Source organism: Vibrio limimangrovi, from assembly GCF_054064025.1.
The window spans coordinates 172,287-287,629 of the sequence record NZ_JBSUGF010000002.1 but is presented as its reverse complement, the minus strand read 5'-3'; the positions used below and the strand labels follow the sequence as shown (position 1 = coordinate 287,629).

General features: G+C 45.4%; 104 protein-coding genes (1 of these 104 only partly in view). 65 read left to right on the top strand and 39 right to left on the bottom strand.

Annotated elements, in window-relative coordinates; all coding sequences use genetic code 11:
• The 4 genes in view from ACWYU8_RS03390 to ACWYU8_RS03375 are tightly spaced (at most 60 nt apart) and all read left to right on the top strand, a layout consistent with a single transcriptional unit that may run on beyond the window.
• Positions 1 to 567, top strand: partial view of a CpaF family protein gene (locus ACWYU8_RS03390; RefSeq protein WP_457517152.1) — the end only. The gene continues 873 nt to the left of window position 1, outside the view; the window shows 567 of its 1,440 coding nt (coding positions 874-1,440); its start codon lies beyond the left edge, outside the window; it ends in the stop codon at positions 565 to 567.
• An 8-nt stretch (positions 568 to 575) separates the two neighbouring features.
• Positions 576 to 1,544 carry a type II secretion system F family protein gene (locus ACWYU8_RS03385; RefSeq protein WP_457517150.1) on the top strand — a complete coding sequence of 323 codons (969 nt, stop codon included), beginning with the start codon at positions 576 to 578 and terminating at the stop codon, positions 1,542 to 1,544.
• A 2-nt stretch (positions 1,545 to 1,546) separates the two neighbouring features.
• On the top strand, positions 1,547 to 2,494 hold the full coding sequence (locus ACWYU8_RS03380; protein WP_457517148.1) for a type II secretion system F family protein: 948 nt from the start codon (positions 1,547 to 1,549) through the stop codon (positions 2,492 to 2,494).
• 60 nt (positions 2,495 to 2,554) lie between these two features.
• Complete coding sequence (locus ACWYU8_RS03375; protein WP_457517146.1) at positions 2,555 to 3,571, top strand: tetratricopeptide repeat protein; 1,017 nt, start codon at positions 2,555 to 2,557, stop codon at positions 3,569 to 3,571.
• A gap of 162 nt (positions 3,572 to 3,733) precedes the next feature.
• Here ACWYU8_RS03375 and ACWYU8_RS03370 read toward each other — a convergent pair whose 3' ends face one another.
• Complete coding sequence (locus tag ACWYU8_RS03370; protein ID WP_457517144.1) at positions 3,734 to 5,152, bottom strand: O-antigen ligase family protein; 1,419 nt, start codon at positions 5,150 to 5,152, stop codon at positions 3,734 to 3,736.
• A 205-nt stretch (positions 5,153 to 5,357) separates the two neighbouring features.
• Positions 5,358 to 6,497, bottom strand: a complete 1,140-nt coding sequence (gene chrA / locus ACWYU8_RS03365; protein WP_457517142.1) for a chromate efflux transporter — start codon at positions 6,495 to 6,497, stop codon at positions 5,358 to 5,360.
• Positions 6,498 to 6,607: 110 nt separating this feature from the next.
• Between chrA and ACWYU8_RS03360 the strand changes: the two genes are divergently transcribed.
• The 5 genes from ACWYU8_RS03360 (at position 6,608) to galM (ending at position 12,490) form a co-directional block, all read left to right on the top strand.
• Positions 6,608 to 7,528 (top strand): LysR family transcriptional regulator, encoded by a 921-nt coding sequence (locus tag ACWYU8_RS03360; RefSeq protein ID WP_457517140.1) that lies wholly within the window; start codon positions 6,608 to 6,610, stop codon positions 7,526 to 7,528.
• Positions 7,529 to 7,849: 321 nt separating this feature from the next.
• Positions 7,850 to 8,866, top strand: a complete 1,017-nt coding sequence (gene galE / locus ACWYU8_RS03355; RefSeq protein ID WP_457517138.1) for a UDP-glucose 4-epimerase GalE — start codon at positions 7,850 to 7,852, stop codon at positions 8,864 to 8,866.
• Positions 8,867 to 8,961: 95 nt separating this feature from the next.
• A complete protein-coding gene (locus tag ACWYU8_RS03350) occupies positions 8,962 to 10,020 on the top strand; it encodes a UDP-glucose--hexose-1-phosphate uridylyltransferase (RefSeq protein WP_457517136.1) in 1,059 nt (352 codons plus the stop codon).
• Positions 10,021 to 10,255: 235 nt separating this feature from the next.
• The gene (gene galK, locus ACWYU8_RS03345; protein ID WP_457517134.1) at positions 10,256 to 11,416 is read left to right on the top strand and encodes a galactokinase; all 1,161 of its coding nucleotides are present in this window, start codon (positions 10,256 to 10,258) and stop codon (positions 11,414 to 11,416) included.
• 9 nt (positions 11,417 to 11,425) lie between these two features.
• On the top strand, positions 11,426 to 12,490 hold the full coding sequence (galM, locus tag ACWYU8_RS03340; protein ID WP_457517132.1) for a galactose-1-epimerase: 1,065 nt from the start codon (positions 11,426 to 11,428) through the stop codon (positions 12,488 to 12,490).
• A 143-nt stretch (positions 12,491 to 12,633) separates the two neighbouring features.
• On the opposite strand, the gene ACWYU8_RS03335 is transcribed toward galM, so the two are convergent.
• Entirely contained in the window at positions 12,634 to 13,647 is a 1,014-nt protein-coding gene (locus ACWYU8_RS03335; protein WP_457517130.1) for a substrate-binding domain-containing protein, read from the bottom strand.
• 213 nt (positions 13,648 to 13,860) lie between these two features.
• Positions 13,861 to 14,412, bottom strand: a complete 552-nt coding sequence (locus tag ACWYU8_RS03330; protein ID WP_457517128.1) for a gamma-glutamylcyclotransferase family protein — start codon at positions 14,410 to 14,412, stop codon at positions 13,861 to 13,863.
• Positions 14,413 to 14,598: 186 nt separating this feature from the next.
• Between ACWYU8_RS03330 and ACWYU8_RS03325 the strand changes: the two genes are divergently transcribed.
• On the top strand, positions 14,599 to 15,783 hold the full coding sequence (locus tag ACWYU8_RS03325; protein ID WP_457517126.1) for an NnrS family protein: 1,185 nt from the start codon (positions 14,599 to 14,601) through the stop codon (positions 15,781 to 15,783).
• Positions 15,784 to 15,840: 57 nt separating this feature from the next.
• Here ACWYU8_RS03325 and ACWYU8_RS03320 read toward each other — a convergent pair whose 3' ends face one another.
• From ACWYU8_RS03320 to ACWYU8_RS03300, 5 genes are all read right to left on the bottom strand, one after another.
• Complete coding sequence (locus ACWYU8_RS03320; protein WP_457517124.1) at positions 15,841 to 16,788, bottom strand: CorA family divalent cation transporter; 948 nt, start codon at positions 16,786 to 16,788, stop codon at positions 15,841 to 15,843.
• 334 nt (positions 16,789 to 17,122) lie between these two features.
• The gene (gene glpD, locus ACWYU8_RS03315) at positions 17,123 to 18,682 is read right to left on the bottom strand and encodes a glycerol-3-phosphate dehydrogenase (protein ID WP_457517122.1); all 1,560 of its coding nucleotides are present in this window, start codon (positions 18,680 to 18,682) and stop codon (positions 17,123 to 17,125) included.
• A gap of 177 nt (positions 18,683 to 18,859) precedes the next feature.
• Positions 18,860 to 19,651, bottom strand: a complete 792-nt coding sequence (locus ACWYU8_RS03310) for a DeoR/GlpR family transcriptional regulator (protein ID WP_457517120.1) — start codon at positions 19,649 to 19,651, stop codon at positions 18,860 to 18,862.
• 170 nt (positions 19,652 to 19,821) lie between these two features.
• On the bottom strand, positions 19,822 to 21,339 hold the full coding sequence (gene glpK / locus ACWYU8_RS03305; protein ID WP_457517118.1) for a glycerol kinase GlpK: 1,518 nt from the start codon (positions 21,337 to 21,339) through the stop codon (positions 19,822 to 19,824).
• Between the two features lie 50 nt (positions 21,340 to 21,389).
• Positions 21,390 to 22,241: an MIP/aquaporin family protein gene (locus ACWYU8_RS03300; protein ID WP_457517116.1), complete on the bottom strand. Its 852-nt coding sequence runs from the start codon at positions 22,239 to 22,241 to the stop codon at positions 21,390 to 21,392.
• A 697-nt stretch (positions 22,242 to 22,938) separates the two neighbouring features.
• Here ACWYU8_RS03300 and glpQ point away from each other — a divergent pair.
• Positions 22,939 to 23,994, top strand: coding sequence for a glycerophosphodiester phosphodiesterase (gene glpQ, locus ACWYU8_RS03295; RefSeq protein WP_457517114.1), 1,056 nt, complete (start codon positions 22,939 to 22,941; stop codon positions 23,992 to 23,994).
• 118 nt (positions 23,995 to 24,112) lie between these two features.
• Here glpQ and dapD read toward each other — a convergent pair whose 3' ends face one another.
• From dapD to ACWYU8_RS03275, 4 genes are all read right to left on the bottom strand, one after another.
• Positions 24,113 to 25,144, bottom strand: a complete 1,032-nt coding sequence (gene dapD / locus ACWYU8_RS03290; RefSeq protein WP_457517112.1) for a 2,3,4,5-tetrahydropyridine-2,6-dicarboxylate N-succinyltransferase — start codon at positions 25,142 to 25,144, stop codon at positions 24,113 to 24,115.
• 302 nt (positions 25,145 to 25,446) lie between these two features.
• Complete coding sequence (locus tag ACWYU8_RS03285) at positions 25,447 to 27,198, bottom strand: PKD domain-containing protein (RefSeq protein ID WP_457517110.1); 1,752 nt, start codon at positions 27,196 to 27,198, stop codon at positions 25,447 to 25,449.
• A 330-nt stretch (positions 27,199 to 27,528) separates the two neighbouring features.
• Positions 27,529 to 27,825 (bottom strand): YebG family protein, encoded by a 297-nt coding sequence (locus tag ACWYU8_RS03280; RefSeq protein WP_457517108.1) that lies wholly within the window; start codon positions 27,823 to 27,825, stop codon positions 27,529 to 27,531.
• Positions 27,826 to 27,942: 117 nt separating this feature from the next.
• Positions 27,943 to 28,851 (bottom strand): LysR family transcriptional regulator, encoded by a 909-nt coding sequence (locus ACWYU8_RS03275; protein WP_457517106.1) that lies wholly within the window; start codon positions 28,849 to 28,851, stop codon positions 27,943 to 27,945.
• Positions 28,852 to 28,960: 109 nt separating this feature from the next.
• Here ACWYU8_RS03275 and ACWYU8_RS03270 point away from each other — a divergent pair, with 109 nt between their 5' ends.
• The 4 genes from ACWYU8_RS03270 (at position 28,961) to recD (ending at position 39,764) form a co-directional block, all read left to right on the top strand.
• Positions 28,961 to 29,935, top strand: a complete 975-nt coding sequence (locus ACWYU8_RS03270; protein ID WP_457517104.1) for a TDT family transporter — start codon at positions 28,961 to 28,963, stop codon at positions 29,933 to 29,935.
• Between the two features lie 188 nt (positions 29,936 to 30,123).
• The gene (gene recC / locus ACWYU8_RS03265; RefSeq protein ID WP_457517102.1) at positions 30,124 to 33,615 is read left to right on the top strand and encodes an exodeoxyribonuclease V subunit gamma; all 3,492 of its coding nucleotides are present in this window, start codon (positions 30,124 to 30,126) and stop codon (positions 33,613 to 33,615) included.
• Between the two features lie 315 nt (positions 33,616 to 33,930).
• Positions 33,931 to 37,605, top strand: coding sequence for an exodeoxyribonuclease V subunit beta (gene recB / locus ACWYU8_RS03260; protein ID WP_457517338.1), 3,675 nt, complete (start codon positions 33,931 to 33,933; stop codon positions 37,603 to 37,605).
• On the top strand, positions 37,605 to 39,764 hold the full coding sequence (recD, locus tag ACWYU8_RS03255) for an exodeoxyribonuclease V subunit alpha (RefSeq protein ID WP_457517100.1): 2,160 nt from the start codon (positions 37,605 to 37,607) through the stop codon (positions 39,762 to 39,764). Before recB ends, recD begins: the two co-directional genes overlap by 1 nt.
• 39 nt (positions 39,765 to 39,803) lie before the next feature.
• On the opposite strand, the gene argA is transcribed toward recD, so the two are convergent.
• Positions 39,804 to 41,141 carry an amino-acid N-acetyltransferase gene (argA, locus tag ACWYU8_RS03250; RefSeq protein WP_457517098.1) on the bottom strand — a complete coding sequence of 446 codons (1,338 nt, stop codon included), beginning with the start codon at positions 41,139 to 41,141 and terminating at the stop codon, positions 39,804 to 39,806.
• A 409-nt stretch (positions 41,142 to 41,550) separates the two neighbouring features.
• Between argA and mltA the strand changes: the two genes are divergently transcribed.
• From mltA to csdE, 3 genes are all read left to right on the top strand, one after another.
• Positions 41,551 to 42,663, top strand: coding sequence for a murein transglycosylase A (gene mltA, locus ACWYU8_RS03245; protein ID WP_457517096.1), 1,113 nt, complete (start codon positions 41,551 to 41,553; stop codon positions 42,661 to 42,663).
• 102 nt (positions 42,664 to 42,765) lie between these two features.
• Positions 42,766 to 43,575, top strand: coding sequence for a tRNA cyclic N6-threonylcarbamoyladenosine(37) synthase TcdA (gene tcdA / locus ACWYU8_RS03240; RefSeq protein WP_444494971.1), 810 nt, complete (start codon positions 42,766 to 42,768; stop codon positions 43,573 to 43,575).
• Positions 43,576 to 43,596: 21 nt separating this feature from the next.
• Entirely contained in the window at positions 43,597 to 44,025 is a 429-nt protein-coding gene (gene csdE, locus ACWYU8_RS03235; RefSeq protein ID WP_457517094.1) for a cysteine desulfurase sulfur acceptor subunit CsdE, read from the top strand.
• A 219-nt stretch (positions 44,026 to 44,244) separates the two neighbouring features.
• Here csdE and csdA read toward each other — a convergent pair whose 3' ends face one another.
• The 4 genes from csdA to ACWYU8_RS03215 form a co-directional block, all read right to left on the bottom strand.
• Positions 44,245 to 45,456 carry a cysteine desulfurase CsdA gene (gene csdA, locus ACWYU8_RS03230; protein ID WP_457517092.1) on the bottom strand — a complete coding sequence of 404 codons (1,212 nt, stop codon included), beginning with the start codon at positions 45,454 to 45,456 and terminating at the stop codon, positions 44,245 to 44,247.
• Positions 45,456 to 46,055 (bottom strand): DJ-1 family glyoxalase III, encoded by a 600-nt coding sequence (locus ACWYU8_RS03225; protein ID WP_457517090.1) that lies wholly within the window; start codon positions 46,053 to 46,055, stop codon positions 45,456 to 45,458. The genes csdA and ACWYU8_RS03225 overlap by 1 nt, the downstream gene beginning before the upstream one ends.
• Complete coding sequence (panE, locus tag ACWYU8_RS03220) at positions 46,052 to 46,942, bottom strand: 2-dehydropantoate 2-reductase (RefSeq protein ID WP_457517088.1); 891 nt, start codon at positions 46,940 to 46,942, stop codon at positions 46,052 to 46,054. The genes ACWYU8_RS03225 and panE overlap by 4 nt, the downstream gene beginning before the upstream one ends.
• A 108-nt stretch (positions 46,943 to 47,050) precedes the next feature.
• Positions 47,051 to 47,863, bottom strand: coding sequence for a nucleoside-specific channel-forming Tsx family protein (locus tag ACWYU8_RS03215; protein ID WP_457517086.1), 813 nt, complete (start codon positions 47,861 to 47,863; stop codon positions 47,051 to 47,053).
• Between the two features lie 322 nt (positions 47,864 to 48,185).
• Here ACWYU8_RS03215 and ACWYU8_RS03210 point away from each other — a divergent pair, with 322 nt between their 5' ends.
• The 3 genes from ACWYU8_RS03210 (at position 48,186) to ACWYU8_RS03200 (ending at position 50,328) form a co-directional block, all read left to right on the top strand.
• On the top strand, positions 48,186 to 48,782 hold the full coding sequence (locus ACWYU8_RS03210; RefSeq protein WP_457517084.1) for an LON peptidase substrate-binding domain-containing protein: 597 nt from the start codon (positions 48,186 to 48,188) through the stop codon (positions 48,780 to 48,782).
• Between the two features lie 305 nt (positions 48,783 to 49,087).
• Positions 49,088 to 49,672 carry an RNA polymerase sigma factor gene (locus tag ACWYU8_RS03205; protein ID WP_457517337.1) on the top strand — a complete coding sequence of 195 codons (585 nt, stop codon included), beginning with the start codon at positions 49,088 to 49,090 and terminating at the stop codon, positions 49,670 to 49,672.
• Positions 49,669 to 50,328, top strand: coding sequence for a ChrR family anti-sigma-E factor (locus tag ACWYU8_RS03200; protein ID WP_457517082.1), 660 nt, complete (start codon positions 49,669 to 49,671; stop codon positions 50,326 to 50,328). Before ACWYU8_RS03205 ends, ACWYU8_RS03200 begins: the two co-directional genes overlap by 4 nt.
• 72 nt (positions 50,329 to 50,400) lie before the next feature.
• Here ACWYU8_RS03200 and ACWYU8_RS03195 read toward each other — a convergent pair whose 3' ends face one another.
• From ACWYU8_RS03195 to ACWYU8_RS03180, 4 genes are all read right to left on the bottom strand, one after another.
• Positions 50,401 to 51,753 carry an AmpG family muropeptide MFS transporter gene (locus ACWYU8_RS03195; RefSeq protein WP_457517081.1) on the bottom strand — a complete coding sequence of 451 codons (1,353 nt, stop codon included), beginning with the start codon at positions 51,751 to 51,753 and terminating at the stop codon, positions 50,401 to 50,403.
• A gap of 77 nt (positions 51,754 to 51,830) precedes the next feature.
• Complete coding sequence (locus ACWYU8_RS03190) at positions 51,831 to 52,376, bottom strand: peptidylprolyl isomerase (RefSeq protein WP_457517079.1); 546 nt, start codon at positions 52,374 to 52,376, stop codon at positions 51,831 to 51,833.
• Positions 52,376 to 52,945, bottom strand: coding sequence for a YajG family lipoprotein (locus ACWYU8_RS03185; protein WP_457517077.1), 570 nt, complete (start codon positions 52,943 to 52,945; stop codon positions 52,376 to 52,378). Before ACWYU8_RS03185 ends, ACWYU8_RS03190 begins: the two co-directional genes overlap by 1 nt.
• Before the next feature lie 42 nt (positions 52,946 to 52,987).
• Positions 52,988 to 54,142, bottom strand: coding sequence for a methyltransferase (locus ACWYU8_RS03180; protein ID WP_457517076.1), 1,155 nt, complete (start codon positions 54,140 to 54,142; stop codon positions 52,988 to 52,990).
• A gap of 265 nt (positions 54,143 to 54,407) precedes the next feature.
• Between ACWYU8_RS03180 and ACWYU8_RS03175 the strand changes: the two genes are divergently transcribed.
• The 11 genes from ACWYU8_RS03175 to dinB all read left to right on the top strand — a co-directional run bounded on the left by ACWYU8_RS03175 (position 54,408) and on the right by dinB (position 64,106).
• A complete protein-coding gene (locus ACWYU8_RS03175) occupies positions 54,408 to 54,716 on the top strand; it encodes a BolA/IbaG family iron-sulfur metabolism protein (protein ID WP_457517075.1) in 309 nt (102 codons plus the stop codon).
• 471 nt (positions 54,717 to 55,187) lie between these two features.
• On the top strand, positions 55,188 to 56,528 hold the full coding sequence (locus tag ACWYU8_RS03170; protein WP_457517073.1) for a Na(+)-translocating NADH-quinone reductase subunit A: 1,341 nt from the start codon (positions 55,188 to 55,190) through the stop codon (positions 56,526 to 56,528).
• Positions 56,529 to 56,533: 5 nt separating this feature from the next.
• Complete coding sequence (locus ACWYU8_RS03165) at positions 56,534 to 57,778, top strand: NADH:ubiquinone reductase (Na(+)-transporting) subunit B (protein ID WP_457517071.1); 1,245 nt, start codon at positions 56,534 to 56,536, stop codon at positions 57,776 to 57,778.
• Positions 57,768 to 58,538, top strand: coding sequence for a Na(+)-translocating NADH-quinone reductase subunit C (locus tag ACWYU8_RS03160; protein WP_457517068.1), 771 nt, complete (start codon positions 57,768 to 57,770; stop codon positions 58,536 to 58,538). Before ACWYU8_RS03165 ends, ACWYU8_RS03160 begins: the two co-directional genes overlap by 11 nt.
• The gene (locus tag ACWYU8_RS03155) at positions 58,538 to 59,170 is read left to right on the top strand and encodes an NADH:ubiquinone reductase (Na(+)-transporting) subunit D (protein WP_457517067.1); all 633 of its coding nucleotides are present in this window, start codon (positions 58,538 to 58,540) and stop codon (positions 59,168 to 59,170) included. The genes ACWYU8_RS03160 and ACWYU8_RS03155 overlap by 1 nt, the downstream gene beginning before the upstream one ends.
• Before the next feature lie 7 nt (positions 59,171 to 59,177).
• Positions 59,178 to 59,774: an NADH:ubiquinone reductase (Na(+)-transporting) subunit E gene (gene nqrE / locus ACWYU8_RS03150; protein ID WP_457517065.1), complete on the top strand. Its 597-nt coding sequence runs from the start codon at positions 59,178 to 59,180 to the stop codon at positions 59,772 to 59,774.
• A 33-nt stretch (positions 59,775 to 59,807) separates the two neighbouring features.
• Positions 59,808 to 61,031, top strand: a complete 1,224-nt coding sequence (gene nqrF / locus ACWYU8_RS03145; RefSeq protein ID WP_457517063.1) for an NADH:ubiquinone reductase (Na(+)-transporting) subunit F — start codon at positions 59,808 to 59,810, stop codon at positions 61,029 to 61,031.
• Positions 61,032 to 61,314: 283 nt separating this feature from the next.
• Entirely contained in the window at positions 61,315 to 62,319 is a 1,005-nt protein-coding gene (locus ACWYU8_RS03140; protein WP_457517061.1) for an FAD:protein FMN transferase, read from the top strand.
• Positions 62,320 to 62,340: 21 nt separating this feature from the next.
• Positions 62,341 to 62,574 (top strand): (Na+)-NQR maturation NqrM, encoded by a 234-nt coding sequence (gene nqrM, locus ACWYU8_RS03135; RefSeq protein WP_005436655.1) that lies wholly within the window; start codon positions 62,341 to 62,343, stop codon positions 62,572 to 62,574.
• A gap of 114 nt (positions 62,575 to 62,688) precedes the next feature.
• Positions 62,689 to 62,922, top strand: a complete 234-nt coding sequence (locus ACWYU8_RS03130; RefSeq protein ID WP_457517052.1) for a DUF2789 domain-containing protein — start codon at positions 62,689 to 62,691, stop codon at positions 62,920 to 62,922.
• 119 nt (positions 62,923 to 63,041) lie between these two features.
• Positions 63,042 to 64,106, top strand: coding sequence for a DNA polymerase IV (gene dinB / locus ACWYU8_RS03125; protein ID WP_457517050.1), 1,065 nt, complete (start codon positions 63,042 to 63,044; stop codon positions 64,104 to 64,106).
• A 44-nt stretch (positions 64,107 to 64,150) separates the two neighbouring features.
• Here the strand turns inward: dinB and ACWYU8_RS03120 are convergent, their stop codons facing one another.
• Positions 64,151 to 66,076: a RecQ family ATP-dependent DNA helicase gene (locus ACWYU8_RS03120; RefSeq protein WP_457517048.1), complete on the bottom strand. Its 1,926-nt coding sequence runs from the start codon at positions 66,074 to 66,076 to the stop codon at positions 64,151 to 64,153.
• 76 nt (positions 66,077 to 66,152) lie between these two features.
• On the opposite strand from ACWYU8_RS03120, the gene ACWYU8_RS03115 reads away from it, so the two are divergent.
• From ACWYU8_RS03115 to ACWYU8_RS03105, 3 genes are all read left to right on the top strand, one after another.
• Complete coding sequence (locus ACWYU8_RS03115) at positions 66,153 to 66,632, top strand: transcription elongation factor (RefSeq protein WP_457517047.1); 480 nt, start codon at positions 66,153 to 66,155, stop codon at positions 66,630 to 66,632.
• Positions 66,633 to 66,693: 61 nt separating this feature from the next.
• Entirely contained in the window at positions 66,694 to 67,437 is a 744-nt protein-coding gene (locus ACWYU8_RS03110; protein ID WP_457517045.1) for a YggN family protein, read from the top strand.
• A 241-nt stretch (positions 67,438 to 67,678) separates the two neighbouring features.
• On the top strand, positions 67,679 to 69,043 hold the full coding sequence (locus ACWYU8_RS03105) for a sodium-dependent transporter (protein WP_457517044.1): 1,365 nt from the start codon (positions 67,679 to 67,681) through the stop codon (positions 69,041 to 69,043).
• Between the two features lie 81 nt (positions 69,044 to 69,124).
• Here the strand turns inward: ACWYU8_RS03105 and ACWYU8_RS03100 are convergent, their stop codons facing one another.
• The 4 genes from ACWYU8_RS03100 to tsaA form a co-directional block, all read right to left on the bottom strand.
• On the bottom strand, positions 69,125 to 69,316 hold the full coding sequence (locus ACWYU8_RS03100) for a DUF4250 domain-containing protein (protein WP_176291752.1): 192 nt from the start codon (positions 69,314 to 69,316) through the stop codon (positions 69,125 to 69,127).
• Complete coding sequence (locus ACWYU8_RS03095) at positions 69,316 to 69,522, bottom strand: YaeP family protein (protein ID WP_457517042.1); 207 nt, start codon at positions 69,520 to 69,522, stop codon at positions 69,316 to 69,318. The genes ACWYU8_RS03100 and ACWYU8_RS03095 overlap by 1 nt, the downstream gene beginning before the upstream one ends.
• A gap of 397 nt (positions 69,523 to 69,919) precedes the next feature.
• Positions 69,920 to 71,635: a proline--tRNA ligase gene (locus ACWYU8_RS03090; RefSeq protein ID WP_457517041.1), complete on the bottom strand. Its 1,716-nt coding sequence runs from the start codon at positions 71,633 to 71,635 to the stop codon at positions 69,920 to 69,922.
• Positions 71,636 to 71,746: 111 nt separating this feature from the next.
• Positions 71,747 to 72,466 (bottom strand): tRNA (N6-threonylcarbamoyladenosine(37)-N6)-methyltransferase TrmO, encoded by a 720-nt coding sequence (gene tsaA / locus ACWYU8_RS03085; protein WP_457517040.1) that lies wholly within the window; start codon positions 72,464 to 72,466, stop codon positions 71,747 to 71,749.
• Positions 72,467 to 72,595: 129 nt separating this feature from the next.
• On the opposite strand from tsaA, the gene ACWYU8_RS03080 reads away from it, so the two are divergent.
• The 3 genes from ACWYU8_RS03080 (at position 72,596) to ACWYU8_RS03070 (ending at position 74,809) form a co-directional block, all read left to right on the top strand.
• Positions 72,596 to 72,850 (top strand): type B 50S ribosomal protein L31, encoded by a 255-nt coding sequence (locus tag ACWYU8_RS03080; RefSeq protein WP_457517038.1) that lies wholly within the window; start codon positions 72,596 to 72,598, stop codon positions 72,848 to 72,850.
• Positions 72,851 to 72,867: 17 nt separating this feature from the next.
• The gene (gene ykgO / locus ACWYU8_RS03075; protein ID WP_005380299.1) at positions 72,868 to 72,993 is read left to right on the top strand and encodes a type B 50S ribosomal protein L36; all 126 of its coding nucleotides are present in this window, start codon (positions 72,868 to 72,870) and stop codon (positions 72,991 to 72,993) included.
• A 229-nt stretch (positions 72,994 to 73,222) separates the two neighbouring features.
• The gene (locus tag ACWYU8_RS03070) at positions 73,223 to 74,809 is read left to right on the top strand and encodes an AbgT family transporter (protein ID WP_457517037.1); all 1,587 of its coding nucleotides are present in this window, start codon (positions 73,223 to 73,225) and stop codon (positions 74,807 to 74,809) included.
• Between the two features lie 74 nt (positions 74,810 to 74,883).
• Here the strand turns inward: ACWYU8_RS03070 and ACWYU8_RS03065 are convergent, their stop codons facing one another.
• Entirely contained in the window at positions 74,884 to 75,327 is a 444-nt protein-coding gene (locus ACWYU8_RS03065) for a YaiI/YqxD family protein (RefSeq protein WP_457517035.1), read from the bottom strand.
• Entirely contained in the window at positions 75,324 to 75,617 is a 294-nt protein-coding gene (locus tag ACWYU8_RS03060; RefSeq protein WP_457517033.1) for a hypothetical protein, read from the bottom strand. The genes ACWYU8_RS03065 and ACWYU8_RS03060 overlap by 4 nt, the downstream gene beginning before the upstream one ends.
• A 955-nt stretch (positions 75,618 to 76,572) precedes the next feature.
• Here ACWYU8_RS03060 and ACWYU8_RS03055 point away from each other — a divergent pair.
• Positions 76,573 to 77,058 carry a GNAT family N-acetyltransferase gene (locus ACWYU8_RS03055; protein WP_457517335.1) on the top strand — a complete coding sequence of 162 codons (486 nt, stop codon included), beginning with the start codon at positions 76,573 to 76,575 and terminating at the stop codon, positions 77,056 to 77,058.
• Here the strand turns inward: ACWYU8_RS03055 and ACWYU8_RS03050 are convergent.
• Together ACWYU8_RS03050 and ACWYU8_RS03045 are read right to left on the bottom strand one after the other, a co-directional pair.
• Entirely contained in the window at positions 77,018 to 77,317 is a 300-nt protein-coding gene (locus ACWYU8_RS03050; protein ID WP_457517031.1) for a DUF3301 domain-containing protein, read from the bottom strand. The genes ACWYU8_RS03055 and ACWYU8_RS03050 overlap by 41 nt on opposite strands.
• A gap of 6 nt (positions 77,318 to 77,323) precedes the next feature.
• Complete coding sequence (locus ACWYU8_RS03045) at positions 77,324 to 78,361, bottom strand: DUF3549 family protein (protein WP_457517029.1); 1,038 nt, start codon at positions 78,359 to 78,361, stop codon at positions 77,324 to 77,326.
• Positions 78,362 to 78,440: 79 nt separating this feature from the next.
• On the opposite strand from ACWYU8_RS03045, the gene ACWYU8_RS03040 reads away from it, so the two are divergent.
• Together ACWYU8_RS03040 and truC are read left to right on the top strand one after the other, a co-directional pair.
• Positions 78,441 to 78,755 carry a YqcC family protein gene (locus ACWYU8_RS03040; protein WP_457517027.1) on the top strand — a complete coding sequence of 105 codons (315 nt, stop codon included), beginning with the start codon at positions 78,441 to 78,443 and terminating at the stop codon, positions 78,753 to 78,755.
• A gap of 5 nt (positions 78,756 to 78,760) precedes the next feature.
• Positions 78,761 to 79,528: a tRNA pseudouridine(65) synthase TruC gene (gene truC / locus ACWYU8_RS03035; RefSeq protein WP_457517025.1), complete on the top strand. Its 768-nt coding sequence runs from the start codon at positions 78,761 to 78,763 to the stop codon at positions 79,526 to 79,528.
• Positions 79,529 to 79,588: 60 nt separating this feature from the next.
• Here the strand turns inward: truC and ACWYU8_RS03030 are convergent, their stop codons facing one another.
• From ACWYU8_RS03030 to map, 3 genes are all read right to left on the bottom strand, one after another.
• Positions 79,589 to 79,972 carry a DUF3461 family protein gene (locus tag ACWYU8_RS03030; RefSeq protein ID WP_457517023.1) on the bottom strand — a complete coding sequence of 128 codons (384 nt, stop codon included), beginning with the start codon at positions 79,970 to 79,972 and terminating at the stop codon, positions 79,589 to 79,591.
• A gap of 142 nt (positions 79,973 to 80,114) precedes the next feature.
• Positions 80,115 to 82,739, bottom strand: a complete 2,625-nt coding sequence (gene glnD, locus ACWYU8_RS03025) for a bifunctional uridylyltransferase/uridylyl-removing protein GlnD (protein ID WP_457517022.1) — start codon at positions 82,737 to 82,739, stop codon at positions 80,115 to 80,117.
• A 98-nt stretch (positions 82,740 to 82,837) separates the two neighbouring features.
• Entirely contained in the window at positions 82,838 to 83,716 is an 879-nt protein-coding gene (map, locus tag ACWYU8_RS03020) for a type I methionyl aminopeptidase (RefSeq protein WP_457517020.1), read from the bottom strand.
• Positions 83,717 to 84,090: 374 nt separating this feature from the next.
• Between map and rpsB the strand changes: the two genes are divergently transcribed.
• The 21 genes from rpsB (at position 84,091) to ACWYU8_RS02915 (ending at position 106,736) form a co-directional block, all read left to right on the top strand.
• On the top strand, positions 84,091 to 84,819 hold the full coding sequence (rpsB, locus tag ACWYU8_RS03015) for a 30S ribosomal protein S2 (RefSeq protein WP_457517019.1): 729 nt from the start codon (positions 84,091 to 84,093) through the stop codon (positions 84,817 to 84,819).
• Between the two features lie 131 nt (positions 84,820 to 84,950).
• Complete coding sequence (tsf, locus tag ACWYU8_RS03010; RefSeq protein ID WP_457517018.1) at positions 84,951 to 85,796, top strand: translation elongation factor Ts; 846 nt, start codon at positions 84,951 to 84,953, stop codon at positions 85,794 to 85,796.
• 146 nt (positions 85,797 to 85,942) lie between these two features.
• The gene (pyrH, locus tag ACWYU8_RS03005) at positions 85,943 to 86,674 is read left to right on the top strand and encodes a UMP kinase (protein ID WP_457517016.1); all 732 of its coding nucleotides are present in this window, start codon (positions 85,943 to 85,945) and stop codon (positions 86,672 to 86,674) included.
• 95 nt (positions 86,675 to 86,769) lie between these two features.
• A complete protein-coding gene (frr, locus tag ACWYU8_RS03000) occupies positions 86,770 to 87,327 on the top strand; it encodes a ribosome recycling factor (protein WP_444494926.1) in 558 nt (185 codons plus the stop codon).
• Positions 87,328 to 87,423: 96 nt separating this feature from the next.
• Positions 87,424 to 88,179: an isoprenyl transferase gene (locus tag ACWYU8_RS02995; RefSeq protein WP_457517014.1), complete on the top strand. Its 756-nt coding sequence runs from the start codon at positions 87,424 to 87,426 to the stop codon at positions 88,177 to 88,179.
• A gap of 12 nt (positions 88,180 to 88,191) precedes the next feature.
• Positions 88,192 to 89,034: a phosphatidate cytidylyltransferase gene (locus tag ACWYU8_RS02990; protein WP_457517013.1), complete on the top strand. Its 843-nt coding sequence runs from the start codon at positions 88,192 to 88,194 to the stop codon at positions 89,032 to 89,034.
• 51 nt (positions 89,035 to 89,085) lie between these two features.
• Positions 89,086 to 90,291 carry a 1-deoxy-D-xylulose-5-phosphate reductoisomerase gene (gene ispC / locus ACWYU8_RS02985; RefSeq protein ID WP_457517011.1) on the top strand — a complete coding sequence of 402 codons (1,206 nt, stop codon included), beginning with the start codon at positions 89,086 to 89,088 and terminating at the stop codon, positions 90,289 to 90,291.
• The gene (rseP, locus tag ACWYU8_RS02980) at positions 90,291 to 91,649 is read left to right on the top strand and encodes a sigma E protease regulator RseP (RefSeq protein WP_457517009.1); all 1,359 of its coding nucleotides are present in this window, start codon (positions 90,291 to 90,293) and stop codon (positions 91,647 to 91,649) included. The genes ispC and rseP overlap by 1 nt, the downstream gene beginning before the upstream one ends.
• A 43-nt stretch (positions 91,650 to 91,692) precedes the next feature.
• Complete coding sequence (bamA, locus tag ACWYU8_RS02975; RefSeq protein WP_457517007.1) at positions 91,693 to 94,107, top strand: outer membrane protein assembly factor BamA; 2,415 nt, start codon at positions 91,693 to 91,695, stop codon at positions 94,105 to 94,107.
• A 13-nt stretch (positions 94,108 to 94,120) separates the two neighbouring features.
• Positions 94,121 to 94,630, top strand: a complete 510-nt coding sequence (locus ACWYU8_RS02970; RefSeq protein ID WP_457517005.1) for an OmpH family outer membrane protein — start codon at positions 94,121 to 94,123, stop codon at positions 94,628 to 94,630.
• A gap of 6 nt (positions 94,631 to 94,636) precedes the next feature.
• Positions 94,637 to 95,668 (top strand): UDP-3-O-(3-hydroxymyristoyl)glucosamine N-acyltransferase, encoded by a 1,032-nt coding sequence (lpxD, locus tag ACWYU8_RS02965; protein WP_457517003.1) that lies wholly within the window; start codon positions 94,637 to 94,639, stop codon positions 95,666 to 95,668.
• A 173-nt stretch (positions 95,669 to 95,841) separates the two neighbouring features.
• On the top strand, positions 95,842 to 96,294 hold the full coding sequence (gene fabZ, locus ACWYU8_RS02960; protein ID WP_457517001.1) for a 3-hydroxyacyl-ACP dehydratase FabZ: 453 nt from the start codon (positions 95,842 to 95,844) through the stop codon (positions 96,292 to 96,294).
• A gap of 1 nt (position 96,295) precedes the next feature.
• Positions 96,296 to 97,084, top strand: a complete 789-nt coding sequence (gene lpxA / locus ACWYU8_RS02955; RefSeq protein ID WP_457516999.1) for an acyl-ACP--UDP-N-acetylglucosamine O-acyltransferase — start codon at positions 96,296 to 96,298, stop codon at positions 97,082 to 97,084.
• Between the two features lie 115 nt (positions 97,085 to 97,199).
• Entirely contained in the window at positions 97,200 to 98,339 is a 1,140-nt protein-coding gene (gene lpxB, locus ACWYU8_RS02950) for a lipid-A-disaccharide synthase (RefSeq protein ID WP_457516997.1), read from the top strand.
• A 9-nt stretch (positions 98,340 to 98,348) separates the two neighbouring features.
• Positions 98,349 to 99,002 (top strand): ribonuclease HII, encoded by a 654-nt coding sequence (gene rnhB, locus ACWYU8_RS02945; protein ID WP_457516996.1) that lies wholly within the window; start codon positions 98,349 to 98,351, stop codon positions 99,000 to 99,002.
• An 85-nt stretch (positions 99,003 to 99,087) separates the two neighbouring features.
• Positions 99,088 to 102,567 (top strand): DNA polymerase III subunit alpha, encoded by a 3,480-nt coding sequence (gene dnaE, locus ACWYU8_RS02940; RefSeq protein WP_457516994.1) that lies wholly within the window; start codon positions 99,088 to 99,090, stop codon positions 102,565 to 102,567.
• A 46-nt stretch (positions 102,568 to 102,613) separates the two neighbouring features.
• Positions 102,614 to 103,573 carry an acetyl-CoA carboxylase carboxyl transferase subunit alpha gene (gene accA / locus ACWYU8_RS02935; protein WP_457516992.1) on the top strand — a complete coding sequence of 320 codons (960 nt, stop codon included), beginning with the start codon at positions 102,614 to 102,616 and terminating at the stop codon, positions 103,571 to 103,573.
• Between the two features lie 76 nt (positions 103,574 to 103,649).
• Positions 103,650 to 104,966: a tRNA lysidine(34) synthetase TilS gene (gene tilS, locus ACWYU8_RS02930; RefSeq protein ID WP_457516990.1), complete on the top strand. Its 1,317-nt coding sequence runs from the start codon at positions 103,650 to 103,652 to the stop codon at positions 104,964 to 104,966.
• A 59-nt stretch (positions 104,967 to 105,025) separates the two neighbouring features.
• Entirely contained in the window at positions 105,026 to 105,337 is a 312-nt protein-coding gene (locus ACWYU8_RS02925) for a c-type cytochrome (RefSeq protein WP_457516988.1), read from the top strand.
• 131 nt (positions 105,338 to 105,468) lie between these two features.
• Entirely contained in the window at positions 105,469 to 105,807 is a 339-nt protein-coding gene (gene glnB, locus ACWYU8_RS02920; RefSeq protein WP_457516986.1) for a nitrogen regulatory protein P-II, read from the top strand.
• 83 nt (positions 105,808 to 105,890) lie between these two features.
• Positions 105,891 to 106,736: an endonuclease/exonuclease/phosphatase family protein gene (locus ACWYU8_RS02915; protein ID WP_457516984.1), complete on the top strand. Its 846-nt coding sequence runs from the start codon at positions 105,891 to 105,893 to the stop codon at positions 106,734 to 106,736.
• Here ACWYU8_RS02915 and ACWYU8_RS02910 read toward each other — a convergent pair.
• The 3 genes from ACWYU8_RS02910 to gloB form a co-directional block, all read right to left on the bottom strand.
• Positions 106,733 to 107,419, bottom strand: coding sequence for a YIP1 family protein (locus tag ACWYU8_RS02910; RefSeq protein WP_457516982.1), 687 nt, complete (start codon positions 107,417 to 107,419; stop codon positions 106,733 to 106,735). The genes ACWYU8_RS02915 and ACWYU8_RS02910 overlap by 4 nt on opposite strands.
• Positions 107,416 to 108,999: a LysM peptidoglycan-binding domain-containing protein gene (locus tag ACWYU8_RS02905; protein ID WP_457516981.1), complete on the bottom strand. Its 1,584-nt coding sequence runs from the start codon at positions 108,997 to 108,999 to the stop codon at positions 107,416 to 107,418. The genes ACWYU8_RS02910 and ACWYU8_RS02905 overlap by 4 nt, the downstream gene beginning before the upstream one ends.
• A gap of 251 nt (positions 109,000 to 109,250) precedes the next feature.
• A complete protein-coding gene (gene gloB, locus ACWYU8_RS02900; protein WP_457516979.1) occupies positions 109,251 to 110,009 on the bottom strand; it encodes a hydroxyacylglutathione hydrolase in 759 nt (252 codons plus the stop codon).
• A 41-nt stretch (positions 110,010 to 110,050) separates the two neighbouring features.
• On the opposite strand from gloB, the gene ACWYU8_RS02895 reads away from it, so the two are divergent.
• Positions 110,051 to 110,806 (top strand): class I SAM-dependent methyltransferase, encoded by a 756-nt coding sequence (locus tag ACWYU8_RS02895; protein ID WP_457516977.1) that lies wholly within the window; start codon positions 110,051 to 110,053, stop codon positions 110,804 to 110,806.
• Here ACWYU8_RS02895 and rnhA read toward each other — a convergent pair.
• A complete protein-coding gene (gene rnhA, locus ACWYU8_RS02890) occupies positions 110,803 to 111,267 on the bottom strand; it encodes a ribonuclease HI (protein ID WP_457516975.1) in 465 nt (154 codons plus the stop codon). The two genes, ACWYU8_RS02895 and rnhA, sit on opposite strands and share 4 nt — an antisense overlap.
• Before the next feature lie 59 nt (positions 111,268 to 111,326).
• Between rnhA and dnaQ the strand changes: the two genes are divergently transcribed.
• Both dnaQ and ACWYU8_RS02880 read left to right on the top strand, forming a co-directional pair.
• Entirely contained in the window at positions 111,327 to 112,049 is a 723-nt protein-coding gene (dnaQ, locus tag ACWYU8_RS02885; RefSeq protein ID WP_457516973.1) for a DNA polymerase III subunit epsilon, read from the top strand.
• Between the two features lie 8 nt (positions 112,050 to 112,057).
• The gene (locus ACWYU8_RS02880; protein ID WP_457516971.1) at positions 112,058 to 113,308 is read left to right on the top strand and encodes a TIGR03503 family protein; all 1,251 of its coding nucleotides are present in this window, start codon (positions 112,058 to 112,060) and stop codon (positions 113,306 to 113,308) included.
• A 215-nt stretch (positions 113,309 to 113,523) separates the two neighbouring features.
• Here the strand turns inward: ACWYU8_RS02880 and ACWYU8_RS02875 are convergent, their stop codons facing one another.
• Entirely contained in the window at positions 113,524 to 115,287 is a 1,764-nt protein-coding gene (locus ACWYU8_RS02875) for a SulP family inorganic anion transporter (protein ID WP_457516969.1), read from the bottom strand.
• Between the last annotated feature and the right edge of the window lie 56 nt (positions 115,288 to 115,343).

Sequence of the window (115,343 nt, the reverse complement as noted above, 5' to 3'; positions counted from 1 at the left end):
TTGCAACTGCAGCAGCCTCATGTAGTGAGGCTGGAAACTCGTCCGGCCAATATCGAAGGCAAGGGCGAAATATCTCAGCGCGAGTTAGTCAAAAACTCCTTACGTATGAGGCCGGATCGCATCGTTGTTGGTGAGGTCAGGGGCAGTGAAGCGGTAGATATGTTATCGGCCATGAACACTGGTCATGATGGCTCACTGGCGACCATACATGCGAACACGCCACGAGATGCATTAAGCCGTGTCGAAAACATGTTTTCTATGGCTGGCTGGAACGTATCGACGAAAAACCTTCGCTCTCAAATTGCTTCGGCTATAAACCTTGTCGTGCAGATGGACCGTCAGGAAGACGGTAAACGTCGTATGGTCAGCATTCAGGAGATTAATGGCATGGAAGGGGAAGTGATCACTATGTCCGAAATCTTTAAGTTCCAAAGGCAAGGCGTGGATGAAAACGGCAATGTGCTTGGTGATTACGTAGCGACAGGGATTGTTCCAGATTGTCATGACCAATTGATTAAACGAGGTTTGGACCTTCCATTTGAAATTTTTAATGAGAAAGTTCGATAGGAGGTATTATGAGCGGTCAATTGCCACTATTTTTGCTTTTGCTATTCTTGTCCGTGTTTTTTATCAGTCAGGCACTGATCATGCCTTCTGCCGGGAAAAAGGTAAAACATCGACATTTAATTCAACGAATTAAAGAGAGCCATAGGAATGTAGATCAGGAGAGTATTTCTTTATTAAAGGAAAACTCGCTAAAGAATTTATCTAGTGTGGAAAGGTTCTTAGTTCAGTTTTCTTTATTCGAGGTTTTTAAAAAGAAGCTTGAACTTGCTGGTATAGACACAACTTTTGGTAGGTTCTTGTTTCTTTCTTTTTTTTCTGGAGTTATCGCTTGTTTAGCATTGATTTTAGTTGGTCAGCGTTGGTATATAGGAATAGGAGTCGCTTTTGCGATATGGCTCGTTGAGTACTTCCTTATACAAAAACGTATAGCTGATAGATTGATAAAAATTGAAGAGCAACTGCCTGAAGCTCTAGATATCATCAAACGTGTTTTACAAGCAGGTCAGCCTATTAACCAGGCTTTTGGTGAGGTAGGTACTCAAATGCCCTCTCCAATTGGTCCGGAATTTAAGAATACCTTTAGTTTACTCAATTATGGTTACGATATGCGTTTGGCTATTATGCAGTTAATAGAGAGGGTCCCTACTGTTTCTATGATGGCCTTTTCAAGCGCAGTATTGCTGCAAAAAGAAACCGGCGGCAACTTAATTGAAAATATTGAAAAGTTATCAGTAGTATTAAGAGGAAGGTTTAAGCTTGCGAGAAAGATAAAAACAGTTTCCGCCGAGTCAAGAATGTCTGCTTGGGTTCTCGTTCTTGCACCATTTGTTATGTATATCATCATCGCTATATTCAACCCTAGTTATATCGCTATCTTACATAACCATCCAATAGGCGTAAAAATGATTATAGGTGGTATGGTTTCTCTTTTTATCGGCTCTATGTGGATTCGTAAGATTGTTAGTTTTGAGGTGTAGTTATGGATGTGTTAAATAACTTTGTTTCGAGCTTTAATATCAGCACAGAAGTATTGTTTATGTTATTTGTATTGGTAACAACGATACTTTTTGTAATGACAATTGGGTATGTAGTTATAGGTGTTAACTCTCCGGTAAAGAGGAAATTATCTGAGATCTCGACGGGTGAAAAAACAAAGCACACATCGCGTAATGAAAAAGTGATGAACACGTTAGAAACGTTAGCTCCTCTGTCTTCAGCTGGTAGTGAGAAAGAGCAGCAGACGACAAGAATGGTATTAATGCATGCTGGTTTTCACCAAAAAAATGCGCTCTCTTTATTTTATTCAATTAAATCGCTTACTACGATAATAGGCGTGATAGTCGCTGTTGGGCTATATATGTCTTTACCACAATCCAATAAGCTCTATACGTCTATGATTATATGTGTATTTGTAGGTTTATTTTTGCCTGATTTTTTTTTAAAAAAGCTAGCTAAAAAGCGTCAGGAACGAATTCGTTTAGGTGTGGCTGATATGCTTGACTTACTCGTTGTGTGTACCGAATCAGGATTAGGCTTCAATGCTTCTTTACGTCGTGTTGCTGATGAAATGGTAATCTCTCACCCAGATTTGGCGGACGAACTTGATACTGTTTGTTTGAAAATCCAAGCAGGTAAATCGATGCCTGATAGCTTAAAAGAGATGATTATCAGAACTGGCTTAGACGAATTTATGGGGCTAGCCAGTATGTTAAGTCACGCTTCGCGAATGGGGGGAAGCCTGGTTGATTCATTGCGTGAATATACAGAAGACTATCGAGATAAGAGACAACAAGCTGCAGAGGAAATAGCTGCAAAGATTCCGGTAAAAATGATGTTTCCTATGGTGTTGTTTATTTGGCCATGTTTTTTTATCGTAGCTATTGGACCATCAATTATTACTCTTATTGAAGCATTTTCGAAGCAATGACATATAAAAGCTAATTAATAACTAATATAGTTATAAGAACATATATATTAAGGGAAGATTATGTGGAAAGTTTACTCGCTTACTTTGTGCGCGTTATTGATTTCTGGGTGTGCAAGCAACGAGACAAAGCAAGCAGCCTTTGATAAAAGTTTGTATTCGGGCAAGCCTGTAGAGGCGTTAACGAATGATCAACCACCTGCTAATGAGGCTGAGGCAATTACTCGAGGAGATGCTGCGTTAACCAGTAACAATACGGATCTTGCTTTGTATGAATATATACGTTCTCTGACATTTGAAGATGGGGTTCATAAAGATAAGACGTTATATACCATCGGCCGAATTCACGAGACTCGTGGAGATTTTGAGTTAGCCGACAGGGCTTACCGTGCTTCTCTTGCCGAAAACCCAAACCACATAGGTTCGTTAGAAGAGCTAGGAAAACTCTACACCAAGCAAGGACGTAAAGATGTCGGGCTAAGTTACTATTTACGTGCTCTTAACGCTGACCAATTACGCCTCGGTGGGCAGGGGGATATAACAGCGAATAACATTTCTAGCGAAAATATTCTCTCACTTAGATACGATGAGAAATCACCCGTTAATGCTTATATCGGTCTAGGCGTTTTGTATGATATCAACAACAAGCACGATATCGCCCAAGCATTTTTACGTAAAGCGTTAGATATCAAACCTTATAACGAGAGTGCTCTTGTTAGTCTTGGATATTCGTACTACATGGTCGAAGACTATGCTAAAGCAACTCATTTTACTAATGCGGCCTTGGGTATCAATAGCAACAGTGAAAAAGCGATTAATAATTTAGGTTTAATTGCAATAGCTAAAGGAGAACCGAGAAAAGCCTTGAGCATTTTTGGGCACCATATGTCTTCATCGGAAGCTCTGAACAGTGTAGGATATTTCCTGATTTTGAGAGGGGAACCTGGAGAAGCGATTCCATACCTTCAGGAAGCGATTGATCAAAGTCCATCTTACTATGCCAAAGCGAATGATAATTTAGAACGTGCGCTCGCAATGGTAAGGGCTGAAAGAGATACATCTAAAGCGTTTATTCATTGATTTGCAATTATCTGGTTGTTAGTGAACAGTCTCGTGTTGTCTCTATCTACACTTAACTTCATTGGATTGCTGTACTTTCCAAAAATGAATAGGAAAAATGATACGAGTAGGTGTAAGAGGGCATGTAACGCAGCCCTCTTCAATAGAAAGTTATTTGATTGTCTATTTAGAAAGCATCAATTTGGGTTTCTCATCCATGCAATTTTGCTCAATCCAAAACTGAGGCAAATAATAATCAACTTTTATGTGGCGGTATTGTTGGTTGTCAATTCTCAAGTAGGTTTTGTAACCAATAAAAATCAATGCCCAAATTGCAATAAAGACCAGCATAGCATGCGAAATTTTTGAAACAACTGGTGCTATTGTTTTACTTGTTGACGGAGTATCTGCTTCGCTTGATATTGCCCAAAATAATGCTACAGAAATTGCAGTCAAGCCTTGACTCAATGGTTGATTCAATACTTCCGATATTAGGCTATAGGCGAAGCCAGATAACATAGTAATACCCAAAACTTTTAGATTCTCACTTGATGTTTTGTAGACACGATAAAAAGCCATAAGTAATAAGCTGATATAACATAAACTCGTTATAACACCCCATTCCACAGTCATTAATAATACGGAATTGTGCGGGCAACGAGCTATTACGTCATTATTGCATACAAATGTATCTCCTCCATGTCCCCAAAACGTTATCATTGCAATCGCGTTTGACCATAAGTCGAGTCGGTTTGAATCACTTAATCTTATATCCCCTTGCCCTGCTGGCCAGATACCATGAAGCCAGTATTGAGGTAATGGTGTAAATAGCGTCCATTTAATTATTATACCGAGCATCATAAGAATCATAATGAATTTAATACGTGATAGTTTGTCTGGTGACAAAACTATCCACAAAACGATACCTGAAAACGCAGCAATGAAAGCCCCTCGAGAGTCTAAGGTAATTAATAGACTAAAGTGCATAACCACGGGAGTTGCATATACCCAGCTTCTAGAGTGAGTTTTATTTTTCCAAGCAAAGTAGAGCAAAGGTAAGATAAGCCAGATTTGTATATAGTTAATAAACCTTGGGTTTACAAAACTGAATATGGATCTATAGTTTGGGGTGACTCCAATCGATGTTGAAATCCAATGGTAAATAACAACTGATAAAAACATCGCACAAGTTAACCAAATATAAAGGCGTAAAATGAGTAATTTACTTTCTAAGACAATGGGATGTAAGATTGCGATTACAATTATAAAAAGCAACGTATAGGTAAATACTGCTTGTGATTTAACCCAATACAAACTAAAAAAGTTTACAAAAAATGCATAACATAATGCTAAAAATATAAAAATTTGGCTAGAACGAGACAAGCTCAAGAAAGATTGAATTATATTCTTTCGAATTGGATAAGAAAAAATGACAACAGTTGCAGTCATTAATAGATAAAAGATAGTAAAAAATCTTTTGTTATCGTAAAGAGTTATAGGATCTAACCAGTAAGGAGTAAAGCTTAATATCACGGTTCCAACTAAGATAAAAAGCAATAAAAATTTGGGGTAGTACTGTGCGAGCGATATATCTATTTTCATTAAATCTTCCCATTGATTTATTGCATTTAACTTTTAGGTATAAAAACTATAAAATTTGTACTATTTTATATTCATCATCCATGTAATTGAACATATTATTCATAGTTTATGTAATTTAATGCAAGTAAATTTATTTTTTCATGGTAAAAACTTAAATAACCTTAATCACTGCTATGTTTGTGGCCAGCTGGGGTTCATTTTTTCTTTACATAGCCGATTTGACAACTCCCACCCCAACAAAAAACACTATCATCCACAGTATCGAAACGTTCAGCTTCTTGAGCAAATAGAAACCTGTAATAACCAAAGCAATATCCATTGGAGCAACTACGGCGCTGGTAAATACGGGTTGGTAAAGTGCTGCGAGCAGCAGACCAACTACTGAAGCGTTGACGCCACTTATTGCTCCTGATACCGCTGGTTTACCTGCCAGTGATTGCCAGTTCTTTAGTACGCCGAGTAGCAGAAGGAATCCTGGTAAGAAAATACCTAGGGTTGCGACTAGTGCGCCTAGGATTGGTGTGTCAGACAGCTCATAACCAATATACGTTGCAAATGTAAACATCGGGCCCGGTACGGCTTGTGCGGCGGCGTAGCCGGTTAAAAATGCGTCTTGGCTGAGCTGATCGCCAAGGATATTTTCTAATAGGGGAAGCACGACATGGCCGCCACCGAATACTAAACTTCCTGCCTGGAAGAAGTCGTTAAATAAACCAAGCATTGGCATGGTGTGAGCAATAAGCGGTAAGCCGAATAACAAAACAGTAAAGATCACCAGTGGCGTTAAGGTTGGTTTGAATGCTTCTGTTGCTATAGCTGACTCTTTCTTTAGATAACGTGTACCGACCACTCCTGCGATGATTAACGCCAGCATCTGAGTCAGGATGCCCGGTGCAAGTAACAGGGCTATCGCGGTTGCGACACATAATCCTGCAGTGAGTTTTGTCTGGCAAAAGTTCTTGTACATTCCCCACGTGGCGTCAGCAACGACAACGACTGCTAACAGTTTTAATCCGTGCACGATGTTTTGAAACAGAGCCGTATCGGTTATCTGGCTACTCACCATCGCTAATGCCAGCATGATGAGCACGGATGGCAGCGTAAAGCCAACATACGCAGCGCAAGCGCCACTCAAACCGCCGCGCTTGTAACCTAATGCAAAACCTACCTGACTGGAACCCGGCCCGGGTAAAAATTGGCTCAATGCGACGATTTGAGCGTATTCACTGTCATCTAACCATTTTAGTTTTTCCACGAAAGTCTGGCGGAAATAGCCAATGTGGGCGGCAGGTCCACCAAAGCTGAACCAGCCTAGCCAGAAGAAAGTTTTGAAGATGGCAAACATGTTGAGCCTGTTTATCTGATTTGAATTGTTGATAATTTATCTGCTGTTATAGAATGACTCAAATTGATAGTGTTGATTTAATTTATGAATGAAATGGGATTGGTAATCAAATGAAAGACGAAATCCAGTGGCGCAACATAGACTTAAATTTATTGGTGACCTTTTCTTATCTTTACCGCTATCGAAGTGTGAGTGTAGCCGCGGAGAATAGCTTCGTTAGCCAATCAGCCATGAGTCATAGCTTGTCGCGTTTAAGGCTGCTTTTTGACGATCCTTTGTTTGAGCGCAAAGGGCACAAAATGGATCCTACCGAGCATGCTCATAAAATTGCGCCGACGGTCCATCGCTTGCTGGATTCCATTGCCAAAGATTTGCTGACTAAATCGACGTTTGATCCTGAAAACTATTCGGGCGTGTGTCGAATTGGTTTAACCGATTACGCTGAATTCATTTTTGCTCCACAGCTCTATGATGAAATTCATCGCCGTGCTCCAGAAGCGCAAATCAGTTTTATCAATGTCGATCGTAGTAACTACATCGCGCGTACTGAACAGGATAAGCTGGATCTTGTTATAGGCAGTATGCCGGTATTGGACGACAACTTTGACAGTTTGTATTTGTATACCGAGAAGCACGTTTGTTTGTGTGACAAGCAAGTGTTGAAAGGGGAACAACAATTATCTCTGCAAGCGTTCGCTAGCATTGAACAAGCCTTGGTAAGTCCTGATGGAAGCTTAAAGACACAAGTAGACCAAAAGCTTGCCGAGTATGGTTTGAGCCGCAAGGTAACGGTGGCGTCACGAAACTTTCTCACTATCCGTCATCTTCTTAAGCATCGAGATTTAATTGCGATTGTGCCGGAGAAAATGGCGCTGGCAGAAGACTTTGCTGATGGTCTTGTTACGATGACACCTCCAGTCCCTGTCGCGGACTTTGATATTTCGATGCTGTGGCATACCAGCCGCACAAATGATGAAAAAGGCATCTGGCTGAGAAAAGCAGTCGCAGAATCGATCACTTGCCTAAAATAAGTTCTTAGCAAAAATAAGGGTGATAACGTTTACCCCTTCATGCCTTTCACGCTGAATTATCCCGCAAAGTTATATTGACTCATGCCAGAGGCTGCGTTCTGGTTTTTCATTCTCTCTGTTATTTGGAAAGAAGTGCTCATTTGTGTAATTTGGTGGAAACGTTTACACTATTTGAGTTCGATCACGGATCTGATACCGCATTGGTTGATAGACTTTTAACCAGTTAAGAGGTCGGCGTACCTACTCAGTGTCGGTTAAACAAGCTCAATCGACACTGAAGCAGGAGACAAACATGAAGCTGCAACAGTGGAGAAGCAAAAAATGAAAGTTCTTGTCACAGGCGGTATGGGCTACATCGGCAGTCACACGTGCGTGCAGATGATTGAAGCGGGAATGGAGCCAATCATCATTGATAACTTGTGCAATGCTAAGGTCGAAGTTCTCAGCAGAATTGAAGCGTTAACAGGCAAGCAACCTACGTTTTATCAGGGCGACGTTCGTGATGAAGCCTTTCTGGATTCGGTATTTGCGAAGCACGAAATTCAAGCTGTGATTCACTTTGCAGGCTTAAAAGCGGTGGGTGAGTCGGTTGTTAAGCCATTGGAATACTATGACAACAACGTCAATGGCTCACTGGTATTGGCGCGCAGCATGCGTAAAGCGGGCGTGAAAAGTATTGTGTTTAGTTCATCCGCAACGGTATACGGCGATCCGGACATCGTACCTATTACTGAAGATTCGCCAACTGGTGCAACCACCAATCCATATGGCCGCAGTAAATACATGGTGGAAGAGTGTCTGAGCGATCTGTTCAATGCTGAAAATGACTGGAGCATCACTTTGCTGCGTTACTTCAATCCGGTTGGTGCTCACCCGTCAGGCACCATGGGTGAAGATCCACAAGGTATTCCAAATAACTTGATGCCGTTTATAGCCCAAGTCGCGGTAGGTCGACGTGAAAAACTGTCTGTTTTTGGTAACGATTACCCTACGCCTGATGGCACCGGAGTTCGTGACTACATCCACGTGATGGACTTAGCGGATGGCCACATTGCAGCACTCAAAGCTGTAGGCGAAAAATCAGGACTACACATTTATAACCTCGGAACAGGTAAAGGCTCAAGCGTACTCGAAATGGTTGAGGCGTTTAGCGTGGCTTGTGGTAAGCCAGTTCCTTATGAGCTGTGTCCTCGCAGACCCGGTGATATTGCTGAGTGCTGGGCGAGCACTGAAAAGGCAGAGCGAGATCTTGGCTGGAAGGCAACACGCAGTGTCGCGGAAATGACGGCGGATACCTGGCTATGGCAATCAAATAATCCTCAAGGTTATTCCGCCTAAAGGTGATTCCGCTGAGGAATTTAAGCCGGGCTGCAGATCCAATCTCATCGAGATATGCAGTGAAAAGAACCTATTTTGAAAGTTGAGTAAGTAAGATGTCGAATGTTGAATTTAATCCAGTGGATCATCCACACCGTCGTTACAACCCACTGACGGGTCAGTGGATTTTGGTATCACCACACCGGGCAAAGCGCCCATGGAGTGGTGCTGATGAAAAACCTGCGGTGGATGAATTACCGAGTTACGACGGCAAGTGTTTCCTGTGTCCGACCAACGAACGTATTTCAGGTGACGTGAACCCTGATTACCAAGGCACCTATGTGTTCAATAACGATTTTGCGGCTCTGATGGTGGATTCACCTGATGCGCCTGAGTCGGACAACCCATTATTCAAAACTCAGGGTGTACGTGGTTTGAGCCGAGTGATCTGTTTCTCTCCGGATCACAGCAAAACGCTGCCAGAGTTACCAGTGAATAAAATTCGCGGTGTGATTGATACCTGGGATGAGCAGATAGAAGAGTTGGGTAGAGATTTTATCTGGGTTCAAGCTTTTGAAAACAAGGGTGAGACCATGGGTTGTTCTCAGCCTCACCCACACGGTCAGATTTGGGCGAACAGCTTTTTACCTAATGAGATAGAACGTAAAGAGCATAACCTAAAAGCGTATTACCAAGAGAACGGCAGCAACCTGTTGGTTGATTACGTTCAGGCTGAGCTAAAAGACGGCTCACGAATTGTTGTTGAAACTGAACACTGGGTTGCGGTTGTACCTTACTGGGCGGCCTGGCCATTCGAAACCATGCTGCTACCAAAAACACACATTCGCCGCATGAGTGAGCTAAACGATGATCAGCGAGATGATCTCGCAGTGGCAATCAAAAAACTGACCAGCCGTTACGACAACTTGTTCCAGTGCTCTTTCCCTTACTCGATGGGCTGGCATTACGCGCCGTTCTTTGAAGAAGGCACAGACATTGACCATTGGCAGCTGCATGCGCTGTTTTACCCGCCACTATTGCGTAGCGCGACAATTCGTAAATTCATGGTGGGTTACGAAATGCTGGCAGAAAGCCAACGCGATTTAACCGCTGAGCAAGCGGCACAGCGTCTGCGTGATTTGAGTGATGTGCATTATAAGGAAGGTTCTAGGTAAAACAAAGGTCCTAGGTTCTAGGGAAGGAAAACTGAATACGGAGCGCTTCGCTTGCGGAATACAGAAGGAAGGCTCGATCTCTGTGATCCGTATTCTGTAGTCTTTAATCTTTTCCTGGGAACTAGAACCTAGGAGCCTAGGACACTAGAAGTGTCGCCTGTATTCCGTAATCTGTATTCGTTTTCCTAGGACCTAGCTATCTAGGATCTAGGACCTTTAATAAAGAGATTTAACTATGTCTGATCTAATCCAAAATGTGAAAGCTTCTTTTGAGCAAGTATTGGGCTATGCACCAAGTCATATCATCCAAGCGCCGGGTCGCGTCAATCTGATTGGTGAGCACACTGACTACAATGACGGTTTTGTCCTGCCGTGTGCGATTAACTACCAAACGGTCGTTGCGGCAGCAAAGCGCGACGACAATCTGGTCCGTGTGGTGTCCGTTGATTACGGCAATGCTGTGGATGAGTTCGATCTCAGTAAGGGCATCACTTTCCAGGCAGATAAAATGTGGGCGAACTATGTTCGTGGTGTGGTTAAGTGTCTGCTTGCACGCGGTTATCAGTTCACTGGTGCAGATATCTCTGTGACTGGTAATGTTCCACAAGGTGCGGGTTTAAGCTCTTCAGCAGCGCTGGAAGTGGTAATAGGTCAAACGTTTAAAGTGTTGTTTAATCTGGAAATCAGCCAGGCAGAAATTGCATTAAACGGTCAGCAGGCAGAAAACGAATTTGTCGGTTGTAACTGCGGCATCATGGATCAAATGATTTCAGCGGAAGGCCGCGAAAATCACGCGATGCTTCTGGACTGCCGTAGCCTTGAAACTGAAGCAGTATCAATGCCTGAAGATATGGCGGTGGTGATCATCAACTCGAATAAAAAGCGTGGTCTGGTTGATAGCGAATACAACACGCGTCGTCAGCAATGTGAAGAGGCTGCACGTATTTTTGGCGTTAAGGCACTGCGAGATGTGACTATTGGGCAGTTTAACGAAAAAGCCTCTGAGCTTGATGAAATGGTCGCCAAACGCGCGCGTCACGTTATTACAGAAAACGATCGTACGGTGGAAGCTGCACAAGCTCTGCGTGCTCATGATATGAAACGCATGGGAGAGTTGATGGCGGAGTCACATGCTTCAATGCGTGATGATTTCGATATTACGGTCAAAGAGATCGACACACTGGTTGAAATGGTCAAAGAAGTGATTGGCGAACAGGGTGGCGTACGTATGACCGGTGGTGGTTTTGGCGGTTGTGTTGTGGCGTTAGTTCCGCCAACTCTGGTTGACGAAGTAAAAGCAACCGTTGAAGCGAAGTATGAAGCTGCGACAGGGTTAAAAGAGTCGATTTACGTTTGTCAGGCAAAAGAGGGCGCGGGTCTGGTCGACGTGCTGTAAGGGTAAGTGATGGAAGCAGTATTTAAACCGTTGGAGCAGACGATGGCAAAAACACCGTCGTTTGATGGTCAAAACGCCAATCTAATCCACTTAACCAATGCAAATGGCATGACGGCATCGTTTATGGATATTGGAGCGACATGGCTGAGTTGTACGCTTCCGATTAACGGAGAGCACCGCGAAGTGCTGCTGCGTTCCGCAAATATGGCAGAACACATGCAGCAAGGCGCGTACTTTGGTGCCATTGTTGGTCGCTTTGCCAACCGTATCGCAAAAGGTCAGTTTGAAGTTGAAGGACAGCGTTATCAACTTGACATCAATAATGGTGAAAACGCGCTTCATGGTGGCTTAAACGGATTTGATAAAAGGCGCTGGACGATCGTGGATCACAGTTCTCAGCAAGTGGTATTCGTGCTGAATTCTCCAGATGGTGATCAAGGTTACCCTGGCAACCTCGATGTCAAAGTGACCTATATCTTATCGAATGATAATGAGTTAATCATCGAATATGGAGCGAGCGTCGACAAGACTTGCCCGGTGAATTTAACCAATCACGCGTACTTCAATTTAGCGGGAGAAGGCAGCGAAGAGAATGCGTTAGCGCATACATTGCAACTGAACGCGACATACTATCTGCCAACCGATGCGGGATTAATTCCAACTGGTGAGCAAAAGCCAGTTGCAGGAACAAGCTTTGATTTCACTGAGCCTAAGTGGATTGGGAAAGATTTCCTTGCCGAACAAGATCAGAAAACCGCTGCTGGCTATGATCACGCTTTTGTGTTCACGCCTGAAGAGACCGATGGTGTGTCTGCCGCCGCGGTTCTGATCGCTCCGAAAGAAGATGTCTTGATGAGAGTAAAAACCACCAAACCTGCGATTCAGGTTTATAGCGGTAACTTTCTGGCGGGCACGCCTGGCGCGAGCAAAGTATACGAGTCTTACGATGGTCTGGCCTTGGAAACCCAATATTTTCCTGACGGACCAAACAAACCAGAATGGGGACTCAACCGAGGGGTGTTGAGCTCTGGGGGTTGCTATCAGCACCAGACTGTTTATCAGTTTGAATTTTAGATAGCCTTTTTGGTGGGCGGTTATCAATGTAACGAAAGCATTGATCATTATCGTCCAGTAGCGAGATGAGCAGTTACGCCCACCTTTTTTCATCGTAAGCCAGTCAAGACACCATTCAAGAGTGGTTCACATTTATTGCTTGTCTATATTTTTGCCACAGAAATTTTTGCCACAGAATCTCGGCGCACTAAAGTCGGACTAAAAATGATCGTCTCATCTTCAACTTTTTCATCGCGTGACAGCGCTAGTGCCAGACGAGTCGCTCTTTCTGCCATCATCTCAATAGGGTAGCGGATAGTAGTCAAACCTGGATGGACGAATCGAGCAATTAATCCATCATCAAATCCTACCATCGAAACCTGTTGCGGTACTTCAATACCATTTTGATCTAAAGCGGCTAATGCGCCCGCTGCCATGTAGTCGTTATAAGCGACGACACCAGTTATCTCGAGAGATTTGGTCAATAGGTTTGTCATTGCCACTTCGCCACCATCACTGTTTGGTTCACCATATTCGATATAGCTTTTTGATAGCTCAATACCATATTCTTTTAGTGCAGCCTGATAACCTTGCAAGCGTTCATCGGTATCTTCGATATCGTGAGACGAGGAGATACAGGCAATCTTACTGTGGCCGTGGCGAATCAGATATTCCGTTGCTAAGAATGCCCCTTTGCGGTTATCGAGAGAAATACAGCGCTCGGCCAGTTCTGGAATATGACGGTTGATTAATACCATTCCTTTGACTTCGTTTGCGTAGCTGATCAGTTCCTCGTCAGATAATCCCTTGGCGTGTATGACAAGTGCATCACAACGACTGTTAACCAATAATTCTAACGCCCGGCGCTCGTCCGCTGCTTTATGGTAACCGTTACCAATTAATATGTGCTTACCGTTTTCACGAGCCACGGTGTCGACAGACTTGATCAACGTACCGAAGAAAGGATCGGACACATCACTCACCAACACGCCAATCGTATTGGTGCTCTGGCTTACCAGTGCCCGAGCGGCGGCATTTGGCCGATAACCGAGTTTGCTCATGGCTTGAGTAACTGCATCAATGGATGATTGGCTTGCTTTAGGTGATTTATTGATCACGCGCGATACCGTAGCGACCGATACGCCGGCTTCTTTTGCAACATCTTTGATGGTTGCCATATCTGACCTTTGTGTATGAGAACGTTTGACTGCAAGTATTAAACACCCAATGTGTAATAAGTGCAATTTGGCTTTTTTGTTTATGAGGTGTTGAGCGCTTACTCTATGTAAATAATGAATTTATATCAGTGTAAACGTTATCTTTTGGGGGCGTGAGATTCCCGACTAAGATCCTTCGTCTCAATCAGGAATGACGCTTTTTAGGGGTAGGAACTAAGCATGTTGCGCAATCAGCGCGTCAATCAATTCGTAGTGATGATCTTGTACGCCCGCCAGATTACCGTATTTAGGCTGGTGGCGATCATTCTCTTTCGCATGCTGCCAACCAACAGTATGACGAACAAAATGCTCAGCAAAAGCATGAGAAACTTCCAGACACCCCGCCATAACGGTATCGACGTAAGTTTGCATTATCGGGCTGTTAGAGCAGGGCGGTAACGGCGCATCTTTTACATAGACCCAAATGGCATGCTCGCGGTTAAATGACAGCTCTGTCTCGATTTGTTCAGGGCGAATTTGAATGCGGTGATAGCCACGTTCGCGGCGATCGAACTCTGCTAAAGCGGCTTCATCGACTTCAAGTAATACGCCATTGACTTGTCCTTCACCTTCGTTAACGATTAGCGGAGACAGGGTGTAACTCTCATCGATTTTTCCCCAGTAGCGCACTAGTCCGTGAGCGATGACAGGAATAGCCGTTCCCGTTTGTCCGGTTAACTTGCGCGAAGCAGAATTGATTAAGCTGCCATAGCCGAATATGTACATCTTATTTGTGTCCCTTTCTTTATTTCTTTCAGCAACTATTTCTTTATACCTAACCGTTCGGAGAAGCACAACTTTACCCCTAAAGTATAATCTTGCTCATAAACATGTATATTTTATGTATGTTTATGTTAGCATCGATTTTGTAGCTGAATTAACCTGCATAGACTGAAGCTTGAGGGCAAGATAATGCTGAACATCACCGATAAAAAAGTGGAAGAGAAAATCCCTGCATGGCTGCGTTTAGGGTTTAGGCCGTTTTTCCTATTTGGCGCTATTTATGCCGTTGTTGCGATAGCTCTGTGGGTGTGGATGTTCCAGACCGGCCAGCCAAGTGCACTTGGTGTCCCTGCATTATGGTGGCATGTACACGAAATGTTATTTGGTTTTTCAATGGCTATTGTCACTGGGTTTGTTTTGACGGCTGTTCAAAACTGGACTGGAATCAACGGCACCAAGCACTACACACTTTTAGCGATTTTTGGCTTGTGGCTTGCTCCCAGAATACTGCTTTGGACGCCCGTCCCGTTATGGCTAATCAGCATTATTGAAGCGCTGTTTTTGCTGTCTGTGGCTTATGAAGTTGGCATTCGTGTTTACCAGTCAAAAGGGTGGCGTAATCTGTTTTTTGTTCCACTTTTCTTATTGGCGATTTTTGCTAACTTTGCCAGTTATGCGACGGTAAAAGGCATGCCACCGTTTACTTCCTCTGCGGTGTGGCAGGCCATGCTGTGGTGGTTTACCTTGCTGCTCTCTGTGATGGGGGCAAGGGTGATCCCTTTCTTTACCGCACGTCGATTTAACTTCGAGAAAGCCCAGCCTTTAGCGTGGCTCGACTGGCTGGCAAACTTGCCATTAGTGATGTTGTTTATCCTGAGCTTTTTCCCCGTGACATTTGCGGAAATAGGCAATCCTCTGATGCTATTCGCAGGCATCGCACAGCTAATTCGTTTCTTGCGCTGGAAGCCTTGGCTAACGTTGAGCGAGCCGTTGGTGTGGTCACTGCATGCCGCGTACCTGTGTTTGCCGATAAGCTTACTGTTGCGTGGGACCTGGGGGGACGCATTTGCAAGCCATAACTTGATTCACTTGTTCGCAATAGGAGCTCTGGGCGGCTTGATTTTAGCGATGATTGCTCGAGTCACCATGGGGCATACAGGGCGTATGATTTACAAAGGCCCAAATATGAGCATTGCCTTTGCATCGATTATTGCTGCCGCGGTGGTACGGAGCTTTGCTGTAATATTTGATCCGTCAAACATGATGCTCTGGATTGATATCAGTGGCGGGTTATGGATTTTAGCGTATGGACTGTTTGTCTGGCGATTCGGCGTTATGCTGATTACGCCGCGTATTGATGGCCACCCGGGCTAAAAATGTAGGCTAATGGAAGAGGAGAGCACATCTCCTCTTTTGAGCATTTTAGCGAGATTACTCGTCGTCGCTTTTATTGGTCAACCCAAAGCGTTTTAACAGCAACCACTCCAGACCAAAAATCACGATTAGCGCTACACAGAACCAGGTGAAAGCGGTCGTTGATTCCACGCCAGGCATCCCACCAATATTGATACCAAGCAGGCCGGTTAAGAAGCTGGTTGGTAAGAAAATGGTCGCAACAAGAGTAAATAAATAACTGTTTTTATTTGTTTTTTCATCTCGGCTATGTTTGATCTCGTCTTGGAACAGCGCGACTTCTCCAAGATAAAATTCAATCGTTTCGTTGATGCGCGTAATGTTGTTGTGCGCGAATCGATACTGATGAGGTCTGGAGAGCACTAAATCAGAGTTGGATTCAAGCAGGTCCCGAATCGCGTATTGTTGTGGGCGAATAAAACGCTTGATGGATATTAGTGCCTTTTGAGCTGAGATATGTTTGTAGGTTGACTCGTCATTAACATCAAAGTGATTCAGGGTTTCTTCAATGGTGTCTAAGTAATCGTCAATTTTGCCATTCAACCCTTCAATGATTTGATTGAGCAAGCTTGCGAGACTTTTTGGTCCTTTCTGCTCAGCCAACGCCTGGCGAATTTCCATGATTGCGCGTGATGGTATTTTTCGTGTTGAAATGAGCGCGCCTTGAAAATACAGAATGCGGATACTCAGCATATCTTCAGGAGCGGCATTTTCATTCATGTTGATGCCACGCAGGATCAGCATGAAATTTTCATCGTCCAGAGGGTGGAATGACGGGCGGCTCTCATCTGCGAGTAAATGGTCGACGGTGGCTCGAGGAACCTGATTGCTCTCTAGCCATTCGCGAATACCTGGATGTAACCTTTCACAGTGGTACCAGTGCTTGGCTTTTATCTCCTGTGATGTCGTTGATTCTTGAGTTGCTACCGGGGTCGAAAAATCCCAATGCTCAATCATAAACCCCATATTCTTTTCCTTATCATGAGATTACGTGCAGTAAACGTCTGTTAAATGAGTATGATTGCATTTCAATTGAAAAGTCTACGAAAAGTTTGTTTGTCACTGCTGAAACAAAAAAGCCTGCTGGTAGCAGGACAATATTGTTCGCTTAACTTCTGTTCAATTGAACAAGTCATCCTGAACAGCGATGAAGGAGCGTGATTCAGGATCTTCTTACTGAGTTTGCTGATGCTGAAGGGGTAACCTCGGCTACGAGCCACAAGTAAGAAGATTCCTGATGTCGCTAAGGCTCCTCGGAATGACGGGAGTGATAGCAGGCTTTAACTTGGGTAAGTGATGTTTAACCAACTTCACAAAGATTGACAACGTTTTGCTGCAACTTGTCTTTTAAGTACTTTGCCAACGAGAGTTTTTCTTCGTCGCTCATGTACAGGCCAAGTTTTGTTCGGCGCCATAAAATGTCTTCGTCAGTGAGTGCCATTTCATGGTTCATTAAGTAATCAATTTCTCGTTGATATACGCCGCTTGCTTGTGGCGAGAAAGTTTGTCCTAAATCGGCCATGCTCACAGCATCCGCCATTAGATCCCACGTCTGAGTACCAAACTGAGTCACATAACGCAGAATCAGTGCTTCTGGTGCCCACGAGTACTTGGCATGAATTTGTTTCGCCAGTTGCTCGCGGCTACAGCTGAAATTTCCGCCTGGCAAGGCTTGGTTTGCTGTCCAGTTAGCGCCCATTTGTGGCAGGAACGGAGCCAGCTTTTTCATCGCGGCTTCGCCCAGTTTGCGGTAGGTCGTTAACTTACCGCCGAACACTGACAACAGTGGTGCCTGGTCGTATTCTGCATCTAGCTCTAAGGTGTAGTCTCGGGTGATCGCTTGTGGTGAGTCTGACTCATCATCACAAAGCGGACGCATGCCACTGTATGTCCAAACCACATCGTCTCGAGTTAGCTGGTGGACAAAGTGCTGGTTAACAATATCGATCAGATAATCGACTTCGTCATCAGTGATCGCCACTTCTCGTGGATCGCCTTTGTACTCTACATCTGTTGTACCGACAATAGAGAACTTGTCCAGGTACGGGATCATAAATACGATACGGTTATCTTTGTTTTGCAGGATGTAAGCCTGCGGCTCGTTGTGGATTCGGGGAACCACTATGTGTGATCCTTTGATTAAACGAATATTACGCGGCGACGCTTGATCTAACCCTTCATCAAAGAACTGTTTAACCCAAGGGCCTGCGGCGTTAACCAGCGCTTTCGCTTTACGTTCAAAACGTTGATCTGTCATGACATTATGGATCGTGACATGCCAAATATTGCCTTCTCTATGGGCTTTTTCTACTCGGCAGTAGTTACGAACTTCTGCATGGTTTTCACGCGCAGCAAGAATATTAAGTAAAACTAAACGCGCATCATCGACCCAACAATCTGAATATTCGAAACCCGTTTTGATTTCTGGTTTTAACAAGCCTGATTTTGCAAGATTAACCGTTTTACTTCCCGGTAGAGTCGTACGTTTACCCAAGTTATCGTAAAGGAATAAGCCACAGCGGATCATCCAGGCCGGGCGTAAAAATGGACGATGGGGTAAACGAAAACGCATTGGCAAAGCGACATGAGGTGCTTTACGAAGAATGACTTCACGCTCAGTGAGCGCTTCCGAAACCAAACGAAACTCATAATGTTCAAGATAGCGTAAGCCACCATGAATCAGCTTAGAACTTGCTGAAGAGGTTGCAGATGCAAAGTCGTTTGCTTCATATAAGCCAACACTCAACCCACGGCCTGCAGCATCGGCTGCAATACCAGCCCCGTTGATGCCGCCACCAATAACGATCAAGTCTAAAGTAGTGGATGAGTCTGTCGTGGAAGAATTTTTTTGTATACTCATAAATTTGACCTCTTGGTGAGCGAACGAGCATTTTAGAACATGATTTAATCGTATCTCAGGTTTCGTTTTTGGTCACTACTTATTTTCGTTTTTGAGCGTTTGTGTGATTTGGGCACAAAAAAACCTCTGTCTAATTAAGGCAGAGGTCATTTGAAGGTTCAAGTTTGAGCGATTTATTTATTCCGGCTCACCTATCAGGCTGTTGGTTTTAACCACTTCAAGAGGAATAGATGCTTCTCTTAAGATGGCCAGAATCTCTTCGGGAGGCTGCTTGTTGGTAAATACCATGTTTAACTGCGCAATATTGCCCAGTTTCACCATTGCATTACGGCCAAACTTAGTGTGGTCAACTGCGAGAAATACGCTACGGCTATTGTCAATAATCACTTGCTTCACGCGCACTTCATGGTAATCGAAATCCAGCAATGAACCGTCGAAATCAATGCCACTGATACCGAGAATGCCAAAATCGAGACGGAATTGTTTGACGAAGTCTAATGTTGCTTCGCCGACAATACCGCCGTCGCGGCTTCGCACCTCACCGCCAGCTAAGATGACCTTGATCTCTGGGTTAGGGAACAGAATGGTCGCGACGTTGATGTTGTTGGTTACAACACGAAGCTGTTTGTGGTTTTTGTTGAGCGCACGAGCAACCGCTTCGGGTGTCGTTCCAATATCTATAAATAAGGTCGCGCCATCAGGAATGTGCTTTACCACTTCTTCTGCAATGATGTCTTTTTCATTGAAATTAAGTGCTTTACGTGTGTTGTAGGATGTATTTTCAGAACTTAGGGGAATGGTAGCGCCACCGTGATAACGACGAATTTTGTTGTCGTCTGCGAGTTCATTAAGATCGCGTCGAATCGTTTGCGGACTGACATTGAATCGCTCTACTAACTCATCAGTGCTGACATAGCCTTGTTTTTTCACCAGTTCAACAATCTGTTGGTGTCTTGGTATTTGTTTCACTTACCACTCCCTTGTGCACTGGTTTTCGCCAATGCTTCAAATTCGAAAATAGAAATTCGCGCTATTGTGCTCGAACTCGTTCGTTATGAGAAGTAAAGCGACCAAGGAATCGGGGGTAAGACGCAAAAAAGAGCGCTCGGATGGCGCTCTTCGTTCTTATTGATGAAGAATTAATCTTCGTCGTCGTGAAGCTCAGACCAGGTTTGAGCACATTTTACTGCACGCTTCCAGCCTTTGTAGCGACGGTTACGTTTTTCTTCGTCTTCATGAGGTTCGAACGTACGATCGATGACGGCTTTACCTTGCAGTTCGTCTAGGCTGTCCCAGTATCCCACGGCCAGTCCCGCCAGATATGCGGCACCCAAGGCTGTCACTTCGGTGACTTGCGGGCGAAGTACCTGTGTATTTAACACATCAGCCTGGAATTGCATTAAGAAGTTATTTGCAACGGCTCCACCGTCTACACGGAGGCTTTTAAGCTTGATTCCTGAATCGGCTTGCATCGCATCCAGTACGTCGCGCGTTTGGTAAGCGATACCTTCCAAGGTTGCACGAATAATGTGGTTGGAGTTTACGCCTCGAGTCAGGCCAACAATAGTACCACGTGCGTATGCATCCCAGTATGGAGCACCAAGACCTGTAAATGCAGGAACGACGTACACACCGTTTGACGTGTCCACTTTTGTTGCGAAGTATTCAGAGTCTTCAGCGCCGTTCAGAATCTTAAGTTCATCACGCAGCCACTGAATGGACGCGCCGCCCATAAATACAGCGCCTTCCAACGCGTATGTAGGTTCGCCTTTTGGACCACATGCCAGAGTAGTGAGCAAGCCGTGGGTAGAAGTAACTTTTTCCTGACCGGTATTCATCAGCAAGAAACAACCCGTACCGTAGGTGTTTTTTGCCTGACCCGCTTTTACACACATCTGACCATAAAGTGCGGCTTGTTGATCACCCGCAATACCAGCGATAGGAATACGTGTTCCGCCTTTACCACCAAGGTTAGTTTGACCATATATTTCAGAAGAACGTTTTACTTCTGGCATCATTGACGCAGGAATACCGAGTTCATCCAGTAGTTTCTGGTCCCAACATAGGTCGTTGATATTAAATAGCATCGTACGAGACGCGTTGGTGTAATCTGTTACGTGTACACGGCCTTGAGTCATTTTCCATACCAGCCAAGTATCAATCGTACCAAATAACAGTTTGCCCGCTTCTGCGTCTTCACGCGCGCCTTCTACATTATCAAGAATCCACTTCACTTTTGTGCCGGAGAAGTACGGGTCAAGCACTAGGCCTGTGTTATCACGCACGTAGTCTTCTAACCCGCGGCGTTTTAAATCTTCACAGATTTCTGCGGTGCGGCGACATTGCCAGACGATGGCGTTGTAAACCGGTTTGCCCGTTTCTTTGTTCCAGACAACTGTAGTTTCACGTTGGTTGGTAATACCAATGGCAGCTAATTGGTCGCTTCGGATGCCTGACTTAGCCAAAGCCTCAACCAATGTCGAACTCTGAGTCGCCCAAATCTCCATCGGATCGTGCTCAACCCAACCTGCTTGAGGATAAATCTGAGTAAACTCACGTTGAGCAACGCTAACGATGTTTGCGTCATGATCAAGAATTACTGCACGAGAACTTGTTGTGCCTTGGTCTAGGGCAACAATGTATTTTTGCTCAGTCATGGTAAGAATCCTTTTGTTCTGTTATTTACATTTTAGTAATTAGTCAGTGGTTAAGCTCGAGCTTCTTCGGTCTCTTCTGTGTCACATTGGTTAGGAATAGTACAACCGTGACCCTGCTGCGGAAGATAAGCTGCAATCGCTTTCGGGTATAGCCAACCACCAAAGCAGGCACCTGCAATTGGGGCGAGGAGCGGAACGATAAAGTACGGGATATCTTTAGCGCCGGTCAGAGCATAATCCCAGCCAGCAAAGTAGGCGAACAGTTTTGGTCCAAAGTCACGCGCTGGGTTCATCGCAAATCCCGTTAGTGGGCCAAGTGAGCCACCAATCACCGCGATAAGAATACCAATCAACAGAGGATTCATAGCCCCACGTGGCGCGCCATTACTTTCATCACCCAGCGCCAAAATCGCAAACATCAAAACGGCGGTAATCACGAACTCCACCGCGAAAGCACCAGAGAATGAGAGAGAAGCGTGTGGGTAGGTCGAGAAAATTCCCGCCGTTGCTAAGGCCTCTTGGCTACTACGTACGAAATTGTGTGCGATTTCATAATCAGTAAAGAGGTTGGCGTACAAGCTGTAGACCAAAGCAGCAGAGCAAAACGCACCGAGTAGTTGAGCGATGATGTACGGCACTACTTTCGCTTTATCGAAGCCGTGGAACATGGCAAGTGCAATGGTGACTGCCGGGTTAATGTGTGCGCCTGAAACGCCGGCAGTACAGTAAATTGCGATGGTTACACCTAATCCCCATACTATGCTGATTTCCCATTGTCCAAAAGAAGCGCCGGTTAGCACCAAAGCCGCAACGCAGCCAACGCCGAAGAATATGAGTAGTCCCGCACCGATAAACTCGGCCAAACATTCTCCGAGCAGAGAGGGGTGTTTGTTGGTAGTCATGTTAAGAGTCCTTTAGTTGTTTTTGTTTATCTAGCACGACATATTGTGCACACAGTATGCGCTTTCGAAAATAAACGAACATTAAAAATGAGCGTTTGAGCATAAAAATGTTAACCAAACACTTCGGTTTTGTTAAATGACGCATCTTTTTATCAAAAAGGAAAACTCGTTAGAAAGGTTATATGATGCTTATGGAGTGTTTCATCGCTCAAGTTACCCGTGTGAAAACTATTGCTCAACTGGTAAGAGAAGTTTTGTGACGCTGCTGTGTAAAAGGTGATTTGTTGGTCAGATTGTGCATGCTATATAACCCAAAATAGTTAGATAACGTAAAGAATTACAAAGGATTAAAAACGAACCGTGCAAGGTGAAAGGAAATAAGGAACTAATCTACTGGAATGGAGGGGGAGGTGATTACGGCTCTCAATAGACCACTTTTTACTTACCTTCATTGAGCGTTTTCGAACCTTACTTTCGTTTGAAAATTAGTATCTGAATTTCTGTAACAATAGTTATTAGTTACTATCCAACGAACTTGAGTTGCTTAGTCTGATCGGAAATTGTGTATCTGACTTACGCTCTGTTGGGCGAACGCGCGCATCACGAGCAAAAAGAGCGCGAAAAAGGAAGCGCTAGCGTAATATTTATTTAAAGAGGCAGTGGAATACTGCCTCTTCGCTTTATCAAGGAAATAACAATGAAAACAACGTCAGTTTGCCTTACATTTTTGGCGCTTAGCTTATCTGCTGGAGCGATTGCAAAACCTCTTGTGATTGCTCACCGAGGCGCATCTGGCTATTTACCAGAGCACACCTTAGAAGCCAAAGCGCTTGCTTATGCTATGAAACCCGACTACATCGAACAGGATGTGGTGATGACCAAAGATGATCAGTTAGTGGTTTTACATGACCATTATCTGGATCGAGTTACCGATGTCGCTGAACGTTTTCCGGATCGTGCGCGTAAAGATGGCCGCTACTATGCGATTGACTTTACGTTGGCAGAAATTAAGTCTTTGCGAGTAACAGAAGGGTTTAATATCGACGATAACGGCAACAAAGTCGCTGGATACCCAACTCGATTCCCAATGTGGAAATCCGATTTTACTGTCCCGACGTTCGCCGAAGAAATTGAGTTGATTCAAGGGCTCAATAAAACTTTGGGTTACGACATCGGTATCTATCCCGAAATCAAAGCACCTTGGTTCCATCGTCACGAAGGGAAAGACATTTCTAAAGCAGTGCTGAACGTATTGAAACAGTATGGTTACGACTCGCAAGACGACAAGGTGTATCTACAATGTTTTGATGCGAATGAATTACAGCGCATTAACAGTGAACTGATGCCTGAGATGGGGATGGATCTGAAGCTCGTTCAGCTTATGGCTTACACCGATTGGAACGAAACCATGGTCTTCAATGGCGATACTGCAACGCCGTACAATTATGACTGGATGTTTGAAGCGGGTGGTATGAAGAAAGTCGCCGATTATGCAGAAGGTATTGGCCCTTGGAAACCGATGCTGGTAGATGATAAATCTACCCAAGGCAACATCATGATCAAACCTTTGATGAAAGCCGCAAAAGACGCCGGTTTACAGGTTCACCCTTATACTTTCCGCGCTGATCCAGGACGTATTCCAGTTTACACTGATAGCTTCGAAGGCATGATGAATATCTTCTATAATCAGGTAAAGGTTGATGGTTTGTTCACGGATTTCCCTGACAAAGCGGTAAGCTTCCTGAATAAGTAACAGATATCGCAAAGTTGCAGAAATAAAAATCCCCCGACAGTTTCCTGCCGGGGGATTTTTTTAAAGACTAATTCAAAAACAGACTATTTGTTTTTACGGATTAGTTGTTTTTAACAGATTAATTATTTTTGTGTAGTTCACTGTTCAGTTCAACCGCGCTCTTGTTTGCAAGACACTCGATTTGACCAGTCACAGAGTTACGACGGAATAGTAGGTCAGATACGCCAGCAAGGTCGCGAGCTTTAACGATTTCTACTTCGTTACCTTCTTTGTCCAGCATACGTACTTTAGTACCTGCTGTTACGTATAGGCCAGATTCAAGAGTACAACGGTCACCTAGTGGGAAACCAAGACCAGCGTTTGCGCCTAGTAGTGAGTTTTCACCGATAGAAACCACAACTTTACCGCCGCCAGATAGGGTACCCATGATAGATGCACCACCACCGATGTCTGAACCGTTACCTACCACAACACCTGCAGAGATACGACCTTCAACCATGCTCACGCCTGTTGTACCTGCGTTGAAGTTGATGAAACCTTCGTGCATAACGGTTGTGCCTTCACCAACGTGTGCGCCAAGACGTACACGAGATGTGTCAGCGATACGAACGCCAGTTGGTACAACGTAGTCCACCATTTTAGGAAACTTGTCGACACAATCTACGCTTAGTGTGCGACCAGCAAGACGAGCTTCGATTTGACGCTCTGCCAGTTCTGGTAGGTCGATTGGACCTTCGTTTGTCCATGCGATGTTGTGCAGCAGGCCGAAGATGCCATCCAGTACTGTGCCGTGTGGCTTAACCAGACGGTTAGAGATAAGTTGTAGTTTCAGGAAGCCTTCTGCAACAGATTGTGCCTGTTCATCAGATGCAAGGATAACCAGTACAAGAGGTTGTGCTGATTCCGCTGCTTTGGTCGCGAATGATGCGTTTGCCGCGTCACCGTTAGCTTCAAATGCAGCCGCTAGCTCTGTGCTCTGTGCAACAGAGATCTCGATAGCTTGGTTGCCTTGCTCGTAACCAGCTACTGCTGCTAGTGCGTTTACTAGTTCGTCGCTTGGGTTAAGAACTGGGTTTGGAAAAAACGCTTCGATGATTTTACCGTCGCGGTTTTTAGTTGCCGTACCGAAGGCTAGAGAAAAGAAAGCCATAGTTGATCTCCGTCTGTTGAGTCTGGTCTCGTCTGTTCGCTGACAAGAATCTAATTAAGTTGATAGTCATCATAAAGACACTATTGGGGAGTTTAAAGAGGGTAATGGGATAAAGTCCGTAGATGGATACCTTTTGTCTTTTGAGAGATATCTCTGTCTGATGAGAAATGTGTCGTAAACTAAACATTCAGCTTGAACGATAAGATATCCAAAGCCCTGAAATTAAAGAAGCCAAGTCAACAAAAGACATGGCTTCGTGAACTAACAAGTTACTCGGATATTATCCATGTAGAAGATCGGAGTTACTTAACTCTTACCAGTTCAGGTTGTGCATATTCCCAACTAGTCGTGTAGTCATTCAGTGATTTAATCATGTAGATTTCTCCGCCATCAGCGACAAAGGCAAACTGAATATGCTCTTCGTCTTCTCCCCAAAAACCTTGACGATTGGTTGCAGAAAAAGTCTCAGCTACCGTGTTGCTCGCTTTGTCAATCACACGGAGCTGGCGACTTTGCTCACCCTCAGCAATTACATACTGACTGCCTGTGTCAATAAACGCAGTGATTGATGGTTTGTAAGTGCCACTTAATTCAGATAACGGAAGTTGACCTGCCCACTTCAGATCTAAGTGGTTGCCATCTTTTAGCGTATAGTAGTTGCCGTTGCCGTCGATATAGTGTTCACCTGCTTTATCAAACCAGAATACTCCTCCATGCGAATAGTCACCATGGTACTCATCTTCGGTATTCGGCAAATTCCATTGCCCAGACTCAACGAATACGCCGGTAAAACTTTGTGGCGAAAGGTTGGCCTCCAAGCCTAATAATACGTCCCCGTTACTGCCCAGTTTAATATCAGGGGAATACCAGTCGACTCCTTCAGAGATCTCACTACTTTTTGTGGAAATATCGATCACTTCTAGGTTTGAACCCGCAGCAAATAGATCATTACGACGTACTGCAATGCTTGGAGAGTTATAACTCGTCGAGATCTGTTGGCGGGTCGGCGTTGCTAGATCTACTGAATTAAAATCAAATATCTCAGCTTGATATTCAGTGGCGACAACAACGCGACCTTGTTTGGCAAGAGTATCAACAGTCAGAGAAACAGGTTGGTTAGAAAGGCTAAAGCTTTGTGTCTCACCCGTTGCTAAATCATATACATACAACTGATTAGTTGGTGAATCTGAAGTCATCACTAACAGGTTTAAGCCTGGAACGTAAGCCGCTTGTAACACTTCATACTCGAACTTCAAACGCTCGCTCACTGCCAGCGCGTTACTTGTAGCTGGCGTTGGTGCTTCAATCACAAAGTCCATTGGCACCTGAAGTGGGCTACCTGCTACAGGGTAGTCACACTGCTCGTCATAACATATATTGAGTTCTAAATCGCCACTATAATCGCCAACAGTAAGGTTATGTGGCAACTTTAAATCAATTAAAGCTGCGTATTCATCATAGGCTTTTGGTGCCAGAGAGAGCTGATTGACCCGCACTTCACCGTTTGAGCGTGATAGCTTGAGCTGATCGCCATGGTTACCGCGAAGACGGATGGTGCGCTGCTTGAGATTATTATCCACGAGAGCGTTTGTTGCCGCGTGGTAGTGGATCGTTTCATCCTCTAACAAGATCGCCTGTTCGTTGAGCTCAACACTATAGTTGATCGTTGCTTTAATTGGTGAGCCAGGAACATGCTCATTACAATACTCATCAAAGCAAGCCAGCATAGAAATCTGATGTTGGGTAGTGCCATTCCCTGCTTTGTAGCCGGGCTCTAGATCAATCTTCACTATCCCACCAGTGCTAGACGTAAACATAATCTCGGCGTATTTCACCAGCGGACTTTCTGAAGCAACACCCACATAGATCTCCTGTTTAGTCACCCCTTTTGAATCAAATTCGATATGTGTGGTTAATGGCGACATAGTATCACCGACGATATCTACCGTTGGTTGTGGGCTGAATACGCGAATATTATCGCTGCTATCTCCACCGCCGCCACCACCACAACCAGCCAAAAGTAACGCAAAAGCCAAAGAACTAACTTTGTACATAATTTCACCTCTCTGAAAAATGCCGACATTTTGTATTGCTAATTATTTAGCAACAACAAATGATTACCTTAAAAAGAGGTGACCTATACGATTTTCGAGGCATATCAATTAATGGATAGAATGTCACAATTTTTGAGGGCAGCTATCTAGCAAAATGCAGTGACTGCAGCCTGAAAAAAGGAGTTTTTATAAGGGCTTGGTTATTATGCTGTACGTATATTGGCGTGTGGGCTTAGAGCAAGTGAGGGCGACTTTAAATGTTTCATCTGTGAACAATCGGCATAAAAAAACGCCACAATATGCGGCGTAATTTTGAAAAGCCAGGCAAGCTTATGCAGCGTCTTCCTGTGTCTCTTCTTCGACAGCTTCAAGCTTTTTAGCTTTCTTAGGTGCAGGTCTACGTTTTGCACCCAGAGCGTAAAGGAGTTCTTCTTTATTGTGCGCAAGGAACATAGCAAGATCTTCTTGCTTACCTTCGTCTTCCAGAAGTTCACTTTTACCTAGCAGAGAGAATAGCTCGTCTGCCATATCCAGCATTTTGTCATATGCGTCAGCTTCCGCTTTAGAGGTAAAAGTCATTTTCTCTTCTCCATTGCGTTCTACCACGTACTTGACTATTACAGCCATGGTTAGTCCCCTAATTTGGTGAATTGATACTGGCTTTTTATACAGTTTTTAACCAGCTAAGTCTAGCCACAGGTGCAAGAATGCGAAGCAGGTAGGACTAAGTGACCAGCTATTGAACTATTTATTATTATTTGCGTGGGACTGCCAACTCTGACAAAACTCAATAAAGGTTTTCAGCAGTGGACTCTGATATTTTTCCTTGTGCACCAGTAGCCAGAATCGGCGTTTCATATCTAATGGCATCTCCAGCACCTTGACTCGGCCATCTCTAATCGCAGGTTCAGCAGACAGACGCGATAAGCAACCCAACCCTAAACCCGCAGACACAGAGTTAATCAGCGCTTCAGTGGTATTGAGCTGAAAAGCTTCATGCCATTGCTCGATTCGCGGAGCGATCACACGCAGAAAGAATTCGCGAGAACCTGAACCTGCTTCCCGCAGTATCCACTCGCTGTTTTCCAGCTCTGACAGATTCATCATACCTTTGTGTGCTACCGGATAATCTGGCGCACAGATAACGCACATCTCATCCTCACTGAATTGAGAGGACTGCAGTTCGGGGTGAAGCGTTTTACCCTCGATCAGTGCGATATCCAGCTCATAGTCGGTTAGTTTGTCGCATATCTGCGCCGAGTTGGAAATAAACAGGCTTTGCGAGCGGTGATTAGTATGTTGACGAAAGGCGCTTAGGAGATAAGGCGCGACTTGATTGCCGATGGTATCACTTGCACCAATTCTCAGTTGTCCTGACAGGGCTTGGTCGCCTTCAAATATACTCTCAATGTCTTTGGCTCGGTTTAATAACTCGTCCGCTAAAGGCAGCAACTTTTGTCCTTCCTGATTGAGAATCAGTCGGTTGTTGACCCGATCGAACAGGTGATGCCCAATCTGCTTTTCTAGCTCAGACAGCGCCATACTTACCGCTGCTTTAGAAAGGTAGAGACTCTCCGAGGCGGCAGTCAACGTGTTGTGCTGAGTGATGGTGGTAAACACCTTGAGTTGTTTGAGAGATATATGACTTGCCATAGATCAATGTTTAGTAAATCTGAACGTGTGTTCTAGATAATTAGATATATCGGAACGAAGTGCAAGCGTATTATTAGCGGCATCGAGACTGGCTCTGATTGAGGTTGTTATGATTCAGAAAACAAAAGCAAAACTAATGGCAGCTCCAACGCCGATGGCAGGGTTAGCACTTGGTATTGCAAGTTTGGGTTGGGTTTGGGAAAACTTCGCTGAATTACATGGCTACGGACAGTGGATGAGTGCGGGCATTGCCAGTGTGTTACTCACCATTCTGGCGATTAAATTCCTACTACATCGTCAGCTGTTAAGACAGGATCTTGCTCACCCAGTCGTCGGGAGCGTGGTACCGACTTTTGCAATGGGAACGATGGTGGTTTCTAACTCGTTGGGGCAGTTATTTCCACTTGCGGGCGACACACTATGGTTAGTCGCAATTGTTATGCACATTGTGTTTTTGGTTAGCTTTGTTTACCACCGAGCAAAAGAGTTTGAGTTACACCACATGGTACCGAGCTGGTTTGTACCACCAGTAGGCATCATCGTTGCGGATGTCTCTTTTTCGGGCAATCCGTTTTTGGTTCCCATCGCACATGGTGCATTGATGTTCGGTATGATGGCGTACGCAGTGATGCTTCCGATCATGATTTACCGATTCATGTTTACACAGGAAATTCCCGATGCAGCGAAGCCAACTATGGCGATCTTGGCTGCACCTGCGAGTTTATCTTTGGCTGGGTACTTAACCGTAATTACTACGCCATCGCCTGTCGTTATTGCTATGTTGTTTGGTATTGCGGTGTTGATGACGGCCATCATCTACCTGGCATTCTTTAAACTGCTAAGACTGCCGTTCAGCCCAGGCTATGCGGCGTTTACCTTCCCAATGGTAATTGGTGCAACGGCGTTGTTCAAAATGGCAAACTGGATGGAGACGCAAGGTTTAGCGCCACACTATGTTCAACAAGTGCGAAGTTTGGCGGGTTTAGAACTTATCGTTGCAACTTGTGTTGTTGTGTATGTGGCATTTCAATACGTGAATCACCTGATGATAAAACCGCGAGTTTGGCCGATGGCTCATGTGTAACCTGCCTATTCTGGGGGTGCCACAATTGCCGTTATCTGAGATAGAAAGTGACGCTGAATCACACGCGATTGCTGCGTAATTCAGCGTTTAATAAGCTTTTGTTATTTAACAGATCGAGATATCTGCCAGATTAAATAGGGCTGTGCTAAGCTAGCTAACAGTTTCAATCGGCACTCGGTGTTCCCATTTTGTTTACTGTTTATCACTCCAACCAAGTCGACGTTCTCAAATCACTTCTTGTTGAACTGATTCGAATCAGTCCGCTGGAAAACCCATTCGAAAAAGAACAAATTCTGGTTCAAAGTCCGGGTATGTCACAGTGGTTAAAAATGGAGCTGGCCAAAGAGTTTGGTGTGGCGGCGAACATCGATTTTCCGCTACCTGCAACGTTCATTTGGGAAATGTTCACGCAGGTTCTGCCTGATGTGCCAAAGCGCAGTGCATTTAATAAAGAAGCGATGACATGGAAGTTGATGCACCTGCTGCCGGGGCTTCTAAACCAAGAGACGTTTTCACCGTTGGCGCAATATCTCAAAGACGACAGTGATAACTCCAAGCTGTACCAGCTAGCAGAGAAAATCGCCGATATCTTCGATGGTTACTTGGTGTACCGTCCAGAATGGATTGCAAGTTGGGAAGCGGGTCAGAGTGTGCCAGAGCTGGAAGACGAACATCCGTGGCAGCCAATTTTGTGGCAAGCGCTGTACGATCACACGCTATCACTGGGGCAGTCTCCTTATCACCGCGCCAATCTTTATGAACACTTTATCGACACGTTAGAGAATTTTAATGGCAATTTTGACCATTTACCGAAGCGTTTATTTGTTTTTGGTATTTCCTCTTTGCCGCCACGCTATATGGATGCATTAAAAGCGATTGGTGAGCACATCGATGTGCACTTGATGTTCACTAACCCGTGCCGTTACTACTGGGGTGAGGTTCGGGACCGCAAGTATCTGGCTCGTTTGGCAGCGAAACATCGTCAGCATGTCGTATGGCAGGATGATCACTCTGAAGTACAAGGTGAAACCGAGCAGTTGAAAGGGGCTCTGGAAGACAATGTGATTGATGAACTGCACACCGATGTGGTCGGAAACAGCCTCCTAGCTTCAATGGGGAAATTGGGGCGCGATAACATGTATCTGCTTTCTCAGCTTGAATCCCATGAGATCGAAGCGTTTGTTGATGTCGAGCGCGACAGTCTGATCCATCAATTGCAAGCTGATATCCTGAACCTCGAAGAACATCAAGACGACCAGCAGATTGAAAACAGTCATCACAAGCGGGTAGTTAGCTTGGGCGACAAATCGCTAAGCCTGCACGCTTGTCACAGTCCAATGCGTGAAGTAGAAGTGCTTCATGATCAACTGCTAGCGATGTTTGATGCAGATTCGACCTTAAAGCCACGCGATATTATCGTCATGGTTGCGGACATCAACGCGTACAGTCCCGCGATTCAGACGGTATTTGGTAATGCGCCGGGGGAGCGTTTTATTCCGTATTCGATTTCAGACCGAACGGCGGACCAGGAGAGCCCAATTCTTGCGGCATTCATGCAGTTGGTAAACTTACCGAATACGCGCTGTTTGGCTTCAGAACTACTGGAACTGCTGGAAACTCCGGCGATCTTAAAGCGTTTTGAGCTCAGTGAAGATGATTTCTTACAAGCGAAACTGTGGGTTGAAGAGTCGGGCATTCGTTGGGGGTTAGATGCCAATACCGGACGTGAATTTGAACTGCCGGAAACCCGTCAAAACACGTGGCAGTTTGGTATTCAGAGAATGCTGCTGGGCTATGCGATGCCAGAGTCGGCTGGCTTGTTTGAAACCGAGCAAGGCAGTTTATCTCCGTACAACGAAGTGCAAGGGATGGGAGCCGAACTTGCTGGCAAATTAGCGCACTTTATCCAACAAATCAGCACGTATCGCAGCAAGCTTTCTCATGCTCACACTATCGATGGCTGGCGTGAGACATTAGTATCGCTGCTGGATGACTTCTTCTCGGTCGAGTTAGAAGGTGAAATGGCGCTGAAATCCATTCGCGACACGCTCAGTAATCTTAAAGAACAATTAGCCGATGCGGCATTTGAAGAGGCATTATCTCCTGCGATCATCAGCCAATATCTGCAAGATAAACTGTCTGGCACGCGAGTCAGTCAGCGTTTCCTTGCCGGACAAGTTAACTTTTGCACCCTGATGCCGATGCGTTCGATCCCATTTAGAACGGTCTGCCTGCTCGGAATGAATGACGGTGTTTACCCGCGTTCCATGCCGCCGGAAGGCTTTGACCTGATGACGGGAAGAACTAAGCCGGGTGACCGTTCACGACGGGATGATGACCGTTACCTGTTCCTGGAAGCGATGTTGTCTGCACAGCGAACGCTCTACATCAGTTACGTTGGCCGTTCGATTCAAGACAACACTGAACGCGTCCCTTCGGTGCTGGTTTCTGAGTTGATGGAATACTGTCACCAAAACTACTGCTTAAGCGGAGATGAAGGCTTACCGGTTGATGAGTCTGGCGACAATTTATTGAAAGCTTTAGTGAATGCTCACGCCATGGTGCCATTCAGCCCAAGTGCCTTTCAGGGGATGCACTCCAGCTACGCCAAAGAGTGGATTCCCGCGGCGTTAACCCAGAGTAGCCAATCTCAAGGCTACGTTCGCCGAGATTTCAACCGCGCATTGGACGATTATCTGCTGGGAGCCACGTTCCCACTAGAGCTCGATTTAGTCGAGCTGCAACGTTTCTGGCGTTTACCGGTACAGTACTTTTTCAATCGCCGCTTAAAAGTGGTATTTGAGCCGCCACTGCCAGTCATGGAAGATGATGAACCATTTGTTTTAGGTGGACTGGAAAGCTATCAGATGCGTGATGAGCTTTTAGAAACCTTGCTCGAAACCACGTTGACACAACCAGAGAAGAAAACAGATGTGCTCAAGCACTTTATGAGTCAACAACGTGCGCAAGGTAAGTTACCAGTTGGTGCGTTTGGTGATATCGAGTTTGAAACCAACCGAGTTCAGGCTGAAGAGCTGGTGGACAAACTGACGTTTTTATCTGGTGCACCGCAAGACGATTTAGAAATCGACCTGACCTTTGACTCCCTATTCGAAGGAAATGAGGGTGATGAGAAAAAAGTTCGCCTGACAGGCTGGCTTACTCAGTGTTACCAATCCGGATTGATTCGCTACCGAAGTGGCAGGGTTCGATCGCAGGATTATCTGGCCGCCTGGATTGATCACCTTGCTATGTCAGCATCGGGACATGTTAAGAAAACTCATATCATTGGCTATGACCGCAAAGAAGGTGCGGTGCATTTAATCTACCCAGAAATTGCAGATGCCGCGTATGCCAAGCAGTTACTCACTGAGTTAGTGCGCTTGTTCTTTGAAGGTATGACCAAGCCTTTGCCTTACTTCCCGCAAACTGCGCTGGCATGTGTTGAAGCGGGCTTTAGTCGTGGACATTGGGCTGACGACGAAGAAAAGTCTTTGAAGAAAATGGCAGATACATTCAACGATGGCTACATGAGTTCAGGTGAAGGAAACAACGCCTATATTGCACGTATTTGGCCTGCCTGGAATGATGACTTAGCTACAGAAGTACGTTTAATGACCGCATTGGTACTGCAAGGCGCGCGTTTAGCCGTGCAAGATGCGGACGATATAAAAGCGTAGTAAGGACAGTTGGATAGAGTAAAGGGAGAGTAGGGTGGCCGCCAGAAAATCATTATTTTTTGTAGGGCGTTCGCTGTACGGCCACAAGGTCAGAGGGACCATGATACTTTTGCTTAATTCATTTGAGTGTTGCCGCCTGAAAGGCTTGGCTTATCTCGTGAGGCGCATACTAACGGTGCAACAGATGGATAACCGTGAGAAAGATCCCACAAAGCCCTAAATTATCCAACTTGGTAAACATATAAATAGAATTTTTAACGATAGATCACACTTCTATCAGTTGATAATCCGGAGAGATTCAGCGTTATGGATCAAATGTCAGGTGCAGAGCTACCTAACCATGATTTAGAAGCCACTGGGCAACCGCAGCCAACACCACTAGAAGCGATGATGTTTCCTTTACATGGTGCGAGGTTAATTGAGGCATCCGCGGGTACGGGCAAAACCTTCACTATTGCGGGTTTATACCTGCGCCTTTTGCTTGGTCACGGCAGTGCAGAGACCAAACATCGCGTCCCGCTTACCGTTGATCAAATTCTGGTTGTGACCTTTACCGAAGCGGCGACAGCGGAGTTACGCGATCGTATCAGGGCGAGAATCCATGATGCGCGTATCGCTTTTGCTCGCGGACACAGCTCCGATCCAGTCATTCAGCCTTTGCTTAACGAGTTCGACGATCACAAGCAAGCGGCGGAAATTCTTCTCCAGGCAGAGCGTCAAATGGATGAGGCTGCGGTCTACACCATTCACGGTTTTTGCCAGCGCATGCTGACACAAAATGCTTTTGAATCCGGCAGCCGATTTAATAACGAGTTCGTGACGGACGAAAGCCACCTTAAAGCTCAGGTGGTGGCTGACTATTGGCGACGTAACTTCTACCCATTGCCATTCACTTTAGCGGGGGAAATTCGTCAGTTGTGGGGTTCTCCATCTGCACTGTTGTCTGACATCAGCAATTACTTAACAGGCGCACCGTTAAGCCTTTCTGTACCTGCGATGAAAGGCAGTTTGGCCGATGTTCATACTGAGAATCTGAAAAAAATCGATCAGCTGAAAGCACAATGGCGAGATAGCCAGGATGACTTTTTAGCGCTGATTTCTGATTCAGACATCAACAAACGCAGCTACACCAAAAAGTCTCTGCCGACCTGGTTAGAGGCAGTGAATGCTTGGGCAGCAACAGAAACCACGGGTTACGACTATCCAGACAAGCTGGAAAAGTTTGCGCAAAATATCCTGTCGGAAAAAACACCCAAAGGTAGTGTGCCGCAGCACGCCGTTTTTGAAGCGATTGAGGCTTTTCTTGCCAATCCTATTAGCTTAAAAGCGCCACTGTTGGCTCATGCGATTGAACATTGTCGCGTGATGTTAGCCAGCGCGAAAAATCAGAAGCAATGGCTATCTTTCGATGATTTACTGACTCAACTTTCTGCTTCTATCGATACCGATGAAAGCGAGCTACTGGCTGAGCGAATTCGCACTTTGTATCCGGTCGCGATGATTGATGAATTCCAAGATACCGACCCGTTGCAATACAGTATTTTTAGTCGTATCTATCTGAACAATCCAGAATGCGGTTTGTTTATGATCGGTGACCCGAAACAGGCGATTTATGGTTTCCGTGGCGCAGACATTTTCACTTATATTAAAGCTCGTAACCAAGTAAGTGCCCACTACACGCTAGGAACGAACTGGCGTTCAAGTGCGGATATGGTGCAGGCAGTGAACCAAGTGTTTGCCTTGCCAGACAGCCCATTTATCTATGATTCGGACATTCCTTTCTTACCCGTAAACTACAGTCCAAATGCCGAAAAACGCATTTGGACTATGGGTGGTCAAAAGCAACCAGCACTGACTTATTGGTTGCAAAACGCTGAAGAAAAACCGCTGCCAAAAGGCGAATATTTAACTCGAATGGCAGAGGCAACGGCAAGCCAAATCCAAACCATTTTGACTCAGGCTCAGCAGGGACAAGCGTGTCTGGTGAACGGTGAAAAACAGAAAGCCATTCAAGCCGGCGACATCGCGGTACTGGTTCGCACGGGAAGCGAAGGCCGGATGATTAAGCAAGCGCTGGCAGATCAAGGCATTGCTAGTGTGTACCTGTCCAACCGAGACAGCGTGTTTATTAGCTCGGTGGCTCAAGACTTACAGCGTCTTCTGCAAGCAGTGCTGACCCCGGAAAATGACCGGGCGCTACGTGCCAGTCTCGCCTCTGAACTGTTTGCGCTGGATGCCGCCAGTCTGGATGCACTCAACAATGATGAAATCGTATGGGAAAACGCGGTTAATGAATTCAAAGAGTACCGTAAACTTTGGATTCAGCGTGGTGTGTTACCCATGCTGCGTGCGGTGATCAGTAAACGTCATATTGCTGAACGGTTGTTAGAAGAAGGCGCAAGCTCACAAGGAGAAAATGGTGAGCGAGTACTTACCGATTTAATGCACATTGGTGAGTTGCTTCAGCAAGCCAGTAATGAACTGGACAGCGACCACGGTCTGCTGCGCTGGCTGGCTCAGTCCATTAGCGATGCGGAAAATGGCTTGGGTGGCAGTGACGACCAAATTCAACGTTTGGAATCCGAACGTAATTTGGTACAGATCGTCACCATCCACAAATCAAAAGGTCTGGAGTATGACCTAGTCTTTCTGCCGTTTGTTTTCAGTTACCGAGAAGCCAGCGAAGCCAAATATTACGATGTGGCCAATGACCGTACTGTACTGGATATTACGGGCAATGATGCATCAATGCAGCAAGCGGACAAAGAGCGTCTCGCTGAAGACCTGCGTCTGATATATGTGGCATTAACGCGCGCCGTATATGCCTGCTTTATTGGTGCTTCGCCTTTGCGTAACGGACGCTCAACCAAAGAACCAACGGGTGTTCACCGCAGCGCAATCGGCTATTTGGTGCAAAATGGTCAAGAGGGCGGAATCAACGATTTGTACCAAGGTTTAAAACAGCAGCAAGATAAGCTTGAGTGCGTCGCTTTAGGGGAGCCACCAAAGCAGCTCGAAGAGATGTATGTAGCGCCACAAGAAGAAGTGTGTGATCTCACGGCTAAAGAACTACAAAATCCTATCGACAGAAACTGGCGTATCACCAGTTATTCTGGTTTGGTCAAGCAGGGCTCTCATCAGACTGAACACGACGCCACCATTGAGATTACTGGCTTTGATATTGACTCTTCTGACGAGCAAGATGAAGCCGATTTGGTTGAGCCAGAGCGTTCTATTTTTACCTTCCCAAGAGGAGCGCGCCCGGGCACGTTCCTTCACAGCTTATTCGAGGAAATTGAATTTACTCAGTCAGCAACGGCGGAAGAAAACACGCAAATCATCCTTGGATTGATGGAAAGTGAACAGTTGGATGAAGAGTGGCTGCCAATTTTACAACAGCTAATTGATACCGTACTTGCCACGCCGTTAGACGGTAAGTCATTGCTGCTTAATCAAAAAGCACCATCGCAGCGTCTGGTGGAAATGGAGTTTCTGCTGCCGATTGAAGTGTTGTCCGCACCGTCTCTGAACCGTGTGATTCAACGACATGATCCATTATCTGCAAAAGCCGGGGATTTAGGTTTCCAGACGGTTCAAGGCATGCTCAAAGGCTTTATCGACTTGGTGTTTGAGCATCAAGGCAATTACTACGTGCTGGACTGGAAATCGAACCACCTTGGCGACGATGTAACTCACTACCATGGTGAAGCACTAAAATCTGCCATGGCGGATCACCGTTACGATTTGCAGTATCAGATTTATGCCTTAGCACTGCATCGTTTCTTGCGTAGCCGTCTTGCCAATTATCAATACGATCAACACTTTGGTGGCGTTTATTACTTATTCTTGCGTGGTATGGACGGACAAAGTGATCACGGTATTTTTGCCGCCAAACCAACCTTGGCGTTTTTACAAGAGATGGATCGTTTGATTGATGGTCAAACGTTGGAAATGCGATCGACTCAAGCTGGGCAGATGGAGCTACTTTAATGACGACAAATCACAATCTTCAATCTGACCAATTAAGCCTGATGTCTACGCTCGAACGTTTGGCGCACAGAGGTGCCATTCGTCAGCTCGACTACCAGTTTGCACGATTTATTGATGCTCAATGTAGTAATGAGCAAGGTGAGCGGCAAACTGAACGTCAGGCACTGGCGTTTATCGCTGGTGTCGTCAGTAGCGAGCTCGGCAAAGGACACATTTGTTTGCCTCTGTTTGATGCTCAGGGGCAGCCTACTGACTTTGCCAGTAAATTAGGGTTGTTTGGTGAGTCGGCATTGGCGCTCAATACTCAACTGCAAGGTATTGACTGGATTACAGTATTGCAAAGTTCCATATTGGTAGGTGTGCAGGGGGAAGCCTTGCCGCTAATGTTCGATGGTGAGCGTTTGTATCTGCATCGTTACTGGCACTATGAAGTGACACTGGCAGAAAAACTCAATCAATTGGGCGCGGCGGTTAACTTGCAGCCAAAAGAGTTTGCGCGTTTATCTGAGCTGCTTAACCATTTGTTTGCAAGGCAATATCATTTTCTTTTTAACGCATTAGTCAAAGCCACTGAAGCGGGTAATAACAACCAAGTTGTACGTCAACAAATGGTATGTGACCATCTTGATGTCGTCGCAAACGATGCACTTAACTGGTCAGCGATTGATGCTGTTTTAAGTCAGGCCAAGAAAGTTCAGGACTTACATTCACTGGATGAATTAGTGCCACTTTCTACGTGTGTAAACTGGCAAAAAGTTGCGGCTGCGGTAGCGTTAACCCGTCGATTTGCTGTGATTTCTGGTGGACCGGGAACCGGTAAAACGACCACGGTAACCAAATTGCTTGCCGCCCTTATTGAGCAGGCTGCACAAGAGAAGAATCTAACCATCAAGCTGGTGGCTCCGACGGGTAAAGCGGCTGCACGATTAACCGAGTCAATTGGTAAAGCAGTGCAAGAGCTACCCGTTTCTCCGGAGTTAAAAACCAAAATTCCAACTGAATCGAGCACGTTACATCGCTTGCTAGGCGCGATTCCAAACAGCGCTGAGTTTCGTCACAACAAGCAGAATCCTCTGCATCTGGATATTCTAGTGATAGATGAAGCCTCGATGGTTGATTTACCCATGATGTACAAAGTGGTCGATGCGTTACCTAAACATGCTCGACTGATTCTGCTTGGCGACAAAGACCAGCTCGCCTCGGTAGACGCGGGGGCAGTGTTGGGTGATATTTGCTCGTTCCACGCTTTGGGTTATGGCAAAGAGCAGGCTTCGGCCATCGCAAAGCTGACCGGCTTTGATACCTTAGCGCACAGTAGCAACAGTGCGTCCAGTATTGCCGATAGTCTGTGCATGCTGCAAAAGAGTTACCGATTCGATGCGCGTTCGGGGATTGGACAGTTGGCAAAAGCGATTAACTCAGGTTCTGCTTCTAGCGTTGATAATGTGTGGGCGCGAGACTTTTCAGATATCGAGCATTTTGCCTTGAGCAGCCAAAACTACAATCAGATGATGCAGACGTTAGTGCAGGAATACGGTCGTTATCTAAAGCGTATTGGGCAGCAAGAGCAGGATCCAAATACTGGAGAACCTGAAACGTTAACCCGAAAAGCTAAAGCAGTGTTAGATACGTTTAATCAATGTCGTCTACTGTGTGCAATTCGTGAAGGGGATTTCGGTGTGGCTGGTTTAAACCAGCGGATAGAGAAAGCACTCGCAGCGCGTAAGCTGATTCAGGTACAGGATGAGATTTGGTATCACGGCAGGCCAGTGATGGTTACACGAAATGATCACGGTCTCGGGTTGTATAACGGTGATATTGGGATTTGTATGCGGGATGACAGCGAAGAAGAACCGCGTTTGAAAGTCTTTTTCGAGTTACCTGATGGAAGCGTTAAGTCGGTACTGCCAAGTCGGGTACCGGAGCATGAAACGGCTTACGCCATGACAATCCATAAATCGCAGGGCAGTGAATTTGATTACACCCTGATGATTCTGCCACCGGACTTTAGCCCGATATTAACCCGCGAGCTGATATACACTGGTATAACCCGGGCGAAGAAACGCTTAGCGCTTTACGCTGAGCTGAATGTGCTTAAACGAGGCATAAAGGTCAAAACGACTCGTGCCAGTGGGCTGATCCAGCGACTAGCCAGCTAAAACAAAAAGACCGAGTATTCAACTCGGTCTTTTAATTGTCTATAAATCCAGAGCTAAGATTTTTGATTTACGCTGGAAGTTGTACAGGCCTTGCTTCGCTCCCGGTAAATAATCGACGCCAACTTCGTAAAAGCCCTGTTCTCTGAACCAGTGCAGGCTGTGGGTTGTGAGTACGAAGATCTGGTTGATTTTCTCTGACTTTGAACGGTGCTTCATGTAATTCAGTAATAGTAAACCACGGTTGCCGTCGCGGTAATCGGGATGAATCGCCACACAGGCCATCTCCGCTTTACGTTCTTCTGCGTATGGGTATAACGCGGCACAGCCAATGATCAAGCCATCTTTTTCGATGATGGTGAATTTGCCAATCTCTTGTTCCAATTGCTCGCGTGAACGTCTAACTAATATGCCTTGCTCTTCCAGTGGACGGATTAAGTCTAAAATCCCCCCAATGTCATCGATATTGGCTTGGCGGACTTGCTCTGCGCTGGCCATGACGACTTGAGTACCGATACCATCGAAAGAGAAGAGTTCCTGAATTAAGGCGCCATCGACTTTATAACTGATCAAGTGGCTGCGCGGTACGCCCGCACGGCAAGCTGCGATCGAGCCTTTTAAGAAACGCAGGGTTCCGGTATTGTAGTCGGAATCTGGCGAGGCTTTTTCTGTCAAAGTTTTAATAACATGCTCAGCTTCGATAGGAAGCAGTTCCGCGACAGCATTGCCGTTGTCATCAATAACACCTTGTTCAGAGCAGAAGCCGATTAACTTGTCTGCACCAAGCTTAATTGCAAGCTGTGTTGCGACCTCTTCGGAGAGTAGGTTGAAACATTCTCCGGTCACAGAACTGGCGATAGGGCCAAGCAACACAATGGAACCTTGATCTAAGGTGCGGTTTATGGCTTCAGTGTCGATACGGCGAATTCGTCCGCTGTGACAGTAATCTACACCGTCATCCACGCCTAAAGGCTGCGCAATAACGTAGTTACCCGTGACGACGCTTAATTGCGTTCCTGCCATTGGAGTGTTGTTCAGACTCATAGATAGACGAGCCGTGATTGCCAGTTGAAGCTGACCTGCGGCTTGCATAACTACTGACAAAGCATGTTCATCAGTCACGCGGATGTTCTTATGGTATGGTGTAGTAAGGCCCTGTTTCGCCAATAATTGGTTAATTTGCGGACGAGCGCCATAAACCACCACCACTTTAATGCCCAAACTGTGCATTAAAGCAATGTCATTGATAATGTTGCCAAAGTTGTTGTGGGCGACCGCTTCTCCGCCAAGCATGATCACCATGGTTTTGCCACGGTGTGCATTTACATAGGGAGTTGATTGACGGAACCCTTTGACGAGAGCGGTGCTACGAATTTTCACTACAGCCATTTCCTTGTGTTTATTTATGCTTGAATAATGTCTTTTTATTCATCTTATGGCAAGGTGATTTTTTACTGATAAAGAACAAAAATATAGAGAGCCGTACTTTATCGAGCAAAGAGGGAAAAGTTACAATGAGGACTCTTTTCCCAACTGGTGAGGCCCATGCCTTCAGCGGCCAGCTATTGTGTGCCTTGGCCGTTTATTTGGCAGCTGTTATTTCACACATTCTCTGGACAATTCTGACTTTCATCTGCTGCTATCATGTTGTTAATTCAAACTTAAGCGGGTGAAATCGCAGCATCTAAAGTCGTTGACTTAATATTGATACAATTTGATGCTGCTTTCCAATTGCGCGGCTTGATTTTGTTTGCCATCCTTTTGCTATCTTTTATTACGGAATAATCACGTGCTAAAAAAACTCATTCCTATTGTTTCTTTAAGCCTGCTGTTTGGTTGTGCTCAGACGAGTGAAAAAAACGTTCTCGCTAAGCAAGACCTTGATGCTGAGTTTCCTCAAATTCTTAATCAAGTCGATGTGGTTAAGTCGAATAAACCCCGCGACTTTACCGAGTTCAACAAGCAAGTAGAGCAGGTTTTGATAAAATCGCCATCTATGGCGAAGATGTACCAACCGCTATATCACCGGCTGAGTGAATGGGCACAACAGAGTGGTGATACCACTGTACTCAGCGCCTACGGAATTCAAGCGGCGCAGCTTGGTGGCGGTGATAAAAAGGGCAACGTGCTGTTCACGGGGTATTTCTCTCCGGTAATGGAATTACGCCATAAGCCAAATAACACTTTCAAATACCCAGTGTATGGCAAGCCTGATTGTTCTTCTGACTGCCCGACTCGCGCTGAGATATACGATGGTGCATTAGACGGCAAAGGCTTGGTGTTAGGTTATGCGCCTAATCGAATCGACCCATTTATGATGGAAGTGCAGGGCAGCGGATACGTGCATTTTGAAGACGACGACACTCTGGAATACTTTGCCTATGCAGGAAAGAACAACAAAGCGTATGTGAGTATCGGAAAAGTCTTGATTGAACGTGGTGAAGTACCGCGTGAAGAGATGTCCATGAAAGCGATTAAAGATTGGGTGCTGGCTAACGATGAAGCCACCGTTCGTGAGCTGTTGGAGCAAAACCCATCTTACGTGTTCTTTGCACCTAAGGCGGAAGCGCCAGTGACGGGCGCGGCTGGCATTCCACTGTTGCCAATGGCAGCGGTGGCGGGTGACCGTTCGATTTTGCCAATGGGCACTCCGGTTCTGGCTGAAGTCCCACTACTCAATGAAGACGGAACCTGGAGTGGCGTTCACCAACTTCGCATTCTGCTTGTACTCGACACAGGCGGTGCGGTGAAACGCAATCACCTCGATCTTTATCATGGTATCGGAGCAAGAGCGGGAACCGAAGCTGGACACTACAAACACTTTGGCCGTGTTTGGAAACTAGGATTGGAAAACACTCCGACTCAAGCGCCTTGGGCTTTGCCGCCAGAAAAGTTACAATAGCGGGCTGAAAAGAGAGAGGAACGTCCTCTTGTCTAGACATTTTCTCAAAGAGTGCGTATAAATCGCACTCTTTGTTTTTCTATCGATCATCTGGATTTCAATATGCGCGAACTCGATACTCCGGCCTCTGACAATTACAATCAACGCTTCGGCGGCACTCGTCGTCTTTACGGCAATAGCGAAGTCGAAATTCTTCGTGCGGCACATGTGTGTGTGATTGGTATTGGTGGTGTTGGTTCATGGGCGGTAGAAGCGCTGGCACGTACGGGTATTGGTGAGCTGACGCTGATTGATATGGACGATGTGTGTGTGACGAACATTAACCGTCAAATTCATGCTATGTCTGGTACGGTTGGCCAAAGCAAAATTGAAGTGATGGCAGAGCGCGTTAAACTGATCAACCCGGAATGTAAGGTGAATCTGATTGACGATTTCATTACGCCAGACAACCAGCATGAGTACTTGAGCAAAGAGTTCGATTACGTGTTGGATGCGATCGACAGTGTGAAAGCAAAAGCTTCTCTATTGGCTTACTGCCGCAGTAACAAGATCAAAGTGATCACGACTGGTGGCGCTGGTGGTCAGCTTGACCCAACACAAATCATGGTGGCGGATCTGACAAAGACGATTCAGGACCCGCTCGCTAAAAAGATAAAAGATACTTTGCGTCGTCATCATAACTTTCCGAAGAATCCTGCGCGTAAATTTGGCATTGACTGCGTATTCTCTACCGAGCAGCTAAAATATCCTCAAGCGGATGGTTCAGTCTGTGGCGTGAAGTCTACTGCAGAAGGCCCGAAACGAATGGACTGCGCAAGCGGATTTGGTGCGGCTACAGTGGTGACGGCAACATTCGGTTTTGTTGCGGTTTCACGCATTGTAGAAAAGCTGATCCAAAAGTATAAGAAGTAGTAAGACAGAGAAGTAAGCATTATGACTGATTTTCCAGTTTCCCCATTTGGATCCGAGATCACCAGTGACGATATTGTCGCGACGATGCAGCAATTTAAAGGCTGGGAAGATCGCTATCGTCAGGTTATCCAGTGGGGTAAGAAACTGCCCCAAATGCCTGACGAGCTGAAATCTGAACAAGTTACGGTATCAGGCTGTGAAAGCTTAGTTTGGCTGGTTAGTCAGGAGCAGGATGGTGTGTGGCATTTCTGCGCTGATTCTGATGCGAGAATTGTCCGTGGTTTGATTGCATTAGTGATGGCCGCGTATGACGGAAAAACCGCTGAGCAAATTCAGGCTTTCGACATTGACGCGTATTTTGAGCAGTTAGGTTTGATTGCACACTTAAGCCCATCTCGTGGCAATGGTCTGAAGGCGATTGTTGAAGAAATAAAGGTCCTAGGTGACTAGGTCCTAGGTTTTCTTGCTGTGAGTTGATTAGAAAACAGTAAGTATTGTGCTGGCTGTTTGGGAATACGGAGCGCTTCGCTTACGGATGACGGAAAGAGAAATAAAATCTGTATTCAGTAATCGGTATTCCCAAAAAGCAAACCAAAGAATTTAAGTGTATCGCTTTATTTCCAACAATCTCCCTCTAGGCCCTAGAACCTAGGATCCTAGAACCTTATTTCAAAGCATCTCGACCGCTTTCTTTACCGCCGCAATCAGCCTATCCACATCTTCTTCAGTGTTATAAATCCCAAAAGATACGCGTACGGTTCCTTTAACCTTAAGTGCATCCATTAACGGATGGGCACAGTGGTGTCCGGCACGTACTGCAATACCTTGCTGGTCTAGCAGTGTGTCGATGTCCTGATGGTGCACGCCATCCATCACAAATGTCAGTACCGATGCGTTCGGCTGGTAGCCAAGAATCAGAATATCATCCAATTGGCTAAGTGCTTGATAGGCTTTGTTTTGTAGAGCATGCAGGTGATCTTCCACTTCTTGATGATCAAACCCCTGATACCACTCAATGGCTTTTGCGAGCGCAATAGCGCCAGCGACGTTCGGAGTGCCCGCTTCGAATTTTCCGGGTAACGCAGAAAAGGTGGTCTTTTCAAACGATACTCTCTCGACCATTTTCCCGCCGCCGTGCCATGGAGGCATAGCTTCTAATAGCGCTAATTTACCGTAAAGCACGCCAATTCCTGCTGGGGCATAAAGTTTGTGGCCGGAGAAAACGTAAAAATCGATGTCCACTTCAGCAAGGTTCAGCTGCTCGTGCACGATACCTTGTGCGCCGTCCACCACGACAACTGCACCGAATTGATGTGCAAGGGACGTAATTTCTTCGATAGGTTGACGTGAGCCAGTGACGTTAGTGATCTGAGCGCAAGCAACGATCTTACAGCGTTCAGACAGAAGTGCTTTAAACGCATCCATATCAAACTGGCAGTCAGAAGTCATTGGGATCTTAACGACTTTGGCGCCGGTTTGCTCAGCAACAATTTGCCATGGGACGATGTTGGCGTGATGCTCCATTTCACTGATTAATATCTCGTCGCCCGGTTTTAAAGTGCTTCGCGCATAAGTCTGGGCAATCAAGTTGAGAGCTTCTGTCGCACCGCGTGTCCAGATGATCTCTTTTGAGCTGGCAGCACCAATAAAGCGGGTCACGGTTTCACGAGCCGCTTCGAACTGGCTGGTAGCATTGGCCGTTAAGCTATGACTGCCACGATGTACATTGGCATTTTGAGCACTGTAATAGTGAGTGATCACGTCAATCACGCATTGAGGCTTTTGCGTGGTCGCAGCACTATCAAGATAGACCAATGGCGTGTCATTAATTGACTGATTTAAAGCGGGAAACTGCTTGCGAACCGCATTGATGTCAAACATTACTCGTCACCAATCTTGTGGTAATGAAGCGTAGGAATGGTCACCATAGGTTCAGCGATGGTCCAGGCATGCTTTTTCCCTGACAACTTGATGATTACTTCCATCGCGAACTCTAACGCTGTGCCCGGCCCCTGGCTGGTGATCAGGTTATGGTTGATATCGATAGTCACGCGTTTACTGCGCCAGCAGGCTTCAGGAATGTGTGACTGGAAGCTAGGGTGACAAGTCATCAGGGCTCCCGGGAAGAGATCATGATGCTGTAACACCAGAGCCGGGGCAGCACAGATAGCGGCAACCAATTTGCCTTCGTAAATGTGTTGTTTGAGGATTTCTATCATTACCGTGCTGTCGCGAAACACTTCTGATCCACCTACACCGCCTGGAAGCGCAATCACATCAAACTCGTCATCGGCAATATCAACCAGCTTACAATCTGCTGTTAATGTGACACCACGAGAAGCTTTCATTGTCAAAGCACCGTCGAAAGCAGCACTGGCTACAGTCACGTCATACCCGGCACGCACCATCATATCGATGATTGTGACGGCTTCCATTTCTTCGGTTCCTGGCGCGATAGGCACTAAGATTTTTACACTCATTTTTCTGTCCAGCTTTGTTCTATCTGTTTAATGCGTTGGTAAAGATTCAAGTTTTCAGGCGTATCGATGTGGTGGTTCTCTGCAGCGCGCAGTAGATATCCTGTAATAAAGTCAATTTCAGTCCGGCGCTGGTGAACAACATCTTGTCTCATTGAAGAATAGTTTTCCGCAGTAGAGTTGATGACTTGCATGATGGTAGCGAACAGGCTTTCGAACTCAACATCAATCCCTTCTTTGTTCATAACGTTAACCAATTCATGTGTAATGTTTCGCAGCCTCTCATGAAACTCTTGCTGTGCAAGCTCGCCATTTTTGCATTGATGAATCGCCGTTAATGGATTTATCGCACAGTTTATAGCGAGTTTAGTCCACAATGCCGTATTGATATTTGGGTTCCATCTCACTTCGGGAAGGGCGTGATTCATCACATCCTGTAAAAACTGACATTGCTCACCTGAGCTGTTAAAGCCTCCGATTTGCGTGATGCCATGGCCTGTATGTAACACTTGCTGTTTGCAGGGTTTGTAGGCGCCGTGAGTCGTGGTCGCTAAAACGATCGGATTGTTTTTAAGCGTTTCTGAGACACGTTGTGCGGTACCCATGCCGTTATGCATTAACATCACAATGGTATCAGGGTTGATATGCGCAAGTAGGGGACGAATCGCTTCTTCGACCTGCCATGCTTTGACTGTCACAACAATCAAGTCTGCATTCTTTACATCTGGAAGGTGATGATTCGGAAAGGTGTCAACGGCTGTGTCATCAAGCTGCAATTTGAGCTGAGATTCTGAGGTCCTGCTCCACAGAGACACATGATGTCCAGCTTGCTTTAATTTTGTTGCCCAGAGTGAGCCGACAGCTCCGGGACCTAAGATGACAATATTCACCCAACGCTCTCATTAAAAAGGTTTTATGCAAGGATAATGAGGGGGAAAAGGAAAGCAAATAAAAATGGCGCCAGTCAGCGCCATTTTTGCAGAAACTTATTGGTTCAATTAGAACTTGTAAGTTACAGAGAAGTAGTGACCAACGCCTGATGAGTCGTTTTTCACTGCAGGGTTCCATGGCACGCCAGCGCCGTCTTCGAAACCATATACGTCTTTAAATAGTTTCAGACCGTAACCTACAGCGTAGCGCTCTGAGTGCCAGTAAATGCCGTTGAACATTGCAAGGCCATCATCAGACTGAGAGTACTTGTCTTCCATACCAAATTGGTAATCTAAGTAACCTTGGTAAGAAATGAATGAACCGTTATCGAAGAAGTAGAAAGGTTTGAACCAGTTAGTCGATAGTTGGAAACCATTCCAGTCTTTTACTGAGTTATCGTAGTTTCCGTATAGGTTTAGACCCATTTTGCCAAACCAAGGAACCATAACATCTGAACCAAGACCGATTTTGTACTGAGCTTCAGTCGCGCCACCGTACATAACGTTTTCTGTAGCGATGTATAATTCTTGTACTGGGCCAAAAGAAAGGTCTTTACCTGTTACAGCGTCCAGAGACATACGCGGAGCAAATTTCATGAACAGTTTGTCAGAACCTGACTTGTCGCTGCTGCTATCGCCAGTGATGTTGAAGTAATCGACGTAACCGTACAAATCAAAGATACCTGAGCGACCACCAAACTCCATCTCTAGGTAATCGTGAGATGAGTCCTCACCAGGACCTTTTTCATCTACAGCGTACATTAGGTTGAACTGTAGCCACTTGTAATCGTTCTTGTGGATATCGCCGTCAGAGTAATCAGCAGCCAGAACTGGAGCTGAAGTAGCCGCTAGAAGGCTAAGAGCTAAAAGTGATTTACGCATAAGGGACTCTCTATGTTTGTAATGTTTTAGAATATGCAATCTAAGCTGCGTTTTCCAAGTGGCGGGAATAATAGCGATAATAATCCCAAAATAAAGTGATAAAACGTGCAAAATAAAACCTTTTTAGTGATTTGAATCACGAAATTGTTTTTATTTACGGAACTTTTAGTTATTTGCAGTTTTTTGCATTAAATGTGTGATTTTGATCGTTTGCGTGACGATTTTCATGACTTTTTAAGCCAGTCGATTAACCAACATAAACAGTTAGTGATCGGAATACTTTGAAATTCGTACTAAACGATGAAGCAAAGAGGACTTATAAATGAGCGAAATCATGTTATTTCCACTCACTTCAGTGGTACTCCCTGAAGGCAAAATGAATCTGCGTATATTTGAGCCCCGCTATATTCGTATGGTGAAAGAAAGCACCTCAAAAAACGTCGGGTTTGGTGTTTGTCTGGTAGGCAGTGACGGGGACCCAAAAGAAGTGAGTAATGTTTCTTCATTAGGCACATTGGTTAGAATTGTTGATTTTGAAACGCTGGATGATGGGCTTCTTGGTATTACAGTTGTAGGAGAGAGGCGGTTTAGTGTTAAGCGTGTTCGGGCTGATTCTGATGGTTTACGCCATGCAGAAGTTGAGTGGCTGGAAAATTGGGTAGAACCCCAAGGGCTGAACAGCTTTGATTACTTAAGTCAACAGCTGAAACACGTTTATGAGGAGTTCCCTCAACTTGGGGCTCTGTATACACACCGCTTTTACGATGATCCAAGTTGGGTTACTCAACGTTGGCTTGAGTTGCTGCCGTTAGATTGCAGCTTGTTCGAGCAGTTGGCAGGCGCGAATGACTGCCTACCAGCGATGCAGTTTTTACGTCAGGCGCTTGAAGCCCCTACAGATAAAGAAATGCGAACCTAATAAAGAGGCAGAACAGATAATGCGAATGTTTGCTTCATATTTCTTACGTCAGCTTTTCTATACTTTTTGTTGATAGCGAGGTGTAGTCAGAGGGAAGGCGAGTAGCGATCTGGTTACAGTGAGCGACAGACCATGAATAGATTAATTTGAGGTTAGGATAGTGATCCCAGTAATGAACTTTTGACGTACAAAGCCAATGTTCGTACAGAAACAATGTTAACGACAGGGTCTATAGCGAAAAGGGTAATAACATCAAAGACTAGGACGGAGTGAGAGGGATTCCCCTCCCGATGAAAAGGCCGAATATGATGAGTGATAGCCGACACAATCTGGGGCGTCGAGAATGGAACGCTTACATGGAGAAAGTAAAAGCGCGAGACAAGGAGGCTTTTGCTTTTGTATTCCGTTTTTTTGCGCCCAAGTTGAAACAGTTTGCCTTCAAACATGTGGGTAATGAACAGGTCGCGATGGAAATGGTACAAGAAACTATGGCGACGGTCTGGCACAAAGCTCACCTTTATGATGGAGAGAAAAGCGCGTTATCAACCTGGATATATACGATCATCCGTAACTTGTGCTTTGACTTGTTGAGGAAACAGAGAGGTAAGGAGTTGCATATACACTCTGATGACATCTGGCCTACAGAATATTACCCGCCCGATCTCGTTGATCATTATTCGCCTGAATTGGACATGCTAAAAGAGCAGGTGGTCAAATTCTTGGAAACATTGCCAAAAAATCAGAGGGAGGTATTGCAAGCGGTTTATCTTGAAGAGTTGCCACATCAACAAGTGGCAGAAATGTTTGATATCCCATTAGGTACGGTTAAATCAAGGCTTAGGCTTGCTGTAGAAAAGCTGAGGCATTCAATGCAAACGGAGCAACTATGAACAATCATCCAGATAACCAATTGTTAGAAGCGTATGCTTCGGGAAGCATTGATGCAGTTTCTGGTCTTGTGGTCGCGACTCACTTAGAAACATGCTCCAGGTGCAGAGAATACGTAAACCGAATCGAAGCGACGCAAGCGAATGAGGTGAGTGATACGCCCTGTGTCTATGTGCCTGAGTTCGACGAGATGTTCAATGAGATAATTACAGAGAAACCTTTACGAGACAATGTTGTTATCAGAGAGCCAGCTAAAGTGACCGTAGCAGGTAAGAGTTTTGAGTTACCAAAAACCTTAAGTCGTTTTTCAGATCTGGTTGGCTCCTGGAGAAGCTATGGCGGTAAAGTTTATAGTGCACAAATCGACTTGGGTGAAGATGCCAGAGTGAATCTGATGTACATCAGCGGCGATGTACGAATACCACAACATACTCATAGGGGATTGGAATCAACCTTGATTCTTCATGGTGGTTTTAGCGATGAGGACGGTGAGTATGAGGAAGGCGACTTGATGATAAGAGATGCCTCTATTAAGCACAGTCCTTACACCAAAGCTGGGGAAGACTGCTTGTGCTTAACTGTACTGACAGAGCCGATGATATTTACTCAAGGCGTGGCAAGAATTTTCAATATGTTCGGTAAAGGCTTATACCCTTAAATTCCCGATATGAGCCTTGTAAGATAAAGCCACCGACGACGTTCGGTGGCTTTTCTGCGCTTATAAATCTGCCTAATGTTTATGTCGGGCTTTTTCCAACAGTTCATCAAAGTAGTGGCGTAGCGAATAGAGCATAATCAAGCTTGGGATCACCATTACCGCAGTTAGAATGAAGAACGTACTCCAGTCGTTTAGGTAATCAACCAACTCTCCACTGAAGGATGCCAGTGTGGTTCGCCCAAAGTTTCCTAAAGATGCCAGCAAAGCGTATTGCGTCGCTGAAAATGCCTGACCAGTCAGAATGGTCAGGAACGATACAAACGCCACCGTTGAGAATGCGGTTGTAAAGTTATCAACGATAATGGTTGCCAGATACAGGTGCTCATTTGGACCAACTGAGGCAATCCAGGCAAACATCAGGTTGCTGGCAGACATAGCGACGCCACCAATCATCAGGCCGCGAACAATACCAAACTTCACATTGAACATACTGCCCACAATAGTGAAGAATATGGTGGCACCCCAGCCGATAAGTTTGGAGTAGTAACCGATCTGCTCGTTACTGAAGCCAATGTCTTTGTAGAATGCGATGGACATTCGGCCTAAGAATGCTTCGCCAATTTTGAATAAGAACACGAATAGCAATAAAGTTATCGCAACACGTACCCCATTGCGGTTGAAGAAATCCAGAAAAGGCTCGACAACGGTTACTGTAAACCAGGCCACTATCTTAGAACCAACAACCTTTTTATGGCGTTGTTCCGCTTCGGATTGGAGTTGCTCACGTTGTGTTTTTGGCTCACCAACCAGCAGGGTGAAGACCATTAAAATCACAACCACAACCGCCATCCCATAATAGACGCCGTTCCAGCCGATACTATCGGCATTAACAAATGCTAAATAGCCGGGAAGGGAATAACCTGTCCACCATCCAGTTACTGCCATCGCCGATGCTTGAGGTAACTTTGATGCTTCTGATTTCGGGAATGTATCGATACGGAATGCGTCTATCGCGATATCTTGCGTTGCTGATGCGGTGGCAATGCAAAGGGCAAGAAGTGACGCAAAAACCAGGTTCTCAGCAGGATTGACATCTGCAATAAAGATAGTTGCGACCAGTACGATGCTTTGGCAAAAGAAAATCCAACTGCGTCGCTGCCCCAGAAAACGGTACAACAGCGGGAGTTTGACTCGGTCTACCAGAGGGGCCCAAAGAAAGTTAATCGCATATACTGCGAATACACTGCCAAAGTATCCGATCGCAGAAAGAGTCAGACCAGCATCTTTTAGCCAGCCAGACATATTAGAGCCTATCAATACCCACGGGAAACCACTTGAGCAACCGAGCATAAAGACCCATAACAAACGCTTATCGAGGTAACTTTTTACCGTTTCCAACCAAGTGATGGAAGGTAATGAAGACATAGATCAATCCAATAAAATAACGCCGTTGAAAGAGAAAACCCTTCGAATATTCAAAGGGTTTATGATTTTTGATTTGGCTATTTGAGTAATGTTGCGTTGGTGATGACGATTTGAGTTTCTGGAACGTCACTCATTCTGCCTGATGAAGTTGTTGGCTGTTTCGCCATGTTTTGAATGACTTCAAAACCTTCCGTAACTTGACCAAATACCGCATAACCCGGCGGGCGGGCAGCGAAGTTTAGGAAATCATTATCAACTAAGTTGATATAAAACTGGCGAGTGGCTGAGTCAGGGTCATTGGTTCTTGCCATCGCAATGGTAGCGCGGTCGTTATTTAGGCCGTTGTTACCTTCATTTTTGATTGGCTCGTAGGTATTAACCATCTGCATCTCTTGATTAAACCCACCGCCTTGAGCCATAAAACCTGGGATCACTCGATGAAAGATAGTTCCCTTATAGCTGCCATCTTCTACATATTTGATGAAGTTAGCGACAGTTATCGGCGCTTTTTCTTCATTCAGCTCGATAGTAAAAGAACCCAACGTGGTATCAAACGCCACTTTCGGGCCCGCCCAAACGCTACAACTTAACAACGCTAGAGAAAATATTGCTTTGCGTATCATTAGAATCGCTCCTGCATGTACATACGAAGCTCAGGATCGTTGGCGATCTCTTTCAGTGTTAGATTTACAACATCGTTTAATGTTTGCTCTATATCTGAATTAGACGCGCTGAACGTACCTGAACGTTTTGCAGTACCAGTGTAGCTTTTCACTAGCCTGCCCTGTGGATTCTCTGCTGTAATTTCTACAACGACTTTTGCATCCATTTCGTTGTCCATCATGGAATGTTTTACATTCACCAATGCTTCCTGGACTTGAAGTTCGACAATATTGTTGCTGTTGAGATCGGAATGAAAGCCCTGAGATGAGAACTGTTTCTCCAACGCTTTTTCCATAGTGATACGTAAATTCTGTTTCGCGTGTAGAGGAAGAATATTCGAACGGCCGTCGTCTACTAACGCAACATATTGAGCGGTACGCACATCTTTACTGGTTAAGCTGTATGTTTTGCCTTGTACAATAGGATTTGTACTAAGCGTGCTTTCAGGCATCAGGTTCAGTTGTGTCTGTTGAGGTGCTGAACAAGCAGCAAGTAATGCAACTGAAGCCGCGAGTACCAGTTTTTTCATTTGTTTGTTCCTTATAAACATTCTTCTCAGTAAAGAGATTTATTATTTTGCGTTTAATTTAGCAGGATTTTTTGTTGCCTGTAAAATCACGAACTTATTGTTAGATGCGACGAGTTTCACGTTGCTATCACCAAACAGGCGTTTCAGCTTGGCATCGTAGCCTAAGTGTCGATTACCTATGACAAGTAAATGACCGCCTTTGTTCAAAATCTGCTTGGAATCGCAAAACATCTGCCAGGCAATGTGGTCTGTAATGGCTTGTTGCTGATGAAATGGCGGATTACACATGATGAGTGAGCAACTCTCTTTTTCAAAGCCATCTAAGCAGTTGTTCGCGATGCATTGGATATCGCGTGCCGCACCTAAGTTCTCCAACAAATTCTGCTTGGCTGATTCCAGCGCCATAAAGCTTTCATCGACACAAGTCAGACGTGCTTGAGGGTTGAGTTGACCTGCTTTGACTGACAAAACGCCATTACCGCAGCCCAAGTCGATGATGTGACTGATAGAGGGATCTTGCGGGATATGTTGCAGCATGAATCTGGCACCTAGATCCAGACTTTCTCCTGAATAGACATTTGGCAGGTTTTGGAGCTGAATGTCCTCGCCATCGACGCCCCAAGCGGTAATAGGATCTACTTCGACAACTGGCTTTGCATTCGCTTGAGAGAAAACCAAACGGTGCCTTTTCCAGGCAAGAGATGTCTTTGTTTCACCCAGGTGCTTTTCAAAGAGCTTGAGGGTCGAAGTGTGGATCTCTTTTACTTTATTCACGGCGATAACAGGGCAAGACTCTGGGAGCGTTTTTCTTAACTGGCTCAGTATCCAGGTCAGGTGACGGTTACTTTTTGGCAACTGAAGCAGAACCAGATCGGCATTGGACGGAACATCATCCATCGTGGTGAGAAATGCCACGTCATTACATTGATTGATTTCGAGGTTTTTTTGAGCGCCTTTATGAGAAACAAAAGAGTCGCTCATAACAGTTATCTGATGTTTTGCAGAAAACCAGCAAGCGAGGGCACCAAAGTTATCATTAATAACGACAATATGTTGATTGTTAGGCAACGCCAGCTCTTCGACGTGATTAATCAGGTACTCATCACCTGCATCCCACGCTTGCAGTGTTTCGTTGGAACGCACAGGGAAACGATGAAGCGACAGGCTTCGACCGTGAAGATTCAGTTCGGTTTTCATAAGTAAACGTAGGTTGATTCGATAAACTAGGGATTATTGTCGCAAATGATGGCAAGTCTAGATACAAAAAGCTGTTAAATTTTACGTTTACTCTATTTAGCAGTGCACAGTGGCTTCCCTTGAATCAATTGTGTGTTTTAAATATCAGAGTATGGCTACAATGTATTGATGATCTTCAGGTTGCTGAGCATATCTGCGTATGGGGACTGCAAGTTATTTTAAGTTGGGTATATACTTATGGGATTCGCATCAATGAGGAACGAATATGATCCAAGAAATCATAGAGAAAAAGCTGCATAGTGAGTTGCAACCTAGTTACCTGAAAGTGATCAACGAAAGCTACATGCACAATGTGCCGCCAGGTTCAGAAAGTCACTTTAAAGTCATTGTTGTCAGTAATGTCTTTGAAGGGCATCGACTGATCGGAAGACATCGACAGGTCCATCAAATTTTAGCGGATGAATTGGATAATCATATTCATGCGCTAGCGATTCATACTTACACTGACGACGAATGGAAGAGGGAGCAAAATGGCGCTCCTGATAGCCCGATGTGTGTCGGTGGTGGTCGCTAGATCGATATAAAAACAGAGAAAAACAAGGATGGTGAAGGCCATCTTTTTTTCGTTTTACCTCGTTTTTGAAAGTTGCGTAACGTGAATGATGTATGTCAAATACATTAACAGTGTTTCAACAAATGAATGAAAATCAAAGAATGTTTCAGGCGGTGAATATGGCTTTTCCATACGAGATGTATGGAATATTACAATTGTGCGATTGGTCAAAGTTATGAGTATTCTTTGACCTTTTAGACCTTATTCTACCTAAATAACCGCTCTATTCTGATGATTGGTCATGGCATCAAGTTCCTAAAAAATGCTAGAATATTGCACCTGAGAAATCTCGCATATTTTCTGTGACGAGATTTTTAAGAGGATGTTGCGATTTTGGTGTTTTAAACAAAACCAAAACCGGACACTGATGTCGTGTCTAAAAGTTACGCAATCAAAAGAATCTTTTTCCCGATAAAAGTAGTGCAAGTGCGTATGATTACAATAAAGAAGGGTTTGGATCTTCCTATCGCAGGAACTCCATCCCAGGTGATTAATGATGGTAAGACCATCAAAAAAGTCGCCTTGCTTGGCGAAGAGTACGTTGGCATGCGTCCAACCATGCATGTCCGCGTTGGCGATGAAGTGAAAAAAGCGCAAGTTCTTTTTGAAGATAAGAAGAACCCAGGCGTGAAGTTCACTGCTCCAGCAGCCGGTAAAGTGATCGAAATTAACCGTGGCGCTAAACGTGTCCTTCAATCTGTTGTGATTGAAGTGGCAGGTGAAGAGCAGGTGACATTCGATAAGTTCGAAGCCGCTCAACTTTCAGGTCTAGATCGTGAAGTGATCAAGACTCAACTGGTTGAATCAGGTTTATGGACCGCTTTACGTACTCGTCCGTTTAGCAAGGTTCCAGCAATCGAGTCATCAACAAAGGCAATTTTCGTAACTGCGATGGATACTAATCCTCTTGCAGCGAATCCTGAGTTGATAATTAACGAGCAACAACAAGCATTCGTTGCTGGTCTAGACATTCTTTCAGCCCTGACGGAAGGCAAGGTTTACGTATGTAAATCTGGCACTAGCTTGCCACGCTCTTCACAGTCTAACATTGAAGAACACGTCTTCGATGGCCCTCACCCAGCAGGTCTTGCTGGCACCCACATGCATTTCCTATACCCAGTAAATGCTGAAAATGTGGCGTGGAGCATCAACTACCAAGACGTGATTGCGTTTGGTAAGTTGTTCCTAACTGGTGAACTTTACTCTGACCGTGTTATTTCTCTGGCTGGCCCAGTAGTAAATAACCCTCGTTTACTACGTACGACGCTAGGTGCTAGCCTAGATGACGTAGCTGACAACGAGTTAATGCCAGGTGAAGTTCGTGTGATTTCTGGTTCTGTACTAACAGGTACTCATGCAACTGGTCCTCACGCTTACCTAGGTCGCTACCACGTACAAGTTTCTGTTCTGCGTGAAGGTTATGAAAAAGAACTGTTCGGCTGGGCTGTGCCTGGTAAGAATAAGTTCTCAGTAACTCGCTCATTCCTTGGTCATCTATTCAAAGGTCAGTTGTTCAACATGACAACTACGACCAATGGTAGTGATCGTTCAATGGTTCCTATTGGCAACTACGAACGCGTAATGCCACTAGATATGGAACCTACTTTGCTACTTCGCGATCTATGTGCAGGCGATACTGATAGTGCAATCGCACTTGGTGCCCTGGAGCTAGACGAAGAAGACGTAGCATTGTGTACCTTTGTTTGTCCTGGTAAGTACGAGTACGGTCAACTGCTTCGTGAGTGCCTAGATAAGATCGAGAAGGAAGGGTAATTTTCATGTCTCTTAAAAAATTTATTGAAGACATCGAGCATCACTTTGAGCCTGGTGGTAAACATGAGAAGTGGTTTGCCCTATATGAAGCAGCTGCAACGCTGTTTTATACTCCAGGTCTTGTAACAAAGAGAAGCTCACACGTTCGTGATAGCGTCGACTTAAAACGTATCATGATCATGGTTTGGTTCGCGGTATTCCCAGCGATGTTCTGGGGTATGTACAACGCGGGTGGCCAAGCTATCACAGCACTGACTCACATGCATGCTGGTGACCAACTAGCGGCAGTAGTAGCAGGCAACTGGCATTACTGGCTAACCGAAATGTTTGGCGGAACTATCTCTGCTGAAGCAGGGGTTGGCAGTAAGATGCTTCTGGGTGCGACTTACTTCCTACCAATCTATGCAACGGTATTTATCGTTGGTGGTTTCTGGGAAGTTCTGTTCTGTATGGTGCGTAAGCACGAAGTTAACGAAGGTTTCTTTGTAACTTCTATCCTATTTGCACTAATCGTTCCACCAACACTTCCTCTATGGCAAGCAGCACTAGGTATTACCTTCGGTGTTGTCGTTGCGAAAGAGATCTTCGGTGGTACAGGTCGTAACTTCCTAAACCCAGCACTTGCTGGCCGTGCATTCCTATTCTTTGCTTACCCGGCGCAAATTTCGGGTGACGTAGTGTGGACTGCAGCGGACGGTTTTTCTGGTGCAACTGCTCTTAGCCAATGGGCTCAAGGTGGTAACGGTGCTCTGGTTAATACAGCAACTGGTGCTCCTATCACTTGGATGGATGCTTTCATCGGTAACATCCCTGGCTCAATCGGTGAAGTATCGACGCTTGCTCTGTTGATTGGTGCAGCGATGATCGTTTACATGCGAATCGCTTCATGGCGCATCATTGCGGGTGTAATGATCGGTATGATTGCAACAGCGACGCTGTTCAACGTTATCGGTTCAGATACTAACCCAATGTTTAACATGCCATGGCACTGGCACCTGGTTCTGGGTGGTTTTGCATTCGGTATGTTCTTTATGGCGACAGACCCTGTATCTGCTTCATTTACTAACAAAGGTAAATGGTGGTACGGCGCTCTAATCGGTGTAATGTGTGTTCTTATCCGTGTAGTTAACCCAGCGTACCCAGAAGGTATGATGCTGGCGATTCTATTCGCGAACCTGTTTGCACCTCTGTTCGACCACTTAGTTATTGAGAAGAACATCAAGCGGAGACAAGCACGCTATGGCAAGTAATAACGACAGCATTAAAAAGACGCTGGGTGTTGTTGTCGGGTTGAGCCTTGTTTGTTCAATCATCGTATCAACAGCAGCCGTAGGTCTACGCGATAAGCAAAAAGCTAACGCTGTACTAGATAAGCAATCTAAGATCGTTGAAGTTGCGGGCATTGATGCGACAGGTAAGAAAGTACCTGAGCTATTTGCACAATACATCGAACCACGTCTGGTTGACTTTAACACGGGTGACTTTGTAGAAGGCAACGCTGCGACTTTCGATCAGCGTAAAGCTGCTAAAAATCCAGCTGAGTCTATCAAGCTATCGGCTGATGATGACAAGGCTAAGATCATTCGCCGTGCTAACACAGGTGTTGTATACCTGGTGAAAGATGGCGATGCAGTGTCTAAAGTTATCATACCGGTTCACGGTAACGGTCTATGGTCTATGATGTACGCTTTCGTTGCCGTTGAAACTGATGGCAACACAGTGTCAGGTATCACTTACTACGAGCAGGGGGAAACTCCTGGACTTGGTGGTGAAGTTGAGAACCCGAACTGGCGTGCACAATTCGTAGGCAAGAAACTGTTTGACGAAAACCACAAACCAGCTATCAAGGTAGTGAAAGGTGGTGCGCCAGCAGGTTCTGAGCACGGTGTTGACGGCCTGTCAGGTGCGACATTAACTAGTAACGGTGTTCAACACACATTTGATTTCTGGTTAGGTGACATGGGCTTTGGTCCATTCCTAGCAAAAGTTCGTGACGGAGGTCTGAACTAATGTCTAGCGCACAAAATATTAAAAAGAGCATCTTAGCGCCAGTATTGGATAACAACCCAATCGCGCTACAGGTTCTTGGTGTATGTTCTGCACTTGCAGTAACAACTAAGCTAGAGACTGCGTTTGTTATGACGCTGGCAGTAACGTTTGTAACTGCTCTGTCTAACTTCTCGGTATCTCTAATCCGTAACCACATTCCTAACAGCGTACGTATCATCGTTCAGATGGCTATCATCGCATCGCTAGTAATCGTGGTAGACCAGGTGCTTAAAGCTTACCTATACGATATCTCTAAACAGCTATCAGTATTCGTAGGTCTTATCATCACGAACTGTATCGTAATGGGTCGTGCTGAAGCATTCGCAATGAAATCTGCGCCAGTTCCATCTCTTATCGATGGTATCGGTAACGGTCTTGGTTACGGTTTCGTTCTTATCACTGTAGGCTTCTTCCGTGAGCTATTTGGCTCAGGTAAGCTATTTGGTATGGAAGTACTACCACTAGTGAAAGATGGTGGTTGGTACCAGCCAAACGGTCTGATGCTATTGGCTCCTTCAGCATTCTTCCTTATTGGATTTATGATTTGGGCGATTCGTACCTTCAAGCCTGAACAAGTAGAAGCTAAGGAGTAAGGTCGTCATGGAACATTATATTAGTTTGCTGGTTCGCTCGATCTTCATCGAGAACATGGCTCTGTCTTTCTTCTTAGGTATGTGTACCTTCCTGGCTGTATCAAAGAAAGTTAAGACATCATTCGGTCTGGGGATTGCGGTAACAGTGGTATTAACCATCTCTGTTCCTGTAAACAACCTGGTTTATAACCTGGTTCTTAAACCAGACGCGCTTGCTGAAGGTGTGGATTTAAGCTTCCTTAACTTCATTACCTTTATCGGTGTAATCGCAGCATTAGTACAGATTCTAGAAATGATCTTAGACCGTTTCTTCCCGCCTCTGTACAACGCACTAGGTATCTTCCTACCGCTGATCACAGTTAACTGTGCGATCTTCGGTGGTGTATCTTTCATGGTACAGCGCGATTACAACTTTGCAGAGTCAGTCGTTTACGGTTTCGGTTCAGGTGTGGGCTGGATGCTGGCTATCGTCGCTCTTGCAGGTATCCGTGAGAAAATGAAGTATTCAGACGTGCCTCCTGGTTTACGTGGTCTAGGTATTACCTTTATCACTGCTGGTCTGATGGCGCTTGGCTTTATGTCTTTCTCTGGTGTTCAACTGTAAGTCGGGTAAACCGCAACAATTAAGGAATAGTCAATGGACATTATTCTTGGTGTAGTGATGTTTACTCTGATTGTACTGGCTCTAGTACTAGTGATTCTTTTCGCTAAGTCTAAGCTTGTACCAACAGGTGACATTACAATTTCTGTGAACGACGACCCTAATCTGGCGATCGTTACACAACCGGGTGGTAAACTACTTGGCGCTCTTGCGGGTGCTGGTGTATTCGTTTCTTCTGCCTGTGGTGGCGGTGGCTCTTGTGGTCAGTGTCGCGTAAAAATTAAATCTGGTGGTGGTGATATCCTTCCTACCGAGCTTGACCACATTACTAAAGGTGAAGCTCGTGAAGGTGAGCGTCTGGCGTGTCAGGTTGCGATGAAAACCGACATGGACATCGAACTTCCAGAAGAAATCTTTGGCGTTAAGAAGTGGGAATGTACGGTTATCTCTAACGATAACAAAGCAACATTCATCAAAGAGCTTAAGCTACAAATTCCAGATGGCGAATCAGTACCTTTCCGTGCTGGTGGCTACATCCAGATTGAAGCACCTGCTCACCACGTGAAATACGCTGACTTCGATGTACCAGATGAGTACCGCGAAGACTGGGACAAATTTAATCTGTTCCGCTACGAGTCAAAAGTAAACGAAGAAACAATCCGCGCTTACTCTATGGCTAACTACCCTGAAGAAGAAGGCATTATTATGCTGAACGTGCGTATCGCTACGCCGCCGCCTAATAATCCTAATGTACCGCCTGGTATCATGTCTTCGTACATCTGGTCTCTAAAAGCTGGCGACAAGTGTACGATTTCAGGTCCATTTGGTGAGTTCTTCGCGAAAGATACTGATGCTGAAATGGTATTCATTGGTGGTGGTGCTGGTATGGCGCCAATGCGTTCGCACATCTTTGACCAACTTAAGCGTCTGAACTCTAAGCGTAAGATGTCTTTCTGGTACGGTGCTCGTTCTAAGCGTGAAATGTTCTACGTAGAAGATTTCGACGGCCTACAAGCAGAAAATGACAACTTCATCTGGCACTGTGCTCTATCAGATCCAATGCCAGAAGATAACTGGGATGGTTACACTGGTTTCATCCACAACGTTCTTTTCGAGAACTACCTACGTGATCACGAAGCTCCAGAAGACTGTGAGTACTACATGTGTGGTCCACCTATGATGAACGCAGCTGTTATCGGCATGCTGAAAGATCTAGGTGTTGAGGATGAAAACATCCTTCTAGATGACTTCGGTGGCTAAATTTCTGCGTATTTGAAGCTGTAGCGTTGTTGGCTTCATAAACCCACCGGTTCGCCGGCCGTCCTAATTGCATAGTAGCTCTATGCTCATAGGATTGGGTTTACTTGCGGCCTAGCTACAACTCCAACTACTAGAAATTAAACGTATAAAATGGCTGGCTAACTTTAGCTAGCCATTCTTTTTTCTAAACAGAAAAATCGTGCTAACTAGTTGATATCGAAAGTGGTTTTGAATATCTCAGACCTATTTTCCATATCAATTCAACAACAATGGGAGTTAACAAGTGAAAAAGTGGCTTGTTGCATTCGCTTCTCTATTGGTTTTGGCTGGTTGTGAACAGCCTGTAGAGCAAATTCATTTGAGTGGCCCTACGATGGGTACCTCGTACAACGTCAAATACATTGAGCAAGATGGCATTCCTACACCGAAGGAGATCCAAACGGAAATTGACCGTTTGTTAGAGGAAGTGAATGACCAGATGTCGACTTATCGTAAAGATTCCGAGCTAAGTCGTTTCAATCAGCACCAGTCTAGCGAGCCTTTTGAGGTTTCTCCGCAAACGGCAACGGTAGTGAAAGAAGCGGTTCGTTTAAATGGCCTCACATTAGGTGCGCTTGACGTGACCGTTGGCCCACTGGTGAACCTATGGGGCTTTGGGCCAGAAGCACGTCCAGATGTTGTTCCTTCAGATGAAGAGTTATCGGCTCGCAAGGCGAATACCGGAATCCATCATCTAACCGTTGATGGGAATAAGCTATCGAAGGATATTCCACATTTGTATGTTGATCTTTCTACCATCGCGAAGGGATGGGGAGTTGATGTGGTTGCTGACTATCTACAATCTGCCGGCATTAGCAATTACATGGTAGAAGTTGGTGGTGAAATGCGTCTAAAAGGCGTGAACCGTGAGGGTGTGCCTTGGCGTATCGCCATCGAAAAGCCGACGGTTGAAGAGCGCTCAATTCAAGAGATTATTGAGCCGGGCGACATGGCAATTGCAACAAGTGGTGACTATCGCAATTACTTTGAGAGCGATGGTGTGAGATACTCTCACATTATAAATCCGCAAACGGGCAAGCCAATTAATCACAAGGTTGTGTCTGTGACGGTATTGGATAAATCGTCGATGACGGCTGACGGTCTTGCTACTGGCCTTATGGTGCTGGGCGAAGATAAAGGCATGGCTATCGCGAATGAAAACAACATTCCAGTTTTCATGATTGTGAAGACGGATGATGGCTTTAAAGAACTGGCTTCAGAAACTTATAAGCCATTTATGAACAAATAACAGCAGAAGTGAGCATGTTTTATGAGTACATTTCTAATTACATTTGCCGTGTTTGTCGCGGTAATTGCGGCGATGGCAGTTGGCTACATCTTTCAGAAGAAAGTAGTAAAAGGTAGTTGTGGCGGTCTTGGCGCAGTAGGTATCGAAAAGGTATGTAACTGCCCAGAGCCTTGTGACGCTCGTAAAAAGCGTGAAGCACGTGAAGCCGCACGCGCTGAAAAGTTGGCCGCTTGGGAAAAAGACCGCATTGCCTAACTCCTTATCGAGCAATGATTAGATTTAAATAACCCAGCTTTACGCTGGGTTATTTTTATCGTGCGCTAAACTGGGTATATACTCATGTTAAGTGATCCTGTTTAGGAGGCAGATATGGAAATGCATCAACATGGAATGACGGAATTATTTGAGCAGCTTGGCTTGGGGAGTTCACCCAGGGAAATTAAAGACTTCGTGAATAACCATCGACATAAACGTGACTCTGCACCGATTTATGAAGCGAGCTTTTGGACAAATTCACAGTCAGCATTTTTGAAGCAGGCAATTGAGCAAGATGCAGATTGGGCTGAATTAGTGGATCAACTAGACGTTATGTTGCGGGATTAACCTAGCAACAGCGAAATTAGAAAGTTTGTACGATCGCTTTCTATCACACCGAGTAATCTCTCGTTTTCTTCGGGCAAGATATTATCTATACTGTATTTTTAAACAGTGTGATATTGGTTATGTCAGAGCGAATCAGAAAAATCATTCATGTCGATATGGATTGTTTTTATGCTGCCGTAGAGATGAGAGATAACCCTAGCTACCGAGATATTGCACTGGCTGTTGGTGGCCATGAGAAGCAGCGTGGTGTCATCAGCACCTGTAATTATGAAGCCCGCAAATATGGCGTGCGTAGCGCTATGTCTACGGCTCGAGCCTTACAGTTATGCCCTAATCTTTTAGTGGTTCCCGGAAGGATGGCTGCCTATAAGCAGGTATCTCAACAAATTAGGGCTATTTTCGAGCGCTACACTCACATCATCGAACCTCTTTCCTTAGACGAAGCTTACTTAGATGTCACAGACGCCACAGCGTGTCACGGCTCGGCAACATTAATCGCAGAGGCCATTCGGCGGGATATTTCCAATGAGCTTGGTTTGACGGCGTCAGCAGGTGTGGCTCCGATCAAGTTTCTCGCCAAAGTTGCGTCAGACATGAACAAGCCCAACGGTCAGTTTGTCATTCCTCCTGACAAAGTTCAGGCAGTCATCGACAAATTACCACTTGAGAAGATCCCGGGAGTGGGAAAAGTGAGTCTGGAAAAACTGCATCAAGCGGGCTTCTATCTCTGTGAGGACATCAAAAACAGTGATTACCGAGAACTGCTGCGTCAGTTTGGGCGGCAAGGTGCTTCACTGTGGAAACGCAGCCAGGGAATTGATGACAGAGAAGTGGTGGTTGAGCGGGAGCGAAAGTCTGTTGGTGTCGAGCGAACATTTAGCCAGAATATTTCCACTTACGACGAATGCTGGCAGGTGATAGAGAGCAAACTGTATCCGGAGCTGGAAAAACGCTTGGAGCGCGCCAGCCCTGATAAGGCGATCGTCAAGCAAGGCATAAAAATAAAGTTTGCCGACTTTCAGCTCACGACCATAGAGCATATTCACCCACAGCTTGAGTTGGATGATTTCAAGGTGCTGCTTAAAGATATTCTCAAACGTCAGCAGGGTAGAGAAATCCGCTTGTTAGGCTTGAGCGTGATGCTCAAGCCTGAAGTTCAAGCTCGCCAGCTTAGTTTCTTTTGATCACGGTTTCTTTTAAGGACGACTTCTGTTGTGCACGGCTTCTTTTAAGCGCGGGCTTTCTCGACCTGTTGCATGACCTGATCGAAAGAAACATTCACCATAGCACCGTAACCGGATAATTTTGCTGCTTTGATCTGACTGATGAGCGGTGTGCTAATTCCACATAAAAATCTCGCTACGGCATCGTTACTTACCGCCGTTGGAGCCAGTTTTACAAATTCATTGATCCAAAATTTCACCTTCGAAAGATCCGGCTGTTCATTGGCTTGAGCAGGGAAAGTCGCTACCTGACCACGACAAACAGAACAATGGCCACACTGCGTTGGGGCATTTTCGTCAGCGAAATAATGAGCCAGCTGATAGCTGAGGCAGTCTGAAGACTGGAACAAGTTCAGCATTGTATGAATTCGCTCAATGTCCTTGTGTTCTTTAGACTGGAACAATTCAGACAAGTGCTGCGTTATTAATTCAGAGCTTTTTGTAATCGGAAGAACCGAGTAGACATCGGTTAACTGTTTGCTTTCAAGTTCTATCCATCCGTTTTGATGGAAGTAATCCAGTGCCGCTACCACGCGGTTTCGCTCGGATTGATAGCTCATCCAGAGTGCATCTAAATCGACTTGGCACCATATTTTGGCTTTGGTTGAGCACGTGAATATCGCTTCCACAAACTGACGTCGTTCACCTTGAAACTGATTGAGGATGAACTGCTGGTCTTGGAGGAACTTAAAACGATATTCGGCAAAGTAGCTGTATTTCGCTTCGATTACCTGCTCTAACTCCAAATAAACCAACAATGTTTTGAGAGGCAATTGACGAATATTACTTTCGCGAGACAGACGTAATGGCACGACTTCCCATTGTGGTGAATGTTCGCGGGCTTGCTCTAATACATAACGGATGGAAGCGTACTCTGGGGTATCGCCATAGACAAAGTTCTCCAGCACCGTTAAGCCTGCCGTATTCCCAAGTAGAATACATTCAGAGCGTTGTCCGTCGCGTCCTGCTCGACCAATTTCCTGTGCGTAGTTTTCTATTGATTTGGGTAAATCGAAGTGGATGACGCGACGAATATCCGATTTGTCCACTCCCATGCCAAATGCAATCGTCGCTACGATGCAGTCGATTTGGCTATCCATAAACTGTTGCTGAATCTGTTCGCGGACGTCACTCTTCATACCAGCATGGTAAGCGTGCGCATTGATGCCAATATGAATCAACGATTTTGCCACCATTTCCGCAGTTTGCTGCTGAGTCACATACACAATCGTTGGCAGAGTAGGCTTAGCAGCAACGATGGTATTAAGCTGGGTCTGTTTCTCTGACTCCTGGCATGGAACTACTGAGATATCCAGATTGGATCGGTAGAAACCAGTGACGGTAATATTCTCACTGGCGATATTGAATTTCTTCTGCATGTCGTTAATAACAGCAGGTGTTGCCGTAGCGGTAAGCAACAGCGTTTGAGGAATATTCAACTCACTCTGATATTGCGGTAGCTTTAGGTAATCGGGACGAAAGTTATGTCCCCATTCGGAAATACAGTGTGCTTCGTCTACCACCATTACGGAAATGGGGATCTGACGGATAAACTCGCGAAACCGTTCGTTCTTGAGCCGTTCTACTGAGATCATGAGAATTTTGATATGACCATTTTTCACACCAGCCATGACTTGCTGTGCTTCTTCTCGACTTTGGCTACTGTCTATCGAAGCTGCTGTAATGCCTTTAGTTTTTAAAAAACTAAGCTGGTCCTTCATTAATGCAAGCAGCGGAGAAATCACCAAAGTAAGATTAGGTAACTGGGTCGCCGGGAGTTGATAGCAAAGCGATTTTCCGGAACCTGTAGGAAAGATTGCCGCTGCAGAGTATCCTTTCATCACTGCTTCAATGACAGGTTGCTGCCCTGGGCGTAATGAGTCAAAGCCAAACACAGACTGAAGTGTTTGCTGTAACGGGCTACTTTGCATAATAGGGAAACCTTTCTTTGATGATAGAATAAAGCACCTTAACATATCCTCAGTATGTAACGCGCGTCTTAAAAGTATGAACAAAGCAGACTTAGTCCAAAAAATCATTCAACAACTGGAAGAGAAGCTTCAGATAGCTCACGCCTCAACACAGCGCGCTATCAATGCAGCAACTGATGAAGAAACCGTACCAGAACACAAATACGATACTCTGGCGTTGGAGGCGTCCTACCTTGCTCACGGACAAGCCATGCGAGTTCAGGAAAGTGAGGAAGAACTGAGGAAATATCGTGCGTTAATTCTTCGAGATTTCACTGATGCGCCAATTAATGTCGGAGCATACGTTGTACTTGAAGATGATAACGCTCATGAGAAATGTTTTTTCATTGGCCCATGCTCTGGTGGCTTGACAGTCAACTGGCAAGGCAAAGAAGTCTTTGTCTTAACCGCCAAATCTCCACTCGGTCACGCGTTAGTCGGCAAAGAAGAAGGGGAAGAGGTTTGTGTTAAAATTAGCGATAAAATAATTGGTTATGATGTGGTGACGGTTTTCTGACATCAAATCTATAACTCAGTGTTATGTTTAACGGTAGTAATGTTGGATAAAAGAGAAAGACATGAAGAAACTTCTTACATTCTCCCTGCTGCTAGTTAGTGCTTCTGGCTATTCGGCACAATGTCGTGTGGACATCAATAATGAAGTTCGAATGGATGGACAGAGTTTGGAAATTCGCCAATCGACTGGTGAAAAAGCGGTAGTTGACGAAGACAACAATCTGTTTATTAAAGGTGAAAAAGTCGAGCTTGATGCAGACCAAAAAGCGGCGATTGGTGGTTATCGCGAGAACATGAATGCATACATTCCTCAGGCTAAGCAACTGGCGAGTGAAGGTTTGGAACTGGCGAATGCCATTCTAGATGATGTCGCAGCGAGCCTGGATGCGCCCGGTACTTTTGATAATGTGAAAGCTTCAGTTAAAGCGTTTTTTGCTGATGTAGAATCTCGTTACTACAAAGATGGAGACTTTATTCTGCCGGCAGAAAGCTTTGAATCTATGACACAAAGCTGGACAGATGACTTCGCTAAAGCACAGGAAATCTTCAATAAAGAATTTCTAGCCAGCGCGTTCGAAGCATTATCTAACAAGATGGCAGAAGAAGATGGTTTAAATCTTACTGCGCTGTCTGAAAGTATGATGGAGCTGAGCGTCAAAGTTGAGCAGCGAATTGCTGAACATTCAAAAGAGTTAGAGCAGAAATCTTCAGAGCTATGTGACTCTCTGGATGAAATGGCAGATCAAGAAGATAACGTACTGAAGAAAATCCCAGAGCTGAAAGACTATCGGGTTTTTACGATTTAACTTCTGAATAAGATTAAACAAAGAGAGCGCCAATGTGTGCTCTCTTGTTATAAATCGGTATTGGAACGAAAAATAATTCGGTATGGAGACGACAAAACTTGAGATGTACGTATAAATTTACAAACCGAATATCTGTAAATTGTTTCAGTTGTCGAACATTTAACCTGCTTACTCTTGCTGATTAGTTGATATTTCTATAATGTACTAGCTAGCTAGTTCATTGATATTTTGTGTGAGTGGTATGACACAACAAACTTCTTCTCAGCCTCGTGAGCATTTTGGCTCTCGTCTCGGATTCATTTTAGCGGCAGCAGGCGCTGCAGTGGGTCTGGGAAACATTTGGGGCTTCCCAACGCAAGCAGCAAGTAATGGTGGTGGTGCCTTCTTGTTGGTTTATTTAGTACTGATTCTTATCGTCGCTTTTCCAATGCTGGTGGTTGAAATGGCGATTGGTCGTCATGGTCAGGCAAACCCGGTCGACAGCATGCGAGCGCTAACCCATAACCCTGTCGGTAAAAAACTTGGCGGCATGGTAGGCTGGATTGGCCTGAGTGTGCCAAGTGCAGTATTAGCTTTTTATTCGATCGTTGGTGGTTGGTTGATCTGCTTTTTGCTGGGCGCGGTTACCGACATCATGGGTCTGGAAGAAATGACGGCCTGGTTTAAAGGTTTCAGCGTTGAGCGCAATCTATTTGGTACGATTACATTTTATGTTCTCACTGTTTTGATCGTACAGGGCGGCGTTAAAGATGGTATCGAAAAGTGGTCAACGCGCTTGATGCCTGCGCTGTTTGTGCTGTTTGGTTTGTTGTTTGTTTATATCATGACGCAAAACGGTGCGATGGAAGGTCTTAAGCATTATCTGGTACCGGATTTTGAAAAAATTTGGGACAGAAAACTGATCTTGGCTGCAATGGGGCAGGGCTTCTTCTCGTTGACTATTGGTGGCTGTTCGATGCTGATCTACGGCTCTTATTTAAGTAAGACAGAGAACCTGCCTAAGATGGCGATGAACGTAACTTTAGTGGATACAGCAGTTGCGTTTATTGCAGGGCTGGTAGTAATGCCAGCGATGTTCGTTGCCATGCAAAAAGGCGTCCAGATTTACGCGGATGATGGTTCTCTTCTCAGCTCAGATACCTTGGTCTTTACCGTTTTGCCACTGATGTTTGATAGCTTGGGATTGCTTGGTCAATTGTTCTCAATCGTCTTTTTCTTACTGCTGACGATTGCTGCACTGACATCTTCTATATCGATGCTTGAGTGCCCGGTCGCACTGGTGAGTGAGCGCTTTAATACCAAACGCAGCGGAACCAGCTGGGTTCTGGGCGGTTTAATTGCCCTGTTTAGTGTGGTGATTGTCTATAACTTCGGTGCGATGTTTGGTCTGGTGGCGACGGTTGCTACACAGTACCTACAACCGACGGCAGCACTGCTGTTCTGTTTGTTCGGCGGCTGGGTATGGAACCGCAACTCGAAAATTAAAGAGCTTGAACAGGGCTTCCCTGAGTTCACTCAAGGGTGGTTTGGTAAATTATGGCCAGCTTATGTGAAGTTTGTTTGTCCGGTACTTGTGGCCACCGTTATCTGGGCTTCATTCGGATAATCGACTGATTCAGAGATAAAAGAAAAAGGCTTGATGATTATTCATCAAGCCTTTTTTGTATTCTTGCGGTTAGTTAGCGTACTAACGGAACTGACCTGCTTCCGGAAGGAAATCAAAACCCGCAGTTGCCAGCTTTGCTTCCAGCGCTGAGCGGTCAATATCAAAGAAAGCCACTAGCTTGTCCAGATCACCGCCAAAGTCGTCGCGCAGCTTCATATTTACGATACTCATCAGCATCACAGGATCCATTGACTCAAAGTTCGCCAGATTCATTACTTATCCTCAAAATCAGAAATCAGTAAGTTTGCCGCTGCAAATGCTGCAGCTTCACGCGTTTCATTTGGTAGGGACTCGTTTGCAGCGACATCATTCAGAGCTCTTACTGCACAAGAAATTGCCTGAGGCACATAGGCTTGATCGCCACTGCCGATTTGAGCATAAAGCTCACGGACTAATTCACAACAGCCGTATACTTGCATCGTATAATCCTTAAAAGTGATAACTGCTGTCAAATATACACATAGCCGATTTGAAACTCAAAGCCGAGACTTGTTCAGGCTCAATTTGTGGTTCGCATTGAGCATGGTTTAATCACATCAGAAGTGATAGGTTGTACGTGACTTAATTTTACTTACTAATGTCATTCCGAGGAGCCTTGGCGACATCAGGAATCTAATATCAGCGAGCTGAGAAGTTTTGGAGTTTTCCTTAGCAGCATAGAACTTGGAAAGTAGATTCTGAATCACGCTCGTTCCTCGCTGTCCAGAATGACGAGTGGTTTGAACATGTCGCTTTCTGTTACGTGAGTGGTATTAAATAGGTATAAAAAAGGGCTGATCGAAGTCAACCCTTTCAAGTAACAGACGAGTATCGAGCTTATTTAAGTTGAGCTTTAACGTGCTCAACGATATCAGCCATTGGTACAGCTGTTTTCTCACCAGAACGACGGTTTTTGTACTCGAAGTTGCCTTCTTTCATTGAACGATCGCCGATAATGATTGTGTGCGGTACGCCTAGCAATTCCATATCAGAGAACATCACGCCTGGACGCTCTTTACGATCATCAAACAGAACTTCAATGCCCATTGCGGTCAGTTCAGCGTACAGCTTCTCAGCCGCTTCTTTCACTTCTTCTGACTTGTGCATGTTCATCGGCACGATAGCAACCTGGAATGGCGCAAGCGCGTCTGGCCAGATGATACCGTACTCATCGTGGTTCTGTTCAATAGCCGCAGCAACAACACGAGAAACACCAATGCCGTAACAACCCATTTCCAGAATGACGTTCTTACCATCTGGACCAAGTACGCCACAGTTCATCTTCTCAGAGTAGTTTTTACCTAGCTGGAAGATATGGCCGACTTCGATACCACGTTTAAGTTGGAGCGTACCTTTACCACATGGGCTTGGATCGCCTTCAACCACGTTACGTAGATCTTCTACTTGACCAAGTTCAACGTCACGACCCCAGTTAATACCGAAGTAGTGCTTGCCATCGATGTTAGCACCCGCGCCGAAGTCACTCATCACTGCTACGCTGCGGTCAACGATAACTGGCAGTTTAAGACCAACTGGGCCAAGTGAGCCAGGGCCTGCACCTACAAGCGCACGAATCTCTTCTTCTGTTGCCATTTCCAGAGGGGCAGCTACTTGAGGGAGATTTTCTGCTTTCACTTCGTTGAGTTCGTGATCACCACGGACGAGAAGAGCAACGATTGGTGCTTCAACTTCATCAGAGGCTTTGAAAAACAGTGTCTTGATGGTTTTTTCGATATGCAGACCGTGTTGCTCTACTAGTTGTGCAATAGTTTTCGCGTCCGGTGTGTCCACTAGCGTCATTTCTTGCGTTGGCTCTGGAGCTGCCTCTGCAAGAGCTAATGCTTCTGCTTTTTCAAGGTTCGCAGCGTAATCAGATTCAGTAGAGAAAGCGATAAGGTCTTCGCCACTTTCTGCCAGTACGTGGAACTCTTGAGAGCCGCTACCGCCGATAGCACCACTATCAGCAAGTACTGGACGGTAATCCAGACCCATGCGGTCGAATGCTTTACAGTAAGCATCGTGCATTGCATCGTAGGACTTCTGCAGACCTTCTTTGTCGATGTCAAAGCTGTATGAATCCATCATTGAGAATTCACGTGCACGCATTACGCCAAAACGAGGGCGACGTTCGTCACGGAATTTAGTCTGAATTTGGTACAAGTTCAGTGGAAGCTGTTTGTAAGAGCTTACTTCATTACGTACCAAACTAGTGATCACTTCTTCAGCCGTTGGGCTAAGAACAAACGGACGTTCATGACGGTCAGTAAAGCGAAGCAGTTCAGGACCCATTTTTTCACTGCGGCCTGTCTCTTCCCAAAGTTCAAACGGCTGAACAACGGGCATCAAAGTTTCGATTGCACCTGCATTGTCGATTTCTTGACGAACGATGTTTTCGACTTTACGCAGCACACGTAGACCAGTAGGTAGCCAGGTGTATAGACCTGAAGCCAGCTTACGGATCATACCTGCACGTAGCATGAGCTGGTGGCTCACTACTTCTGCGTCGTTTGGAGTCTCCTTCAGAGTAGAAAGAAGATAGTTACTGGTACGCATTAAATTTATCCGTTTATTTAAGTTAATCACTCTCGCCAAAGCTGGCGGAAGTATGGAAGTCCCACAATGGGAAATTTGTTAGCCGCTTATAATATCAGCCAAATGGCTTTGTCAAAAGCTTTCGATCGAGGTAACCGTTATTAAGTTGCCTGTCACGGTGAACCTCACGTTTAAATCGAACAAATTTACCGCATATTCTTTGTTGTCCAGCTTGTTTTTCTTGTACGCAGGACGGGGATCCTGCGCTAAGACTTGTTCGATCACTGCCAGTATATGTTCAGTTTCGGAGCGCTTTTTCACCATGGCCAACGCTTGTGATGAAAGTGCCTGTGAAGAAAAAGTGACTTGAGATTTTTCTGGTTCTTCTCCCGCATAGCCGCCTTGCGCATCTGGAATTGAATCCGAGTAGGGGATATAGGGCTTGATATCGACAATAGGGGTGCCATCGACTAAATCAACACTGCCAAGCTCAAGATAGATTTGATCGCCTTGCTTGGTAACGCCGTGTACTTCCACTGCCGACATACCAATGCCATTTGGTCGAAAAGTGGAGCGAGAGGCAAATACACCAATTCTTTCGTTCCCGCCTAAACGTGGTGGTCTGACCGTTGGTTTCCAGCCTGCCTCTATATTCTGATCAAAGAGAAACAGCAACCAAACATGAGAAAACTGTTCCAAACCTCTGACTGCTTCAGGGCTGTTTGCTTCACCTAAAAGTCGCACTCTTGCTGTTGCAGCAGGCACTAAACGCGGTTGACGGGGTACTGCGAATTTTTCTTTATAAGGAGTTTCAATGATGCCAATAGGCTCGATGGAATACGTAGTGAACATCTTTAAGTATTTTTTTCACGCAAAAAGTATTTACGCAAAAGTATCACAAATTTTTCTTGCTTTTCTTGTTGGGAATGATTACTAATTAAAATGTTATAACATAACAATGTTTGCGAGAGGGAAAATTCAATGAAACCAGGGATCCATCCAGAATTCCGTCAGGTGGTGTTCCACGACACCAGCGTAGATAAATATTTTATTGTCGGTTCAACACTGCAAACTGAACGTACCATCGAATGGAAGGATGGCAAAACCTACCCTTACTTCACGTTAGATGTGTCGTCAGCATCTCACCCGTATTACACAGGAAAACAACGTGTGGTTCAGGCTGAAGGGCGTATCGCGAACTTCAAGCGTCGTTTTAGCCAGTTCACTAAAGACTAAAGATTAAGGAGTAAGATATGAAAGTTGTGAAGTCACTAAAGAGCGCAAAAAGCCGTCACCCTGATTGCCAGATTGTAAAGCGCAGAGGGCGCTTATATGTCATATGTAAAACAAACCCAAGATTCAAGGCGGTACAGAAATAGCACAATGACACGTTAGAATGGTTTAGTTTTGTTTAATTGATAGTGTTGAATTTTATTATTTAAATGGAGTAAATAACTGCATATTTAGTCATAAATGGTTAATAATATGTTTAATAGTTACATTTTGTAACCCTTTTGACTTTAAATTGACTCTTTGCTCAAGTACCCTTCGCCCGCTTTTTGACACTTTTGTCAGATTTGCATAGGAATAAAAACAAGGAGGGAACAGGTGAGTTCATCTGCTTCAATTAAACAAAACATGCCTAAGAAGTCGCTATTTACGCGCTTTTTGGATTCTGTCGAATATTTGGGGAACCTATTACCCCATCCGATTACACTATTTGCCATTTTCTGTTTAGCCATTTTGGTGGCATCGGGTATAGCGGGTTACTTCGAAGTCTCGGTTATGGATCCTCGTCCAGAGGGTGCAAGTGGTCGTTCCGCCGACGGTATGATCCACGTTATCAGCTTATTTAATGCTGACGGCCTAGAACTTATCGTGACTAACTTAGTGATGAACTTTGTTGGCTTTGCTCCGTTAGGTACTGTACTGGTCGCGATGCTTGGCGTTGCCATCGCTGAATACTCGGGCTTACTATCAGCTGCAATGCGTGGCCTTGTAATGGGTGCGTCTCAGCGCATGGTTACAGTAACGGTTGTATTTGCTGGTATCATTTCTAACACTGCGTCTGAGCTTGGTTATGTGGTACTGATTCCACTGGCTGCAATGCTATTCCATTCGTTAGGTCGTCATCCTCTAGCTGGTCTCGCTGCTGCATTTGCTGGTGTATCTGGCGGGTACTCTGCAAACCTACTTATCGGGACGGTTGACCCACTGCTTTCAGGTATCACTGAAACTGCGGCGCAAATGATTGACCCGACTTACACAGTAGGTCCAGAAGTAAACTGGTACTTCATGTTTGTCTCGACATTCTTTATTGCAGGCATGGGTGCATTTGTTACTGAGAAAATTGTTGAGCCTAAACTTGGCAAATACCACGAAGAACAAGCTGCAGAAGATCTGTCTAATGACAAAATGGGTAGCCTCACTGACTTAGAGAAGAAAGGTCTGAAAATTGCGGGTATCGCGGTTTTGGCAGTATCGGCTCTATTGGCTTGGACGATCGTTCCGGCAGATGGTGTGTTACGATCAGACGCAGGTACCGTGGCTGGTTCACCGTTCCTGAAAAGCATCGTTGCCTTTATCTTTGTATTCTTCGCTATCCCTGGCTTTGTATACGGTAAAGTTGTTGGCACCATGAAAACTGACCGTGACGTTATCGATGCGATGTCAAAGTCTATGTCATCTATGGGGATGTACATCGTACTGGTATTCTTCGCTGCTCAGTTCGTAGCGTTCTTTAAGTGGACGAACTTTGGTCAGGTATTTGCGGTAGCGGGTGCGGATTTCCTACAAAACATCGGTCTGACAGGCCCTATGCTGTTCTTCGCATTCATCCTGATGTGTGGCTTCATCAACCTGATGATTGGTTCTGCATCGGCGCAGTGGGCAGTAACTGCACCTATTTTTGTACCCATGCTAATGCTTGTGGGTTACGCTCCTGAAACCATTCAGGCTGCATACCGTATCGGTGACTCAACTACTAACATCATCACACCAATGATGAGCTACTTTGGTCTGATCCTGGCAGTTGCAACTCGCTACATGAAGAACCTGGGTATCGGTACGCTAATCGCGACCATGCTGCCTTACTCAATCTGCTTTATCGTAGGTTGGAGCTTACTGTTCTACGTTTGGGTATTCGTACTTGGTTTACCAGTAGGTCCTGGTGCGGCAACGTACTACACGCCGTAATTGGTAACCCCACTCAGCTCAATCAAAGCCTGCGTTCATCACAGGCTTTTTATTATTGAACCAAGGTGTTTTGATTAGCGCTTAGCCAAAATTCTATCCAGGTGGTTGGCAAATTCCCGGCGTTCGGTTTGCGATAATGCGGCCGGGCCGCCGGTTTGAATACCGCTTGAGCGCATGGTGTCCATAAAATCACGAATGTTAAGGCGTGCTTTTATGGTGTCTTTCGTATAGAGCTCACCTCGTGAGCTTAACGCCAGTGCGCCTTTCGAGATCACTTCATCGGCCAGTGGAATATCAGAAGTGATAACCAAGTCTTTGGCTTCGACACGACGAACGATTTCGTTATCTGCAATATCAAAGCCTGCAGGTACTTGAAGCGAGTGAATATTTGATCGTTTCGGCACCGGTACAATATGGTTGGCAACAAAGGTACATTCAACGCCAGTACGCTCTGCGGCTCGTACAATTGTCTCTCGAATGACCTTTGGACAAGCATCAGCATCTACCCATAACTTCATGATGATTTCTCACTGAGTTTTGCTTCTAACTCTTCAATACGTGCGGTCAATTTAGCGACGGTATTTTCAAGAGCAGTAAGGCGATCACCCTCTTTTGACGTCGGTGCTGTCACCTCAACTTTCGGGACGTGACTAGCGCTCTTCCAACTTTTGATAACCGTGATTAATGCAGGCATCGGCACAGGTGTTTTCATGCGTGCTTTCACTAGGGCAACCGTGGGTTCTTTACCCTCTTGTTGGAGCTGTTCCATTACAGCTTCCAGCTCTTTAGTGACGTCTTGAGTTAACATTTTCAATCCTTAATGACGATATAGTTATCATCATACTTTGGGCAGTTGAATTTAGCGAATGGCAATTTTGGTAGCGTTTTGTAAGAGATCTCTTACATGGCTTGTGAGAGAAAACGATTTCGTCAACAGCTAAAAAGGAAAGATTCCTCATAAGCTATTGATAAATAAAAGGTAGATCTCTTTCCGGCTAAAGGGAATGAAAAATATTATTCCTGGGTAGATTGTGAATCCAAACGAAAAGAGTAAATTAAGTCTCGTCAGCAGGAAGCAGACATGGAACAGGAAAGTACCAAGGATTTGGTTATTGTCAGGATGACGATTTGGTTAGTCAGGAAGATTAATCAAGCATGGAGCGCAGGACATTGTAAGGACACTATCATCAATAGGATGTTGATGACTAAGGATAGACAATGGACCCCTCATAGGAATGAGGTCGAGGACAGCATCAGGAAGATGCAATGGACACCGCTCAAGGAACAAGTGATGTGCGCTGACGGGGAATGTTGGCCATCAGGAAGATTTGGACACCGCTAGGACGGCGAAGAAGGGATAGAGCTGAAGGGATCAGCCACTATTATGGATGATGCAAGGAGCATTATTTAGTAGCCGGACTGCTGCGAGTAAGATCATTACCCCGATACGTTTGTGTCGGGGTTTTTCTTTGTTTGAAGCTTCCTCGTGACGTAATCCGAGTTTTCCTACAAAGTTTTTAGTCACTGACATAATCTCAATAGCATAAGATTAGAAACGTAATAAATATAATTAATTTCCACTTAACGTATTGTTAATAAATACAAATCAGAACGATACACTTTCTAATCAGTTGGTAAACTTTTGGCTTTTCTACAAAATTTCATGCCCACAGTCCCTGAATCGTCTATTCATTGCATGTGACATGTGGGTAAATTAGGTTTGTTGTAATCAAGGAAAAGATGTGGCCATAGTAACCAGAAGAATGCTTCTTCTACCCTACGATGAGTCGTTGCAACTAGAATTTGTTATGCTTAATTGCTGTGCAAAAAATCGCGCCGAATTGAACGGTCCTCATACAGTGGCGTCCGCCAAACAGTTATTTGATAAGATATTGGATGATAAAAATATCTATAGTCTGGCAGTGTTAGAAAGTACCACTCGGGACTACATGGGACATATCTTTATTTCTCAGCTCGATTCAGAACCTGAACTGGGATTTATTTTCGATAAATCTTATTGGGGAAAAGGGTTGGCTACCGAAGCTCTGACCGCATTTTTCCCTAAAGCTTGTCGGGAGCTTGGGTTACAAAGAGTAACCGCTAACGTGAATAGTGGACATTACGCCTCATTAGCGGTACTGGAAAAGTTAGGTTTCGTTAAGACGAAAGAAAGTAAGGACTTATTTGGCCCTTACTTTGAAATGGTGTTTATAAACGATGAGGCGGTAGGTGAAAGCTCTGCGGCCTGAAGCCGATCATTGTTAGCTCCCCTTGATAACAATCGTCGCCAAGGGATGAAAACTCAAACTGATACACCGTATGCCAACGCCAGATCCCATCTGGCGTTTTGAGTTTATGGGCGCCGAAAGCGATGCTCACCAATTGGAGATCTAACTGTTCACATTTACGTGTTATTGCAACTTTGGCCAGTTCAGATTGGCGTCGCTGTTGCCAAAATAGAAAACAGAAGAAGCACAGTCCCAGTATCGCCAGAAGATCTCCAATCATCCTTAATCAACCTTTTGTTGCTTGCTGCAATTTGACCAGTGCACGCGCCAACTCTTCAGATGGACTGGAATGCAATAACGGCAGCAATACCATTCTGAGTTCCGGTAGCATAACCAAATCGGCAAATAATTGATTAAACAGAGTTTGGTTTCCTGTTTGTGCAAGTCGAAGCAAAAACTGCTCTGCAATATTCGCATCGGCTAGCAGATGCCACGCACGGCCAGCAATCCCGATGAGTACCTCTTGGTGGCTGAGTCGCGGGCTTTGTAAAATCGCTTTTAATATTGGCAGTGACATTTCAGTTGGTGCGCCAGTCAGCGCTCGAGTTAACGCAGATAGCAGGAAGAGATCGGGCTCGCTACTATCAATCTCGTGTTGCGCTTTTTCAGCAATGCGTTCAGCAAGACGATCTTGTAAGTCAACGTGTTCTAAAGCGCCTAGCAGTGCGTACAATGGCTCGTTTGGAAGATGATTTAGCGCCTTACGAAGAGTGACAGCGTTTTGCTCTTTACCCAATCGGGCTGCCATATCGGTTATGCCTTGCAGGCCAACTGTCTGCCAGTTTTCCCAACCAAGGCCACCAGAGAAATAGTGCTGTGTGTGTTCGTAATACTGACTGGTTGCTAAATCCAGATTTGAACGAATCTGGCTATGGAACACGGCCATTTTGTCTTCAGAAGGTTTGAAGGTATACGGGTTATTTGAGAGCTTTTGTTGCTGCTCTTCAGACATATCGTCACTCAGGCGGGTGCCCATGGCTTCAACGACGTATTTAATGAAGTTCCCAATATCAGATTGCTTTAACAGGCCTCGTTCATCCAACTCGAACTTTAAAAACCAAATCCAAGGTTGCTTTTGCTCGTTCCAGTAGGCAATCGCCAAATGTGCTTTGCGCTGCATTGGATACGGGTAAGGGCATTGGCCTCTTTCGACATCGACAAATACTTTTGGGTCTATGGTTTTGATGCGACGACCGAGGTCGAAGATTTGATAGTCGCAATGACTGTTGTTGAGCAATTGGGTGAGAGTCTGAATGTTTTCCATTAAATACGACGTCCTAACGTTCTTTTCACAAGAAATGGTATCATTCTTGGCTAATTCAAGGTTCGAGATGTAAAAGTTAATGACCAAAAGCACAAAACTGGTGGAATTACTTCACCAACTTGAAGCTCAGCTAAAACGACATGAGCTTTGGCAGCAAACGATGCCGTCTACTACCGCATTGCAAAGTGTAGAGCCTTTCGCGATTGATACCCTTGATCCGAATGAATGGCTACAGTGGATATTTATTGCCAGAATGCGTGCATTGGTGGAGAGCAATCAGCCGTTGCCAAGTGGCTTTTCTATTGAACCTTATTTTTCAGAAGCGTGGAAACAAGAGCCGCAATATGCTGAGCTGCTGATCACCATCCGAACTATCGACGAACTATGTAAGTAACCTCAATGTCAGAACAAGAAACATCACAATTTGTGGCTCCAGTGGAATTAGAGATCGTTTATCGAGATGAATATTTTGTGGCGGTGAACAAGCCAGCAGGAATGCTGGTACATCGCAGTTGGTTAGACAAACATGAAACCCAATTTGTCATGCAAACGCTGCGCGATCAGATTGGTCAGCATGTTTTTCCGTTGCATCGTTTAGACCGCCCAACTTCGGGAGTTTTAGTATTTGCTCTTTCAAGTGAAGTTGCTTCTCAGGTGATGCCGATGTTTGCTGAGCACAAGATGGAGAAAACTTATCATGCCATCGTACGCGGCTGGATTGAGGAAGAGGGCGTGTTAGATTATGCGCTGAAAGTCGAACTGGACAAGATCGCGGATAAGTTCGCTTCGCAAGAAAAAGAAGCGCAAGAAGCGGTAACCGCCTACAAGCCGCTGGCGAAAGTGGAAGTACCGTACTCTACGGGTAAATTTCCAACCACTCGATATTGTTTAATGGAAATGAAGCCAAAGACTGGACGTAAGCATCAGCTTCGCCGCCACATGGCGCATCTTCGTCATCCCATCGTGGGTGATACTTCACACGGTGATGGTAAGCACAACAAGCTTTATCGCGTTGAATTTGATTCACACCGTTTGCTCTTGCACGCAACTGAGCTTCGTTTCGTACATCCGTACACTAACGAAGAGATCGTACTGAGAGCAAGTATTGATGAGACCTGGCAACAACTGTTTGAACGGTTTGACTGGGACGAAGCGCTCGTTAAGTGAATTAGAAAAAAGGGGTTGGTTAATAGACCAACCCCTTTTTGATCTTGATACCTTTAAGCGTTACTTGAGTTTTTCTAGATCCGCTTCGATCTCTGCTATCTTGCTGGACACGACTTTTTCCAGATGACGAAGATCAGACAGGATCTTTTCTTTAACGTCGACTTCAGCCACTCTGGTTGGCTTAGTGATTTTATTCAGCTCATCAATGACTAAAGTGAGGTTACGATTGATTTCAGTGACTTCTTTATATCTGTGACTGCCACTGTCCACCAGTACGTTTTTAATTTGGCGTGGGTATTTAAATTTGACACTTTTAGCGAAGAGTTCGCCTTTCTGTTTGTGAAAATAGATTTTTAGCACATCTTTTTGTGCTTCTTGGCGAAGGGAATAACGTTCAATCTGTTTTGGGTCTTGAATACCCAAACCAGTGAGGTGTGGAAACATAGGCTACCTCTGTATACTGAAATGATATTAGTACTAACTTTAGCAGCCTGGGAACGAGCTAGATAGCTGATATTTCGCCCAATTGCTTAACTTGTGGGCAAGATCGCTATCGTTCTTGCCCACAATAAACGCTAGTGGGCAGCTATTCGGTTAGGGCGTCAGATAACGTCTCAATGAGTTTCTCACGTAGCTCATTTTGTTGATCTTCAGTCAGTCTTTTTCCAGTGCCGCTGGTCAGAATAAACAAGTCTTCCGCGCGCTCACCAATGGTGGTGATCTTCGCGCCGTGAAGGTTGATATTCAAATCAGCAAAAGTTCGGCCGACTTTAGCCAGCAATCCCGGAGTGTCTAACGCAACAAATTCCAACAAAGTATGTTTTTTGCCTTTGGTCGGTAAAAAGTCCACTTTAGTTTTTACATTGAAGTGTTGCAGTTTGTGCGGCGTGCGGCGGGTTTTAATTTTCGTCGGTCGGCCGTCTTCTAACACGTGAGTCAAATGTTTGATGACCGCAGCATGGCGAGATTCGTCTATCGCTTCTCCATGTTGATCAAGAACGATAAACGTATCGATAACATGCCCATCTTTGCTCGACATGATTTGCGCATCATGGACGTTAAAATTGCGTCGGTCTAGCTCAGCAACAACAGTCGCAAATAACGCCGGTTGATCTTTGCTGTAAACGAAAACTTCCGTTCCACCTCGAGTCGCCTTTTTGCTTATCAGTACCAAGGGTTTGCTCGGGTCTTCCATCCGCAGTAAGTGGCCACAATGCCACGCAATTTGATTGTGAGTATGACGTAAGAAGTAGTCGGCTTTAAATCGTTGCCAGAGCACTTCAATTTCTCGAGCTGAAAACCCCTCTTTGCGTAACAGAGCGGAGGCCATTTGCTGGTTATGTCGAATACGTTCTCTAACATCGACCGGGTTTTCTAGGCCGCGACGGAGTGCTCGCTGAGTCGAATAGAAAAGCTCGGCCAAAAGTGTACGTTTCCAGGCGTTCCATAAATCTGGGTTAGTCGCGCAAATGTCGGCGACCGTGAGGCAAACCAAGTATTCCAGTGATTCTTCATCGCGAACTTGTTTCGCAAACTCAGCAATGACATCAGGATCGTAAATATCTCTTCGTTGAGCCGTTACTGACATCAGCAAGTGGTGTCTTACCAACCAACTGACTAATTTGGCTTCTGGTTTTGATAACCCGTGTTCGATACAGAAATCATAGGCCTCCCCTTCACCAATAATCGAGTGGTCACCCCCCCGGCCTTTGCCGATATCATGGAAAATCGCGGCAATGATGAGTAACTCTTTCTTTTGCAGTCGCGGGTATATATCGCAGCAAATAGGGTGTTTACTGTGATTGGCCGGATCGTTAAAGGTATGAATGTGCTTGAGTAATCGGATACTGTGCTCATCCACGGTATAGGCGTGAAAAAGATCGAACTGCATCTGGCCGACAATTTGACTCCATTGTGGCAGGTAGGCTGCCATTACACCGAGTTTGTGCATCAGACTAAAGGCTTTGTGTAGCGCATTGGGATGGCGACACAACGCCAGGAACTTTTCCCGGGCTTCGGGAATCGTGTGCAGAAACTTGTTCAATCGACGGCGAGCGGTGCGCAATTGACGCAGAGTTGGAGGGCTCACACCTTCTATGGTTGAGTCGTTGGCAATGTGCAGGAACATGTCGAGTATCGTTTCTGGTCGCGCCTGAAACAGTGCTGGTTTACGAGCTTCGATGAGTGAGCCACGGCGTTGAAAGTCAGCATCAATAATTTCGGCATTTTCAGTGATACCGCCATTGATGATGGCCTGATCAAATAGCTTGAGAAGCATTTTGTTCAGCTCAGCTACACGGCGCAGGGTACGATAAAATTCCTTCATCATCATTTCTACACCGCGGTTGCCTTCTCCGATATAACCGAGGCTTTCTGCAACCTGAGCCTGATGGGCGAAGGTCAGACGGTTGTCGTAGCGGCGCAGTTCTAAATGCAGCGCAAAGCGCACGCGCCATAGGAAATCCTGACACTCAACCAGTTCACGGTATTCCGCATCAGTTAAGAATCCATAGCGACTCATCTCAAGCAATGATGTCGCACCAAAATGGCGGCGAGCTACCCAGCTTAAAGTATGAATGTCTCTTAGCCCGCCTGGAGTAGACTTGATATCAGGTTCCAGGTTGTAAGTGGTGTCGTGATAACGTGCATGGCGCTCTCGTTGTTCTTGTATTTTGGCACGATAAAACGTCTCGCTGGGCCAGAAAGAATCGGATAAAACGACTTTTTTTAGTGCCTGGAAGGTATCTTCACTTCCGCACAACAGGCGAGCTTCTTGCAGGTTGGTTGCAACGGTAAGGTCATCGCGGCCAATGGCAGCACATTCGTTGACGGTACGAACGGAATGTCCTACTTCAAGCTTGAGATCCCATAATAGGGTGATGAATTCACTGATTTTCGCTTCCAGTGCATTCGGTAATTTGTTGTTCGACAGAATGAGAATATCAATGTCTGATAATGGATGAAGCTCACCGCGGCCATAACCACCTACAGCGACCAATGAAATATTGTAAATGTCATTGAATCCAAAATGCTGCCATAAACGCTTAAGTAGCAAGTCCATGTATTCCGCGCGGGCGAGGACCAGACTTGTCACCGGATGGTGATTGAGAAATTCTTGTTTTTGTTCAGAGCCAAATTTTTCCAGCTCTTGTTTGAGTTCACCGATGTTGATTTGTTCGTCGGTAAACGTTAGTGGTGACTGAAATGACATATTGCTATCCGTGCAAGCTAAAACTATTAGCAATCTAACAAATTTGACGCAGATAAAAAATATCCCCGCATGAGCGGGGATAGAGTAGCAAGATATTCTTACGCGTTTTTCATTATGCGTGGAATGGTATCATCGCTGCGAAGCGTCAGAACTTCACAACCATCTTTTGTTACCACGATGGTGTGCTCGTACTGAGCTGAATTTTTGCCGTCGCCCGTGTACACCGTCCAGTCGTCTTGTGCATCAACACTGCAACCAAACTTACCTGCGTTGATCATTGGCTCGATAGTGAAACACATACCTTCTTTCAGAACTCGGCGGTCTTTGTTCTTGTAGTGAACCACTTGCGGCTCTTCATGGAACTCATCACCGATGCCGTGGCCACAGAAATCTTTCACAATAGAGAACTTATTACGTGGATTGTTCTTATTGTTTTCTTTGATGTATTTTTCGATGGCTGTACCGATATCACCAACGGTCGCACCTGGCTTAACCTGGCGCATGCCGACGTAAAGCGCTTCTTGAGTGACCATACACAGACGTTTATTAGCAGGAGATACCTCTCCAACCAGGAACATCTTCGAAGTATCGCCGTGATAACCTTGAGGGCGAACACTCAAGTCAGCGTTTTCATCGTCAGGGATGATCACAGTAATATCGACGTTAATAATGTCGCCGTCTTTCAATACCGCCGGTTTGAGTTGGCCGTTGCTACCAATTTCGTCTTTTTCAGCTGGGATGCCGTGACAAACGATGTGGTTGATAGAAGTACAAATCGATTTAGGGTATCCATGGTAATCAAGCGGTGCAGAATACGCGCCTTTTTCTAGAGAGTATTCATGACAGATTTTGTTGAGTTCTTCTGTCGTTACGCCGACCTTGATATATGGTTCGATCATTTCCAGAACTTCTGCGGCCAGTTTGCCCGCAATGCGCATGCGTTCGATTTCTTCAGCAGTTTTAATCTTGATTGACATTGGCTTTCTCTACTTATTCGTAAGCACGTAAACGTGCGAATGGTCGCATTCTAACAGACAACTGTCGATGAACCCAAGCCAGTTAAGAATATGAGTCATTCTTATATACACAGTTGTACCTTCAAATAGGGTAGATTGACTCGGTGAAGAAATAATTTTTACTAGCCAGAGTGAGCTAAAATATGATATAAAGCGCGCCGGAATAGAGGACTGTTCTCTTTGTTTAGTCAAAGCTAAGCGGCGAAGCAGGCATCATCCGAATAACATTTTAACTTTAAATCACACACATTCCGTCACATATTCCGGGGTGCTGGGCAGAAGCTTGGTCGGAATTATGGGGGATGTGGAGGCCTAACCCCATAGAGGATTTTAATATGGCAACTGTATCAATGCGCGATATGCTGAAAGCTGGTGTTCACTTCGGTCACCAAACTCGTTACTGGAACCCAAAAATGAAGCCATTCATCTTTGGTGCTCGTAACCGCGTTCATATCATCAACCTAGAAAAAACTGTACCAATGTTCAACGAAGCTCTAGCTGAGCTTGCTAAAGTTGGCGAGAAAAAAGGTAAAGTTCTTTTCGTAGGTACTAAGCGTGCTGCATCTGAATCTGTTAAAGAAGCTGCGATCGCAAGCAACCAGTACTACGTTAACAACCGCTGGTTAGGCGGCATGCTAACAAACTACAAAACTGTTCGTCAGTCAATCAAGCGTCTTAAAGAGCTTGAGACTCAGTCTCAAGACGGTACTTTTGACAAACTAACTAAGAAAGAAGCTCTAATGCGTACTCGTGAAATGGAGAAGCTAGAGAAATCTCTTGGTGGTATCAAAGACATGGGCGGCCTACCAGACGCTCTATTCGTAATCGACGCTGATCACGAACACATTGCAATCAAAGAAGCTAACAACCTAGGTATTCCAGTATACGCTGTGGTAGATACTAACTCTAACCCAGACGGCGTTGACTACATCATCCCAGGTAACGACGACGCGATCCGCGCAGTTCAACTATACCTAAACGCTGCTGCATCTGCAGTAACTGAAGGTCGCAACAAAGACGTTGCAGTAGTTGCTGAAAAAGACGGTTTCGTAGAAGCTGAATAATAGCGGCTCTGTGTCACACTTAGTTTATGTGAAACCTTGTTGTAGCATAGACTGAGTTATAGTTAGCAATGGGGGCCGACAATGTAGGCCCCTGTTTTTTACCTTATTTCGAATCAAACGAGGAATAGAGAATGGCAACTGTAACTGCTGCTCTAGTTAAAGAACTTCGCGAGCGCACTGGCGCTGGCATGATGGAATGTAAGAAAGCGCTTGTAGAAGCAAACGCTGATATCGAACTAGCAATTGAAAACATGCGTAAGTCAGGCGCAGCGAAAGCAGCTAAGAAAGCTGGTAACGTTGCAGCTGAAGGCGCAATCATCATCAAAGAAGAAAACGGCGTAGCTGTTCTTCTTGAAGTTAACTGCCAAACTGACTTCGTTGCTAAAGACGGTAACTTCACTGCATTTGCAGGCGAAGTTGCAGCTGCAGCTCTAGCTTCTAAAGCGTCTGTAGAAGAGCTACAAGCTCAATTCGAAGAAGCTCGCGTAAACCTAGTTGCTAAGATCGGTGAGAACATCACTATCCGTCGCGTACAATACGTTGTAGGCACAGCTATCGCTTCTTACCGTCACGGTGAGAAAATCGGTGTAGTTGTTGCTGGTGAAGGCGACACTGAAACCCTTAAGCACGTAGCAATGCACGTTGCTGCTTCTCGTCCAGAGTACGTAAACCCAGAAGACGTACCTGCAGACGTAGTTGCTAAAGAGCGCGAAGTTCAAGTAGAAATCGCTATGAACGAAGGCAAGCCAAAAGAAATCGCAGAGAAAATGGTTGAAGGCCGCATGAAGAAATTCACTGGCGAAGTTTCTCTGACTGGTCAAGCGTTCATCATGGAACCTAAGAAATCTGTTGGCGAAATGCTAAAAGAAAAAGGTGCTTCAGTTTCTACATTCGTTCGCCTAGAAGTGGGTGAAGGTATCGAGAAAGCTGCTGGCCTAAGCTTCGCTGAAGAAGTAGCACTAGCTCAAAAAGGTTAATCCTTAGAGAACTGTGCAAATATTAGACCGTGGCCAAGGCTGCGGTCTTTTTATGAGCAGAAAGATTAGCCGTGATGAATAGCTATAAGCGAGCTTGTGTCTATCCATGACTGTTAATCAACAACTCTCTTGTTAAGGTAAACTCCATGACTACGAACCCTAAACCAGCGTATCAACGTATTCTATTAAAACTGAGTGGTGAAGCTCTTCAAGGCGAAGACGGTTTTGGTATTGATCCTGCGATCCTAGATCGTATGGCTCAAGAAGTTAAAGAACTTGTTGAACTGGGTGTTCAGGTTGGTGTAGTTATCGGTGGCGGTAACCTGTTCCGTGGTGCAGGCCTGGCAGCAGCTGGTATGAACCGTGTTGTCGGTGACCACATGGGTATGCTTGCAACGGTAATGAATGGCTTGGCAATGCGTGACGCTCTTCACCGCGCTTATGTTAATGCTCGTGTAATGTCAGCTATTCCACTAAAGGGTGTATGTGATGATTACAACTGGGCAGATGCAATCAGCCAATTACGTGGTGGCCGAGTTGTGATTTTCTCAGCAGGTACAGGTAACCCATTCTTTACCACTGACTCTGCAGCGTGTCTGCGTGGTATTGAAATTGAAGCAGACATTGTTCTAAAAGCAACGAAAGTTGACGGTGTATTTACTGCAGACCCAGTAGCAAACCCTGACGCAGAGCTGTATGATAAGCTATCTTACACAGAGGTTCTGGATAAAGAGCTGAAAGTAATGGATTTGGCTGCGTTCACACTTGCTCGTGACCACAAAATGCCTATCCGTGTATTTAATATGAACAAACCAGGTGCACTACGTCGCGTGGTTATGGGTGAAGCTGAAGGTACGCTGATCAACTCTGACGCATAATCCTAGGCACCATCTAAGATACTTTGGATGGTGTTTCGCTTTGCTCAACCCTTTTAAGCTTTCTTCAGGAAAGATGATATTTTTAAGGTGAAACTGTGATTAACGAAATCAAAAAAGACGCGCAAGAGCGCATGGACAAAAGCGTTGAAGCGCTAAAGAACAACCTTTCTAAAGTTCGTACTGGTCGTGCACACCCAAGCCTGCTTTCTGGTATCTCTGTAGAGTACTACGGCGCTTCTACTCCTCTGAACCAAGTAGCAAACGTCGTTGCTGAAGATGCTCGTACTCTGGCAATCACTGTTTTCGACAAAGAACTGACTCAGAAAGTTGAAAAGGCGATCATGATGTCTGACCTTGGTCTAAACCCAATGTCAGCTGGTACTATCATTCGCGTTCCACTTCCACCGCTAACTGAAGAACGTCGTAAAGACCTAGTTAAGATTGTTCGTGGCGAAGCTGAAGGTGGTCGTGTTGCAGTACGTAACATCCGTCGTGACGCAAACAACGATCTAAAAGCACTTCTTAAAGATAAAGAAATCTCTGAAGATGAAGATCGTAAAGCACAAGATGAGATCCAAAAACTGACTGACTTAGCAGTTAAGAAGATCGATGACGTTCTTGCTGCTAAAGAAAAAGAGTTGATGGAAGTTTAATACTCCCACCTACATCACTGTTGGAAAACGCTGTGCTCACAGCTCAGCGTTTTTTTATGTTAGTCTGTCCAACTGATGGAACTCAATTAACTCCCTATGCAAAATTCTCAAGTCTTCTCTGACTCCCTTCCCAAACATATTGCCATCATAATGGACGGTAATGGTCGTTGGGCTAAGTCCCAAGGAAAACCTCGTGTATTTGGTCATAAAAAAGGCGTAAGTGCTGTTCGTAAGACGGTTGCTGCGGCTTCAAGACTAGGTATTAAGGCCATGACATTATTTGCTTTTAGTAGCGAAAATTGGCGTCGTCCAGAGGAAGAAGTGGGTCTATTGATGGAACTGTTTATCTCAGTTTTATCAAGTGAAGTTAAAAAGCTGCACAAGAACAATCTACAGTTACGAGTTATCGGAGATACCAGCCGATTTAGTGAGCGTCTACAAAGAAAAATTGTAGAAGCAGAAAAGTTAACGGCAGAAAATACCGGTATGGTGATCAATATTGCGGCAAATTACGGCGGCAAATGGGACATCATGCAGGCAACAAAAGCGTTAGCACAAAAAGCACGTAATGGTGAAATACGTGTAGAGGATATAAACGAACAGTTAATCACTGAGCATTTGACCATGGCAGATCTACCTGAAGTCGATCTTCTGATTCGCACGAGTGGTGAGTGTCGCATTAGTAACTTTATGTTGTGGCAGATGGCATATGCTGAGATGTACTTTACTCCAGAATACTGGCCAGAGTTCGATGAAGACAGTTTGGTCGAAGCGGTTACCTGGTTTATCAACCGAGAGCGTCGTTTTGGTTGTACTGGTGAACAAGTAAAGGCATTAATGGCTGCTCAATAAGGACTAGTTAGTTTGAAACAGAGAATAATAACAGCACTAATTTTAGCTCCCCTGGTTATTTTAGGCATTTTTAAATTACCCCTGATGGGATTCATCATCGCATTGACAGCGATAACACTATTAGGTTTTTGGGAGTGGACTCAGTTCACAGGTAGTCGTTCACGTATTGCTGCACTTATTCCAGCAGCGATTGTAACCGGACTTAGTTTTTTATACATTTCACCTGACGCAAACAGTCTCAATCATTTAGCTACACCTCATTATAGTGTGTTAGGTATGGGATTCGTGTGGTGGATCATCGCCAGTTTCATGGCCATTACTTATCCACGAACTACAAAATCTTGGCAGAGTAACCTAGTCTTACGGCACGTTTTTGGTTTTCTGACATTATTGCCTTTTCTGTGGAGCGTCATCATTCTGAGAGCCTCAGACATTACGGTAGATCCATACCACGGCGCAAAGCTAGTACTTTTCGTTTGTTTCTTGGTATGGGCTGCGGACAGCGGTGCTTACTTTGCTGGTAAAAGTTTGGGCAAGAGAAAAATGGCACCGCACGTAAGCCCAAATAAAACCATTGAAGGCCTGATTGGCGGTATTATCACCGCACTTATCGTCGGTTGGTTATTCGCAGGTTGGTTCGATATTCAATTTACCAGTCCGATTCATATGGTGATCATTACGTTAATTACCGTCGTAATTTCCGTGCTTGGCGATCTGGTTGAAAGTATGTTCAAGCGTGTTTCAGGCATTAAAGATAGCAGCAATATCATTCCAGGACACGGTGGTGTGCTTGACCGCATTGATAGCCTAACCGCTGCATTCCCCGTTTTTGCTCTTCTTTACTACGTATTCTAATTTATCGGGAGCGGTTTTATCGCTCCTGAATTTTTCTAACGGTCTCACAACATGCAAAAGTTAACGATTCTTGGTGCAACAGGCTCAATCGGCGCAAGCACATTAAAAGTGGTTGAACAAAACCCGGAGCTGTTTTCTGTGGTCGCATTAGCGGCAAGCACTAACGTAGAAAAAATGGTCGCACTTTGTCGCCAATGGCAACCAAAATACGCTGTCATGGCGGATAAGGCGGCGGCTGTTGCTCTGCAATCTGAAATCAACGTTATTTCACCAAACACAGAAGTGCTGGGTGGCGTTGATGCACTTTGTCATGTGGCTTCATTAGAAGAAGTAGATAGCGTCATGGCTGCAATCGTCGGCGCTGCGGGTTTGTTGCCAACAATGGCGGCGGTTAAAGCAGGTAAGCGAGTGTTGCTGGCAAACAAAGAAGCGCTAGTGATGTCGGGACAGCTGTTTATCGATGCGGTTAACAAGCACGGTGCAGAGTTGCTTCCTGTTGATAGTGAGCACAATGCTATTTTTCAGTGTTTGCCACAGCAAGTTCAAACCAGTTTAGGCCGATGCAATCTTGATGAGCATGGAATTAACCATATCCTGCTGACAGGATCTGGTGGCCCATTCCGCTATACGGATATTGCTGAACTGGCCAATGTGACACCTACGCAGGCGATTGCGCATCCAAACTGGTCTATGGGGCCAAAAATTTCAGTCGACTCTGCGACGATGATGAATAAAGGTCTTGAATACATAGAAGCGAAGTGGCTTTTTAATGCCTCTCGCGAGCAGCTAAAGGTGATTATTCATCCACAGTCAGTGATTCATTCTATGGTGCAGTATCGTGATGGTTCGGTTTTAGCACAAATGGGGGAGCCTGATATGGCAACGCCGATTGCACTAACCATGTCCTATCCATCTCGTGTTGATGCCGGCGTCAAGCCATTGGACTTTACACAAGTTGGCGAGCTGACATTCTTGCAGCCTGATTTTTCAAGGTACCCATGCCTGAAGCTAGCGATTGATGCATGTTATGAAGGTCAGCATGCGACAACGACTCTGAACGCAGCCAATGAAGTTGCTGTTGATGCCTTTTTAAATAACAGGCTTGGTTTTACAGACATTGCTCGCATCAATGCATCTGTATTGAATAAAATCAGTGCAAGCTGCAATGCTGAAGATGTTAATAGCTTGGAAAGCTTGTTAGAGCTAGATAGAATGGCTAGAACTATCGCCCTTGAATTCATACGCGAGCGTGGCTAATGACAGGTATTTTGTGGAATCTCGTTTCTTTTATTGTTGCTCTCGGCATTCTCGTTGCCGTGCACGAGTTTGGCCACTTTTGGGTCGCTCGTCGCTGTGGCGTAAAAGTTGAAAAATTTTCAATCGGTTTTGGGAAGCCAATCTGGAGCAAGATGGGGCAAGATGGAACTGAGTACAGCATCTCTATGATCCCTCTTGGTGGATACGTCAAAATGGTGGACAGCCGTGTTGATGACGTTCCCCAGCATGAAAAACATTTAGCCTTCGATCAAAAGCCGCTTTGGAAACGTACATCCATTGTCGCTGCTGGCCCCATCTTTAACTTCTTATTTGCTATCTTCGCTTACTGGCTGGTTTTCCTTATCGGTGTACCTGCTGTAAAGCCTGTAATTGGTGAAATTACGCCCAATTCGATTGTTGCAGAAGCAGGAATTGAATCGGGGATGGAACTAAAAGCAATCTCTGGTATCAAAACTCCGGACTGGGAATCTGTCAATATGGGATTGATTTCTCACATTGGTGATGATTTGATGACGGTAACTGTGGCATCAAACGATGAAATCGGCTCTGAAGTGACCAAAACGCTCGACCTTCGTGATTGGAAATTCGATCCGGAAACCGAGTCTGCGATGCACTCACTTGGTTTTGAACCGTATACTCCGGAAATCTACATGGCCATTCAGCAAGTAACTGAAGGTGGTGCTGCTGAAAAAGCTGGTGTGTTGCCTGGAGACGAGATTGTTGCTATTGACGACAAAGCGGTCACTGTTTGGGATGAGGTAGTGGAGGCGATTCGCTCTAACCCTAATACACCAATCCAATTGACCGTTTTGCGCGATGGTTACCAGCAGTCATTGACCTTGATTCCTGACAGTCGTGAGCTGGCTAACAAACAGGTTATTGGCTTTGCAGGTATCGCACCTGAAGTCGCAGAATGGCCAGAAAGTTATCGCTTCGAAATGCAGTTTGGTGTATTCGAATCAATTGGCAAAGCGATTGATAAAACAGGACAAGTGGTTGGACTTACAGTTAGTATGCTTAAGAAACTGATTGTAGGGGATGTTGGCCTGAATAATCTAAGCGGGCCTATTTCAATTGCGAAAGGGGCCGGGGCGACAGCCGATTATGGGCTAGTGTATTTTTTAGGATTTCTCGCTTTAATTAGTGTTAACCTAGGTATTATTAATCTCGTACCTCTACCAATGTTGGACGGTGGTCATTTGTTGTTTTTTGCGATTGAAGCTGTGATTCGACGTCCTGTTCCGGAAAGAATACAGGAAATGGGATACCGAATTGGTGGTGCGATAATCTTCTCGCTCATGGCGTTAGCGCTATTTAATGATTTTACTCGTCTGTGATAGTTCAGAGACAAAGCAGTAGCAAGGAATAATTAGAACAGATATGGCGATTAAGCGAATTCTATTTGCAAGTTTACTGGCGACCAGTGTATCTGCAAATGGGGCAGAGAACTTCGTAGTTCAAGATATTGAAATCGATGGATTGCAGCGTGTTGCATTGGGTGCTGCGTTGCTGAAAATGCCTGTACGTGTCGGTGACACTATTGACCAAGGCGATGTAGCAGAGATTATCCGCGCACTGTACGCATCTGGCAACTTTGAAGATGTGAGAGTGAAGCGCGATGGCGGCGTTCTTGTTGTTCAAGTAAAAGAACGCCCAACGATTGCAAGCATCTCATTTTCAGGCAACAAAGCAATCAAGGACGAGCAGCTACAAGAAAATCTGAACGCATCTGGCGTGCGTGAAGGTGAAGCGCTTGACCGGACTACCCTGAGCAACATCGAAAAAGGCTTGGAAGACTTTTACTACAGTGTTGGTAAATACAACGCGACAGTAAAAGCGGTAGTCACTCCATTGCCTCGTAACCGTTCTGATCTGAAGTTTGTCTTCACCGAAGGTGTGTCGGCAAAAATTCAGCAAATCAACTTTATTGGTAATGAAGTCTTTTCTGACGAAGAGCTTTTGTCCCGCTTTAACTTGAATGTTGATGTGCCTTGGTGGAACTTCCTCGCTGATGAAAAATACCAAAAGCAAGTGCTTGCTGGTGATATCGAAGCACTGAAGTCTTTTTATCTGGATCGTGGTTACCTGAAATTTAACGTTGATTCAACACAAGTCGCAATCTCACCTGACAAGAAAGGGGTATATATTACTCTTGGCTTGGAAGAGGGTGAGGTATACACCGTTAAGGACGTAAAATTCCGTGGTGAGCTTGTTGGTGAACAAGACACGTTCAAAAGCATGGTGCCATTCAAGACTAATGAGACCTACAATGGGTCACTCGTAACGTCAATGGAAGAGGGCATTAAGCGTGTGCTAGGCGAGTCTGGATACGCATACCCGCAGGTCAACACCATTCCTGAATTTGACGATGAAAACAAGCAAGTATCGTTAGTCGTTAACATTGATCCAGGTAACCGAATCTATGTTCGAGATATTCGTTTTACGGGTAACAACTCGACAAAAGATGAAGTACTTCGTCGTGAAATGCGCCAGATGGAAGGCAGTTGGTTAAACTCGAAGTCGATTGAGACGGGTAAAACGCGTTTGAATCGTCTTGGTTACTTTGAAAATGTCGAAGTGCAAACCGTTCGTGTTCCAGGCAGTGATGACCAGGTAGACCTGGTTTACACAGTTAAAGAAGCCAACTCAGGTAGCGTGAACTTTGGTGTCGGCTATGGTACAGAGTCCGGTGTGAGCTTCCAGGTTGGTCTGCAGCAGGATAACTTCTTGGGTAGTGGTAATCGCGTAGGTATTAACGCCATGATGAACGATTACCAAAAGAACATCAGTCTGGATTATCGCGACCCATACTGGAACCTGGATGGTGTGAGTTTGGGTGGCAAGATCTTCTACGATGAGTTTGAGGCATCTGAAGCGGGTATCGTTGACTATACCAACCAAAGTTACGGTGCAAACTTAACATGGGGTTTCCCTTTCGACGAATTAAACCGTTTTGAATTCGGCGTTGGCTACACCCACAACAAGATCGGCAACTTGTCACCATACTTACAGGTTGAACAGTTCTTACGTGCTCAAGCGGACAATATTGATTCTAATGGCTCTTTGAATACCAACGACTTTGACATCAATATTTCCTGGACACGTAACAATCTAAACCGTGGTTATTTCCCGACGGCAGGTAACCACCAGCGTGCCTCTTACAAGATGACCGTACCTGGCTCTGACGTTCAGTACTTCAAAATGCAGTATGATGTTCGCCAATACGTACCACTTACTGAAAAGCATGAGTTCACCCTCTTGTTCCGTGGTCGTCTAGGTTACGGGAACGGATATGGCGAGACAGATGGTCATGACAACTTGCTCCCATTCTACGAAAACTACTACGCGGGTGGCTTTACATCACTGCGTGGTTTCGGCTCTAACTCTGTAGGTCCGAAAGCGGTTTACCGCGATTATTCGGGCTCAAACAATGGTGCTGATACGGCAACAGACGATGCTGTTGGTGGTAACGCTGTCGCCTTAGCTAGTTTAGAACTTATTGTTCCGACGCCGTTTGCTTCGGATGAAGTTCGTAGCCAAATTCGAACCAGTATCTTCTTCGATATGGCGAGCGTTTGGGATACGGAATTTGACTACCGTAACTCGGGTGCGGAGTATGGTGATAAATACTACTACGACTACTCAGATCCAACCAATTATCGCTCATCTTACGGTGCGGCGTTGCAATGGATGTCTCCAATGGGGCCACTAGTATTCTCACTAGCGAAACCAGTTAAGAAATATGATGGCGATGATGAAGAATTCTTCACGTTCACTATCGGTCGAACCTTCTAAAGAGGATAATATTTTGAATAAAATGATTAAAGCGGCTGGGATTGGCCTTTTAGTACTTAGCTCATCAATGTTTGCAAATGCTGCAGAAGCCGCTCAAAAAATTGCATACGTCAACACGGCTCAAGTCTTCCAAGCACTTCCTCAGCGTGAAGTTGTTTTGCAAAAAATGCAGAAAGACTTTAAAGGAAAAGCCGATGAACTGAAGAAAATTCAAGCTCAGGCTAAAACGAAAATTGAGAAGCTACAACGCGATGGTGAGCTTTTAAGCCAAGATGATGTTGAAAAGCTTCGTATCGATATTGCAAAACTAGACAGCGAATACAAAGTGAAAGCTCAGGCTTTAGATAAAGCAAGTGCTCGTCGTGAAGCGGAAGAAAAAGCGAAGCTATTTAAAACGATTCAAGACGCTGTAGCTAAAGTTGCTGCGAACAAAGGTTACGATCTTGTTGTTGACAGCTCTATGCTTCAATTTGCTAAGCCAGAATACAATATCTCTGAAGACGTAATTAAAGCTTTAAAATAACAAGTTATGAAGACATTAACATTAGCCGAGTTGGCAACAATTACGGGCGGCGAATTAATTGGTGACGGCACACTTGTAGTTAACCGCGTCGCTCCGATGGATAAAGCACAAGAGGGTGATGTCACCTTCTTGTCTAACCCAAAGTATGCAAAGCACCTCGCTGAGTGCAAAGCGACAGTAGTGATGGTGAAGGCTGATCACAAAGACCAGTGTACTGGTAATGCGCTTGTGGTTGCAGACCCATATGTCGCTTTTGCTCGTGTTGTTCAAGCGATGGACACTACGCCAAAACCTGCTGAAGATATTGCACCAAGTGCAGTGATAGCGGCAGATGTGAAAATGGGTAGCAACGTTGCAATTGGTGCGAACGCTGTCATTGAAACGGGGGTAGTGCTTGGTGATAACGTTATTGTTGGTGCCGGGTGCTTTATCGGTAAAAACGCAAAGCTAGGTAATAACACCAAGCTTTGGGCTAATGTTACTATCTATCATGAAGTTTCATTGGGCGATGATTGTTTAGTTCAATCAGGTACTGTGATTGGTTCGGATGGCTTCGGTTATGCCAATGACAAAGGTGAGTGGATTAAGATCCCTCAACTAGGCTCTGTGCGTATCGGAAACCGTGTTGAGATTGGTGCATGTACAACGATTGACCGTGGCGCTTTAGAAGACACTATCATTGAAGACAACGTAATTCTTGATAATCAGCTTCAAATCGCTCATAACGTTCAGATCGGATATGGTACCGTGATGCCAGGTGGTACTATTGTGGCGGGCAGTACTACAATCGGCAAGTACTGCCAGATAGGCGGCGCGTCGGTACTTAACGGCCACATCACCATCGCAGATGGTGTCGCTATCACCGGTATGGGCATGGTAATGCGCAGTATCGAAGAAAAAGGCCTTTACTCATCGGGCATCCCTCTACAAACGAACAAAGAGTGGCGCAAGACCGCAACCCGAGTTCACCGTATTGACGAGATGAATAAACGTCTCAAAGCAGTTGAAAAGCTGCTGGAACCGAAAGAAGAATCTTAGTTCCATATTCTGAACAAAGACTCGCGAAATGCGAGTCTTTTTCTTCTATAATGACGCGCTATTAGTATATTAAATACCAATCTGGTATACACTTTGCAGGCATTTTGCAGATTTGCGGCCTTTGCCGCTGCCTGACCATCTTGGTTATTGAGAATTGATATAGGAAGACGACTTTGACTACTGAAAAGAAAACGATGAACATCTCTGAAATTCAAGAGCTACTACCTCATCGCTACCCATTCTTATTGATCGACCGAGTGATTGACTTCCAAGAAGTGAAGTACCTTCACGCTATTAAAAATGTGTCGGTTAACGAACCTCAGTTCACAGGTCACTTTCCTCAACTGCCAGTATTCCCAGGTGTTTTAATTCTGGAAGCAATGGCTCAGGCTACTGGTCTGTTAGCATTTAAATCATTTGGTGCACCAACAGAGAATGAACTGTATTACTTTGCAAGTGTAGACGGTGCGAAATTCCGCAAACCAGTCGTTCCAGGCGACCAACTGATTATTGAAGTAGAATTTCTTAAAGAGCGCCGCGGTATTGCTGCATTTAGTGGTGTGGCAAAAGTAGACGGCGAAGTAGTATGTTCAGCTGAACTGAAGTGTGCTCGTCGAGAGTTTTAATATGATTCATGAAACCGCTAAAATCCACCCGGCAGCGGTGGTAGAAGAAGGCGCAAAAATTGGCGCTAATGTGACAGTCGGACCATTCACCTACATTACCTCTACGGTAGAAATTGGTGAAGGCACTGAAGTCATGTCTCACGTTGTCATTAAAGGTCATACCAAAATTGGTAAAGATAACCGCATTTTCCCGCATGCTGTGATTGGTGAAGAAAACCAGGACAAGAAATATGGCGGCGAAGAGACAACCGTGGTTATCGGTGACCGAAATGTGATTCGCGAAGCGGTTCAGGTACATCGTGGTACGGTTCAAGACAAAGCAACCACCGTTATCGGCGATGATAACCTACTGTGTGTGAATGCTCATATTGCGCATGATGTCGTGGTAGGAAATCACACTCATATCGGTAACAATGCGATCCTCGGTGGTCACGTAACCGTTGATGATTACGCTGGCGTCATGGCATTGTCTGCTATTCATCCGTTTTGTACGGTTGGTGCTTATGCTTACGTCGGGGGATGTTCTGCTGTTGTTCAGGATGTACCTGCCTACGTACTAGCACAAGGTAACCACGCAACACCATTTGGTTTGAACCTAGTTGGTCTGAAGCGTAATGGCTTCGAAAAACCTGAGATTCGAGCACTGCAAAAAGCGTACAAAGAAATTTACCGTTCAGGCAAAACTTTGGAAGAAGTGAAGCCTGTGTTAGCTGAGATGGCACAAGAGTTTCCAGCAGTGAAGCGTTTCTCTGACATTTTGGAAACCACGGAACGTGGCATCATTCGTTAATCTACGAGTGGTTATATAAGTGAAAAGATCGCGCCCAAATTGGGCAGCGATCTTTTTGTGTTTTATGGATAGCGAATCTGGCTATCCATAAAGCATAAATACAAGCGGGAACGACATGGAAAAACCATTACGTATTGGCATTATTGCCGGGGAACTTTCGGGTGACACGCTGGGTGAAGGCTTTATCAAAGCCGTAAAAGAGCAGTACCCAAACGCGGAGTTTGTCGGTATTGGCGGCCCTAAAATGATTGCTCAAGGTTGTGAATCCCTCTTCGATATGGAAGAGTTAGCCGTAATGGGTTTAGTCGAAGTTCTCGGGCGTCTGCCTCGCTTACTAAAAGTCAAAGCTGAGTTAGTTAAGTATTTCACGCAAAATCCACCCGATGTTTTTGTCGGTATTGATGCACCAGATTTCAATTTACGTTTGGAGTTGGATCTGAAACAAGCGGGGATCAAGACGGTTCATTATGTGAGTCCATCCGTTTGGGCTTGGCGTCAGAAACGTATTTTCAAGATCGAAGCGGCCACCAATCTGGTTTTAGCCTTTCTTCCGTTTGAAAAAGCGTTTTACGACAAGTTTAATGTGCCATGTGAATTTATCGGTCACACATTAGCTGACTCTATTCCTCTTCAATCTGACCAAGCTTCAGCGCGAGAGTTATTGGGACTAGAGCAAGATAGAAAATGGTTAGCCGTTCTACCGGGAAGCCGCGGGAGCGAATTGAAAATGCTCTCACAACCGTTCATAGAAACGTGCAAGCTTCTACAGCAGAAATATCCAGACTTGGGCTTTGTGGTCGCTCTGGTCAATCAAAAACGTCGTGAGCAGTTTGAGCAGGCATGGAAAGAGCATGCGCCAGAGCTTAATTTCACTCTGGTCGATGATACAGCACGGAACGTGATTACCGCTTCCGATGCAGTGATGCTGGCGTCAGGCACTGTTGCACTGGAATGTATGCTGCTTAAACGTCCTATGGTTGTTGGCTATCGCGTTAATGCCTTTACCGCATTTTTGGCAAAGCGTCTGTTGAAAACCAAGTATGTATCGCTGCCTAATATTCTGGCTGACGATGAGTTGGTGAAAGAGTATCTGCAAGATGATTGCACGCCAGAGAACTTATTCAACGAGGTCGCTCGATTATTGGAAAGCGACAATCAGCCGATGTTGGATAAATTTACCGAAATGCATCACTGGATCCGGAAAGATGCGGATCACCAAGCTGCAAACGCAGTATTGAAACTGATAGAGAAATAGAGAATTCCCATGGTTGCGAAAGCTAAGTCTACCAAAACCAAGACGATGAAAACAAAAGTCGAACTTCCTCCGTTTGAATATCCGCAAGGCTACCAGCTCATCGCGGGTGTCGATGAAGTAGGGCGAGGTCCTTTGGTTGGGGATGTCGTGACTGCTGCGGTTATTTTAGATCCCCATAATCCTATTGAAGGGTTAAATGATTCTAAAAAGCTCAGCGAGAAAAAACGTTTAGCTTTGCTGCCAGAGATCAAAGAGAAAGCTCTCGCCTGGGCCGTAGGCCGTTGCTCTCCAGAAGAGATTGATAAGTTAAATATTCTTCAAGCCACCATGGTGGCGATGCAACGCGCGATAGCTGGTTTACATGTCCAACCTGAGTTAGTGCTTATTGATGGTAACCGTTGCCCAGAGCTGCCAATGGATGCACATGCGGTGGTGAAAGGCGATCTGCGTGTGGCTGAAATCAGTGCAGCGTCTATTCTTGCTAAGGTCGTGCGAGATACCGAAATGGAAGAGCTGGATAAGCAATATCCTCAATTTGGTTTTGCAAAGCACAAAGGGTATCCAACCAAAGCACATTTTGAAGCGATAGAGCAGCATGGCGTTATCGATGAGCATCGCAAGAGCTTTAAGCCGGTAAAAAAAGCACTCGGAATCGTTGACTAAACGAGTAGTATTAGGGAGATAGAGGTGTTATAACCCGCTTCCTTAAAAGAATTTCAAACCCAAAAGAGTTACACGGTACCTGTTAATGTCAGATCCCAAGTTCATCCATCTTCGTGTTCACAGTGATTTCTCGATGGTGGATGGTATCAACAAAGTTCCACCGATAGTCAAGAAAGTCGCAGAGCTTGGTATGCCTGCGATGGCATTGACAGATTTCACTAACCTGTGTGGTTTGGTGAAGTTTTATGGTACAGCGCATGGCTGCGGTGTGAAACCAATCATCGGTGCAGACTTCAAAATGCAATCTGATGAATTCGGCGAGGAACTGACGCAGCTAACGGTACTGGCTGCCGATAATGTCGGTTACAAAAACCTGACCTTGCTTATCTCAAAGGCTTATTTGCGGGGGCATGTACAACATCAGCCTGTTATTGATAAAGCGTGGCTGGCGGAAATGTCAGAGGGTCTTATCGTTCTTTCCGGTGCTAAGAACGGTGATATAGGCAAGGCGTTGCTAAAAGGTAACCGCAATTTAGTTGAAAGCTGTGTCGAATTTTATAAAAAGCATTTCCCAGATCGCTTTTATCTGGAGCTGATTCGTACTGGACGTCCAGACGAAGAAACCTATCTGCACTTTGCTATTGAACTTGCAGAGCAAGAAGAGTTGCCTGTTGTTGCGACAAACGAAGTGGTTTTCCTCAGCGCAGATCGGTTTGATGCTCATGAAATTCGAGTCGCTATTCATGACGGCTATACACTGGAAGACCCGCGTCGGCCAAAGAACTACAGTCCGCAACAATACCTTCGTAGTGAAGAAGAGATGTGTGAGCTGTTTGCTGACATTCCTGAAGCGCTAGAAAACAGCGTTGAGATTGCGAAGCGCTGTAACGTTACCGTGCGTTTGGGTGAATACTTCCTGCCTGCTTTCCCGACAGAAGGGATGGCAGAGACCGAGTTCCTGGTCATGAAGTCACGAGAAGGTTTGGAAGATCGACTGGAATTCCTGTTTCCGGATGAAGAAGAGCGCAAAAAGCGCCGTCCGGAATACGATGAGCGTTTACAAATTGAACTCGATGTAATCAACCAAATGGGCTTCCCGGGTTACTTCTTGATCGTAATGGAGTTCATCCAGTGGTCGAAAGACAATGCGATTCCGGTAGGCCCTGGTCGTGGCTCTGGTGCAGGTTCTTTGGTGGCTTATGCTCTAAAAATTACCGATCTTGATCCGCTTGAATACGACTTGCTCTTCGAACGTTTCTTGAACCCAGAACGTGTATCCATGCCCGATTTTGACGTCGACTTCTGTATGGATAAGCGCGACCAGGTGATTGATCACGTCGCCGAAATGTATGGTCGCGATGCTGTATCTCAGATCATTACCTTTGGTACCATGGCGGCAAAAGCGGTAATCCGGGATGTAGGTCGTGTACTTGGTCACCCATTCGGTTTTGTAGACCGAATTTCGAAGTTGATCCCGCCTGATCCGGGGATGACACTCGAGAAAGCGTTTAAAGCTGAGCCTGCGTTGCCTGAGCTGTACGAGGCCGATGAGGAAGTGAAAGAACTCATCGATATGTGTCGCATATTGGAAGGGTGTACGCGAAACGCGGGTAAGCACGCGGGTGGTGTGGTTATTTCACCGACCACGATTACGGACTTTGCACCGATTTATGCGGACTCAGAAGGGCATTTTCCGGTTACTCAGTTCGATAAAAATGACGTTGAAACTGCTGGTTTGGTTAAGTTTGACTTCTTAGGTCTGCGTACACTGACCATCATTGACTGGGCACTTGGTCTGATTAACCCGCGTTTAGAACGTGAAGGTAAGGCCCCAGTGCGTATCGAGTCGATTCCACTCGACGATCAGGCTTCGTTCCGTCTGTTACAAAACTCAGAAACCACAGCAGTATTCCAGCTCGAATCGCGTGGTATGAAAGAGCTGATCAAGCGACTTCAACCTGACTGTTTCGAAGATATTATCGCGCTGGTGGCCCTGTTCCGTCCGGGGCCGTTGCAATCAGGCATGGTAGATAACTTCATCGACCGTAAGCATGGTCGAGAAGCCATCTCTTACCCTGATGAAAAATGGCAACATGAATCTTTAAAAGAAATTCTCGATCCAACTTACGGCATCATCCTGTATCAGGAACAGGTTATGCAAATCGCACAGGTTTTGTCCGGCTACACCTTAGGTGGTGCGGATATGCTGCGTCGTGCGATGGGTAAGAAAAAACCGGAAGAGATGGCCAAGCAGCGTGCGACTTTTGAAGACGGGGCCGTGAAGAATGGCGTCGACGGCGAGTTGGCGATGAAAATCTTCGACTTGGTAGAAAAGTTCGCCGGTTACGGCTTTAACAAATCGCACTCAGCGGCATATGCGTTGGTTTCTTACCAGACATTGTGGCTAAAAATGCACTACCCAGCTGAGTTTATGGCTGCGGTAATGACCGCCGATATGGATAACACCGAAAAGGTAGTTGGCCTGGTGGATGAATGTTTCCGTATGAAGCTTACGGTGCTGCCACCGGATATTAACTCGGGATTGTACCGCTTTAATGTTGATGAAAATGGAGCCATTGTTTACGGTATCGGTGCGATTAAAGGGGTCGGCGAAGGACCGATTGATGCAATTCTGGAAGCGAGAAACAAAGGTGGTCACTTTAAAGACCTGTTTGATTTCTGCGCTCGTATCGATCTTAAACGTGTTAACAAGCGTGTTATTGAGAAACTGATTTACGCCGGTGCTTTGGACCGACTCGGACCACACCGTGCGGCAATGATGGCGTCGTTAAATGATGCAGTCAAAGCGGCGAGTCAGCATCACCAGGCGGAGGCGTTTGGACAGTCTGATATGTTTGGTGTATTGACAGATGCACCAGAGGAAGTAGAAAACAAATACACGCAAGTGCCACCTTGGCCAGAAAAAGTATGGCTGGAGGGGGAACGAGAAACTCTCGGTTTATATTTGACCGGGCATCCAATAAATGCGTATTTGAAGGAACTAAACAAATACACCAGTTGTCGACTAAAAGACGCGACCCCAACACGTCGCGATCAATCGGTGACAGTAGCAGGTTTAGTGATAGCAGCTCGTGTTATGACCACCAAGCGTGGAACGCGCATTGGTATCATGACGCTGGATGACCGAAGTGGTCGAATGGAAGTGATGTTGTTCTCCGATGCGCTTGATCGGTATGCTGAACTTCTCGAAAAAGACAAAATTTTGGTGGTTTCCGGACAGGTCAGCTTTGATGACTTCAATGGTGGCCTTAAAATGTCGGCGCGTGAAGTTATGGATCTCGGCAGCGCGCGTGAAAAATACGCTCGTGGTCTGTCGGTATCGATTGATGCAAATCAGATCAATGATCAATTTTTTGATCAGTTTAGTCGTATTTTAGAGCCGCACAAGTCCGGAACCGTACCCGTCAATGTATACTACCAGCGTGCCGACGCCAGAGCGCGGTTAACATTGGGCACCGAATGGCGAGTAACGCCAAGTGATACATTAATAGACAATTTGAAACAGTTACTTGGAACTAACCAGGTAGAACTCGAATTTAACTAAAAATTCAGCGCGATATGTTAGACGCTGAGTCAACAAGGATTCATCGATGAGCCTAAACTTTCTTGAATTTGAAAAGCCAATTGCAGAATTAGAAGCGAAAATTGAAGCCCTGCGCGATGTATCTCGCCATGGTGGTGATGCTGCGATTGACCTGGATAAAGAAATCGAACAGCTTGAGAAGAAAAGCCTAGAACTGAAAAAAAAGACATTCAGTAACTTAGGCGCATGGGAAACAGCTCAGCTGGCTCGTCACCCATTACGTCCTTACACGTTGGACTACATCAAACACGTCTTTGAAGAGTTTGATGAGCTCGCGGGTGATCGTGCTTTTGCTGATGATAAAGCGATTGTAGGTGGTATTGCTCGCCTTGAAGGTCGCCCAGTGATGATCATTGGTCATCAAAAAGGTCGTGAGACGAAAGAAAAAGTAAGACGTAACTTTGGTATGCCAAAGCCTGAAGGTTACCGTAAAGCACTACGTTTAATGGAAATGGCTGAGCGTTTTAATATGCCAATCATTACCTTCATTGACACCGCTGGTGCTTACCCAGGTGTTGGTGCAGAAGAGCGTGGTCAATCTGAAGCTATCGCAAAAAACCTAAAAGTGATGTCTGGCCTTAAAGTACCAGTAATCTGTAACGTTGTCGGTGAAGGCGGTTCAGGTGGTGCACTGGCGATTGGTGTAGGAGACTACGTGAATATGCTTCAGTACTCAACGTACTCGGTAATTTCTCCAGAAGGTTGTGCGTCAATCCTATGGCGTGACTCAGATAAAGCACCACAAGCGGCAGAAGCTATGGGTCTTACTGCGCCACGTCTTAAAGAGCTTGAACTTATCGATGAAATCATCGAAGAGCCACTAGGCGGTGCACACCGTAATCATGTTGAAATGGCTGAAAACATGAAAGCAACGCTACTTCGTCAGCTGGAAGATCTAGAACAGCTAGATGATGAGTCGCTACGCGAACGCCGTTACCAGCGCCTGATGAGCTACGGTTACTGCTGATATCTCTTTAGATAACGGATAAAATAGAAAGGGTTGGATTTAAGTCCAGCCCTTTTTTGTATCGAACGGATTGAATATGGAATCGCTTTATCAACATTTTGCCCAAGTGATGGCGACGTATTATTTGCCTCAGACTAAAGTTGTTTTAGCTTTTAGTGGAGGAGTAGACTCTCGCTTGTTACTAGAGCTGCTTAGTCGCTACCAACAGGAGCATGCCATCCCGTGTCATGCGGTGTATGTTCATCATGGATTAAGCGGCAACGCTGATGACTGGGCTGACAAGTGTCAATTATGGGCTCAGCAAGCTGGCATTTCATATTCGGTAGAGTATGTCCATTTAGATACCCATAGTGGCGAAAGCATCGAATTACTGGCACGAGAAGCGCGTTACCAAGTATTGGCAAAATACATCGAGAACGGTGATCTTCTGCTGACCGGGCAGCATGCTGACGACCAAGTTGAGACCTTTCTTCTTGCTCTCAAACGGGGGAGTGGCCCCAAAGGGCTGGCATGTATGGCAGAGAGTATGCCTTTTTCTGCTGGTACTTTGATACGCCCGTTACTCACAACTCGTCGAGAGCATATCGAGTCCGTCGCGCAGTCACTCAGCCTTGAATGGGTTGAAGATGAAAGTAATCAGGATACGCGCTATGACCGTAATTACCTGCGCCACCACATCGTTCCTGAGTTGTCTCAGCGCTGGCCGAGTATTCATCAGGCGGTTCAACGCAGTGCGTCTTTATGCGCCCAGCAAGAAGCCTTGTTAGATGAATTACTTAACGACGTTTTTTGCCGCGCGTTACAACCGGATCTCAGCTTAGACATTGCGGAATTAGCGTTACACAGCGGACTAGCCCGCGCACGCCTGATTCGTATGTGGCTTGCCAGGCAGAACACTCATATGCCATCTCAAGTGCAGCTTGGTTTAATTTGGAATGAAGTCGCATTAGCACAACAAGATGCCAACCCAAAACTTAAGTTAAAACAGGGTGAGGTGCGCCGTTTTCAGAATAAATTGTACTGGGTAACTGAAAAACCTGATGTCACTGACTGGCAGAGCAAGATTCACATTGATTCGGCGCTTATTCTTCCGGGGCGTTTGGGAGAGCTGATTTTAAGTTCGGGCTCAGAACAACCAACTATTGCCTTGCCCCCTCAACCGGAATTACTGAGCGTCACGTTTAACCCAGAGGGACTGTCGGCGCATCCTGCTGCGCGCAATCACAGTCGTAAACTGAAAAAACTGTTTCAAGAGTATAATGTGCCGAGCTGGTTGCGTCGCCAGCTCCCTATTTTGATGTATCAGGGGAAAGTGGTTGCTGTAGCAGATTTATTCGTTGATAAGGCGTTTAGTGGTCAAGATTGTGAGCTGATTTGGCGTAAGCCTCTGTAACTCATGACACAATATCGACTATGAAGTGTATGTCTATATTCAAATAATTAGGTGAAGCAATGAAGAAAGTATTAATGGGCGCAATGGTAGCGCTAACTATGTTATCTGGGCAAGCATTAGCGGCGGGTGATGCCGCTGCCGGGCAGGTAAAATCGGCGGTATGTGCAGCCTGTCATGGTGCTGATGGTATGGCAACCATTCCTGGATATCCAAACCTGAAAGGGCAGAATGCTCAGTACATCACAAGCTCAATCAATGCGTACAAAAACAAAGAACGCAATGGTGGACTTGCTGTCGTCATGCAGGCTCAAGCTTCGCTACTTTCTGATGATGATATCGCAAACTTAGCGGCATACTACTCGAGCTTATAGCAGTTCGATGTTTTTACTTGAATAAACTTCATCAAACTCAAGATTTTACAACACCGAATTGACACAAAGATTGAATGTTGCAACTCGGTAAACGATAATATCCCCATACGATTAAAGCTTAAGGGATGAACATGAAGAAGATTGAAGCGATTATCAAGCCATTTAAACTGGATGATGTTCGAGAAGCGTTAGCTGAAGTAGGCATCACAGGGATGACCGTTTCTGAAGTCAAAGGTTTTGGTCGTCAGAAAGGTCACACAGAACTGTATCGTGGTGCAGAATACATGGTGGATTTCCTGCCAAAAGTGAAGCTAGAAATCGTCGTAAATGAAGATGTCGCAGATAAATGCGTCGAAACCATTATTGAAACTGCTCAAACGGGTAAAATTGGTGACGGTAAGATTTTCGTTACTGATGTAGAGCGTGTTATCCGTATTCGTACTGGCGAAGAAGACGAAGACGCGATTTAAATTTCACTACGAATTTATTTTTGATTAAGCTAAAAAGGAGCCTGTTATGGCTCCTTTTTTATTACATATTTAGGTAAGGCCTCATGTTTAAGCGTTTTATCCTGGCGACAGTCTTTGTCTTCATGGCCGTGGTACTTGGTTTTCAAATCATCTTTACCGTTCCGGATCGCCCGCAAATTATCACCCAAACTGGGGAAGAGATTAGTGAAGATATTCAATGTATTGAGTTCACTGACTCGCAGGTGTTAGATAAAGACGGTGATCTCAATGTTCTGGTTTGGAATATTTACAAGCAGGGCAGAGACAACTGGCAGCATGCACTTGATTCACTTTCAGCAGACAAGCAATTGTTATTACTGCAAGAAGCCAGTATGACTGAGTCGTTTAAGCAATGGCTGGTGGATGGTAACTGGATGAGTAATCAGGTAACGGCATTTAAAGCATTGGGGAGTGGGGCTGGTGTGATTAATATTGCGCAAAAACTGCCTGAGAAAGCCTGTGCTTATACCTCAACAGAGCCGTGGCTGCGCTTACCAAAGTCCGCACTGTACAGTCAGTATAGATTGAGCAACGGCGACATACTTGCTGTTGTTAATATACATGCGATTAACTTCACCGTCGGCACGGATGAATATCGTTCTCAGATTTCCGCGCTTGAGACATTACTCAAACAACACACAGGTCCGATTGTGTTTGCTGGTGATTTCAACAGTTGGAGCGAATACCGATTGGATGCGATGAAGCAAGCTTTACAACAGGCGGACTTGCAAGAAGTGGTATTTTCACCGGATAACCGAACCCAGTTTATTACTGGTCAGCGACTCGACCATGTGTTCTATCGTGGGTTAGTTCTGAAAAATGCAAAAGCGCCGCAGAGCGACGCTTCCGATCATAATCCATTAGTAATGTCGTTTGCTCTGGGCGATTAGGTTACGACGATATAAAGCGCCCACAGCACGTAAAACACAATCCATGGCAGGCTGGCAATAACCAAAGCCTGTCCACGTTCAAACTCTGTCCAGGTCAGTACCACTCCGTAGCCCAAAACGATGTACCAAGGTAACAGTAATGGTAGTGAGCTCGCAAAATGTGACCATTCATTGGTTAGCGGCAATTTCAGCAAGCCATTGAGGCTGTTGAGATCGGCGGCGTATGTCATCACTTCACCATGCTTGAGCAATAAACTCGCGTAGCTTGCGATATCACCAAGTACTGCCGGAAACAGAATGGCACAAGAAGCGGCAAACCACTTCCAGTATCCGTACTGCTGTTTGCTTGCTTTGGTCGCAAGGAAGAACCAAAACGCAAGTAGTAGTAGCGTGGCAAAGCGATTAACGACGTCATTGATGATCGCTCCAGCCATTAATGTGTTTGGCTCCAACAAATCGATCTGCTGAGGATCGATTTGTTGGAATTGAGCGGTAAGTTGTTCACTTAGCCAAGTGAAATCAACGTTTGAGAAATACGCCCCCCAAAACAGGAAGGGGCTGATCATCAATATGATGAATGGTTGCCAACCCCAACCACCACGTTGGTATAACGCTAAGAAGCATGATGTTGGTGAACGGAATATGTCCAACAACATGACAAGCGGGTTGCTTGATGGGGTCATACACTTACCTTGGTGACATCAACGTACAACTTAAGTTTTTGACCCGGCTTTAAGTAGTTCTTCTTTTGAAGAGAGTTCCATTTCACAATGTCATTGCTATTCACTTTAAACTTACTTGCGATACCACTGATAGTGTCGCCAGAACGCACATTGTAGAAAACGGTACGGATAACCGCGTCATCAGAAGCCTGCTTCCAAATTACGATTTTTTGCCCTTTTTTTAATGTATCCTTTGGTCCCATGCCATTCCATTTAGCAAGGGATTTGTACGAAACACTATTGTCATGAGCGATTGACCATAAGCTTTCACCTGACTGAACAACATGTGTCAGTTTCAGTTGACCACGCTCTTTAGATTGCGTCTTGCTTAAACGGTTATCTGCTGATAATGCGTATTTAGAATCATCTTTAGTCGATGTTGGGATCAACAGGTGTTGGCCAATACGAATATTGTCATTCGACAGACCATTAGCACGACGAATCACTTTAGTTGTGGTGCCATACTTCTGAGCTAATCGACCAAGTGAATCACCTGACTGTACTTTGTATCGAGCAACTTTAACGCCTTTACCACGGTTTTGATTAACCTGAGCGAGGAACGCATCCTTCTTTTCTACAGGGATCAATAGTTTGTGTGGGCCATCTGGTGAGGTAGACCACTGGTTGTATGCCGGGTTGTAGCTTTGTAACTCTTTCACACCGATACCGGCGTAGTTAGCTGCGATAGCTAAATCGAGCTGCTCTTTAGGATCGACAAGCGCCAGCACTGGTTTATTTGGGATAGCCGGAATGTTAAGACCGTATTTATCCTGGTTTGCAATCACATCTGCAAGTGCTAACAGCTTCGGCAGATAGCTGCTGGTCTCTTTTGGTAAATCCAAAGAGAAAAAGTCCAGCGACTTGCCATTACTTTTGTTTTTACGGATTGCTTTTGCTACTCGGCCACCACCGCTGTTATATGCAGCGATAGCATGTGCCCAGTTGCCATCAAATTGATTGCTTAACTGCTCCAGGTAGTCTAAAGCGGCGTCGGTAGAGGCTGCCACATCGCGGCGTCCGTCGTACCAGTAATTTTGCTCAAGGCCCATCATTCTTCCGGTACCAGGAACAAATTGCCAAAGACCTGCTGCACTGCCATGTGAATAGGCGAAAGCATCAAACGAGCTCTCTACGACTGGCAGCAACGCCAGCTCCATTGGTAAGCCACGCTTTTCAATCTTTTCCGCAATCATGTACAGAAACGGTTCTGCACGCTGCGACACAGTTTTTAGATGGTTAGGGTGCTTTAGATACCATGTGCGGTAGTAATTCACCGTTTTATTGTTCGGGATGTCCATGTCAAGCTGCATGGCGATACGTTGCCATACATCTTCTTGTTCCTGTGGAGAAAGCACCTTCGGCGTATCCTTGACAGTCTTCTTTGTCAAAGATTGCTTACTTTTTGCTTGTTCCTTAGCTGCTTTTTGTTTTGCAACTAGCTCTGATTTGTTGGTTTCTGGAGTTGCTGTTGTTGAATCTGGAGAAGTCATCTGACAACCAGATAGCAATAACGCCAACGCCATACTGTACTTCAAACGCATGGATTCAGCCTATTTAGGGCCTTTTTATCTTCTCCAGCCTGTCGCGTAGCATGTGCTACGTGGCAATCGCAAGATAATAGACATATTTTTAAACACTAATAAAAGAGGTTAAAACCTCATAATATGCAATGGATGGGCATACAAGTAGATTTATATGCTTTCTCCAAAACGCAGAGAAGCACCAGTGGCGCTTCTCTGAAAATCAATCCATGATGATACTGGGGTCTTGTAAACTTACAAGTAAAAATTGGTCAAAATTCGTTCTTCCACTCTCTTAATGCAGTAAAAACTGAGCATGGATCGCTATTTTTTATGCGATTTGTCACAGATTTAATGACATCTGGTGTAGTGGTTCTCAAAAATGGATTGATCCATTTCTCTTGACGTAAAGTTGTCGGAAGAGTGGGGATATTCATTGCACGTAGTCGGTTTACATCATCACGATATTGGCGCAGTTGCTCATTATCTGGCTCGACCGCCAGTGCAAAGGCAATGTTACTCGCGGTGTACTCATGCGCACAGTAGACTTGGGTCTCTTCCGGCAGAGCGGCAATTTTACTCAGGGACTCAAACATCTGCTTTGGCGTACCTTCAAAAATGCGGCCACAGCCTGCTGAAAATAGCACATCACCACAGAATAGTTTGCCATCACCTACGTAGCCAATATGGCCTAACGTATGACCAGGCAAACCCAGCACGATGAAGATTTCACCAAAGATTTCTAACTTGTCGCCTTCTTCCATCGGTGCAGTCAATGTCGGGATTGGTTCTGATTTTGGTCCGACAACCGTTACGTGAGGAAAAGCACGAACTAAATCTGAAACGCCACCAATGTGATCATTGTGGTGGTGTGTAATCATGATCGCTTCTAAAGTTAACTCGTTGGCCTGCAAATACTCTAATACAGGTTTTGCATCACCCGGATCCACGACAGCACAGCGCTTGTCGCTATTTTGTATCAGCCAGATGTAATTATCATTAAATGCGGGTATGCTTTTGATATCTAACACGATTCGTTCTCCGTTACCCAAGCAAATTAGTCAGGTGGTTAATGAAACCAGCACTCAGCAACAAAACTTTACCGCACCCGTCGACTTGGTCTGATATGAACAATGGCCCTTGGGTACTTGAGTCAATCCAAACCCGGTTTGATGAGTGGTGTCCGAAACTCTTCGGTTACCACATGCTAAAACTGGGCGGGTTGAGCTGTGAGCTAACCAGCTGTAATTGTAATATTCAACACCAAGTCAACGTAGATATCCAGAACCCGTTGCATAATGTGATTGCAGATGGTTACGAATTACCCTTTTTGGAGAAAAGCTTTGATGTAGTAATTCTGGCTCATCAGCTTGACTACGCAAGTGATCCGCACCGTTTGCTGAGGGAAGTGGACAGAGTCATGATGGATGATGGCTACCTGATTATTACCGGATTTAACCCATTTAGTTTTACTGGTTTGGCGAGTCTGTTTCCCTGGCGAAAAAATAACTTACCCTGGAGCGGGCGAATGTTTTCATCTAACCGGGTACAGGATTGGCTGGGGCTTTTGAACTATCAGGTGATCCATCGTGATCGATATGCGTTTTTCCCAATGACACGTTACCGGACGATGTGGACGTGGTTGGAAAACAGTTTAGGTGATTGGGCATCACCAGCGGCCAGCTTATACTATATCGTTGCCCGTAAGCGCACTTACCCTCTCAAACCTATCAAACCACACTGGCGTTTAAGGAAAAAACTCTCGCCACTCGGGGTGATGAATCGAGAGGGGGTTGGAGTGAAAAAGATATCGAGTGACAAGCGCTAAGAGGCTTGATAACCGGCATCTTCGTCAGTCGGCTTCTCAGCTGCGGTACGGGCAAGTTCGTCACAGATTTCGTTTTCTCTGTGACCTGCGTGACCTTTCACCCAATGCCAGTCTACCTGATGACGAGCGGTCTCTTTATCCAATGCCTGCCATAAGTCGGCATTTTTTACTGGTTTTTTATCCGCTGTTTTCCAGCCCCGCTTTTTCCAGTTATGTATCCATTGCGTGATCCCTTGGCGAACATACTGGCTGTCGGTAGTGAGGGTCACTTTACAAGGCTCTTTTAGCGTTTGCAGTGCGACAACTGCTGCCAGCATTTCCATGCGGTTGTTGGTTGTGAGCGTATAACCTTTAGAAAGTGTCTTTTCCACGTCCTTGTAGCGCAAAACGATGCCGTAACCACCAGGACCTGGGTTACCTAAACAAGAACCGTCAGTGAAAATCTCAACGTGTTTGGTCATATTTTTTGGTACTATTAGCCGAAACATTTAATAAAGCATAGTCTGACATACATAACCTTATGAATACCAGCAGCAATTCTGAATACAGTCGCATTGTCGTCCTCGATACTGAAACCACCGGTATGAACCTCGAAGGCGGCCCTCACTACATGGGACACCGCATCATCGAAATTGGTGCCGTGGAGATCATTAACCGTAAGCTGACTGGGCGTCACTTCCATGTCTACTTAAAGCCAGACCGTGAAATTCAGTCCGAAGCGGTTGAGGTGCACGGTATTACGGATGAATTCCTGGTTGATAAACCCGATTACGCGAACGTTCACCAAGAGTTTCTCGACTTCATCAAAGGGGCGGAGCTGGTTGCTCACAACGCGCCCTTCGATACCGGCTTTATGGACTACGAGTTCGAAATGCTCGATCCAACTATCGGAAAAACGGATGATTTCTGTAAGGTGACCGATACGCTGGCCATGGCGAAGAAAATCTTCCCGGGTAAGCGAAATAACCTCGATATCCTCTGTGAACGTTACGGCATTGATAACTCTCACCGTACGCTCCATGGGGCATTGCTCGATGCGGAGATTCTGGCTGACGTTTACCTACTGATGACCGGTGGCCAAACAAGCCTTGAATTTAACGCCAACAAGCAAGAGGGGGGCGTAGAAAGCGTGCGTCGGGTTGAGGGCAGAAAAGCGCTAAAGGTTTTACGAGCAAGTGCCGATGAAGTAGATGCACACCAGAAAAGATTAGAGCTGGTGAATAATTGCCTCTGGCATCAATAGGAGAAGCTATGTTGAGGGCTTTGTTGGCCGCTGTTCTGGTGAGCTGGGCTTGTTTTGCAAGTGCGGCGAGTGAGTCCGCCATGTCTTTGTTAAATAACCGTTTTCGTGTCGATCCCAGTATCGAACAAATCACCTTTGTGGTTTATCGTGAACAAAGTTCTCAACCTGTTGTTTTAGTACGCCCTGACGGTAAAAAATATTATGCCTGGGGAGCATACGATGATGTGCGCTGGTATCAGGAACCCTCGCTCGACATCGTCTCAATTGATAAGCCGATGGCAGGCCCCTGGCAGGCGGTAGGTAAGGTCTCTCCCAAAAACAACGTCCGTTTAATTTCTCATTTAAGCTTAAGCACAGACGTTTTCCCTAACCACCTGTATAACGGGGAGGCACTTAAGTTTACCGCGAGCCTCACGTCAGATGATAAACCACTTGTTCTCAGAGACTTCCTCGATCGTGTAAACCTGCGCGTGACCTTCACTAAGTTTATCGAAAACGAAGATGACTTGATTAAAGAAGCTCGCCCCGTACCATTCACCATCGGTGAGTTTGCGGATGATGGTCGTGATTTAGACGAGCAAGCCGGCGATGGTGTCTTTACAGTCCAGTTACCTATTGAAGTGGAGCCAGGCAAATATCGCGCACGTATTACTTCTGGGAACGGCGTATTTTTACGCGCCCAAGAGCAGGTGGTATTAGTCTATCCAAATCCGATATCTCGTAGCTTTATTCAGGCGCGCGAACAAGGCCAACCCCATCAACTCGTGGTCAGCGGTGAGCAAGGCATGATAGCACCGGGTTCGTTGGCCGTAAGTGTTGAACAAAACGCACCTGATGGATTTAAAAGTTTTAGCCAAGGTATCGTATCTCAAGATGGTCTGAAAACCACATTAGACTTGAATAACGATCCTGAACTGGGCAAGTATTCATGGCACGGAAATATCTTTGCGACCGATTTCGCTACGCAACGTGCGTTGGTTTTCCCAATTCAAGAACAATCATTCAGTGTGGTGGATGAAGTTGATCTGGAAGCGGCGCGTAAAACCAAACAAGCTGAACTTGCTGAGCAGCACCGAATTGAGCGAGATAAACGCCTCATCGCTGAGCGCGAAGAGGATCGTATGCGCAGTATGGTCATTATCGCCGTAGGCAATGTAGTGATGTTGGTATTGGGCATCTTGGTTTGGCTGGCGTGGCGTAAGCTGAAAGCCAAAAGAGATGCCATACCCGAGATGCAGCTACAAATGCCGAAAAGCTAGATACAAGAAAGCGGAGCCTATTAGTTGAGTGTCCGGCGCTTAACGACTCTTGTCGGGTCATTCCAGCGAGCCATAGCGAGACTAGGAATCTAATATCAGCGTGCTGAGAAGATATAGGAATATCTTTGACAACAGCGTGCTCGGATAGAAGACCCTGAATCACGCTCCTTCGTCGCTGTTCAGGGTGACGCTAGACTTGGATATGCGAATTGCTATTAAGCAACTTCGGGAATTGGCTTCGGAGTGGGTTCCAAATCGGGTTCTTTTTGTACGGCTGGGACTTGCCCTTCACCGACGGCACTGATATAGCAGCCACTGAGTTTAATGGCGAGATACATATCAGCACGCAATAAGATACCGCCTTCGCTGGTGCTGATGCCCGTTAGCTCGCACCATTGACGTAAACGTCTTTTACGCCCGGCAAGAATTAATCGTATCCCCCGTTTTTTTAAGATTTCGTGAATGTCTGATAATGTTGCCATCACACTTAAATCTAGGTGGGTAAAGCTTGATACCGCATCCACGATGACACAACTTACATCCTTGGTATGTTCTGCCTGTTCTAGTATACGGCGCTTAAAGTAGGCGGCATTAAAATAGGTAAGTGGTGAGTTAAAACGATAAATCACCATGCCCGGAATTGGCGTCGCTTTGCCTGTGTCATCGACGGAGCGAATGGTACCTTCGTCATCTAAGCCAAGGATCTGATCGCTGGGACGCATGACGATACGCAAAAATTGAAATAGTCCCAAAAGTACAGCTAACGTAATTCCCGGGATCACGCCAATCACTAGTACGGAAACAAAAGTGGTGACTGCGAGATAAAAGGCGTCTTTGTCGCGCTTTCTTAACGTCCATATCCCTTTAAGATCGAGTAACGACAACGACGCTATGATCAATACCACTCCGAGTGAAGCAATAGGGATAAACTGTAAAGGCTCATAGATAAAAACAGCAATGACCGCGATAGTGAGTGCGGCAATGACGGATACCAGTTGGGTTTTCCCGCCATTGGCGTCATTGACTGCGGTGCGAGAATCCGCGCCACTGATAGCGAAGCCCTGAGAAAATGCCGAGGCAATATTGGCAAATCCTAAGGCTCTGAACTCTGTGTTGGCATCTATGTCATAGCCGTTTTTAGCCGCGAAGCTGCGCGCGGTGAGCATCATGCTGACAAAACTTACAATAGCAAGGTTCAATGCCGGAACCACCAGTTCGCGTACTTCACCCAGTTCAAACTTGGGAGTTTGAAAATTAGGGAAGCCGCCTTGTGTAATACCCACCACCGAAACGCCCATATCTTGCAAATGCAGTAACCAAACAGAACCGGTCGTGATTAGTATGGCAAGCATTGCCGCTGGCCAAGATGGTCGAAAGCGTTTTGTGACCAAATACACAACGATCGTAGAGACACTTAATGCCACCGTTGGCCAGTGAAGTTCAGCTAAGCGTTGTGGTGCTTCCCACAAGCGTTCCAATAGATAACGTTGTTCGTAACGCCATCCGACGACTTTCGAAAATTGGCTAACAATGATGGTGAGTGCGACACCGTTAAGCAGGCCAAGCAGTATTGGACGAGAGAGAAAATCAGCAAAAATACCCAATTTGAAGCGGCTCGCCAGCACACACCAAATGCCGGTCATTGCTGTCATGGTCATCACTAACTGCCAGTGTTTGGTCGGATCGCCTGCAGCAAGAGGTGCAACGACAGCTGCAATCACCGCACAGGTTGCAGCATCTGGGCCTACGATGAGTTGTCGGGAAGTGCCCATCATGGCGTAAACCAGCATTGGCAACACGCATGAGTAGAGGCCGACAATGGCCGAAACACCAGTTAATTGTGCGTAGGCGATAGCGACTGGTAAGGCAACAGCAACGACAGAAAAAGCAGCTCGAATGTCATTCGTGAGCCATTCGCGTTGGTAATTCTTGAGTTGCCTGAACCCTGGGAACCACTGGGAGAGTAAGATTTTGACCAATAGATTTGCCCTATTTGTGGTTAAGTTACTGTAAAGTATACATCGTCCTGTTAAAC

Excerpts from the sequence above, each read along its gene's own strand:
- accA (WP_457516992.1), top strand. The coding sequence starts at position 102,614 with ATGAGCCTAAACTTTCTTGAATTTGAAAAGCCAATTGCAGAATTAGAA.
- csdE (WP_457517094.1), top strand. The coding sequence starts at position 43,597 with ATGACTGATTTTCCAGTTTCCCCATTTGGATCCGAGATCACCAGTGAC.
- ACWYU8_RS03215 (WP_457517086.1), bottom strand. The coding sequence starts at position 47,863 with ATGCGTAAATCACTTTTAGCTCTTAGCCTTCTAGCGGCTACTTCAGCT.
- glnB (WP_457516986.1), top strand. The coding sequence starts at position 105,469 with ATGAAGAAGATTGAAGCGATTATCAAGCCATTTAAACTGGATGATGTT.
- ACWYU8_RS03170 (WP_457517073.1), top strand. The coding sequence starts at position 55,188 with ATGATTACAATAAAGAAGGGTTTGGATCTTCCTATCGCAGGAACTCCA.
- ispC (WP_457517011.1), top strand. The coding sequence starts at position 89,086 with ATGCAAAAGTTAACGATTCTTGGTGCAACAGGCTCAATCGGCGCAAGC.
- galM (WP_457517132.1), top strand. The coding sequence starts at position 11,426 with ATGGAAGCAGTATTTAAACCGTTGGAGCAGACGATGGCAAAAACACCG.
- tcdA (WP_444494971.1), top strand. The coding sequence starts at position 42,766 with ATGCGCGAACTCGATACTCCGGCCTCTGACAATTACAATCAACGCTTC.
- ACWYU8_RS03120 (WP_457517048.1), bottom strand. The coding sequence starts at position 66,076 with ATGCAAAGTAGCCCGTTACAGCAAACACTTCAGTCTGTGTTTGGCTTT.
- ACWYU8_RS02995 (WP_457517014.1), top strand. The coding sequence starts at position 87,424 with ATGCAAAATTCTCAAGTCTTCTCTGACTCCCTTCCCAAACATATTGCC.
- bamA (WP_457517007.1), top strand. The coding sequence starts at position 91,693 with ATGGCGATTAAGCGAATTCTATTTGCAAGTTTACTGGCGACCAGTGTA.
- ACWYU8_RS03325 (WP_457517126.1), top strand. The coding sequence starts at position 14,599 with ATGCTGAACATCACCGATAAAAAAGTGGAAGAGAAAATCCCTGCATGG.
- tsf (WP_457517018.1), top strand. The coding sequence starts at position 84,951 with ATGGCAACTGTAACTGCTGCTCTAGTTAAAGAACTTCGCGAGCGCACT.
- ACWYU8_RS03280 (WP_457517108.1), bottom strand. The coding sequence starts at position 27,825 with ATGGCTGTAATAGTCAAGTACGTGGTAGAACGCAATGGAGAAGAGAAA.
- galK (WP_457517134.1), top strand. The coding sequence starts at position 10,256 with ATGTCTGATCTAATCCAAAATGTGAAAGCTTCTTTTGAGCAAGTATTG.
- recB (WP_457517338.1), top strand. The coding sequence starts at position 33,931 with ATGTCAGGTGCAGAGCTACCTAACCATGATTTAGAAGCCACTGGGCAA.
- ACWYU8_RS03050 (WP_457517031.1), bottom strand. The coding sequence starts at position 77,317 with ATGATTGGAGATCTTCTGGCGATACTGGGACTGTGCTTCTTCTGTTTT.
- glpK (WP_457517118.1), bottom strand. The coding sequence starts at position 21,339 with ATGACTGAGCAAAAATACATTGTTGCCCTAGACCAAGGCACAACAAGT.
- ACWYU8_RS03275 (WP_457517106.1), bottom strand. The coding sequence starts at position 28,851 with ATGGCAAGTCATATATCTCTCAAACAACTCAAGGTGTTTACCACCATC.
- chrA (WP_457517142.1), bottom strand. The coding sequence starts at position 6,497 with ATGTTTGCCATCTTCAAAACTTTCTTCTGGCTAGGCTGGTTCAGCTTT.
- glpD (WP_457517122.1), bottom strand. The coding sequence starts at position 18,682 with ATGAGTATACAAAAAAATTCTTCCACGACAGACTCATCCACTACTTTA.
- tilS (WP_457516990.1), top strand. The coding sequence starts at position 103,650 with ATGGAATCGCTTTATCAACATTTTGCCCAAGTGATGGCGACGTATTAT.
- ACWYU8_RS03360 (WP_457517140.1), top strand. The coding sequence starts at position 6,608 with ATGAAAGACGAAATCCAGTGGCGCAACATAGACTTAAATTTATTGGTG.
- dinB (WP_457517050.1), top strand. The coding sequence starts at position 63,042 with ATGTCAGAGCGAATCAGAAAAATCATTCATGTCGATATGGATTGTTTT.
- ACWYU8_RS03270 (WP_457517104.1), top strand. The coding sequence starts at position 28,961 with ATGATTCAGAAAACAAAAGCAAAACTAATGGCAGCTCCAACGCCGATG.
- ACWYU8_RS02895 (WP_457516977.1), top strand. The coding sequence starts at position 110,051 with ATGAAACCAGCACTCAGCAACAAAACTTTACCGCACCCGTCGACTTGG.
- ACWYU8_RS03080 (WP_457517038.1), top strand. The coding sequence starts at position 72,596 with ATGAAACCAGGGATCCATCCAGAATTCCGTCAGGTGGTGTTCCACGAC.
- truC (WP_457517025.1), top strand. The coding sequence starts at position 78,761 with ATGTCAGAACAAGAAACATCACAATTTGTGGCTCCAGTGGAATTAGAG.
- ACWYU8_RS03225 (WP_457517090.1), bottom strand. The coding sequence starts at position 46,055 with ATGAGTGTAAAAATCTTAGTGCCTATCGCGCCAGGAACCGAAGAAATG.
- glnD (WP_457517022.1), bottom strand. The coding sequence starts at position 82,739 with ATGTCATTTCAGTCACCACTAACGTTTACCGACGAACAAATCAACATC.
- rseP (WP_457517009.1), top strand. The coding sequence starts at position 90,291 with ATGACAGGTATTTTGTGGAATCTCGTTTCTTTTATTGTTGCTCTCGGC.
- dnaE (WP_457516994.1), top strand. The coding sequence starts at position 99,088 with ATGTCAGATCCCAAGTTCATCCATCTTCGTGTTCACAGTGATTTCTCG.
- ACWYU8_RS03380 (WP_457517148.1), top strand. The coding sequence starts at position 1,547 with ATGGATGTGTTAAATAACTTTGTTTCGAGCTTTAATATCAGCACAGAA.
- ACWYU8_RS03335 (WP_457517130.1), bottom strand. The coding sequence starts at position 13,647 with ATGGCAACCATCAAAGATGTTGCAAAAGAAGCCGGCGTATCGGTCGCT.
- ACWYU8_RS03330 (WP_457517128.1), bottom strand. The coding sequence starts at position 14,412 with ATGTACATATTCGGCTATGGCAGCTTAATCAATTCTGCTTCGCGCAAG.
- ACWYU8_RS03285 (WP_457517110.1), bottom strand. The coding sequence starts at position 27,198 with ATGTACAAAGTTAGTTCTTTGGCTTTTGCGTTACTTTTGGCTGGTTGT.
- ACWYU8_RS02880 (WP_457516971.1), top strand. The coding sequence starts at position 112,058 with ATGTTGAGGGCTTTGTTGGCCGCTGTTCTGGTGAGCTGGGCTTGTTTT.
- pyrH (WP_457517016.1), top strand. The coding sequence starts at position 85,943 with ATGACTACGAACCCTAAACCAGCGTATCAACGTATTCTATTAAAACTG.
- ACWYU8_RS03030 (WP_457517023.1), bottom strand. The coding sequence starts at position 79,972 with ATGTTTCCACACCTCACTGGTTTGGGTATTCAAGACCCAAAACAGATT.
- dapD (WP_457517112.1), bottom strand. The coding sequence starts at position 25,144 with ATGGCTTTCTTTTCTCTAGCCTTCGGTACGGCAACTAAAAACCGCGAC.
- ACWYU8_RS03210 (WP_457517084.1), top strand. The coding sequence starts at position 48,186 with ATGAGCGAAATCATGTTATTTCCACTCACTTCAGTGGTACTCCCTGAA.
- dnaQ (WP_457516973.1), top strand. The coding sequence starts at position 111,327 with ATGAATACCAGCAGCAATTCTGAATACAGTCGCATTGTCGTCCTCGAT.
- ACWYU8_RS03370 (WP_457517144.1), bottom strand. The coding sequence starts at position 5,152 with ATGAAAATAGATATATCGCTCGCACAGTACTACCCCAAATTTTTATTG.
- ACWYU8_RS03300 (WP_457517116.1), bottom strand. The coding sequence starts at position 22,241 with ATGACTACCAACAAACACCCCTCTCTGCTCGGAGAATGTTTGGCCGAG.
- ACWYU8_RS03375 (WP_457517146.1), top strand. The coding sequence starts at position 2,555 with ATGTGGAAAGTTTACTCGCTTACTTTGTGCGCGTTATTGATTTCTGGG.
- ykgO (WP_005380299.1), top strand. The coding sequence starts at position 72,868 with ATGAAAGTTGTGAAGTCACTAAAGAGCGCAAAAAGCCGTCACCCTGAT.
- ACWYU8_RS02915 (WP_457516984.1), top strand. The coding sequence starts at position 105,891 with ATGTTTAAGCGTTTTATCCTGGCGACAGTCTTTGTCTTCATGGCCGTG.
- nqrF (WP_457517063.1), top strand. The coding sequence starts at position 59,808 with ATGGACATTATTCTTGGTGTAGTGATGTTTACTCTGATTGTACTGGCT.
- ACWYU8_RS03180 (WP_457517076.1), bottom strand. The coding sequence starts at position 54,142 with ATGAAAACCGAACTGAATCTTCACGGTCGAAGCCTGTCGCTTCATCGT.
- tsaA (WP_457517040.1), bottom strand. The coding sequence starts at position 72,466 with ATGTTCACTACGTATTCCATCGAGCCTATTGGCATCATTGAAACTCCT.
- ACWYU8_RS03185 (WP_457517077.1), bottom strand. The coding sequence starts at position 52,945 with ATGAAAAAACTGGTACTCGCGGCTTCAGTTGCATTACTTGCTGCTTGT.
- ACWYU8_RS03110 (WP_457517045.1), top strand. The coding sequence starts at position 66,694 with ATGAAGAAACTTCTTACATTCTCCCTGCTGCTAGTTAGTGCTTCTGGC.
- rnhB (WP_457516996.1), top strand. The coding sequence starts at position 98,349 with ATGGTTGCGAAAGCTAAGTCTACCAAAACCAAGACGATGAAAACAAAA.
- ACWYU8_RS03160 (WP_457517068.1), top strand. The coding sequence starts at position 57,768 with ATGGCAAGTAATAACGACAGCATTAAAAAGACGCTGGGTGTTGTTGTC.
- rpsB (WP_457517019.1), top strand. The coding sequence starts at position 84,091 with ATGGCAACTGTATCAATGCGCGATATGCTGAAAGCTGGTGTTCACTTC.
- ACWYU8_RS03115 (WP_457517047.1), top strand. The coding sequence starts at position 66,153 with ATGAACAAAGCAGACTTAGTCCAAAAAATCATTCAACAACTGGAAGAG.
- ACWYU8_RS03190 (WP_457517079.1), bottom strand. The coding sequence starts at position 52,376 with ATGATACGCAAAGCAATATTTTCTCTAGCGTTGTTAAGTTGTAGCGTT.
- ACWYU8_RS03090 (WP_457517041.1), bottom strand. The coding sequence starts at position 71,635 with ATGCGTACCAGTAACTATCTTCTTTCTACTCTGAAGGAGACTCCAAAC.
- galE (WP_457517138.1), top strand. The coding sequence starts at position 7,850 with ATGAAAGTTCTTGTCACAGGCGGTATGGGCTACATCGGCAGTCACACG.
- ACWYU8_RS03100 (WP_176291752.1), bottom strand. The coding sequence starts at position 69,316 with ATGAATCTGGCGAACTTTGAGTCAATGGATCCTGTGATGCTGATGAGT.
- csdA (WP_457517092.1), bottom strand. The coding sequence starts at position 45,456 with ATGTTTGACATCAATGCGGTTCGCAAGCAGTTTCCCGCTTTAAATCAG.
- ACWYU8_RS03175 (WP_457517075.1), top strand. The coding sequence starts at position 54,408 with ATGATCCAAGAAATCATAGAGAAAAAGCTGCATAGTGAGTTGCAACCT.
- ACWYU8_RS03385 (WP_457517150.1), top strand. The coding sequence starts at position 576 with ATGAGCGGTCAATTGCCACTATTTTTGCTTTTGCTATTCTTGTCCGTG.
- nqrM (WP_005436655.1), top strand. The coding sequence starts at position 62,341 with ATGAGTACATTTCTAATTACATTTGCCGTGTTTGTCGCGGTAATTGCG.
- glpQ (WP_457517114.1), top strand. The coding sequence starts at position 22,939 with ATGAAAACAACGTCAGTTTGCCTTACATTTTTGGCGCTTAGCTTATCT.
- ACWYU8_RS03320 (WP_457517124.1), bottom strand. The coding sequence starts at position 16,788 with ATGGGGTTTATGATTGAGCATTGGGATTTTTCGACCCCGGTAGCAACT.
- ACWYU8_RS03060 (WP_457517033.1), bottom strand. The coding sequence starts at position 75,617 with ATGTTAACTCAAGACGTCACTAAAGAGCTGGAAGCTGTAATGGAACAG.
- ACWYU8_RS03350 (WP_457517136.1), top strand. The coding sequence starts at position 8,962 with ATGTCGAATGTTGAATTTAATCCAGTGGATCATCCACACCGTCGTTAC.
- lpxA (WP_457516999.1), top strand. The coding sequence starts at position 96,296 with ATGATTCATGAAACCGCTAAAATCCACCCGGCAGCGGTGGTAGAAGAA.
- ACWYU8_RS03055 (WP_457517335.1), top strand. The coding sequence starts at position 76,573 with ATGCTTCTTCTACCCTACGATGAGTCGTTGCAACTAGAATTTGTTATG.
- recD (WP_457517100.1), top strand. The coding sequence starts at position 37,605 with ATGACGACAAATCACAATCTTCAATCTGACCAATTAAGCCTGATGTCT.
- lpxB (WP_457516997.1), top strand. The coding sequence starts at position 97,200 with ATGGAAAAACCATTACGTATTGGCATTATTGCCGGGGAACTTTCGGGT.
- ACWYU8_RS03045 (WP_457517029.1), bottom strand. The coding sequence starts at position 78,361 with ATGGAAAACATTCAGACTCTCACCCAATTGCTCAACAACAGTCATTGC.
- ACWYU8_RS02910 (WP_457516982.1), bottom strand. The coding sequence starts at position 107,419 with ATGACCCCATCAAGCAACCCGCTTGTCATGTTGTTGGACATATTCCGT.
- ACWYU8_RS03165 (WP_457517071.1), top strand. The coding sequence starts at position 56,534 with ATGTCTCTTAAAAAATTTATTGAAGACATCGAGCATCACTTTGAGCCT.
- map (WP_457517020.1), bottom strand. The coding sequence starts at position 83,716 with ATGTCAATCAAGATTAAAACTGCTGAAGAAATCGAACGCATGCGCATT.
- ACWYU8_RS03195 (WP_457517081.1), bottom strand. The coding sequence starts at position 51,753 with ATGTCTTCATTACCTTCCATCACTTGGTTGGAAACGGTAAAAAGTTAC.
- rnhA (WP_457516975.1), bottom strand. The coding sequence starts at position 111,267 with ATGACCAAACACGTTGAGATTTTCACTGACGGTTCTTGTTTAGGTAAC.
- ACWYU8_RS03200 (WP_457517082.1), top strand. The coding sequence starts at position 49,669 with ATGAACAATCATCCAGATAACCAATTGTTAGAAGCGTATGCTTCGGGA.
- ACWYU8_RS03095 (WP_457517042.1), bottom strand. The coding sequence starts at position 69,522 with ATGCAAGTATACGGCTGTTGTGAATTAGTCCGTGAGCTTTATGCTCAA.
- ACWYU8_RS03155 (WP_457517067.1), top strand. The coding sequence starts at position 58,538 with ATGTCTAGCGCACAAAATATTAAAAAGAGCATCTTAGCGCCAGTATTG.
- ACWYU8_RS03130 (WP_457517052.1), top strand. The coding sequence starts at position 62,689 with ATGGAAATGCATCAACATGGAATGACGGAATTATTTGAGCAGCTTGGC.
- ACWYU8_RS03040 (WP_457517027.1), top strand. The coding sequence starts at position 78,441 with ATGACCAAAAGCACAAAACTGGTGGAATTACTTCACCAACTTGAAGCT.
- ACWYU8_RS02905 (WP_457516981.1), bottom strand. The coding sequence starts at position 108,999 with ATGCGTTTGAAGTACAGTATGGCGTTGGCGTTATTGCTATCTGGTTGT.
- ACWYU8_RS03105 (WP_457517044.1), top strand. The coding sequence starts at position 67,679 with ATGACACAACAAACTTCTTCTCAGCCTCGTGAGCATTTTGGCTCTCGT.
- ACWYU8_RS02925 (WP_457516988.1), top strand. The coding sequence starts at position 105,026 with ATGAAGAAAGTATTAATGGGCGCAATGGTAGCGCTAACTATGTTATCT.
- nqrE (WP_457517065.1), top strand. The coding sequence starts at position 59,178 with ATGGAACATTATATTAGTTTGCTGGTTCGCTCGATCTTCATCGAGAAC.
- ACWYU8_RS03205 (WP_457517337.1), top strand. The coding sequence starts at position 49,088 with ATGATGAGTGATAGCCGACACAATCTGGGGCGTCGAGAATGGAACGCT.
- lpxD (WP_457517003.1), top strand. The coding sequence starts at position 94,637 with ATGAAGACATTAACATTAGCCGAGTTGGCAACAATTACGGGCGGCGAA.
- ACWYU8_RS03065 (WP_457517035.1), bottom strand. The coding sequence starts at position 75,327 with ATGAAGTTATGGGTAGATGCTGATGCTTGTCCAAAGGTCATTCGAGAG.